Annotated in this window: 97 protein-coding genes and 1 pseudogene (2 of these 98 only partly in view); 56 read left to right on the top strand and 42 right to left on the bottom strand. The window is 72.7% G+C overall.

Annotated elements, in window-relative coordinates:
* The 4 genes in view from JOF41_RS09350 to JOF41_RS09335 are tightly spaced (at most 40 nt apart) and all read right to left on the bottom strand, a layout consistent with a single transcriptional unit that may run on beyond the window.
* On the bottom strand, positions 1 to 1,142 hold the 5' portion of the coding sequence (locus tag JOF41_RS09350; RefSeq protein WP_209617838.1) for a SulP family inorganic anion transporter. Its footprint begins 466 nt before the window's first position; only the first 1,142 of its 1,608 coding nucleotides appear in the window; its start codon is at positions 1,140 to 1,142; its stop codon lies off the left edge, out of view.
* The gene (locus JOF41_RS09345; protein ID WP_189226377.1) at positions 1,139 to 1,474 is read right to left on the bottom strand and encodes an ArsR/SmtB family transcription factor; all 336 of its coding nucleotides are present in this window, start codon (positions 1,472 to 1,474) and stop codon (positions 1,139 to 1,141) included. The genes JOF41_RS09350 and JOF41_RS09345 overlap by 4 nt, the downstream gene beginning before the upstream one ends.
* A 40-nt stretch (positions 1,475 to 1,514) precedes the next feature.
* Positions 1,515 to 2,591 carry an acetate/propionate family kinase gene (locus JOF41_RS09340; protein WP_189226378.1) on the bottom strand — a complete coding sequence of 359 codons (1,077 nt, stop codon included), beginning with the start codon at positions 2,589 to 2,591 and terminating at the stop codon, positions 1,515 to 1,517.
* Positions 2,591 to 4,942, bottom strand: a complete 2,352-nt coding sequence (locus JOF41_RS09335; RefSeq protein ID WP_209617835.1) for a phosphoketolase family protein — start codon at positions 4,940 to 4,942, stop codon at positions 2,591 to 2,593. The genes JOF41_RS09340 and JOF41_RS09335 overlap by 1 nt, the downstream gene beginning before the upstream one ends.
* Before the next feature lie 463 nt (positions 4,943 to 5,405).
* Between JOF41_RS09335 and JOF41_RS09330 the strand changes: the two genes are divergently transcribed.
* Positions 5,406 to 5,861: a universal stress protein gene (locus JOF41_RS09330; RefSeq protein ID WP_189226380.1), complete on the top strand. Its 456-nt coding sequence runs from the start codon at positions 5,406 to 5,408 to the stop codon at positions 5,859 to 5,861.
* 76 nt (positions 5,862 to 5,937) lie between these two features.
* On the opposite strand, the gene JOF41_RS37700 is transcribed toward JOF41_RS09330, so the two are convergent.
* The 5 genes from JOF41_RS37700 to JOF41_RS09310 form a co-directional block, all read right to left on the bottom strand.
* Complete coding sequence (locus JOF41_RS37700) at positions 5,938 to 6,072, bottom strand: hypothetical protein (RefSeq protein ID WP_276515683.1); 135 nt, start codon at positions 6,070 to 6,072, stop codon at positions 5,938 to 5,940.
* A gap of 140 nt (positions 6,073 to 6,212) precedes the next feature.
* Entirely contained in the window at positions 6,213 to 7,115 is a 903-nt protein-coding gene (locus JOF41_RS09325; protein WP_189226381.1) for a universal stress protein, read from the bottom strand.
* Positions 7,112 to 9,640 (bottom strand): cation-translocating P-type ATPase, encoded by a 2,529-nt coding sequence (locus JOF41_RS09320; protein WP_209617833.1) that lies wholly within the window; start codon positions 9,638 to 9,640, stop codon positions 7,112 to 7,114. Before JOF41_RS09320 ends, JOF41_RS09325 begins: the two co-directional genes overlap by 4 nt.
* Positions 9,641 to 9,644: 4 nt before the next feature.
* Positions 9,645 to 11,000, bottom strand: a complete 1,356-nt coding sequence (locus tag JOF41_RS09315) for a DUF4389 domain-containing protein (protein WP_209617830.1) — start codon at positions 10,998 to 11,000, stop codon at positions 9,645 to 9,647.
* Positions 10,997 to 11,365, bottom strand: a complete 369-nt coding sequence (locus JOF41_RS09310) for a hypothetical protein (protein ID WP_209617827.1) — start codon at positions 11,363 to 11,365, stop codon at positions 10,997 to 10,999. The genes JOF41_RS09315 and JOF41_RS09310 overlap by 4 nt, the downstream gene beginning before the upstream one ends.
* Positions 11,366 to 11,537: 172 nt before the next feature.
* Here JOF41_RS09310 and JOF41_RS09305 point away from each other — a divergent pair, with 172 nt between their 5' ends.
* The 3 genes from JOF41_RS09305 to JOF41_RS09295 all read left to right on the top strand — a co-directional run bounded on the left by JOF41_RS09305 (position 11,538) and on the right by JOF41_RS09295 (position 13,954).
* Complete coding sequence (locus tag JOF41_RS09305; RefSeq protein WP_209617824.1) at positions 11,538 to 12,530, top strand: Acg family FMN-binding oxidoreductase; 993 nt, start codon at positions 11,538 to 11,540, stop codon at positions 12,528 to 12,530.
* A gap of 53 nt (positions 12,531 to 12,583) precedes the next feature.
* A complete protein-coding gene (locus JOF41_RS09300; protein WP_209617821.1) occupies positions 12,584 to 13,186 on the top strand; it encodes a TetR/AcrR family transcriptional regulator in 603 nt (200 codons plus the stop codon).
* 78 nt (positions 13,187 to 13,264) lie between these two features.
* Positions 13,265 to 13,954, top strand: a complete 690-nt coding sequence (locus tag JOF41_RS09295; RefSeq protein ID WP_189226388.1) for a type 1 glutamine amidotransferase domain-containing protein — start codon at positions 13,265 to 13,267, stop codon at positions 13,952 to 13,954.
* Positions 13,955 to 14,011: 57 nt separating this feature from the next.
* Here the strand turns inward: JOF41_RS09295 and JOF41_RS09290 are convergent, their stop codons facing one another.
* The 6 genes from JOF41_RS09290 to JOF41_RS09265 form a co-directional block, all read right to left on the bottom strand.
* On the bottom strand, positions 14,012 to 16,603 hold the full coding sequence (locus JOF41_RS09290; protein WP_209617819.1) for a bifunctional acetate--CoA ligase family protein/GNAT family N-acetyltransferase: 2,592 nt from the start codon (positions 16,601 to 16,603) through the stop codon (positions 14,012 to 14,014).
* On the bottom strand, positions 16,600 to 17,079 hold the full coding sequence (locus tag JOF41_RS09285; RefSeq protein ID WP_189226390.1) for a universal stress protein: 480 nt from the start codon (positions 17,077 to 17,079) through the stop codon (positions 16,600 to 16,602). Before JOF41_RS09285 ends, JOF41_RS09290 begins: the two co-directional genes overlap by 4 nt.
* A gap of 53 nt (positions 17,080 to 17,132) precedes the next feature.
* Positions 17,133 to 17,363, bottom strand: coding sequence for a DUF1918 domain-containing protein (locus tag JOF41_RS09280; RefSeq protein ID WP_189226391.1), 231 nt, complete (start codon positions 17,361 to 17,363; stop codon positions 17,133 to 17,135).
* Positions 17,360 to 18,256, bottom strand: coding sequence for a universal stress protein (locus JOF41_RS09275; protein WP_209617816.1), 897 nt, complete (start codon positions 18,254 to 18,256; stop codon positions 17,360 to 17,362). Before JOF41_RS09275 ends, JOF41_RS09280 begins: the two co-directional genes overlap by 4 nt.
* A complete protein-coding gene (locus JOF41_RS09270) occupies positions 18,253 to 18,663 on the bottom strand; it encodes a CBS domain-containing protein (protein ID WP_189227622.1) in 411 nt (136 codons plus the stop codon). The genes JOF41_RS09275 and JOF41_RS09270 overlap by 4 nt, the downstream gene beginning before the upstream one ends.
* Before the next feature lie 120 nt (positions 18,664 to 18,783).
* Positions 18,784 to 19,443 carry a TetR/AcrR family transcriptional regulator gene (locus tag JOF41_RS09265; protein ID WP_209617813.1) on the bottom strand — a complete coding sequence of 220 codons (660 nt, stop codon included), beginning with the start codon at positions 19,441 to 19,443 and terminating at the stop codon, positions 18,784 to 18,786.
* A 75-nt stretch (positions 19,444 to 19,518) separates the two neighbouring features.
* On the opposite strand from JOF41_RS09265, the gene JOF41_RS09260 reads away from it, so the two are divergent.
* From JOF41_RS09260 to JOF41_RS09240, 5 genes are all read left to right on the top strand, one after another.
* On the top strand, positions 19,519 to 20,445 hold the full coding sequence (locus JOF41_RS09260; protein WP_189227624.1) for a zinc-binding dehydrogenase: 927 nt from the start codon (positions 19,519 to 19,521) through the stop codon (positions 20,443 to 20,445).
* Between the two features lie 201 nt (positions 20,446 to 20,646).
* Positions 20,647 to 21,330 carry a hypothetical protein gene (locus tag JOF41_RS09255; protein WP_209617811.1) on the top strand — a complete coding sequence of 228 codons (684 nt, stop codon included), beginning with the start codon at positions 20,647 to 20,649 and terminating at the stop codon, positions 21,328 to 21,330.
* A gap of 206 nt (positions 21,331 to 21,536) precedes the next feature.
* Complete coding sequence (locus JOF41_RS09250; RefSeq protein WP_209617808.1) at positions 21,537 to 22,796, top strand: NADH:flavin oxidoreductase/NADH oxidase family protein; 1,260 nt, start codon at positions 21,537 to 21,539, stop codon at positions 22,794 to 22,796.
* The gene (locus tag JOF41_RS09245) at positions 22,797 to 23,639 is read left to right on the top strand and encodes an SDR family NAD(P)-dependent oxidoreductase (RefSeq protein ID WP_209617805.1); all 843 of its coding nucleotides are present in this window, start codon (positions 22,797 to 22,799) and stop codon (positions 23,637 to 23,639) included.
* A gap of 40 nt (positions 23,640 to 23,679) precedes the next feature.
* On the top strand, positions 23,680 to 24,885 hold the full coding sequence (locus tag JOF41_RS09240; protein WP_209617802.1) for a hypothetical protein: 1,206 nt from the start codon (positions 23,680 to 23,682) through the stop codon (positions 24,883 to 24,885).
* Between the two features lie 161 nt (positions 24,886 to 25,046).
* On the opposite strand, the gene JOF41_RS09235 is transcribed toward JOF41_RS09240, so the two are convergent.
* The 3 genes from JOF41_RS09235 to JOF41_RS09225 all read right to left on the bottom strand — a co-directional run bounded on the left by JOF41_RS09235 (position 25,047) and on the right by JOF41_RS09225 (position 27,449).
* A complete protein-coding gene (locus JOF41_RS09235) occupies positions 25,047 to 25,733 on the bottom strand; it encodes a polysaccharide deacetylase family protein (protein WP_189227628.1) in 687 nt (228 codons plus the stop codon).
* Positions 25,734 to 25,801: 68 nt separating this feature from the next.
* On the bottom strand, positions 25,802 to 26,461 hold the full coding sequence (xynA, locus tag JOF41_RS09230) for an endo-1,4-beta-xylanase XynA (protein ID WP_276530119.1): 660 nt from the start codon (positions 26,459 to 26,461) through the stop codon (positions 25,802 to 25,804).
* Between the two features lie 574 nt (positions 26,462 to 27,035).
* Positions 27,036 to 27,449, bottom strand: coding sequence for an STAS domain-containing protein (locus JOF41_RS09225; RefSeq protein ID WP_189227630.1), 414 nt, complete (start codon positions 27,447 to 27,449; stop codon positions 27,036 to 27,038).
* 226 nt (positions 27,450 to 27,675) lie between these two features.
* Here JOF41_RS09225 and dacB point away from each other — a divergent pair, with 226 nt between their 5' ends.
* Positions 27,676 to 29,217 (top strand): D-alanyl-D-alanine carboxypeptidase/D-alanyl-D-alanine endopeptidase, encoded by a 1,542-nt coding sequence (dacB, locus tag JOF41_RS09220; RefSeq protein WP_209617799.1) that lies wholly within the window; start codon positions 27,676 to 27,678, stop codon positions 29,215 to 29,217.
* Between the two features lie 42 nt (positions 29,218 to 29,259).
* Here dacB and JOF41_RS09215 read toward each other — a convergent pair whose 3' ends face one another.
* Positions 29,260 to 29,910, bottom strand: a complete 651-nt coding sequence (locus tag JOF41_RS09215; RefSeq protein WP_209617796.1) for a GntR family transcriptional regulator — start codon at positions 29,908 to 29,910, stop codon at positions 29,260 to 29,262.
* 53 nt (positions 29,911 to 29,963) lie between these two features.
* Between JOF41_RS09215 and JOF41_RS09210 the strand changes: the two genes are divergently transcribed.
* From JOF41_RS09210 to JOF41_RS09175, 8 genes and pseudogenes are all read left to right on the top strand, one after another.
* A complete protein-coding gene (locus JOF41_RS09210; RefSeq protein ID WP_189227632.1) occupies positions 29,964 to 30,380 on the top strand; it encodes a VOC family protein in 417 nt (138 codons plus the stop codon).
* A complete protein-coding gene (locus tag JOF41_RS09205) occupies positions 30,377 to 31,057 on the top strand; it encodes an SDR family NAD(P)-dependent oxidoreductase (RefSeq protein ID WP_189227633.1) in 681 nt (226 codons plus the stop codon). The genes JOF41_RS09210 and JOF41_RS09205 overlap by 4 nt, the downstream gene beginning before the upstream one ends.
* Positions 31,058 to 31,204: 147 nt before the next feature.
* Positions 31,205 to 32,485, top strand: coding sequence for an SGNH/GDSL hydrolase family protein (locus JOF41_RS09200; protein WP_189227634.1), 1,281 nt, complete (start codon positions 31,205 to 31,207; stop codon positions 32,483 to 32,485).
* 187 nt (positions 32,486 to 32,672) lie between these two features.
* On the top strand, positions 32,673 to 33,332 hold the full coding sequence (locus JOF41_RS09195; protein ID WP_209617791.1) for a GNAT family N-acetyltransferase: 660 nt from the start codon (positions 32,673 to 32,675) through the stop codon (positions 33,330 to 33,332).
* Positions 33,333 to 33,540: 208 nt separating this feature from the next.
* A complete protein-coding gene (locus JOF41_RS09190) occupies positions 33,541 to 39,000 on the top strand; it encodes an ATP-binding protein (RefSeq protein WP_209617789.1) in 5,460 nt (1,819 codons plus the stop codon).
* Positions 39,001 to 39,146: 146 nt separating this feature from the next.
* Positions 39,147 to 40,075 (top strand): annotated as a pseudogene (locus tag JOF41_RS38575) (sulfite exporter TauE/SafE family protein).
* 188 nt (positions 40,076 to 40,263) lie between these two features.
* Positions 40,264 to 40,755, top strand: a complete 492-nt coding sequence (locus tag JOF41_RS09180) for a hypothetical protein (protein ID WP_189227637.1) — start codon at positions 40,264 to 40,266, stop codon at positions 40,753 to 40,755.
* Positions 40,756 to 40,890: 135 nt separating this feature from the next.
* Positions 40,891 to 41,280 carry a hypothetical protein gene (locus tag JOF41_RS09175; RefSeq protein WP_189227638.1) on the top strand — a complete coding sequence of 130 codons (390 nt, stop codon included), beginning with the start codon at positions 40,891 to 40,893 and terminating at the stop codon, positions 41,278 to 41,280.
* 90 nt (positions 41,281 to 41,370) lie between these two features.
* On the opposite strand, the gene ileS is transcribed toward JOF41_RS09175, so the two are convergent.
* Positions 41,371 to 44,496, bottom strand: coding sequence for an isoleucine--tRNA ligase (gene ileS, locus JOF41_RS09170; protein ID WP_209617786.1), 3,126 nt, complete (start codon positions 44,494 to 44,496; stop codon positions 41,371 to 41,373).
* Positions 44,497 to 45,446: 950 nt separating this feature from the next.
* Between ileS and JOF41_RS09165 the strand changes: the two genes are divergently transcribed.
* On the top strand, positions 45,447 to 45,635 hold the full coding sequence (locus tag JOF41_RS09165; protein ID WP_209617783.1) for a hypothetical protein: 189 nt from the start codon (positions 45,447 to 45,449) through the stop codon (positions 45,633 to 45,635).
* A gap of 311 nt (positions 45,636 to 45,946) precedes the next feature.
* Entirely contained in the window at positions 45,947 to 49,045 is a 3,099-nt protein-coding gene (locus JOF41_RS09160) for an AfsR/SARP family transcriptional regulator (protein ID WP_189227640.1), read from the top strand.
* Between the two features lie 125 nt (positions 49,046 to 49,170).
* On the opposite strand, the gene JOF41_RS09155 is transcribed toward JOF41_RS09160, so the two are convergent.
* Positions 49,171 to 51,051: a glycoside hydrolase family 5 protein gene (locus JOF41_RS09155; protein ID WP_307867339.1), complete on the bottom strand. Its 1,881-nt coding sequence runs from the start codon at positions 51,049 to 51,051 to the stop codon at positions 49,171 to 49,173.
* 117 nt (positions 51,052 to 51,168) lie between these two features.
* Here JOF41_RS09155 and JOF41_RS09150 point away from each other — a divergent pair, with 117 nt between their 5' ends.
* A complete protein-coding gene (locus JOF41_RS09150; protein WP_209617780.1) occupies positions 51,169 to 51,687 on the top strand; it encodes a Rossmann-fold NAD(P)-binding domain-containing protein in 519 nt (172 codons plus the stop codon).
* Between the two features lie 31 nt (positions 51,688 to 51,718).
* Here the strand turns inward: JOF41_RS09150 and JOF41_RS09145 are convergent, their stop codons facing one another.
* Entirely contained in the window at positions 51,719 to 52,111 is a 393-nt protein-coding gene (locus JOF41_RS09145) for an ATP-binding protein (RefSeq protein ID WP_189227642.1), read from the bottom strand.
* Between the two features lie 207 nt (positions 52,112 to 52,318).
* Between JOF41_RS09145 and JOF41_RS09140 the strand changes: the two genes are divergently transcribed.
* From JOF41_RS09140 to JOF41_RS37695, 3 genes are all read left to right on the top strand, one after another.
* Positions 52,319 to 52,807, top strand: a complete 489-nt coding sequence (locus JOF41_RS09140; RefSeq protein WP_189227643.1) for a MarR family winged helix-turn-helix transcriptional regulator — start codon at positions 52,319 to 52,321, stop codon at positions 52,805 to 52,807.
* 73 nt (positions 52,808 to 52,880) lie between these two features.
* On the top strand, positions 52,881 to 54,290 hold the full coding sequence (locus JOF41_RS09135; RefSeq protein ID WP_307867337.1) for an MFS transporter: 1,410 nt from the start codon (positions 52,881 to 52,883) through the stop codon (positions 54,288 to 54,290).
* 251 nt (positions 54,291 to 54,541) lie between these two features.
* Positions 54,542 to 57,133 (top strand): glycoside hydrolase family 10 protein, encoded by a 2,592-nt coding sequence (locus JOF41_RS37695; protein WP_307867336.1) that lies wholly within the window; start codon positions 54,542 to 54,544, stop codon positions 57,131 to 57,133.
* Between the two features lie 60 nt (positions 57,134 to 57,193).
* Here the strand turns inward: JOF41_RS37695 and JOF41_RS09125 are convergent, their stop codons facing one another.
* Positions 57,194 to 58,225: a glycoside hydrolase family 113 protein gene (locus JOF41_RS09125; RefSeq protein ID WP_209617777.1), complete on the bottom strand. Its 1,032-nt coding sequence runs from the start codon at positions 58,223 to 58,225 to the stop codon at positions 57,194 to 57,196.
* Positions 58,226 to 58,326: 101 nt separating this feature from the next.
* On the opposite strand from JOF41_RS09125, the gene JOF41_RS09120 reads away from it, so the two are divergent.
* Both JOF41_RS09120 and JOF41_RS09115 read left to right on the top strand, forming a co-directional pair.
* Positions 58,327 to 58,953, top strand: coding sequence for a TetR/AcrR family transcriptional regulator (locus JOF41_RS09120; protein ID WP_189226804.1), 627 nt, complete (start codon positions 58,327 to 58,329; stop codon positions 58,951 to 58,953).
* An 88-nt stretch (positions 58,954 to 59,041) separates the two neighbouring features.
* A complete protein-coding gene (locus tag JOF41_RS09115; protein WP_209617774.1) occupies positions 59,042 to 59,587 on the top strand; it encodes a GNAT family N-acetyltransferase in 546 nt (181 codons plus the stop codon).
* Positions 59,588 to 59,597: 10 nt separating this feature from the next.
* Here JOF41_RS09115 and JOF41_RS09110 read toward each other — a convergent pair whose 3' ends face one another.
* Both JOF41_RS09110 and JOF41_RS09105 read right to left on the bottom strand, forming a co-directional pair.
* Complete coding sequence (locus tag JOF41_RS09110) at positions 59,598 to 60,143, bottom strand: vitamin K epoxide reductase family protein (RefSeq protein WP_189226806.1); 546 nt, start codon at positions 60,141 to 60,143, stop codon at positions 59,598 to 59,600.
* Positions 60,140 to 60,865 carry a DsbA family protein gene (locus tag JOF41_RS09105; protein ID WP_209617771.1) on the bottom strand — a complete coding sequence of 242 codons (726 nt, stop codon included), beginning with the start codon at positions 60,863 to 60,865 and terminating at the stop codon, positions 60,140 to 60,142. Before JOF41_RS09105 ends, JOF41_RS09110 begins: the two co-directional genes overlap by 4 nt.
* Positions 60,866 to 60,969: 104 nt before the next feature.
* Between JOF41_RS09105 and JOF41_RS09100 the strand changes: the two genes are divergently transcribed.
* Both JOF41_RS09100 and JOF41_RS09095 read left to right on the top strand, forming a co-directional pair.
* Positions 60,970 to 62,859, top strand: a complete 1,890-nt coding sequence (locus JOF41_RS09100; RefSeq protein ID WP_307867335.1) for a cytochrome c oxidase assembly protein — start codon at positions 60,970 to 60,972, stop codon at positions 62,857 to 62,859.
* Positions 62,860 to 62,881: 22 nt separating this feature from the next.
* The gene (locus JOF41_RS09095; protein ID WP_209617765.1) at positions 62,882 to 65,113 is read left to right on the top strand and encodes a heavy metal translocating P-type ATPase; all 2,232 of its coding nucleotides are present in this window, start codon (positions 62,882 to 62,884) and stop codon (positions 65,111 to 65,113) included.
* Positions 65,114 to 65,130: 17 nt separating this feature from the next.
* Here JOF41_RS09095 and JOF41_RS09090 read toward each other — a convergent pair whose 3' ends face one another.
* Together JOF41_RS09090 and JOF41_RS09085 are read right to left on the bottom strand one after the other, a co-directional pair.
* On the bottom strand, positions 65,131 to 65,874 hold the full coding sequence (locus JOF41_RS09090) for a thaumatin family protein (protein ID WP_209617762.1): 744 nt from the start codon (positions 65,872 to 65,874) through the stop codon (positions 65,131 to 65,133).
* Positions 65,875 to 65,921: 47 nt separating this feature from the next.
* Positions 65,922 to 66,731 carry a glycoside hydrolase family protein gene (locus tag JOF41_RS09085; protein ID WP_209617759.1) on the bottom strand — a complete coding sequence of 270 codons (810 nt, stop codon included), beginning with the start codon at positions 66,729 to 66,731 and terminating at the stop codon, positions 65,922 to 65,924.
* A gap of 269 nt (positions 66,732 to 67,000) precedes the next feature.
* Between JOF41_RS09085 and JOF41_RS09080 the strand changes: the two genes are divergently transcribed.
* From JOF41_RS09080 to JOF41_RS09070, 3 genes are all read left to right on the top strand, one after another.
* On the top strand, positions 67,001 to 68,548 hold the full coding sequence (locus JOF41_RS09080; protein WP_229796246.1) for a S8 family peptidase: 1,548 nt from the start codon (positions 67,001 to 67,003) through the stop codon (positions 68,546 to 68,548).
* 111 nt (positions 68,549 to 68,659) lie between these two features.
* Positions 68,660 to 69,160, top strand: coding sequence for an SRPBCC family protein (locus tag JOF41_RS09075; protein ID WP_209617756.1), 501 nt, complete (start codon positions 68,660 to 68,662; stop codon positions 69,158 to 69,160).
* Positions 69,161 to 69,271: 111 nt separating this feature from the next.
* On the top strand, positions 69,272 to 69,814 hold the full coding sequence (locus tag JOF41_RS09070) for a YbhB/YbcL family Raf kinase inhibitor-like protein (protein WP_209617754.1): 543 nt from the start codon (positions 69,272 to 69,274) through the stop codon (positions 69,812 to 69,814).
* A gap of 33 nt (positions 69,815 to 69,847) precedes the next feature.
* Here JOF41_RS09070 and JOF41_RS09065 read toward each other — a convergent pair whose 3' ends face one another.
* Together JOF41_RS09065 and JOF41_RS09060 are read right to left on the bottom strand one after the other, a co-directional pair.
* Positions 69,848 to 70,630, bottom strand: a complete 783-nt coding sequence (locus JOF41_RS09065; RefSeq protein ID WP_209617751.1) for an SDR family NAD(P)-dependent oxidoreductase — start codon at positions 70,628 to 70,630, stop codon at positions 69,848 to 69,850.
* A complete protein-coding gene (locus JOF41_RS09060) occupies positions 70,627 to 71,961 on the bottom strand; it encodes a flavin-containing monooxygenase (protein WP_209617748.1) in 1,335 nt (444 codons plus the stop codon). Before JOF41_RS09060 ends, JOF41_RS09065 begins: the two co-directional genes overlap by 4 nt.
* Before the next feature lie 115 nt (positions 71,962 to 72,076).
* On the opposite strand from JOF41_RS09060, the gene JOF41_RS09055 reads away from it, so the two are divergent.
* The gene (locus tag JOF41_RS09055) at positions 72,077 to 73,111 is read left to right on the top strand and encodes an AraC family transcriptional regulator (protein ID WP_209617745.1); all 1,035 of its coding nucleotides are present in this window, start codon (positions 72,077 to 72,079) and stop codon (positions 73,109 to 73,111) included.
* Between the two features lie 66 nt (positions 73,112 to 73,177).
* Here the strand turns inward: JOF41_RS09055 and JOF41_RS09050 are convergent, their stop codons facing one another.
* A complete protein-coding gene (locus JOF41_RS09050; RefSeq protein WP_209617742.1) occupies positions 73,178 to 76,174 on the bottom strand; it encodes a 3-keto-alpha-glucoside-1,2-lyase-like domain-containing protein in 2,997 nt (998 codons plus the stop codon).
* A 488-nt stretch (positions 76,175 to 76,662) separates the two neighbouring features.
* Here JOF41_RS09050 and JOF41_RS09045 point away from each other — a divergent pair, with 488 nt between their 5' ends.
* From JOF41_RS09045 to JOF41_RS09020, 6 genes are all read left to right on the top strand, one after another.
* On the top strand, positions 76,663 to 77,436 hold the full coding sequence (locus JOF41_RS09045) for an IclR family transcriptional regulator (protein ID WP_209617739.1): 774 nt from the start codon (positions 76,663 to 76,665) through the stop codon (positions 77,434 to 77,436).
* 404 nt (positions 77,437 to 77,840) lie between these two features.
* A complete protein-coding gene (locus tag JOF41_RS09040; protein ID WP_209617736.1) occupies positions 77,841 to 78,557 on the top strand; it encodes a hypothetical protein in 717 nt (238 codons plus the stop codon).
* A 509-nt stretch (positions 78,558 to 79,066) separates the two neighbouring features.
* The gene (locus tag JOF41_RS09035) at positions 79,067 to 82,066 is read left to right on the top strand and encodes a S8 family serine peptidase (protein ID WP_244989549.1); all 3,000 of its coding nucleotides are present in this window, start codon (positions 79,067 to 79,069) and stop codon (positions 82,064 to 82,066) included.
* Positions 82,067 to 82,247: 181 nt separating this feature from the next.
* Positions 82,248 to 82,862 (top strand): DoxX family membrane protein, encoded by a 615-nt coding sequence (locus JOF41_RS09030; protein ID WP_209617730.1) that lies wholly within the window; start codon positions 82,248 to 82,250, stop codon positions 82,860 to 82,862.
* A 77-nt stretch (positions 82,863 to 82,939) separates the two neighbouring features.
* On the top strand, positions 82,940 to 83,236 hold the full coding sequence (locus JOF41_RS09025) for an HPF/RaiA family ribosome-associated protein (protein WP_209617727.1): 297 nt from the start codon (positions 82,940 to 82,942) through the stop codon (positions 83,234 to 83,236).
* 374 nt (positions 83,237 to 83,610) lie between these two features.
* Positions 83,611 to 84,327 (top strand): putative universal stress family protein, encoded by a 717-nt coding sequence (locus tag JOF41_RS09020; RefSeq protein ID WP_209617724.1) that lies wholly within the window; start codon positions 83,611 to 83,613, stop codon positions 84,325 to 84,327.
* Between the two features lie 27 nt (positions 84,328 to 84,354).
* On the opposite strand, the gene JOF41_RS09015 is transcribed toward JOF41_RS09020, so the two are convergent.
* Positions 84,355 to 85,416 (bottom strand): aldo/keto reductase, encoded by a 1,062-nt coding sequence (locus tag JOF41_RS09015; protein WP_209617721.1) that lies wholly within the window; start codon positions 85,414 to 85,416, stop codon positions 84,355 to 84,357.
* Positions 85,417 to 85,536: 120 nt separating this feature from the next.
* Between JOF41_RS09015 and JOF41_RS09010 the strand changes: the two genes are divergently transcribed.
* From JOF41_RS09010 to JOF41_RS08995, 4 genes are read left to right on the top strand one after another with little or no spacing between them, the layout of a single operon-like run.
* On the top strand, positions 85,537 to 86,367 hold the full coding sequence (locus JOF41_RS09010) for a helix-turn-helix transcriptional regulator (protein ID WP_209617716.1): 831 nt from the start codon (positions 85,537 to 85,539) through the stop codon (positions 86,365 to 86,367).
* Between the two features lie 49 nt (positions 86,368 to 86,416).
* On the top strand, positions 86,417 to 87,151 hold the full coding sequence (locus tag JOF41_RS09005; RefSeq protein WP_307867332.1) for an ABC transporter ATP-binding protein: 735 nt from the start codon (positions 86,417 to 86,419) through the stop codon (positions 87,149 to 87,151).
* Positions 87,148 to 88,404 carry a DUF7224 domain-containing protein gene (locus JOF41_RS09000; RefSeq protein WP_209617710.1) on the top strand — a complete coding sequence of 419 codons (1,257 nt, stop codon included), beginning with the start codon at positions 87,148 to 87,150 and terminating at the stop codon, positions 88,402 to 88,404. Before JOF41_RS09005 ends, JOF41_RS09000 begins: the two co-directional genes overlap by 4 nt.
* Complete coding sequence (locus JOF41_RS08995; RefSeq protein WP_209617707.1) at positions 88,401 to 89,009, top strand: hypothetical protein; 609 nt, start codon at positions 88,401 to 88,403, stop codon at positions 89,007 to 89,009. The genes JOF41_RS09000 and JOF41_RS08995 overlap by 4 nt, the downstream gene beginning before the upstream one ends.
* 9 nt (positions 89,010 to 89,018) lie before the next feature.
* On the opposite strand, the gene JOF41_RS08990 is transcribed toward JOF41_RS08995, so the two are convergent.
* The gene (locus JOF41_RS08990) at positions 89,019 to 89,654 is read right to left on the bottom strand and encodes a TetR family transcriptional regulator (protein WP_307867331.1); all 636 of its coding nucleotides are present in this window, start codon (positions 89,652 to 89,654) and stop codon (positions 89,019 to 89,021) included.
* Positions 89,655 to 89,826: 172 nt separating this feature from the next.
* Here JOF41_RS08990 and JOF41_RS08985 point away from each other — a divergent pair, with 172 nt between their 5' ends.
* From JOF41_RS08985 to JOF41_RS08950, 8 genes are all read left to right on the top strand, one after another.
* A complete protein-coding gene (locus JOF41_RS08985; protein ID WP_189226824.1) occupies positions 89,827 to 91,170 on the top strand; it encodes an MFS transporter in 1,344 nt (447 codons plus the stop codon).
* A gap of 35 nt (positions 91,171 to 91,205) precedes the next feature.
* Positions 91,206 to 92,057 (top strand): SGNH/GDSL hydrolase family protein, encoded by an 852-nt coding sequence (locus JOF41_RS08980; RefSeq protein WP_244989548.1) that lies wholly within the window; start codon positions 91,206 to 91,208, stop codon positions 92,055 to 92,057.
* Positions 92,054 to 93,283, top strand: coding sequence for a serine hydrolase domain-containing protein (locus JOF41_RS08975; RefSeq protein WP_209617705.1), 1,230 nt, complete (start codon positions 92,054 to 92,056; stop codon positions 93,281 to 93,283). Before JOF41_RS08980 ends, JOF41_RS08975 begins: the two co-directional genes overlap by 4 nt.
* A 451-nt stretch (positions 93,284 to 93,734) precedes the next feature.
* A complete protein-coding gene (lanKC, locus tag JOF41_RS08970) occupies positions 93,735 to 96,353 on the top strand; it encodes a class III lanthionine synthetase LanKC (RefSeq protein WP_209617703.1) in 2,619 nt (872 codons plus the stop codon).
* Positions 96,354 to 96,662: 309 nt separating this feature from the next.
* On the top strand, positions 96,663 to 96,776 hold the full coding sequence (locus JOF41_RS08965) for a class III lanthipeptide (RefSeq protein WP_189226827.1): 114 nt from the start codon (positions 96,663 to 96,665) through the stop codon (positions 96,774 to 96,776).
* Positions 96,777 to 96,900: 124 nt separating this feature from the next.
* Positions 96,901 to 97,008, top strand: coding sequence for a class III lanthipeptide (locus tag JOF41_RS08960; protein WP_189226828.1), 108 nt, complete (start codon positions 96,901 to 96,903; stop codon positions 97,006 to 97,008).
* 70 nt (positions 97,009 to 97,078) lie between these two features.
* The gene (locus JOF41_RS08955; RefSeq protein ID WP_209617701.1) at positions 97,079 to 98,275 is read left to right on the top strand and encodes an MFS transporter; all 1,197 of its coding nucleotides are present in this window, start codon (positions 97,079 to 97,081) and stop codon (positions 98,273 to 98,275) included.
* Positions 98,268 to 99,491 carry a GNAT family N-acetyltransferase gene (locus tag JOF41_RS08950; RefSeq protein WP_209617699.1) on the top strand — a complete coding sequence of 408 codons (1,224 nt, stop codon included), beginning with the start codon at positions 98,268 to 98,270 and terminating at the stop codon, positions 99,489 to 99,491. The genes JOF41_RS08955 and JOF41_RS08950 overlap by 8 nt, the downstream gene beginning before the upstream one ends.
* Positions 99,492 to 99,567: 76 nt before the next feature.
* On the opposite strand, the gene JOF41_RS08945 is transcribed toward JOF41_RS08950, so the two are convergent.
* The 6 genes from JOF41_RS08945 to JOF41_RS08920 form a co-directional block, all read right to left on the bottom strand.
* Complete coding sequence (locus JOF41_RS08945; protein WP_209617697.1) at positions 99,568 to 100,419, bottom strand: AraC family transcriptional regulator; 852 nt, start codon at positions 100,417 to 100,419, stop codon at positions 99,568 to 99,570.
* A gap of 1,006 nt (positions 100,420 to 101,425) precedes the next feature.
* A complete protein-coding gene (locus tag JOF41_RS08940; RefSeq protein ID WP_209617693.1) occupies positions 101,426 to 101,749 on the bottom strand; it encodes a DUF4387 domain-containing protein in 324 nt (107 codons plus the stop codon).
* On the bottom strand, positions 101,746 to 103,119 hold the full coding sequence (locus JOF41_RS08935; protein ID WP_209617690.1) for an acyclic terpene utilization AtuA family protein: 1,374 nt from the start codon (positions 103,117 to 103,119) through the stop codon (positions 101,746 to 101,748). The genes JOF41_RS08940 and JOF41_RS08935 overlap by 4 nt, the downstream gene beginning before the upstream one ends.
* A complete protein-coding gene (locus tag JOF41_RS08930) occupies positions 103,116 to 104,210 on the bottom strand; it encodes a tartrate dehydrogenase (RefSeq protein WP_209617686.1) in 1,095 nt (364 codons plus the stop codon). The genes JOF41_RS08935 and JOF41_RS08930 overlap by 4 nt, the downstream gene beginning before the upstream one ends.
* On the bottom strand, positions 104,207 to 105,160 hold the full coding sequence (locus JOF41_RS08925; protein ID WP_209617683.1) for an NAD(P)-dependent oxidoreductase: 954 nt from the start codon (positions 105,158 to 105,160) through the stop codon (positions 104,207 to 104,209). Before JOF41_RS08925 ends, JOF41_RS08930 begins: the two co-directional genes overlap by 4 nt.
* A complete protein-coding gene (locus tag JOF41_RS08920) occupies positions 105,157 to 106,452 on the bottom strand; it encodes an MFS transporter (protein WP_209617680.1) in 1,296 nt (431 codons plus the stop codon). Before JOF41_RS08920 ends, JOF41_RS08925 begins: the two co-directional genes overlap by 4 nt.
* Positions 106,453 to 106,661: 209 nt before the next feature.
* Here JOF41_RS08920 and JOF41_RS08915 point away from each other — a divergent pair, with 209 nt between their 5' ends.
* The 3 genes from JOF41_RS08915 to JOF41_RS08905 are packed head-to-tail and all read left to right on the top strand — an operon-like array spanning position 106,662 to position 108,957.
* The gene (locus JOF41_RS08915) at positions 106,662 to 107,054 is read left to right on the top strand and encodes a GntR family transcriptional regulator (RefSeq protein WP_209617677.1); all 393 of its coding nucleotides are present in this window, start codon (positions 106,662 to 106,664) and stop codon (positions 107,052 to 107,054) included.
* Positions 107,051 to 107,941 carry an ABC transporter ATP-binding protein gene (locus JOF41_RS08910; protein WP_189226838.1) on the top strand — a complete coding sequence of 297 codons (891 nt, stop codon included), beginning with the start codon at positions 107,051 to 107,053 and terminating at the stop codon, positions 107,939 to 107,941. The genes JOF41_RS08915 and JOF41_RS08910 overlap by 4 nt, the downstream gene beginning before the upstream one ends.
* Entirely contained in the window at positions 107,938 to 108,957 is a 1,020-nt protein-coding gene (locus JOF41_RS08905) for an ABC transporter permease (RefSeq protein ID WP_209617675.1), read from the top strand. The genes JOF41_RS08910 and JOF41_RS08905 overlap by 4 nt, the downstream gene beginning before the upstream one ends.
* Positions 108,958 to 109,090: 133 nt before the next feature.
* Here JOF41_RS08905 and JOF41_RS08900 read toward each other — a convergent pair whose 3' ends face one another.
* The 3 genes from JOF41_RS08900 to JOF41_RS08890 form a co-directional block, all read right to left on the bottom strand.
* A complete protein-coding gene (locus JOF41_RS08900; RefSeq protein WP_229796254.1) occupies positions 109,091 to 109,924 on the bottom strand; it encodes a DJ-1/PfpI family protein in 834 nt (277 codons plus the stop codon).
* A 136-nt stretch (positions 109,925 to 110,060) separates the two neighbouring features.
* Complete coding sequence (locus tag JOF41_RS38175; protein WP_209624094.1) at positions 110,061 to 111,080, bottom strand: GlxA family transcriptional regulator; 1,020 nt, start codon at positions 111,078 to 111,080, stop codon at positions 110,061 to 110,063.
* Positions 111,081 to 111,278: 198 nt separating this feature from the next.
* Positions 111,279 to 111,746 (bottom strand): MerR family transcriptional regulator, encoded by a 468-nt coding sequence (locus tag JOF41_RS08890; RefSeq protein ID WP_209617673.1) that lies wholly within the window; start codon positions 111,744 to 111,746, stop codon positions 111,279 to 111,281.
* A gap of 93 nt (positions 111,747 to 111,839) precedes the next feature.
* Here JOF41_RS08890 and JOF41_RS08885 point away from each other — a divergent pair, with 93 nt between their 5' ends.
* Complete coding sequence (locus JOF41_RS08885; RefSeq protein WP_189226842.1) at positions 111,840 to 112,175, top strand: EthD domain-containing protein; 336 nt, start codon at positions 111,840 to 111,842, stop codon at positions 112,173 to 112,175.
* Here the strand turns inward: JOF41_RS08885 and JOF41_RS08880 are convergent.
* On the bottom strand, positions 112,085 to 113,161 hold the full coding sequence (locus tag JOF41_RS08880; protein ID WP_209617671.1) for a helix-turn-helix domain-containing protein: 1,077 nt from the start codon (positions 113,159 to 113,161) through the stop codon (positions 112,085 to 112,087). The two genes, JOF41_RS08885 and JOF41_RS08880, sit on opposite strands and share 91 nt — an antisense overlap.
* A 91-nt stretch (positions 113,162 to 113,252) precedes the next feature.
* Here JOF41_RS08880 and JOF41_RS08875 point away from each other — a divergent pair, with 91 nt between their 5' ends.
* Both JOF41_RS08875 and JOF41_RS36790 read left to right on the top strand, forming a co-directional pair.
* Positions 113,253 to 114,281, top strand: coding sequence for a saccharopine dehydrogenase family protein (locus JOF41_RS08875; RefSeq protein WP_189226844.1), 1,029 nt, complete (start codon positions 113,253 to 113,255; stop codon positions 114,279 to 114,281).
* A gap of 356 nt (positions 114,282 to 114,637) precedes the next feature.
* On the top strand, positions 114,638 to 115,343 hold the start of the coding sequence (locus JOF41_RS36790; RefSeq protein WP_229796256.1) for an aminotransferase class I/II-fold pyridoxal phosphate-dependent enzyme. The gene runs 1,277 nt beyond the window's last position; 706 of the gene's 1,983 nt are visible here — the first part of the coding sequence; it begins with the start codon at positions 114,638 to 114,640; its stop codon lies off the right edge, out of view.

Genomic DNA, 115,343 nt, shown 5'->3' with positions numbered 1-115,343 from the left:
GCCAGCGTGGCCACCGCGGTCAGCGCCAGCACCGCCGCGTCCGAGCGGCCCGCGCGGGCCAGCGCGCGCACCGAGCCGACCTCGACCATGCGGACCGCCGTGGCGAGCAGCACGCCCGCCAGCACCGCCAGCGGAACGCCCGCCACCCACGGCGCGGCGACCAGCACGATCAGCAGCAGCACCAGGGCGTGGGTCAGTGCGGCGAGCCGGGAGGTGGCGCCCGAGCGCACGTTGACCGCCGTGCGCGCGATGGCGGCGGTGGCGGGCACCCCGCCGAACAGCGGCGCCACCAGGTTGGCCAGGCCCTGGCCGAACAGCTCGCGGTCGGGGTCGTGCCGCTGGTTGACGCTCATGCCGTCGGCGACGGCGGCGGACAGCAGGCTCTCCAGCGCGGCGAGGGCGGCGACCGCGACCGCCGATGGCAGCAACGACCACAGAGCCGACGGGTCCAGGAACGCCAGCGACGGCGCGGGCAGCGCGGCGGGCAGCTCGCCGATCCTGGCCACCGGCAGCGAGGCCCACTGCGCCAGCACGGTCGCCACGACCACGGCGGGCAGCGAGAACGGCACGCCCGGCCGCCACCGCGCGCCCAGCAGCATCACCAGCGCCACGCCCACCGCGAGCGCGACCGCCTCCCAGCGCGGCGCGGCGGCGAAGTCCGCGACGGCCTCGGCGGCGGCCAGCACCACGTGCTCCTCGGCCGGAGTGGGCACGCCCAGCGCGGCGGGCACCTGCTGCAAGGCGATCACGGCCGCGATGCCGATGGTGAATCCCTCCACCACGGGCGCGGGCACGTAGCGCATGTAGCGACCCGCGCGGGCCACCGCGAGCAGCACCAGCAGCACGCCCGCCAGCAGACCCACGGTGAGCACGCCGTCCGCCCCGTAGCGGGCGACGATGGGCACCAGCACCACGGTCATCGCGCCGGTGGGCCCGGACACCTGGAGGCTGGAGCCGCCGAACACCGCCGCCAGCGCGCCCGCCACGACGGCGGTGACCAGGCCCGAAGCCGCGCCGAGGCCGGAGGCGACGCCGAAGCCCAGCGCGAGCGGCAGCGCCACGATCGCCACCGTCACCCCGGCCAGCAGGTCGCGCCGGGTCGCCCCGGACCAGTCGGTCCGCGCGGGCAGGAAGGTGGTCACGCGCCCTCCTCCTCGCGCAGCAGGGCCAGCAGCTCGTTCTGCCCGGTCAGCAGGCCGGTGAGGACCTGCCGCGCGATCCGCAGCAGTTCGGCGACATCGGGGCTGGCCAGCGCGTACACCACGGTCGTGCCGTCGCGGGTGGCCGTGACGATGCCCGAGCGGCGCAGCACCGCCAGCTGGGCCGACAGGCTGGACGCCTCGACGCCGATGTCGGCCAGCAGGTCGCGCACCGGCTTGGGACCGTCCTGGAGCAGCTCGAGCACCCTGATGCGCACCGGGTGCCCGAGCATCCGGAAGAACTCGGCCTTGGCCTGGTGCAGCGGGAGGGGCACGGCGTCCTCCGAAGTCGAAGAATTGAAGATTTCTTCAATTCTACAAGACTGCGACTTCGTCCAGGGCGCGGCGGGTGCCCGCGGCGATCTCGACGTCCTCGCGGGCCTCGACCACCCACGCGGGGACCGGCGAGGCGTCCGCGGTGACGCGGGCGTCACCGCGCGCGGCGTCGTTGCGGTCCCGGTCCAGGCGCAGGCCCAGGAATGCCAGCCCGTCGAGCACGCGGGCGCGGACCTCGGGGTCGTGCTCGCCGATGCCGCCGGTGAAGACCAGCAGGTCCAGCCCGCCCAGGGAGGCGGCCATGGCCGCGATCCCCTGCCGCAGCCGGTGGGTGAACACCTCCAGGGCCAGGCGGGCGTCGGCGGAGCCCGCGGCGATGGCGGCGTGCACGTCGCGCATGTCGGCGTGCCCGGACAGGCCGACCAGGCCCGAGCGGTGCGCCAGGCCGTCCGCCAGGTCCTCGGCGCCGAGGTGGTCCAGCAGGCGCAGCAGCAGGCCGGGGTCGAGGTCGCCGCTGCGGGTGGCCATCGGCAGTCCCGCCAGCGGCGTGAAGCCCATCGTGGTGTCGACCGAGCGCCCGTCGCGGACCGCGGCCAGCGAGCAGCCCGCGCCGAGGTGGCAGCTCACCACGCGGGCACCGGGCAGACCGGCCAGCTCGGCCGCGCGGCGCGAGGCGTAGGCGTGGGACAGGCCGTGGAAGCCGTAGCGGCGCAGGTCCCAGCGGGCCCGCCAGCGCCCCGGCAGCGGGTAGGTCGCCGCGGCGGCGGGCAGCGTGCGGTGGAAGGCCGTGTCGAAGCACGCCACGTGCGGCACGTCGGGCAGCAGGGCCAGCGCCGCGTCGATGCCCGCCAGCGCGCGCGGCTGGTGCAGCGGCGCGAGCTCGGTCAGCGCGGCGATCTCCCGGCGCACCACGGGGGTGATCACCACGGGGGCGGTGAAGCGCGAGCCGCCGTGGACGACGCGGTGGCCCACGGCGTCCACCGGCGGCAGCCGCAGGTCGAGCTCGGAGGCGCCGTCCCACCGCTCGACGTGGTGCTGGGCGAGGACTTCGCCGTCCTCGCCCAGCACGCTCAGCTTCAGGCTGGACGAGCCAGCGTTGACCACCAGCACGTCCATCAGTACGGCCAGCTCCAGTTGCGGATCTCGGGCAGGTCCTCGCCGTGCTCGCGGATGTGGGCGTGGTGGCGGGTGCGCTGGTCGGTCATCAGCTGCCGCAGCCCCGCCGCCTTCGGGCCGAGGCCGGGCACCCGGTCGATGACGTCGGTGACCAGCCGGTAGCGGTCCATGTCGTTGAGCACCAGCATGTCGAACGGCGTGGTGGTGGTGCCCTCCTCCTTGTAGCCGCGCACGTGGATGTTGCGGTGGTTGGTGCGCCGGTAGGTCAGCCGGTGGATCAGCCACGGGTAGCCGTGGTAGGCGAAGATCACCGGCTTGTCCGGGGTGAACATCGCGTCGAACTCCCGGTCGGACATCCCGTGCGGGTGCTCGGTCTCCGGCTGCAGCCGCATCAGGTCCACCACGTTGACCACGCGCACCTTCAGCTCCGGCAGGTGCTCGCGCAGCAGCGCGGTCGCGGCCATGACCTCCAGGGTGGGCGCGTCGCCCGCGCAGGCCAGCACCACGTCCGGCTCGTCCATCCGGTCGTCGGTGCCCGCCCACTCCCAGATGCCCGCGCCGCGGGCGCAGTGCAGCGCGGCCTCCTGCGGGCCCAGCCAGTCCGGGGTGAGGTTCTTGCCGGAGACGATGACGTTGACGTAGTCGCGGCTGCGCAGGCAGTGGTCGGCCACCGACAGCAGGGTGTTGGTGTCCACCGGCAGGTAGACCCGGACGACCTCGGCCTTCTTGTTCATCACGTGGTCGATGAAGCCGGGGTCCTGGTGGGAGAAGCCGTTGTGGTCCTGCCGCCACACGTGCGAGGACAGCAGGTAGTTCAGCGAGGCGACCGGGCGACGCCAGTCGATCGAGCGGTGCGTCTTGAGCCACTTGGCGTGCTGGTTGAACATCGAGTCCACGATGTGGATGAACGCCTCGTAGCAGTTGAACAGGCCGTGCCGCCCGGTCAGCAGGTAGCCCTCCAGCAGGCCCTGGCACAGGTGCTCCGAGAGCACCTCCACCACCCGGCCGTCGGTGCTCAGGTGCTCGTCGACCGGCTCGGTGCCCGCCTGCCACTGCTTGCCGGTCACCTCGAACACCGCGTCCAGCCGGTTGGAGGCGGTCTCGTCCGGGCCGAAGACGCGGAAGTTGCGCGCCTCGGCGTTGAGGACCATCACGTCACGCAGCATCCGCCCCAGCGCGCGGGTCGGCTCGGAGGTGCCGCCGCCGTGCTTGGTCACCTCCACCATGTGCTCGCGGACGTCGGGCATCCGCAGCTCCTGCAGCAGCAGACCGCCGTTGGCGTGCGGGGTGGCGCCCATGCGCAGCTCGCCGCGCGGCGCCAGGGCCAGCAGCTCCTCGCGCGGGCGGCCGTCGGCGTCGAACAGCTCCTCGGGCCGGTAGGAGCGCAGCCAGGACTCCAGCAGCCGCAGGTGATCGGGGTTGTCGCGCACACCCGCCAGCGGCACCTGGTGCGAGCGCCAGGTGCCCTCCACCGCAACGCCGTCCACTTCGGACGGACCGGTCCAGCCCTTGGGGCTGCGCAGCACGATCATCGGCCACCTCGGCCGCTCGGTCTGCCCCGCGCGGGCCGCCTGCCGGATGCGGGCGATCTCGTCAACCACCTCGTCGAGCACCTCGGCCATGCGGACGTGCATGGTCGAGGGGTCGTCGCCCTCGACGTAGCGCGGGGTGTAGCCGTAGCCGCGCAGCAGCGCGTCCAGCTCCTCGTGCGGGATGCGCGCCAGCACGGTCGGGTTGGCGATCTTGTAGCCGTTGAGGTGCAGGATCGGCAGCACCGCGCCGTCGTGCGCCGGGTCGAGGAACTTGGTCAGGTGCCAGCTGGCGGCCAGCGGACCGGTCTCCGCCTCGCCGTCGCCGACCACGCACGCGACCAGCAGGTCCGGGTTGTCCAGCGCCGCGCCGAACGCGTGCGCCAGCGAGTAGCCCAGCTCACCGCCCTCGTGGATGGAGCCGGGCACCTCCGGCGCCACGTGGCTGGGCACCCCGCCGGGGAAGGAGAACTGCCGGAACAGCCGCCGCATCCCGTAGGCGTCGCGCGGCACGTCCGGGTGCGTCTGGCTGTAGCTGCCCTCCAGCCAGGTGTTGGCCAGCAGCGCAGGCCCGCCGTGGCCGGGGCCGGTCACGAACAGCACCTCCAGCTCGCGGGCGTTGATCACCCGGTTCAGGTGCGCGTAGACGAAGTTCAGGCCCGGCGTGGTGCCCCAGTGCCCCAGCAGCCGGGGCTTGATGTGCTCGGGCGTCAGCGGCGTGGTGAGCAGCGGGTTGTCCAGCAGGTAGATCTGCCCGGCCGAGAGGTAGTTGGCCGCGCGCCAGTAGGCGTCGACGAGGGCCAGGTCGTCCGACTGCGACATGTCGCTTCTCCTGTGGGGTCCGGGGACGTCGGTCTTCAGCCTGCCTTCGGAACCGATGCTGCCCCAGGGACCGGGGACACGCACGGCGAGGACTTTCGGCCCTGCGCGACGCGGGACCGCGCACCCGGACGTCCCGACGTGGTCGGGACCTTCGCACGCGTCGTCCGGTCACCGCGCGGACCAGACTGGGTGCGAGGGCGGAAGCGGAGGAGACGAAGCCATGACAGCGGTAGCCCACTCCGACAGGACGAGCGGGCGACGACCCGCGCCCCGCGGCGATCCCTGGCGCGGTGATGACGCTGCTGATGCGGGCCGCCGGATGGCCACTGGCCCGCTTCACCTCCACCGGCCAACCCGGCGCCCATCATCCGCGACCACACCTGGCTGCGGCGCCCCAACGAGCGGGTGGACGAGCGCGGGCTCACCCACCCGGCGACGTGTCGGATTGGAGGAGGTGCAGGTCATGAGCGAGACGAAGGTCGTCGTCGGAGTGGACGCCTCGCCCGCCGGTGCCGACGCCCTGCGGTGGGCGGCGCGGCACGCCACGAACGGCGAGGTGGTGGCCGTGTCGGTGTGCCGGATGCACCCGGCGGGCGGCAGCGGCGAGGACGCCTTCCGCAGCGCGCACCGGCGGGCCCTGCGCGAGGCCGTCGAGGGGCTGCCCCCGACGCCCGGCGTGCGGGTCGCGCAACTGCTGGTGGACGGCGACCCCGGCCCCGCGCTGGTGGCGCTGTCGCACGGCGCCGACAAGCTGGTGCTGGGCGGCCACCGGTACCAGCGCGGGAACGTGGCGGTCGCGGGTGCCGTGGCGACCTACTGCCTGCGGCACGCCAAGTGCCCGGTCGTCATCGTCCCGGCCGGAGGGGACGACGAGAGCCCCGGAGTCCACCCGCGCCCGGTCGCGCAAGAGTTCCGGTAGCCCCGTCGGGTCCGCCCCGCACCACGAGCGTGGTGCGGGGCGGACGCCTGTCGGCAGCGCTGTCCTGGCGGTTGGCTCAGCGCAGCGACGCGGCGTGGTCGGGCACCTTGGTCAGCAGGGCGGCGTCGGTGTGCCGGTAGCCGGTGGAGGCCGCGCGCTTGGGTGTGGTGACCGGCGGTGGTGCCACGTCCCGGCACGGCACGATCGACATCAGGTGGGCCGTGTAACGCCGGAAGCACCACTGGGTGCGCTCCACGCGCACCCGCTGCCGGGGCTTGACCAGTTCCGCCTGCGACCGCGGCGGCCCGGCCTCGTGGACCGAGCGCCGCGGGCGCCTGCCGGACGCCGTGGTCAGCTCCGCCCTGGCGCGTCGGCTCGCGGCGCGCCGGTCGCGACCGCTCCCCCGCCCTCGCGCACCACCAGCACCGGGCACGGCGCGTGGTGCAGCAGCGCGTGGCTGGTGGAGCCGAACAGCAAGCCCGTCAGGGCCCCTCGGCCGTGGCAGCCGACCACCAGCAGCGAGGCGTCACGGGCGCGGTCCAGCAGTGCGCGGGCGGGGTTGCCGTGGGCGATGACCAGCTCCAGCCGGACATCGGGGTACTTGTCGCGCCACGGGGCGAGGATGCCCGCCAGCTTGCCGCCGTGCGCCGCGTCGTGGTCGGCCACGTCGACGCCCAGCGCGTCGGCCATGGCGTCGGCGAACGCCTCGGGCGGTGCGTGCCAGGCGTGCACGGCGACCAGACCGGCACCGCGGGCGGCGGCCTGCTCGAAGGCGTGCGCCAGCAGGAGGGGGTGGTCGTCGTGCACGCCGACCACGACCGGTCCGGTGCGCTGCTCGCCGCGCGCCACCACGACCGGGCAACCCCCTCGGCTGGTCAGCGCGATGGCCGTGGACCCCAGCAGCAGGGCGGTGAACCCGCCCAGCCCCCTGGAGCCGACGACCACCGCGCTCGCGCCCTCGGACTCGGCCAGCAGCAGCGACGCCGGTTCGGCGACCTCGACGCGCGGCTCGACCGGCACATCCGGGTCGATCGACCGCGCCACGTCCGCCGCCTCGCGCAGCCACCGCGCCGCCTGCTCGCGCAGTGCCGCGCGAATCCGGCCGTCCGGGTCCTGGAGGTCGTGGGGCAGCACCAGCTCGGCGTGCACCAGCCGCAGCGGTGCTCCCCGCCTCCCGGCCTCCCCCACCGCCCACCGCACCGCGTCCAGCGCGGGCGTGGAACCGTCCACGCCGACCACCACGGGTCCGCTCACCTGGATCTCCTCCTCATCGACTTCTGCCCCGCGTCGGCCAGCAGGACGACCGGGATCGCCACCGCCGCCAGCAGCCAGCCCAGCGGGGTCGGCGCGCTGCCGCCCAGCAGGTCGGGCAGTGGCGGCACGTACAGGAACAGGGCCAGCACGGCCAGCTCGAACAGCACCGCGCCGATCAGCAGACGATTGCCCAGCAAGGTCGTCACCGGTCTGGTGGCGCTGCGGCAGGCGAACGCGTTGGCCAGCTGGCCGAGCACGATCGCGGTGAACGCGGTGCCCGAGGCGGTGGCCTGCAGCACCGGGTCGTCGACGCGCCAGCCGCCCGCGAGCAGCACCAGCGTGAACGCCGCCATGGCCGCCAGCGCCTCGGCCGGCCCCAGCACGCCGAAGGCGCGGCGCAGCACCGAGCGGTCGATCAGCGGCCCGGTGCGGGCGGGACCGTCCATGGTGCGCCGGTTGGGCGGCTCGGCGCCCAGCGCCAGCGCGGGCAGCAGGTCGGTGCCGATGTCCAGCGCGAGCACCTGCAGCACGCTCAGCGCGAGCGGGAACGACCCGCCCGACAGCGCCCAGAACACGAACGGGGTCAGCTCGGCGACGTTGTCGGTCAGGTGGTAGGTCAGGAACCGGCGGATGTTGGCGAAGGTCGACCGGCCCAGCTCCACCGCGCCGACGATGGTGCCGAAATGGTCGTCCAGCAGCACCAGGTCGGCGGCCTCGCGGGCCACGTCGGTGCCGGAGGCGCCCATGGCCACGCCGATGTCCGCCGCGCGCAGCGCCGGGCCGTCGTTGACCCCGTCACCGGTCATCGCCACCACGTGGCCCCGGTGCTGCAGCGCGCGGGCGATGCGCAGCTTGTCCTCGGGGGTGACGCGGGCGACCACCACACCGTCGCGGTCGAGCAGCTCACCCAGCGCGTCGTCGTCGGCGGGCAGCTCCGCGCCGGTCACCACCAGCCGGTCCGGTCCGAGCAGGCCGACCTCGGCGGCGACGGCGCGAGCGGTGGCCGGGTGGTCACCGGTCACCATGGCCAACCGGACACCCGCGACCCGGCAGGAGCGGATGGCCTCGGCCACGTCGTCGCGCGGCGGGTCCTGCAACGCCACCAGACCCAGCAGGTGCAACTCGCGCTCGGCGGCCTCCCACGTGTCCGCATCGCCTGGCCGCCACGCCACCGCGAGCACCCTGAGCCCTTGCTCCCCCAGCCGCGCGATCGCCGCCTCGGCCCCCGGTTCCGGTGCGCACAGCGGGAGCACCGAGTCCGGCGCACCCATCACGTGCACACCCGCACCGTCCACTGCGGACGATCGCCTGCGGCGGGGGTCGAAGGGGAAACGCACGCCGTCCGCGAGGGCGGCGTCAACCCCCAGCCGCGCGGCCAGCACGTGCAACGCGACCTCCATCGGGTCACCGACTGCCCGCCACCGGCCGTCGCGCTGCTCGGCGTGGGCGGCGGGCGCGCAGCGCAACGCGCTGACCGCGAGGGTGCGCACAGCCACCAGCGCGTCCGGCGCGCCGAGCACCCGCCCGGCGGGCGCGTACCCCTCACCGGTCACGGACACCTCGCCCGCAGGCGTCCACACGCGCACCGCGGACATCTCGTTGCGGGTCAGCGTGCCGGTCTTGTCGGTGCAGATGAACGTGGTCGCACCCAGCGTCTCCACCGCGTCCAGGCGGCGGACCAGTGCCTTGCGGTGTGCCATGGCCTGCGCGGCACGCGCCAGCGACAGCGTCACGGTCGGCAGTAACCCCTCGGGCACCAGCGCCACGGTGACGCCCACGGCGAACAGGAAGCCCTCGGTGGCCCCGAGGCCGAGCAGCAGCGCGACGCCGTAGAAGGCGACGCCGACGGCCACGGCGATGAGGCCGACGACGGTGACCACGCGGTGCAGCCGCAGCGCCAGCGGGCTCCTCGGCCGGTGCGCCTGACGGGTCAGCGCCGCGATGCCCGCCAGCCGGGTGTCCGCCCCGGTGGCGGTGACCAGCACCGTCGCCTCGCCCTCGGACACGTAGGTGCCCGCGTGCACCGCGTCGTCCGCCACCGGGCGGGCGGGCACGCTCTCGCCGGTGAGCATCGACTCGTCCACGGCCAGCGCCGCGGCGGCGAGCACGCGCGCGTCGGCGCAGACCCGGTCGCCGCCGGTGAGCAGCACCAGGTCGCCGACGACCAGGTCCGCGGCGTCCACCACGACGGGCTTGCCGTCGCGCAACGCGGTGGTGCGAGCGGGCATCAGGTCGCGCAGGCGCTGGGCGGCGCGGTCGGCGCGGTACTCCTGGGCGAACGCGAACACCCCGTTGAGCAGCACGACCAGCACGATGGCGACCGACAACTCCGGCATCCCCGCGACGTAGGCGAGGGCGGCGGCCGCCCACAGCAGCAGCGCGAAGAAGTGCGCGAACTGCTTGGCCAGCAAGGCGGCCGGGTGGGGACCACGGCTGGTGGGCAGGGTGTTCGGCCCGTCCTCGCGGAGGCGACGGGCGGCCTCGGTCGACGTGAGGCCGCCCGCCGCGAGGTCCACCGGGATCATCGCGTCACCCGCCGACGCGGTGATCTGCGTCGGTGTCGTCCCGTGGTCGGGTAGCGGCGAACAGGACCAGCCCGCCGCCGAGGAACAGCAGGAGAGCGCCCGCGCCCAGCAGCGACCAGGACAGCGGCGCGAGCGCGGGCAGGGTCGCCGTGGCGTGCGCGTGCGTGTCGACCACGCGCGAGCCGTCGGCGTTCATCACCACGGCGGTCCAGCTGCCGGGGCGGGCGGTCCAGTCGAGACCGCCGATCCCCGAGGCGACCCAGAACGACTGCGCCTGCGGCGCGGTGGGGGGCGCGGTGCCGCTGGTGTGCCGGTAGACCACCTGGCCGCCCAGCTCCGCGAGTCGATCCCGGTCCACTGTGGACAGATAGCGCTCGACGTCCGCGGTGGGGCCGATGCCCGCGAACGCGTCGGCGTCGACCCGGATGCCCACGCGGCCGAGCCAGTCCTCGCCGACCACCCATCCCGCGTCGGTCCAGTTCATCTCGGCCGTGCCCAGTTCCAGGGCGTAGCCGTCGGTGTGCAGGTGCTGGGCGGGCGTGGTGATGGCGCCGCCCGCGTCGCGCTGGGTCTGGTCGGCCCACATCGCCAGCGCACCCGCCGCGGAGGCGCCGAACCCGGTCAGCAGCAGCAGGACGCCGAGCACCGCGGGCACCGCGCGTCGTGCGGTGCCGCCCGAGCCGGTGGCGGGCGGGTCCAGGGTGGCCGCGCCGGGCTCGTCCCCACCGCTGTCGAGCCGGAACGGCGGGTAGGCGTCGGTCAGCAGACCGACGTAGGCCGCCACGCGCAGCGCCCACCGGTCCATGCCCAGCACGAAGTCGAACACCCCGCGCGGGTAGCGACCGGTGACCAGCAGCGCCACGCCCGCGAACAGGGTGAGCAGGCCGACCAGGCCGCTCGCGGGGCTCAACGCCCACTCCCCGGCACACAGCGCCAGGTAGCCGCCGCCCCCGGCGAACACCGCGACGACCACCAGGTGCGGGATCGCCAGCAGCCACTTCACCAGCACCAGGCCGCGCGAGAGCCGTTCCGGGTAGGCGATGTCCAGCGTCGCCGGGTAGTCCGGCTCCGCGCCGAGGCTGAACGGCGGGTACCGGTCGGTCCCCAGCGCGCCGAACGAGTAGTAGGCGACCCGCCAGGTCCAGCGCAGCACGCCGACGGCGAAGTCGAACAGGGGGCGCGGGTAGCGGCCGGTGACCAGGATCGCCACCGCCGCCACCGGGGCGGCCAGGGCGAACGCGGGCCACAGCAGCGCCAGCACGAGGTAGTGCGGCACGGCCAGGAACCACTTGACCAGCCACAGCCAGCGGCTGAGCCCCGGTTCCAGCTGCCCGCGCACGCGGACGGGATAGGTGGTCATGTCGTTCGCCTCCACTGCGGCTCGACCTCGGTCCACCGGTGCTGCCGGACACGCGCGTGCACGCCGCGCGCCACCACGTAGAGCAGCGCCGCGCCACCGCCGATCGCCAGGCACACGCCTTCGACGACGGCGGCCGCGGTCGCCACGACGCCCTCGGGCGTCAGGGGCGCGGGCACGGGGTGGGCGGCCTTGGCGGGGCGGGCGGTCGACCGCTCGGCGTGCACGGCACGCGCCACGCACGCCTGCGCGCCGACAGCCGCCGCGAACGGCAGGGCGACCAGCTTGACCACCACCGACTCGGCCGCCGTCACGGCTGCGCCCAGCCGCTCGTCGGTCCTCGTCGGCGTGTCCGCCCCGGCGTCCATGTCCCGTCCTCCTCCCGCGCTCCGGCACCTCCAGCCTGGTCCGGCGCGGGGAGCCGGCCCAGAGTCCTTGGTCGCCCCGGTGGTCCCTGTCCTGTCAGGACCTCCGGCCCTGCGAACGGCGCCACCACCGGTGCCACCGTCGAGGTGGACGAAGAACGCGGAGGTGGAGCGGATGGACCGCGGCCAACCCGACCAGGGGACGATCCGGACCGCCGTGGCGCTGGCCTGCCGGGCGCCATCGGTGCACAACACGCAGCCCTGGCGGTGGCGCGTCGGGGACCACAGCGTCCACCTGTACGCCGACCCGGCGCGCACCGTGCCCGCCACCGACCCGACCGGGGCGGACCTGCTGCTCAGCTGTGGCGCGGCGCTGCACCACCTGCGCGTCGCGCTGGCGGGTCTGGGCTGGCGCGCGGTGGTGCACCGGCTGCCCAACCCGGCCGAGCCCGAGCACCTCGCGGCCGTGGAGTTCGTCAAGCACGAGCCGACCGCGGGCGAGGTGGCGATGGCCGCGGCGATCCCTCGGCGGCGCACGGACCGGCGGCGCTGCTCCTCGTGGGGCGCACCGCAGGCGGTGCTGTCGCTGCTGGAGGACCGGGCCGCCGAGGAGGGCGCGCTGCTGCGCGAGATCGTCGGCTCGCGCGCTCGGCTGGAACTGGTCGCCGCCGTGGAGCAGGCCGCCGCCTGGCAGGACGCCGATCCCGCCTACCGGTGGGAGGTGCGCTCCTGGAGCGGCAGGCACGCCGACTCCGACGGGGTGCCCGCGGCCAACGCCTCGGCGGGCGCGCCCCGGCACGGCGACGTCCGGCTGCGGGAGTTCCCCGGCGGCGAGCTGGCCGACCGGTCGGACGAGTGGGAGGACGACGGCGCGGTCCTGCTGGTGCTGGGCACGTCGTCGGACGACCGGCTGTCGACGCTGCGCGCGGGCGAGGCGATGAGCGCGGTGCTGCTGGAGACGACCGCGGCGGGCCTGGCGTCGTGCCCGCTGAGCCAGCCGCTGGAAGTCGCCGCCACCAGGGAGCGGGTGCGCGACGAGGTGCTCGACGGCCTGCTGTCGCCGCAGCTGGTGCTGCGCGTCGGCTGGGCGGAGCTCGGCGCGGACCCGCTGCCGCCCACCCCTCGCCGCCCGCTGGACGAGGTCATCGAGGACCGGGGCACCGCGTGACCGCTCGGACCACCCTCTAGACGACCGGTCTACTCAAGTGCTACGGTTCCCCCATGCCCGCCGCCACGCGCAACACCGACACCCGTCGGACCATCCTCGACACCGCTCGACGGATCATGGCCCACAAGGGCTACTCCGCCGTCGGGATCAACGAGGTGCTCGCGGCGGCCGGCGTGCCGAAGGGGTCCTTCTACCACTACTTCACCTCGAAGGACGCCTTCGGCGAAGCGATGCTGAGGAGCTACTTCGCGGACTACGTCGCGGACATGGACGCCGTCCTGGCCCGGTCCGGCCAGTCGGCGGCCGAACGGTTGATGGCCTACTGGCAGCAGTGGCGGGAGACCCAGAGCGCCGAGGGGTGCCAGGGCAGGTGCCTGGTCGTGAAACTCGGCGCCGAGGTCTCCGACCTGTCGGAGGCCATGCGCCTGACGCTGAAGGAGGGCACGAGCACCATCGTCGACCGCATCGAGCGCACCATCACCGACGGCCTGGCGGACCGCTCCCTCTCCGTCGACGACGATCCCCGCGCCGTCGCGCAGGCTCTGTACGACATGTGGCTCGGCGCGAGCGTCATGTGCAAGATCCACCGCAGCCTGGCACCGCTGGACACCGCCACAGCGGTGACCCGCAAGCTGCTGGGCCTGCAGACGGGCTGATCCCGTGCCCATCCTGGGCACGGGCTCCTTTCCGCCTGTTCTAGTAGACTGGTCTACTTAATCACCGAGGAGTGCGTCATGAAGGTTCTGATCGTCCTGACCTCACACGACGAGCTGGGCGACACCGGCCGCAAGACCGGGTTCTGGCTGGAGGAGCTGGCGGCTCCGTACTACCGCTTCAAGGAGGCGGGCGCGCGGATCGTGCTCGCCTCCCCCAAGGGCGGCCTGGCCCCGGTGGACCCCAAGAGCAACGAACCCGGCTTCCGGACCGACGACACCCGGCGCTTCGAGGCCGACCCGGAGGCGACCAGGGCGCTGGCGAACACCGTGCGCCTGGACTCGGTGTCGGCGGGCGACTTCGACGCGGTCTTCTACCCCGGCGGGCACGGACCGCTGTGGGACCTGGCCGAGGACACCACCTCCGCCCGGCTGATCGAGTCGACCCTGCGCTCGGGCAAGCCGGTGGCCCTGGTCTGCCACGCGCCCGGCGTACTGCGGCACACCGTCGACGAGGACGGAACCCCGCTGGTCTCGGGCAGGGAGGTCACCGGGTTCGCCAACACCGAGGAGGAGGCCGTCCAGCTCACCGACGTCGTCCCCTTCCTGGTCGAGGACGAGCTGGTCAGGCTCGGGGGCGTCTACTCCAAGACCGGGGACTGGCAGCCCTACGTCGTGCGGGACGGTCTGCTGATCACCGGCCAGAACCCGGCCTCCTCCGCGCCCGCCGCCGACGTCCTGATCGAAGTGGTCAACGAGCGCGGCGCGTGAGCGCCGCGGCGTGCTCCTCCCGCCCGGCAGCCCACCGGCGCGTGGTGCCGGTGGTGGTCACGAGCCCCTCCTCGGGTCGCGCAGCCTGCGCAGGAACGGGTCGGTGGGCTCGGCGGGCGCGACGCGCACCCTGGCGTCCACCGCCACCACCCGGTCGCCGGTGAGCACCAGCGGGTTCAGGTCCAGCTCGGCGACCTCGGGCAGCAGCTCGGCGAGCCGGGCCACCCGGCGCAGCACGTCGCGCACGGCGTCCTCGTCGTACTCGCGGAAGACCGCGGGTGCGGCGCGGAAGCCGTGCAGCAGGTCGTCCAGGTCGGCCTCGGACAGCGGCGCGAGCGCGGCGGCGCGGTCGTCGAGCAGGTCGGTGTCGACACCGCCGAGGCCGGTCACCACCAGCGGCCCGAACCTCGGGTCGGCGACGACGCCCACCAGCAGCTCCCGGCCGCGCTCGGCCATCGGCTGGACGAACACACCGGTCAACCGGTCGCCGAACCGCTCGCGCAGCGACGTGAAGCCCTCGGTCACGGCGTGGGCGTCGGCCAGGTCGAGCAGCACACCGCCGCCCTTGCTCTTGTGCAGCAAGTCGTGCGCCACGGCCTTGAGGGCGACCGGAGAGCCGTAGGACCGTTGTGCCGCCACAGCTTCCTCGGCGTCGCGCACGAGCACACCGCCCAGCACCGGCAGGCCGAACGCGGCCAGCAGCCGCACCACCTGATCCGGGTCGAGCCACCCGTCGCGGCCGGTGACGACGTCGCGCGCGGTGGCCAGGTCGACCTCCAGGCGCGCGGGCTCCGGCTCCGGGCGGCGCAGCCACTCGGCGCGCTCGGCCAGCGCGGCCAGCACCGCCGCCGCGCGCGCCGGGTCGGCGTAGACGGCGATCCCGTCCTCCCGCAGCGACACCGAGCCCGGTTGGTCGCAGCTCACCGCCAGCACGGGCTTGGCGGTGCGGTGGACACCACCGGCCGGGTCGCCCAGCGCGGTGGGCACCGTGACGGTGATGACCGCGTCCACACCGGGGTCGGCGACCAGCAGGTCCAGGCAGCGGGCGAACGTCCCGTCGTCCACCACCGCGGTCGTGTCCACCGGGTTGTGCGCGCTGGCCGTGTCCGGCAGCAGGGCGCGCAGCGCCGCCGTGGTGGCCTCGGCCGGTTCGGCGACGGCCAGGCCGTTGCGCGCGCAGGCGTCGGCGGCCAGCACCCCCAGTCCGCCCGCGTTGGACAGCACGGCCACCGACTTGCCCTCGGGCAGCGGCGTGGCGTGCAGCGCGGCCAGCACCTCGACCAACTCGGTGACGCCGTCCACGGCGGTCACCCCGGCCTGGCGGAACAGCGCGTCGCGGGTGACCGCGGGGGTGGCGGTGGAGGCGGTGTGGGAAGCCGCGGCGCGCTGCCCCGCCTCGCTGCTCGCGGCGCGCACCGCCAGCACGGGCTTGCGGCGGGCGACCCGGCGGGCCAGGCGGGAGAACTTGCGCGGGTTGCCGAACGACTCCAGGTACAGCACCACGGCGCGGGTGCGCTCGTCACGCTCCCACCACAGCAGCAGGTCGTTGCCGCTGACGTCGTACTTGTCGCCGGTGGAGACCAGCTCCGACACGCCGAGGCCGAGGCGGGCCAACTGGTCGAGCGCGGCGATGGCGACGCCGCCGGACTGGGTGACCACGCCGACGCCGCCCTCCTCGACGCGCCCTCGGGTGAACGTGGCGTCCAGCCGGTGCCCGACCACGCCGACGCAGTTGGGGCCGACCAGCCGCATGTCGTGGCGGCGGACCACCTCCAGCAGCGCTTCGGGCGCGACGCCGGAGGTGATCACGACCAGCGCCTTCACGCCGCGCCTCCCGCAGTCCTCGGCGACCGCGGGCACCGCCGGGGCGGGCACGGCCAGCACCGCGAGGTCGGGCGCCTCGGGCAGGTCGGCGACGCCGGGGTAGCAGTCGACGCCGAGGATCCGCTCGGCGTGCGGGTTGACCGCGTACAGCGCGCCCGAGAAGCCGCCCGCCACCAGGTTGTCCAGCACCGCGTTGCCCACCGACGAGCGCTTGCGGCTCGCGCCGACCACGACGACCGACCCCGGCCGCAGCAGGTGGCTCAGGCTGGCGCGCTGGGCGGCCAGTTCCCGGTCGGCCACGGCGTCGAGGTAGGTGCCGACGGGGTCGAGGCCGAGGTCGACGTGCACCACGTCGCTGTCCGGTGTGGACGTGCCGACCAGGCCGAGGTCGGTGAACACGCGCAGCATCCGGGAGTTCGCGGTGAGCACGTCGGCGCAGAACCGGCGCACGCCGCGCCGCCTGGCCAGCGAGACCAGGTGCTCCAGCATGAGCGTGCCGACGCCGCGCGACTGGCGGCGGTGCGACACGACCAGGGCGACCTCGGCGGTGTCGGCGGACTCCAGCACGTAGCTGGCCACGCCGATCAGCTCGTCGCCGTCGAGCGCCCCGACGGCCACGTGCCCGAACTCGCCGGGGGAGGTGAGGCGGCCGACGAAGTCCTCCAGCTGCCGCGGTGCGACGCTGAAGAACCTGAGGTAGCGGTCGTCGGCGGGCAGGTCGCGGTGCAGCGCGAGCAGGGCGTCGGCGTCGGACGGCCCCAGCTCGCGCAGCGTCACCACGGACCCGTCGGACAGCAGGGCGCGATCGCCCCCGTGCCCGATCACAGCAGCGGTCCCGGGGTGATGACCGGCTTGGCCTCCGCGGCGGGCGCGGGCTCGACCGGGGCCTTCGGCTGACGGATGACGACCACCGGGCAGTGCGCGTGGTGCACGCAGTAGGAACTCACCGAGCCCAGCAGCGCTCCGCGCACGGGGCCCGCGCCGCGATTGCCGACCACGAGCAGCTCCGCGTCCCGGGAGGCCCGGACGAGCACGTCCCTGGCATCGCCCTCGACCAGCACCGACCGCACCTCGTCCGCGAACCCGGCCACCGCCTCGCGCAGCACGCCGCGGCTCTCCTGCTCCAGCGCCGCGCGGTCCACACCGGTGGCCAGCGCGTCGATGACCATGCCGTAGTCGGCGTGCCAGGTCAGGACCGCCTCGACGGCGCACCCGCGCAACCTGGCCTCCTCGACCGCCCAGCCCAGTGCGGTGCGGCCCGCGGTCGAGCCGTCCACACCCACCACGATCTTCCTGTCCATAGTCCACTCCTCGGATCTCCTGCCACCAGCATCGCGGCGGGCGGGAGGCGAGGTCAGTGGCGGCGGTCCCACCGCGCCGGGACCTTCGTCCCTGGGCGGGGCGCGGGCACGACGTGCGCGTCCGGGCCGGGGAACAGCAGGCCGCGCTTCTCCGTGTCCAGCCAGTGCACCAGGTAGGGCGGGGTGCCGTCGGGGTGGCGCAGCTCCTCGACCAGGCAGCGCCGGGCGGGCGTGCCGGTGGCGCCGCTCTCCACGACGATCCAGTCACCGACCCGCGCCTTCACGGTGCCACCTCCTCGCGCGGCCGGACCACGGCCAGCGGGCACGGGGCGTGGCTGACCAGCGCCTGGCTGGTCGACCCGAGCAGCATCCCCTGGAAACCGCCCGCGCCGCGACTGCCCACCACCAGCAGCCGGGCGCCTCGCGCGGCTGCCAGCAGGGCCCGCACGGGCCGGTCGCGGACGACCACCCGCGTCACCCGCACGTCCGGGTACTTCTCCTGCCATCCCGCGAGGCGCTCGGCGAGCAGGCGGCGCCGCTCCTGCTCCACCCGCGCCCAGTCGACGCCGCCGGTGGGCAGATCGGTCCAGGCGATCAGGGCGGTCAGCGGCGCCGCGCGCGAGGAGGCCTGCTCGAAGGCGAACGCCACGGCCTGCTCGCTGACCGGTGAACCGTCCACGCCGACGACGACCGCGCCGTCCTGAGCGCCGTCCTGAGCGCCGTCCTGAGCGCCGTCCTGAGCGCCGTCCTGAGCGCCGTCGCCCCCTTCGCTCCGCTCCCGGACCACCACGACCGGGCACCGGCCGTGGGCGGACACCGCCACGGCGACGGCGCCGACCAGGAAGCCGGAGAACCCGTCCAGGCCCTGCGCGCCGAGCACGACCACACCGGCCCGTCTGCTCTCGGCGATGAGCACCGCCGCGGGCTGCCCGGTCACGAGCGTCGCACCGACCTCCACGCCCGGCGCGGCGGCGCGGGCCACCCGCGCGGCTTCGGCCAGCCGCTCCCGGCCCAGCTCCTCGAACGCCTGCCGCGCCCCGTGCTCGGCGGCGGGCACCTGGCAGGCGTGCACCAGCTCGACGGACGCGTTGCGCCGGGCGGCTTCGGCGGCCGCCCACCGCACGGCGGCCAGCGCCGATGCCGACCCGTCCACGCCGACCACGATCGGCTCGCTCATCCGAGCTCACCCGCCCCACCCGTCGCCGTGGGGCGGTCCGCGCGCGCCATGACGCGCACGAGGTCACGTCGCGTGACGACGCCGACCAGGCGGGAGCCGTCGAGGACCGGGACGCAGCGAACCCGGTCGTCGACCATCACGCGGGCCAGCAGTTCGACCGGCGCGCCGGGGTCCACCCCGTACACCGGCGTGGACATCGCCTCGCGCACCGGGGTGTCCGCGGCGTCCTGGTCGCCGTAGCGGCTGCGCAGCAGGTCCGACTCGGTGACGATGGCCACGAGCCTGCCGTCGTCGACGACCGGCAGCGCGGTGAAGCCGTGCGCGACCATCAACGCCGCGACCTCGCGGATCGGCACGTCAGGCGGCACGCTGATGACGGGGCTGGTCATGATGTCGCGAGCCTTCATGGGGCACCTCCTCCCCCGCCGACGCTAGGCGGCCCGTCGGCGCGGGACAGCGGTCGTTGGTCCGCTGGGGTGCGGGACCTAGGACCGCTCCTCCGCCATCGCGACCGCTGAGCGGGTCCGCTACGAGTCCCCGACCCGCGCGGCCGCGCGCACGGGGGCGTCGAGCACGACGGGCAGGACGGTCCGAGCCGCGTCGGCGTGCTCCCGCAGGCCGTCGCGGGTGTGCGGGCCGGGTGCGGCGGCCCACGCCTCCTGCGCCCGGTGGAAGGCGGCGATCAGGATGTCGAGGGCCAGCAGCACCGTCAGGTCGTCGGGCAGCGTGAAGCGCTCGCGCAGCAGGGCGAGGGCGGCGCGGGTGGTGCGGTCGCAGAAGTACAGGCCGTAGGCCGCGACCGAGGGGTTGCGCTCGGCCAGCCTCTGGGAGACCAGCACCCGGCGCGGCCAGTCCGGGTCGGTCATGCGCTCCAGCGCGGTCAGCAGCACCCCGTGCAGGAACTCCACCAGCGTCTCCCCCGCCGGGGTCGCCGTGGCCAGCTCCCGCAGGAACAGCTCCCACAGGTCGTGCAGCGGAGCCATGGCCACCTCCTCCTTGCTGGCGAAGGTGCGGAAGAACGTCCGCTTGGAGACCTCGACCTCGTCGCAGAGCTCGTCCAGCGTGGTCTCCGCGAAACCCCGCTCGGCGAACAGGCGCAGTCCGGTGGCTAGCAGCGCTTCCCTGGTGCGCTGCTTCTTGCGCTCGCGCAGCGGCGGTCGGGGTTCGGGGGCTGCCGGTGTGCTCACGAGGTGAGTGTAACCCGAGAGACAAAAGCCTCTGATAGTCTTTTGCCACTCAGTGGCACAACGAAAGGTCCTCCGATGCAGGCACTGCTCGTCGACCGCTCCGCCCCCTCGGGTCTGCGCCTGGGCCAGGCCCCCGACCCCGTTCCCGCCCCGGACCAGGCGCTCGTGCGGATCACCGCGGTCTCGCTGAACCCCGGCGAGGTCAAGGGCTTCATCCCCAACTCGCCCGAGGGCACCGTGCTGGGCTGGGACGCCGCGGGCGTGGTCGAACGCGCCGCCGCCGACGGCTCCGGCCCCGCCGAGGGCACGCCCGTGGTCACCCTCGACATGACCGGCGGGTGGGCCGAGCTGCGCGCGGTGCGCACCGACCGGATCGCCGCCGTCCCCTCCGGCGCGGACCTCGGAGCGATCAGCACCCTGCCGGTGGCGGGCCTGAGCGCCCTGCGCGGCCTGCACCGCCTCGGCCCGATCCTGGGCCGCCGGGTGCTCGTCGTCGGCGCCACGGGCGGAGTCGGCCGCTACGCCGTGCAGCTGGCGCGCCAGGGCGGGGCGCACGTCATCGCGACCACCGGCGACCCGGACCGCCACGGCGAGAGCCTGCGGTCGCTCGGCGCGCACGAGGTGCTCACCGGCCCCGAAGACCTCACCGCTCCCGTCCACGGCGTGCTGGACATGGTCGGCGGACAGCACCTGGTCCAGGCCTACCTCCGCCTCGCCGAGCACGGCACGCTGGTCGCCATCGGCCGCTCGTCCGGCGAGCCGTCCCAGCTCACCGCCGACGCCTTCGAGGGACTCGGGTCGCACGGCCGGGCGATCACCACCTTCTTCCTGCTCAACTGCCCCGACCTCGCACCCGACCTGGCCTGGCTGGCCGAGCGGGTGCACACGGGCGCGCTGACCCCCCAGGTGACCTGGCGGGGCAGCTGGCGGCAGGTCGACGACGCGCTGCGGGCCCTGATGGAGCGCCGACTGCACGGCAAGGCGGTGCTGGAGCTGGACTGAGCGGAACTCCCGCGACTCGATCCGCCGATTCGCCGATTCGCGACAAGCGAAAACCCGATAAATGCGGTCGCGTCCCCTTTTTTGAAAGGCACGCACCCAGGTGGCGGGGAATTGTCGGTGCGTTGTTCTACGGTGCGGTGCGGGTGACTCGTGAAGTGCACCCGCACCACCGGAACGCACGCGATTCCACAGGGGGCGCCGATGGCGGGCTTCTACACGGACAAGCAGGGACGGGTCAGGCCGATCCGGGGAAACAGCGGCAAGGCCGCCGTCATGGCGGGTGCCGTCGTGCTGGGGGTGTTCGCCTCCGGCGGCGGCGCGGTGCCACTCGGCGGCAGCGCCGTGAGCAGCGAGATCAGCGCAGTCCGGGCGGGCGGATCGCAGGCGCAACTGCGGGCCCGCAAGAGCGAGGGGCAGAAGGCCGCCCGCAGGGGCGACCCCGATGGCGCGTGGGGCCGCCTCGGGCTGAGGCAACTGCGGCGCACCCCCCGACAGCAAGCCGAATGCCTCGCCGCCTCCTACGGCCAGGTCAGGGAATTCTTCACACGCCACCGCTGCACCTCGCTGGAACGCGCTCTCTTCGTAGTGGCCGATGACGGCGGAAACACCGCCGCGGTATCCGTGGCCTGGGTCGGTCTGGCGGGCAGCGGCGAGGCCCGGCGGTTCCGAACGCTGATCGACGAGCACGGCACCGGCGACATCACGCCACTGGGCGCACCACTGCTGGACCTGGCGGAGATCTCCTACACCGGCCTGCGCTACGGCAGCGACCGCGACGGCAGGAACGTCACCGTCGCCGAGGCCGAGAACGCCACCGGGTCGGGCTTCGACCACGACACCCTCGACGCCATCGCCGAAGTCGCGGCCCACCTCCCGCGCATCTGACCCCACCCCGCGAACCGAGCGCTCGGACACCGCGAACCGAGCGCTCGCGCACCTCGGGTAGTAGTTACCGGCCCCGGCGAGCGGCTCGGGTGGTACTTGCAGGCGAGGTCGGGGGTTGGGCTCGGGCGGGGCGGCGGCATGTTGACAACGTACACACGGCAGGCCAATGTGTACGTCGTCCACATTTTCGCCCCGAGGAGCCGCACGTGCCCGGATTGGACGCACCGCTGGTGCTGCCCAGCGGTCAGACCCTGCCCAACCGGATCGCCAAAGCGGCGACCGAGGAGTTCCTGGCCGTCGAGGGCCAACTGCCCGGCGCGGAACTCGTCGAGCTCTACCGCCGCTGGGCGGCGGGCGGCGCGGGGCTGCTGATCACCGGTCACGTCATGGTCGACGGCCGGGCCCTCGCCAACCCCGCCGACGTCGTGCTGCAGCAGGGCACCGCACTCGCCCCCTTCCGCCGGTGGGCGCAGGCCGCCCGGTCGGGTGGAGGTCGCGCGTGGCTGCAGATCAACCACCCCGGCCGGGTCGTCGGCGCGGACATGCGCGGTCTGGCCTGGTCCGCCTCGGACGTCCGGGTGGAGATCGGCCGCTACTCCAGGCTGTACCCCCGTCCCACGCCCATGACGCCCGCGCAGATCGAGGAGGTCGTCGACCGGTTCGCCACCACGGCGCGACTGGCCGAGCAGGCGGGGTTCGACGGCGTCCAGGTGCACGCCGCCCACGGCTACCTGCTGGCCCAGTTCCTCTCGCCGCTGACCAACCGGCGCGCCGACGCCTGGGGCGGCGAACTCGCCCACCGGGCGAAGCTCCTGCTCGACGTGGTCGCCGCGGTGCGCGGTCGCGTCGGCAGCGGCTTCGCGGTGGGAGTCAAGCTCAACACGGCGGACTTCCAGCGCGGCGGGTTCGACGAGGGCGACGCCGCGCGGGTGGTGGACCTGCTGGCCGAGTCCGGTGTGGACCTGGTGGAGCTGTCCGGCGGCTCGGTGGAGAGCCTGGCCACGCACGGCCACACCGCCGACGGCCGGACGCTGGCCCGCGAGGCGTACTTCCTCGACCTGGCCGCGAGGATCGCGCCGGGCGCGCCCGTGCCGATCATGCTGACCGGGGGCGTCCGCCGCAGGCCGGTGGCCGAGGACGTGCTCGCGGGCGGCGTCTCGGTGGTCGGCATGGCCACGGCGCTGGCCCTGCGCCCCGACTTGCCGGGACGGTGGCTGCGCGGCGAGCACGCCGAGGCCCCGGCGCCGCGGGTGCGCTGGCGGCACAAGGTGCTCGCGTCGGCCGCCACCCAGGCCGAGGTGCGCCGCCGACTGGCCCGGCTCGGGCGCGGCGCCGAACCGGGCGACCGGTTCCGCTTCCGCACGTCACTGGTGCGGGAACTGCTCGACCGCCGCACCGCGCTGCGCCGCTACCACCGCTGGCTCGACACCGCGCACACCACCTCCCCCGCGCACACCTCCTCCTAGATGGGAACCACCGTGCACGACTACCGCTCCACCACCGCGCTGGTCACCGGCGCCTCCAAGGGCATCGGCCTGGCCACGGCGACCGCGCTGGCCCGCAGGGGCGCCGATCTCGTCCTCGTCGCGCGGTCCCGGACCACGCTGGACGGGATCGCCGAGCGGCTGCGCGCCGACCACGGCGTGTCCGTCCGGGTCATCCCCGCCGACCTCGCCGACCCCGACGGCGTCCAGAAGGTCCTGGAAGGACTGCGCGCGGGCGGGATCACCGTGGACCTGCTGGTGAACAACGCGGGCACCGGCTCCGTCGGCCCGCACCTCGAACGCCCCCTGCGGCCGCAGCTGGACTCGGTCTCGCTCAACATCTCGACGCTGCTGACGCTCACCCACCACATCGGCGCGGGGATGCGGGCCCGCGGCAGCGGCGGCATCATCAACATCGCCTCGACCGCCGCGTTCCAGCCGATGCCCTACCAGGCGAGCTACGCCGCGACGAAGGCGTTCGCGCTGTCGTTCAGCGAAGCGCTGGCCGAGGAGCTGCGCGGCAGCGGGGTGCGGGTCATGGTGGCCCACCCCGGCGCGACCGCCACGAACTTCTTCGACGGCACCTCCGCCGAGATCGCGGCCGGGCTCGCGGACAGCGCCGAGGACGTCGCCGAGGACGTGCTGGACGACTACGCCCGCGGTCGCACGGCCTCCTACCCCGGACGCGCGGTCAACCGGGTGGGCACCTTCGTGGCCAGGGCGCTGCCTCGGCGCACCGTCACGCGGCTCACCGGCGCGCTCAACCGCAAGCTGGGGTTCCACCTGGCCCAGGACACCGCCGCGTCACATCACCCGCGCTCGTGACGATGAAGTAGGTGCAGCCCCGAGCGGAGAGGTCGGCACCATGAGTCACCCCAGCGCGGACGTGGACGAGCTCAGCGGCGATGTCCCGCCCACGGTCCCCGACGTCGACCGGATCGTCGCGCACGCCGACCCCGTGGTCCGCAACCTCCAGATCACCCACTGCTACCACCGGTTGTCACGGGCGCTGGCCGCCCGCACCGGCGGGTGGGCGAACTGGTGCACCTTCGCGGTGTGGGCGTCCAAGCAGGTGGGGCAGAGCATCCGGCAGGAGGACCTGGCGCGGACGCTGGAGCGGCTGCTGAAGTCCTCGCCGGAGACCGCCGCCCGCGTCGAACTGGTGGCCCGCAGCCTGCGCCGGGCCCTCCCCCGGCGCGGGCTCGACGACCTCGAGCGGGTGGTGCGCCGGGCTGTGGTGGCCACCGCGCGCCTGGACGCCGTCAGCGAGGCGACGGCACGGGGGAACCTGAAGGTGTTCGAGGAGATCGCCCGCGAGTTCGCCCGCTTCCTCGCCGAGTTCGCCGACGACGCGGTGGCCGACGAGCAGCGGATCGCCCGGTTCCGCGACGGGCTGCGCCCCGGCCAGCCGCCCGAGGGGCAGGACCGCCTCCGGCGGGCCTTCACGCGCTACCACGAGGCGATGTCCACCGCCGACCCGAAGCAGCGGGCCGAACTGCTGCTCCTGGCCAACATCGAGGTCGGCCTGCACGAGCAGACGCGGCTGCAGCCGGAGATCACCGCGGCGCTGGAGGCGCCGCTGGTCGATCCCCGCGCGCTCGAACGCCGCCTGTTCCGGCTGCTCCTGCCGGACAACCCGGTGCTCAGGTGGCTGCGCATGGCGCTGGTGATCGTGCTGGGCAGGCGGGGGCCGGTGCGCGTGGCGGGCGAGCAGCTGGCCGACCACGTCCGCGCGGTGGCCCGCCGGGCGGTCACCGCGCACCTGATGACGCTGGCACTGCCCGGCGGCGAGCTGCTGGAGCTGGACGAGGACCTGCCCGCGCGGTTCCCGCCGCTGCTGGACCGGTTGTCCCACCCCGAACTGCTCGCGCTGCTGCGCGTGGTCGACCCGACCCCGGACAGCCTGCTCGACACCGCCGCGCGGGACTGGTCGGACCTGCCCGACCGGATGCACTACATCGCCGACATGTTCCGCTGCCACGCCCAGCGCGCCGACCTGCTCGACCCGCCGTTCACCGGCGAGCAGGTGGAGGCCATCACGAGCGGGCGCCGCCCGGCGGGCAGGCTCTGACCCGGCGGGCGGTTGTCAGGGTCGGGCGTGCCGGCTTTCCTCGCCGCCGACGGGACCAGGCTCCACTGCGACGAGTGGCACGGGGGGAGCTCGCGGACCCCTCCGCCGGATGAGCCGCACCCGCGCCGGAAGTCCGACGCGGGTGCGGGGTCTGCCGGGGATCAGCTCGGGGCCACGGCGCGGCCGGTCTGCGGGGAGATCATGCCCGCGCAAAGGTTGCGGCTGGCCAGGTTCTGCGCGATGCGCGGGATCGCGGCGCGCGTGTTGGCCGACCACTCGTGCATGAGGATGATCTGGCCGTTGTTGAGCCTGTTGACGGCCTGCACGATCGCGTCGGTGCTGGCGTTGTTCCAGTCCTGGGAGTCGACGTCCCAGATGATCTGGGTCAGGCCGTACTTGGCCAGCACGGACTGCACGGTGCCGTTGGTCTCGCCGTACGGCGGCCGGAACAGCTTCGGCGTGCCGCCGCCCGCGTTGGCGATCGCCTGCTGGGCGCGGGAGATCTCCGAGTCGATCTGCGCCTGCCCCAACTGGGTCAGGTGCGGGTGGCTGTAGCTGTGGTTGCCCACCCACATGCCCGCGTCGACCTGCGCCCGGACCTGCGCGGGGTTGGCGGCGGCGTTGTTGCCCTGGTTGAACATGGTGGCCCGCAGGCCGTTCTGGCGCAGCGCGTTGAGCAGCGCGCCGGTGTTGCCGGACGGGCCGTCGTCGAAGGTGAGGCCGACGTAGCCGTTGCAGGCGGCTGCGCGCACCGGCGCGGCGTTGGCCACGGCGCCCGTCGCCACCGTCGCGGCGGCGACCAACCCGAGGACCAGCGATCGTTTCAGCAAGCGTGGTGCGGTTCTCATCAAGGGCTCCCTCCTGGTGGCCGCCCGGTGCCGCCCGCGGGGTCGGGCGGCACCGGGCGGCTGGGTGGTCAGCGGACGGTGATGTTGGAGTTGCCGCTGCTCCGGTAGCCCTCAGTGGCCATGATCATGTAGTAGTTGAAGCTGCCCAGCCGCATGCCCGCGCGGGACCACGCGTCGAAGTGGTTGCCGGTGGTGATGTTGCCGCCGACCCTCTTCTGCTGCCGGACGCTCCAGAACTGCGGGAAGGTCTTGTTGTCACCCTCGATGGAGGGCGCGTTGTACCGCATCGTCTCGTAGATGTCGTAGGTGCCGCCGTCGCTGGTGACGGTGCCCTTGTAGGTGCCGGTGGGCCGGTAGTCGCCCCAGCTGTCGAGGATGTAGTACTCCACCAGCGGGTTGGAGGTCCAGCCGTAGAGGGTCAGGTACCCGTTGCCGGAGGGGTTGAAGCTGCCCGAGTAGCTCACCGTCCTGCGCGAGCCGTTGCTCCAGCCCTTGCCGCCGACGAAGTTGCCGGTGTTGCGCCACGTGGTGCTGTACTGGCCGCCCGCGCCCAGCTCGATGCAGGCGGAACCGCCGCCGTCACTCCACCACGAGTAGTAGTAGCCGTTGTGGGTGCCGACCTGGTTCGAGCACAAGGCGGCGTGGGCGACACCGGGCAGCAGCGCCATGACCAGCGCCGCGCACGCGCCGCCGACGAGCAGCCGGACACCGCCGCGCCTGCGGCTCACCGCAGGGGTGTGGGAGTTGACCATATGCGTTCTTCCTTCTCGTGAAGGCCAGTGGTGCGATCGGGTCGCGGCGGTGACCCGAGAACGTGCGAACGTGCTCCCGGCAGTCCGGTCGGACGATCAGGACGGGAGCAGAGGCCGTCGCACGGGCACCCGGATCACGACGGTCGTCGCGCCGGAGCACCACCTGTCGTGGACCACCGGTCCGAGCACGACCGGTGTCACTGACTTCGCTGTCAGCTTCATGTCTCGCCTTCCGGGAACACCTGCAGAGGCTGAAACTTTTAGCAGTGTTGCCCGAAACAGATAGCGCTGACAAGAGCCTATGAGGGCTATTGAGACGGTTCGCGGACGACAAATGGGTCATCAAGGTCCGCATGGGACACCCGTCCGGCGGCCCCGAAATCGATCAAGATGATCAGAATCTTCGCCAAAAAGCCCAGCTAGTATCGATTCAGCGTGTGGAGTTCACACTCATCCGTAGGCGATGCAACAGTCCACGCAACAATGAAAGATTTTCGAAAATAAGTCGAAACTGGCGTCGCAACTTTCGAGACCAGCCCTACGGAGCTGACTAGGAGGACCACCAGGAGAAGGGCGTGTCCGCTTCGTCCCCGCGCCGCTGCGAGCGGTCCCGCGCGGCGGCCAGGGCCTCCTCCAGGGTGCGACGCACTTGGAGCAGCTCTTCCACGTCGGCCGTGCGGATGGGCCGCACCACCGCACGCCGCCCCGCCACGACGGCGAAACCGGTGTCCAGCACGTCGGCCCGCTGCCGCGCCTCGACCAGGACGGCGATCCCCATCGACCCGAAGAACCCCACCCCGTCCAGGTCCACCACCAACGCGGCCCCGCCGCGGTTCAAGCAGGTGAACAGCGCTTCGCGCACCTGCCGGAAGTTGTCGACGTCCACATCGCCGCGCACGGCGGCGACCACGACGCCCTCGCGCACGGCGACCTCCACCGACGGCTGATCCACCTGTCCCAGCACGACGCTCCCTCACACCCCGCCGGGAGCCGCGGATCGGCTCCCGCGGTTCGGCATTACCCATTCGCCGCGCACCTGACACCGCTGCTGTCCCGCCGGGCCGGACGGGACGGTGGCAGCGGTGGCCGATGTGGACGGTCCGGCGGACGCAGGCCGGTCCTGCGGCCGTGTTCGGTGTCGACCGGCGAAACCGGTCACACCGGCGGAGTCGGAGGGGCACAATCAGCTCATGATCAGTCGGTCGCGATCGACCTCCTTGCTCCTCTCCCTGTCGCTGGTCGTGGGTCTCACCACGGGCGCCGCCGCCGACGTGGCGGACCCGCTCACGGCGGACCTCGACCGCATCCTCGGCGACTCCAGGCTGGCCGCCTCCGCGGTGGGCCTGGTGGTGCGCGACGCCGAGACCGGCGACCTGCTGTACAGCCGCTCCGGGCGCACCCGCTTCCAACCGGCCTCGACGGCGAAGCTGGTGACCAGCGCCGTCGCGCTGGAAGGCCTGGGCCCCGAACACCGCTGGACCACCGACCTCGCCACCACCGCACCCGTGCAGGGCGCGGAGCTCATGGGCGACCTCTACCTGCGCGGCACCGGCGACCCCACCACGCTCGCCGCCGACTACGACGACCTGGCCGCGCAGCTGGCCGCCACCGGCGTGCGGACCGTCCGCGGCGCGCTCGTCGCGGACGACAGCTGGTTCGACTCCGTCCCGCTGGGCACCGGCTGGGCCTGGGACGACGAGCCGTACTACTACAGCGCCCAGACCTCGGCGCTGACCATCGCACCGGACACCGACTACGACTCCGGTTCGGTCATCGTGCAGGTCTCCCCCGGTGTCGCGGGCGGTCCCGCGCGGGTGCGCGTCGACCCGCCGGTGGACCTGGACATCCGCAGCACCGCCACCACCGCGTCGGGCGGCTCGATCTCGGTGCAGCGCGCCCACGGCTCCAACGTGGTGCACGTGAGCGGCTCCATCGCGCCGGGAGCGGGGCCGCAGGCCACCTACATCTCCGTGGACGACCCGACCGCGCTGGTGGCGGGCCTGTTCCGCAAGTCGTTGGCGGCCAAGGGGATCACCGTCGTCGGCGGGACCGCCTTCCGCGCCACGCCCCAGTCGGCGCGGGTGCTGGCGACCCACCGGTCGATGACGCTGCGCGAGTTGCTGGTGCCGTTCCTGAAGCTGAGCAACAACATGCACGCCGAGGCGCTGATCAAGTCGTTGGGGCGCAAGTACCACGGGGAGGGCTCGTGGCCCGCGGGCGTGCGGGCGCTGGAGTCCCTGCTGCCCAACCTGGGCGCCGACCCGCTGACCATGAACATGTTCGACGGGTCGGGAGTGTCCAGGATGGACGTGCTCTCCCCTGACCTGTTCGTGGGACTGCTGCGGGCGGCGCGCGCCAAGCCCTGGTTCCAGAGCTGGTACGACGCGCTGCCGATCGCGGGCATGTCGGACCGGTGGGTGGGCGGCACCCTGCGCAACCGGATGGCGGGCACCGCCGCCGCGGGCAACCTGCGCGCCAAGACCGGCTCGATGACCGGGATCAGCGCGCTGAGCGGCTACGTGACCAACGCCGACGGTCGGAAGCTGGTGTTCTCGCTGATGCTGAACAACTTCGTCTCCTCCGTGCCGCGCGACATCGAGGACGCCGTCGCGGTCCGCCTGGCCTCCGACCGCGCCGGGCAGGCCCAGCCTGGCCTGCAGGCCAGGGCGGTGCCGGAGAAGTCGGCGGACCCGAGGCTGGACCTGGAGTGCTCCTGGACCAAGTCGTGCTGAGCTGAAGCACCGGTCACCGCCGGGCTCGACCGCTGAGGCCGATCAGCGGTCGAGCCCGGCGACGAGCGCCCGCAGCGCCGAGTGGACGTGCTCCTCGGCGTAGCGGGCGACCTCCTCGGCATCACCCGCGCGGAGCAGCCGGACGATCTCCCGGTGCTCCTCGACCACGACCGCGCGGTAGTCCCGCCGACCCGAGCGGACGCGGGCGAGCTGGAACAGGTGGACCTGCGAGCGCACCGCGTGCCACGCCTCCAACAGCCTGCGGTTGCCCGCGGCCCGGTAGATCTCCTCGTGGAACTCGACGTCCAGGGCGAGCAGCTCCTCGCTGGAGGCACCCGCCGCCAGCCGCGCGGCCAGGTCGTCGACGAGCAGGTCCAGCACGTCGGGATCGACCCGGCCGATGGCGCCGCGGCAGGCCAGCCCCTCCAGGGCGGCCCGGACCGAGTAGACCTCCTCGGCGTCCCGCGCGGTCAGGTCGATCACCCGCGTGCCGCGGTGCCAGGCGCTGCGCACCAGCCCCTCCCGCTCCAGCACGGCCAGACCTTCCCGCACCGACCCCCGGCTGACGTCCAGCGACGCGGCCAACTCCACCTCGCGCACCGGCGAGCCGGGCGGGAAGGCCCCGGCGAAGATCGCTTCCCTGATGCGGTCGGCCGCCTCGTCGGCGAGCCCGCGCCGTTCCGCTCTACGCATCTGCACGATGTTGAATGTTGACATTCAGACAAGCGAGGGTCAAGGTTGGGGACATGAAACCCGGATTCCACCTCGCCATCCCCGTCGACGACCTGGCTGCGGCACGCGCCTTCTACGGCGGCGTGCTCGGCCTCGCGGAGGGGCGTTCCGCCGAAGCGTGGGTCGACTGGAACTTCTACGGGCACCAGGTGGTGACCCATGTCGTGCCCGGCCCGCGCGCCGACTCCGGCCACAACCCGGTCGACGGCCACGCCGTTCCGGTGCCGCACTTCGGCCTGATCCTGCCCGTCCCGGAGTTCCACGCGCTGGCCGACCGGGTGCGCGCGGCGGGCACCGAGTTCGTGATCGAGCCCTACCAGCGGTTCGCGGGCGAACCGGGAGAGCAGTGGACCATGTTCTTCCGCGACCCGGCGGGCAACGCGCTGGAGTTCAAGGCGTTCAAGGACGAGTCGCAGGTGTTCGCCAAGTGAGCCGGGGAGTGCTGGTCACCGGCGGCAGCCGCGGTATCGGCGCGGCGATCGCCCGCGCGTTCCGCGACCGCGGCGACCGCGTCGTGGCCCTGTCCTCGGCGGACGCGGACCTGGCCGACCCGGACGCCGTCGCCGCGGCGGTCGAGTCCGCCGCCGAGGCGCTGGGCACCATCGACGTCCTGGTCAACAACGCGGGCCTGGTGGAACTCGGCTCGTTGGCCGACACCTCCTACCAGCAGTGGCGGTCCCTGTGGCGGCGCACCTTCGACGTGAACGTCTTCGGCGCCGCCAACATCTCGTACTGCGTCGCCCACCACATGATCGAGCGGGGTGTTCGCGGGCGGATCGTCAACGTGGGCTCGCGCGGCGCCTTCCGGGGCGAGCCGGACATGCCCGCCTACGGCGCGAGCAAGGCCGCGCTGCACTCCCTGGGGCAGTCGCTGGCGGTCGCGCTGGCCCCGCACGGCATCGCGGTGGCATCGGTGGCACCCGGCTTCGTCGCGACCGAGCGGGTGGCCGACCTGGTGACCGACCAGGTGCGCGGGCAGAGCCCGTTCGGCCGGGTCGGCAAGCCCGACGAGGTCGCCGCCGCGGTGGTCTACCTGGCCTCACCGGAGGCGGAGTGGGCCTCCGGCGCGGTCCTCGATCTCAACGGAGCCTCCTACCTGCGGACCTGACCCGCGGCCGGGAAGCGGGACTTCCTTGACGCGGTGGAGCGCCGTCGACATACTCTGCCCGGAAAGTTTCCGGGTTTACAGCGAATGTTTCGGCGGCCGCACGGACCGGGTCGCACCGTTGATCCACGCAGAAGCGGGGAGCCCACCATGAGCAGGTCCTCCACCACCGCCCTGGTGATCACGGCGTTGCTCGCGACGGCCGCGCCGCTGGCAGCCCACTTGGACCACCGCCCCGGCACCACCGGGCAGGACTGGGTGGGCACCTGGGCCTCCATGCCGCAGCTGACCGAGCCGCACAACATGCCGCCCGCCCCGTTCACCGGGGACGGCGTGGTGCTGGTGGACAGCACGCTGCGGCAGACCGTGCGCGTCTCGGTGGGCGGCGAGCGGATGAGGCTGCGCTTCTCCAACGCCTTCGGCGGCGCCCCGCTGCCGCTGACCGCGGTGACCGTGGCGCTGCCGGAGGGCGACAAGGCGGGCGTGGCCTCGGTGCGGCCGAACACCACCCACCGGATCACCTTCCACGGCAAGGACTCCACCGTGGTGCCGGTCGGCGCCCAGGTCGTGTCCGACCCGATCGACTTCCGGCTGGCCCCCAGGACCAACCTCACCGTCACCACCTACCTGGCCGAGGGACAGGCATCCGACCGCATCACCTCGCACCCCGGCTCCCGCACCACCAGCCACCTGCTGCGGGGCAACCACGTCGCGGCGCAGACCATGACGGGCAGCACCCCCACCGACCACTGGTACTTCCTCAGCGGCGTCGAGGTGCGGACCAAGCGCGACGGCAAGGCCGTGGTGACGCTGGGCGACTCGCTGACCGACGGCCGGGGCTCCACCACCAACGGCAACAACCGGTGGCCCGACCAGTTCCTCGCGCGGCTGCACGCGCACCGGCGCACCGACGACGTCGCGCTGCTCAACCAGGGCGCGGGCGGCAACCGCGTGCTCAACGACGGCCTCGGCCCCAACGCGCTGGCCCGCCTCGACCGCGACGTGCTGGCGCAGAGCGGCGCGCGGTGGCTGGTGGTGTTCGAGGGGGTCAACGACATCGGCACCGCCCCGGCCACCGCCGAGGCGCAGCGGAAGGTGGCCGAGGACCTGATCGCGGCCTACGACCAGATCGTCGTCCGCGCGCACGCCCAGGACATCCGCGTCTACGGCGCGACCCTGACCCCCTTCGGCGGCAACACCAACTACGACGATCCCGAGGGGCACCGGGAGTCCGCGCGCCAGGCGGTCAACACCTGGATCCGCACCAGCGGCCGCTTCGACGCCGTGATCGACTTCGACGCCGCCACCCGCGACCCCGCCCGACCCCGCGACCTCCTGCCCGCCTACGACGACGGCGACCACCTGCACCTCAACCCCACCGGCTACCGGGCGCTGGCCGACGCGGTGCCGCTGAACCTGTTCACCGGCTGAGCGAGCGCTCCCGACGGACGCCGATCCACAGTGGACGCTCGGCTGTGGACGCTCAGCGCGACCCCGCCCGTGAGCCGACATGGGGCGCGTCCGCGATCTCCCCGTTGGATCGCCCGCCGAGCAACGCGAGGACTAGGATGGGAGGTCTGTCGCCACACAGTTGCAACAAGCGCTCCCCGGAGGACCCGTGCCCGGCTCGTCCCAGCCCACCCTGACCGAGCTCGTGCGCCTCTGGGAGCGCGGCTGGCGCGAGTGCCGGGGCTGGGCCGCGCCGGAGGAGGCCCGCGGTGGCCTGCGCCTCCTGCTGGACCTGCCCGGCAGGCACTCCGAGGTCATCGCGCTGCACGACGACGACGCCACCGTCCTCGGCCTCGCCGACGAGGTCGCCGCCGCGGAGCGCCCGACCTGGCTCACCGTTCCCACGACCAGGCCCGACGAGGTGGAGCGGACCCTGCGCGACGCGGGCGTGCGGCCCCGCGAGACCCGCGAGTGGCTGATGACCCGCGATCTGGCCGACCACCCGACCCGCGCCGTCCCCGCCCCGTACCGCGTCACCACCACCGCGCGCGGTCCGGTCATCGGGGTCGAGGTGCGGCACGGGGACGACCTGGCGGCGGGCGGGCAGACCTCGGTCGTGGCGGGTCACACCGTCCCGGACCGGATCGAGACCCGGCCCGGCCACCGCCGCCGGGGCCTGGGCGCCGCCGTCATGGGCGCGCTGGCGGGCGAGGCCGCGCGGCGCGGCGCGCACACCGGCGTCCTGGTCGCCAGTCCGGACGGGCGCGCCCTCTACACCTCGCTCGGCTGGACCGCGGCGGCCGCGGTGGTCATCGCCACCGCCGCGTAGGCCGACGTCCGTCCACCACGCGGCCACTGGCCGTCAACCGGACTCTCACCGGATCTTCCGGCCGAACGCGCTGACCACGCCTCTTGTAGGGTTCCTACAAAATTCCGGGCGCAACACGCATAGCGGCCACCGTTGGTTTCTCGAGGGCGTACAGAAAAGCTGATCGACGACGCTCTCCACGCACAGCTGCCCGACTAGGAGCCAGGCCTTGTTCTCGCGAATCGCCATCGTCAACCGCGGCGAAGCCGCCGTGCGGCTCATCCACGCCGTGCGCGACCTCGCCGCGGAGACCGGGTCGCGCATCGAAACCGTGGCCCTCCACACCGACGTCGACAACACCGCCACCTTCGTGCGGGAAGCCGACCTCGCCCACTCGCTCGGCCGGGCCGCGGACCGGCCCTACCTGGACCTCGCGGTGCTGGAACGGGCACTGGTGGACTCCGGGGCCGACGCGGCCTGGGTCGGCTGGGGCTTCGTGGCCGAGGACCCCGCTTTCGCCGAGCTGTGCGGCCGCATCGGCGTGACCTTCATCGGCCCCGACCCGGAGGCCATGCGCAAGCTCGGCGACAAGATCGGCGCCAAGCTGATCGCCGAGGAGGTCGGCGTCCCGGTGGCGCCGTGGAGCCGCGGCGCGGTCGACGACCTGGACGCGGCCGTGCGCGCCGCCCGCGACATCGGCTACCCGCTCATGCTCAAGGCCACCGCGGGTGGCGGCGGCCGGGGCATCCGGGTGATCACCTCCGAGGAGGAGCTGGTCGAGGCGTTCGACCGGACCAGCCAGGAGGCCGAGCGGGCCTTCGGCAGCGGCGTGATGTTCCTGGAGCGCCTGGTGACCGGCGCCCGCCACGTCGAGGTCCAGGTCATCGCCGACGGCCAGGGCACGGCTTGGGCGCTGGGCGTGCGCGACTGCTCGGTGCAGCGGCGCAACCAGAAGATCATCGAGGAGTCGGCCTCGCCGGTGCTGCGGCCCGAGCAGGTCACCGAGCTCAAGGCCTCGGCCGAGCGGCTGGCACTGGCCGTCGGGTACCGGGGCGCCTGCACGGTGGAGTTCCTCTACCACCCCGGCGAGCAGCGGTTCGCCTTCCTGGAGGTCAACACCCGCCTGCAGGTCGAGCACCCGATCACCGAGATCACCACCGGGTTCGACCTGGTGCGCGCCCAGCTGCACGTGGCGTCGGGCGGCAGGCTGGAGGGCGAGCGGCCCGCCGAGCGGGGGCACGCCATCGAGGCCCGCCTCAACGCCGAGGACCCCGACCGCGACTTCGCGCCCTGCCCCGGCCGCATCGAGCGGCTGGAGCTGCCCGCGGGCCCCGGCATCCGGGTCGACACCGGCGTGAGCGAGGGCGACAGCATCCCGCCCGACTACGACTCGATGATCGCCAAGATCATCGCCCACGGCCGCGACCGGGCAGAGGCGCTGGCCCGGCTGCGCCGCGCGCTGGCCGAGACCACCGTGATCATCGAGGGCGGCGCGACCAACAAGAGCTTCGTGCTCGACCTGCTCGACGAGCCCGCCGTGGTCGAGGCCAGCGCGGACACCGGCTGGATCGACCGGGTGCGCGCGCAGGGCGGGCTGGTGGTGCACCGGCACTCCGCCATCGCGCTGGCCACCGCGGCGATCGGGGTCTACGAGGACGAGGAGCAGCTGTCCCGCAGCCAGCTGTTCACCTCCGCGCGCGGCGGTCGCCCGCACACCCGGCACGAGGGCGGCCGGGTGCTGGAGTTCAGCCTGCGCGAGCAGAGCTACCGCGTGCACATCGCGCGGGTCGGCGCGCACCGGTTCCGGGTCGGCCTGCCGGTCGCGGGGGGCGAGCTGCGCACCGCGGACGTGGACGTGGAGCGGTTCGACTCGCACACCGGGCAGATCACCGTCAACGGGGTGCGCTTCCGCATCGTCACGGGCGTGCACGGCCCGGTGCACCACGTCGAGGTCAACGGCGTGACGCACCGGGTGAGCCGCGACGAGGGCGGCGTGCTGCGCTCCCCCATGCCCGCGCTGGTGGTGGCGACACCGCTGGAGGTGGGCGACGAGGTCGAAGCGGGCGCCCCGGTGCTGGTCCTGGAAGCGATGAAGATGGAGACGGTGCTGCGCGCGCCGTTCCGCGCCCGCCTGCGCGAGTCCGCGGTGTCGGTCGGCAGCCAGGTGCCCGCGGGCGCCCCGCTGCTGCGGCTCGAGCCCGTCGGCGACACGGACGCGACCGCCGAGCAGGGCGCGCGGGGCCCCGCCGTCGAGCTGGAGCTGCCCGCCGCGCCCGCCGACGCGCGGGCCTACCAGCGGCAGCTGCGGGACCTGCGCGACCTGCTGCTGGGCTACGACACCGACCAGGACGGGGCGGACCGGCTGTCGGTCGACTACCTGTCCGCGCGCGCCGAGCTGCCCGAGCGCCCGCTGGCCGAGGAGGCCGGGCTGCTGCGGCTGTTCGCCGACCTGTCCGAGCTCAGCCGCAACCGGCCCGTCGGCGACGAGCAGTCCGACAGCCGGGTGCACAGCCCGCGCGAGTACTTCCACACCTACCTGCGCAGCCTCGAACCGGACCGGGCGGGCGTCTCCGACACGTTCCGCCAGCGGCTGTCCACCGCACTGGCGCACTACGGCGTCACCGACCTGGAGCACACGCCCGCGCTGGAGGAGGCGGTCTTCCGGATCTTCCTCGCCCAGCAGCGCGCCGCCGCGGACGCCGCGGTGGTGGCCGCGCTGCTGCGGCAGTGGCTGACCGAGGCGCCGCCCTCGGAGGCGGACCGGCTCTCGGTCGGGCTCGCCCTGGAGCACCTCGTCGCCGCCACGCAGGTCCGCTTCCCGGTCGTGGCGGACCTGGCCCGAGGCGTGGTGTTCCGCTGGTTCGCCCAGCCGGTGCTGCGGCGCTCGCGCGCCCGCGTGCACTGGGAGGTGCGCAAGCACCTGGCCCACCTCGACCGCCACCCCGACGCGCCGGACCGCGCCGAGCGGATCACCGCCATGGTGGCCAGCCCCGAGCCGCTGGTGCGGCTGCTGGGTCAGCGCATCCGCCGCGCGGGCACCGACCCGGTGCCGCTGCTGGAGGTGCTGGCCCGCCGCTACTACGGCAACGACGCGTTCACCGCGGTGCGCCCCGCGCACGTGGCGGGGTGCGTGTTCGTGGTGGCCGAGAACCAGGTGGACGGCACCCGCGTGGTCAGCACCGCGGTGGACTTCCCCGCGCTGGCGGGCGCGGTGGGCGCGCTCGGCGAGCTGGCCGGTGACGGCTCTGCGGTCGCGGACCTGTACCTGACCTGGGCGGACGGCCCGACCGACCACGAGGCGATGGCCACCCGGCTGCGCGAGGTGCTCGGCGGGCGGCCGCTGCCCGCCGGGGTGGACCGCGTCACCGCGACCGTGGCGGGCAGGCGCGGCGAGGCGATGCACCACCACTTCACCTTCCGCCCCTCCCCGGAGGGCCTGGTCGAGGAGCGCCTGGTGCGGGGCCTGCACCCGCGCATCGCCGAGCGGATGCAGCTCGACCGGCTGCGCGAGTTCGACCTGACCCGGCTGCCGTCGCTGGACGAGGAGGTCTACCTCTACCGCTGCGTGGCCAAGCAGAACCCGTCCGACGAGCGCCTGGTCGCGCTGGCGCAGGTGCGGGACCTGACGCCGCTGCGCGACGACGACGGCCGCATCGTCGCGCTGCCCGCCGCCGAGGACGTGCTCTCGGCCTGCCTGGACGCGCTGCGCCGGGCGCGCAGCAGGCAGGGCGGGGGCCACCGGCCCGCGACCAACCGCATCGTGCTCTACGCGTGGCCGCCGACCGACCTCGGCTCGGCGGAGCTGGACGCCGTGGCCAAGCGCGTGCTGCCCACCGCCACCGGCCTGGACCTGGAGGAGGTGCTGTTCCTGGCCCGGCGCCGCGACCGCGCCACCGGGGAGCTGGTCGACATCGGCGTGCGCATTGGCGACGACGCGGGCGCGGGCGTGCGGCTGTCGTTCATCCAGCCGCCCACCGAGCCGATCCGGCCGCTGGACGACTACCGGCAGAACGTGCTGCGGGCGCGCAGCCGCGGCACCGTCTACCCCTACGAGCTGGTCGACCTGCTCAGCGGCCCCGACGGGGCGTTCGTCGAGCACGACCTGGTCGACGGCGAGCTGGTCCCGGTGGAGCGGCCGAGGGGGCGCAACACCGCCGCGATCGTGGTCGGCACGGTCAGCACGCCCACCGCCAAGCACCCGGAAGGCATGACCAGGGTGGTGCTGCTGGGCGATCCGACCAAGGCGCTGGGCGCGCTGTCGGAGCCGGAGTGCGCCCGCGTCATCGCGGCGCTGGACCTGGCCGAGCGGCTGCGGGTGCCGGTGGAGTGGTTCGCCCTGTCCGCGGGCGCCCGGATCTCGATGAGCTCCGGCACGGAGAACATGGACTGGGTGGCCGCGGCGCTCAAGCGCATCGTCGAGTTCACCCAGGCGGGCGGCGAGATCAACGTGGTGGTGGCGGGCATCAACGTCGGCGCCCAGCCGTACTGGAACGCCGAGGCCACGATGCTCATGCACACCAAGGGCATCCTGGTGATGACCCCGGACTCGGCGATGGTGCTGACCGGCAAGCAGTCGCTGGACTTCTCCGGCGGCGTGTCCGCGGAGGACAACTTCGGCATCGGCGGGCACGACCGGGTGATGGGCCCGAACGGGCAGGCGCAGTACTGGGCGCCGGACCTGCGCTCGGCGCGCGAGGTGCTGATGGCGCACTACGAGCACAGCTTCGTCGCGCCCGGTGAGAGCGGCCCGCGCCGGGCGTCCACCGACGACCCGGTGGACCGGGACGTGTGCGCCTACCCGCACAGCTCGCCGGACAGCCCGTTCACCACCGTGGGCGAGATCTTCTCGACCGAGGCCAACCCGGACCGCAAGAAGCCGTTCGACATCCGCACGGTGATGCGGGCGCTGTCCGACCAGGACCACCCGGTGCTGGAGCGGTGGCGCGACATGGCCGACGCGGACACCGCGGTGGTGCAGGACGTCCACCTGGGCGGCATCCCGGTGTGCCTGCTGGGCATCGAGTCGCGCGCTGTGCCGCGGCAGGGCTTCCCGCCCACCGACGGCCCGGACGCCTACACGGCGGGCACGCTGTTCCCCAAGTCGTCGAAGAAGGCCGCGCGGGCGATCAACGCGGCCAGCGGCAACCGGCCGCTGGTGGTGCTGGCCAACCTGTCCGGCTTCGACGGCTCGCCGGAGTCGATGCGGGAGCTGCAGCTGGAGTACGGCGCCGAGATCGGCCGCGCGATCGTGAACTTCCGGGGTCCGATCGTGTTCTGCGTGATCTCGCGGTACCACGGCGGCGCGTTCGTGGTGTTCTCCAAGGCGCTCAACCCGAACATGACGGTGCTGGCGGTGGAGGGCTCGTTCGCGTCGGTGATCGGCGGCGCCCCGGCCGCGGCGGTGGTGTTCACCCGCGACGTGGACACCCGCACCGCAAACGACCCCAGGGTGCGCAAGCTGGAGGCCGCGGTGGCCGAGTCCACCGGCGGTGAGCGGGCGGCGCTGACCGCGGAGCTGGCGAGCACCAGGTCCGCGGTGCGGGCCGAGAAGCTGGCCGAGGTGGCGGCCGAGTTCGACCGGGTGCACAACATCCAGCGGGCCGTCGAGGTCGGCTCGGTGGACGCGATCATCCCGGCGGCGCAGCTGCGGCCGCGGATCGTCGAGGCGATCGAGCAGGGCCTTCGGTAGCACCCCGATCCGGTGCGGCGCGGTCCGGTTCGCCGGGCCGCGCCGCACCGCTGCGGTCGCCCGCATTCCGCGGTGTGAATGCGATTGGCGGCCGGTGCCCCGCTGGGAAGATTCGGCCAGATCCGCCCTTGGGAACGGAGGCCGACATGCGACAACTGGTGCTGCTCGCGTTAGTGGGCTTGGGCGCCCAACTCGTCGACGGCAGCCTGGGCATGGCCTACGGCGTGACGTCGGCGACCCTCCTGCTGGCCATCGGCACCAGCCCCGCGGCCGCGTCCGCGACGGTGCACCTGGCCGAGATCGGCACCACGCTGGTCGCCGGGGTGGCGCACTGGCGCTTCGGCAACGTGGACTGGCGGGTCGTCGCGAAGATCGGCCTGCCCGGCGCGGTCGGCGCCTTCGCCGGGGCGACGTTCCTGTCCAGCCTCTCCACCGAGGTCGCCGCGCCGGTGATGTCGTTGCTGCTGCTGGCGCTGGGCGTGTACATCCTGGTCCGGTTCACCACCTCCGGCCTGTCCCGGCACGACCTGGGCAAGCCGCTGCGCAAGCGCTTCCTGGCCCCACTCGGCCTGCTCGGGGGCTTCGTGGACGCCACGGGCGGCGGCGGTTGGGGCCCGTGGGCACCCCCGCCATCCTGGCCAGCGGGCGGCTGGAGCCGCGCAAGACGATCGGTTCCATCGACACCAGCGAGTTCCTGGTGGCCGTCGCCGCCAGCGCGGGTTTCCTGTCCGGACTCGGCTCGCGGGACGTCGACCTCGGCTGGGCCGCCGCCCTGCTGCTCGGCGGCGTGATCGCCGCGCCCATCGCGGCCTGGCTGGTGCGGCACATCCCGCCCCGCGTGCTCGGTTCGGCGGTGGGTGGCGTCATCGTGCTGACCAACACCCGGACGCTGCTCAGGAGCGACTGGGTGGACGCGGGCGACGGCGTCCGCTGGGTGGTCTACGCCGTCATCCACGCGGTCTGGGCAGCGGCGCTGGTCTGCTCCGTCCGCCAACACCGCGCCAACCTCGCGCGGGAGCGGCGGCTGGTCGCCGAGGCGAGCGGGAGCGACGGGGGCGAGCGCACCACCGCGTGAGCCCGCGCGGGCGAGGCGGACGGATTCCAGATTCCTCCCAGGCCGGGCGCGCACGCTGGCGACGTCACCGGCTGAGCATCGGCTGCCGCCCTGGTCCGTCGGGCAGTCCGCACAGCCGCCTCGGAGGAACGGAGAAGAACGTGCGGAGAACACATCTGCGCCCGCTGGTTGGCGGTGTGGTCACCACCGTGCTGCTGACAGGGTCGTTGCTGGCCACGACGAACAGCGCTCAGGCGTACAACCCCAACCCCACCGTCCGCTGGGCCCAAGTCGACACCGACGATTGCCGCCGCCTGGGCGGCAACCTGACCGTGAGCGCCCAGAGCGACGGCTGCCGGGTCAACGACTCGTGGGACGGCACCTTCTTCCGGAAGGACCCGAACGGGATAGCGATCAAGGTGGAGCTGTACGTCGGCTCGACGCTCGTCGCCAAGTCGGAATTCCACCCCTACGGCGAGGTGCTCTGGGTGTACGACACCCGTGACGACAGCGACACGATCTACACCACGCTGCGGGTCGCGGAGTTCGGCGACTCCTACGGGCCGTACCGGGGTCCGGTGAACGGTGCCAACACGTACAACCTCTCCATCACCGATGGTCGCACGGTCACCATGTCGGTGAACGACAACAACGACCCGAACAACCTCGACCAGCTCATCGCGCTCCAGGGAACCGCGTAGCGACGAGCGCGTCCGTCGACCACGGCGGTCCCCCGTCCGGGTCGTCGGGGAGCGGCCACCGATCCCCGACGACCGCGTCGGGTGGTGCTCGCGGGCGGGCAGCGGTCGTGGGGAGCGGGATCTTAGGCTGTCCGCATGATCTTCTACACCGACGCGGAGAGCCAGGTCCTGCGCAGAGCCGTCTTCGGCGTGATGCTGCTGGTCTCCGACGCCGACCCCGGTCCCGTCATCCAGGAGCGCCACGCCGGTCTGCGCGCGCTGACCGAGCTCTCCCCCAACGTGCGCGGCGCGCTGCACGCCTCCCGCGTGGACCTCTCCGCGATCCCGCGAGCCGAGCTGGAGGAGCGAGTCCTGGAGGCGCTGCGGACCTCGCGGAAGATCCTCGCCGCGAAGTCGCCCGCCGACGCCGCCACCTTCCCTGCCGCCGTGGAGGCGATCTGCCACGAGGTGGCCGCCGCCGACGGCCAGGTGGCCGAGGTCGAGGCCGCGGTGATCGCCAAGGTGCGGGACGCGCTGAACGGCTGAGGCCGCCGACCGAGCGTTCGGGTGCGTCGGGTAGTGGTTACCGGCCCGGACGGGGGCCTCGGGTAGTACTTGCCGACGCGGCTCGGGCGGTCAGACCTTGCTGACCTGGACCCGCGGGCCGTCGTCGGCGGCGCTCGCGTCGGGCACCAGCTCCAGCGAGGTCGCCAGGGTCTCCGCCGCCACGAAGTCCCGATGGGCCTCGACGGCCGCGACGACGCCCGCCGACGCGGTGAGCGTGACCGCGATCCGGTCGGTCAGCTCCAGCTCGGCGTCACGGCGCGCCTGCTGCACGGCGCGGACCACGTCGCGGGCCGTGCCCTCGGCCTCCAGCTCCGGGGTGAGCTCGACGTCCAGCGCGATCGTGGTGTCGCGCTGGGACTTGACCACCCAGCCCTGCTTGGGGACCTCGGTGACCAGGACCTCGGCGGGCTCCAGCCGCAACCGCTCGCCGTCCACCACGACCTCCACCGGCCGCTCGGCGCGCAGGGCCGCGACCACCTCGGCCGGGTCCGCCGCCGAGACGGCCGCGGCCACCTGCCCGGTCCGCTTGCCGAAGCGCTTGCCCAGCTCGCGGTAGTTCGGCTTGACCGTCACCTCCACCACCTCGCCCGCGCCCGCCAGCGGCAGCACCGACTTGACGTTGAGCTCGGCGGCCAGGTCCTCCAGCAGCGACGGGTCGACCACCAGCCCGGCGGGCACGCCGAACAGCGCGCGCCGCAGCGGCTGCCGGACGCGGATCTTGCTGGCCTTGCGGGCGGCGCGACCCGCCTCGGTGAGCGCGCGCACCGCGCGCATCTGCTCGGCCAGCGACGGGTCGACCAGCGCGGCGTCCGGGGTGGGCCAGTCCGCCAGGTGCACCGACTCGGGCGCGTCGGGCAGACCGGGCCGCACCACGCGCTGCCACACCTTCTCCGCGATGAACGGCACGAACGGCGCCAGCAGCCGGGTCAGCACGTCCAGGCACTCGAACAGGGTGGCGAACGCGTCGGCCTGGCCCGCCCAGAAGCGCGAGCGGGACCGGCGCACGTACCAGTTGGACAGGTCGTCGACGAACTCCGCCAGCCGCCTGCCCGCGCCCGCGGTGTCGTAGTCCTGCAGCCGCTCGTCGACCACGCGGGCCAGCTCGTGCACCTCGCCGAGCACCCAGCGGTCCAGCGCGCCGCGCTCGGCGGCGGGCGCGGCGGGCTGCGGCCACTGGGCGTGGCTGGCGTACAGGGTGAAGAACGAGGCGGTGTTCCAGTAGGTCATCAGCACCTTGCGGGCGATGTCGTCGAGCGCCTCGTGACCCACCCGGCGGGCCGCCCACGGCGAGCCGGAGCAGGCCATGAACCAGCGCAGGGCGTCCGCGCCGTGCCGGTCCATCAGCGGGATGGGCTCCAGGATGTTGCCCAGGTGCTTGGACATCTTGCGGCCGTCCTCGGCCAGGATGTGCCCGAGGCAGACCACGTTCTCGTAGGAGCTGCGGTCGAACACCAGCGTGCCCACGGCCATCAGGGTGTAGAACCAGCCGCGGGTCTGGTCGATCGCCTCGCAGATGTACTGCGCGGGGTAGGCGCGGGCGAACCGCTCCGCGCTGCCCGGCACGTGCGGGTAGCCCAGCTGCGCGAACGGCATGCAGCCCGAGTCGAACCAGGCGTCGATCACCTCCGGCACCCGCTCGGCGCGCCCGCCGCAGTCCGGGCAGGAGAAGGTGACCTCGTCGACGAACGGCCGGTGCGGGTCCAGCCCGGACAGGTCCTCGCCGACCAGCTCGCCCAGCTCCGCGCGCGAGCCGACGGCCGTGACGTGGCCCTGCCCGCAGCGCCACAGCGGCAGCGGCGTGCCCCAGTAGCGGGACCTCGACAGCGCCCAGTCGACGTTGTTGTCCAGCCAGTCGCCGTAGCGGCCGTGCTTGATGTGCTCGGGGTACCAGTTGGTGCGCTCGTTCTCCCGCCGCAGCTCGTCGCGCACCTCGGTGGTGCGGATGTACCAGGACAGCTGGGCGTAGTACATCAGCGGCGTGTGGCAGCGCCAGCAGTGCGGGTAGGCGTGCTCGAACCGCTGGGCGCGCAGCAGCAGGCCCCTGGCCCGCAGGTCGGCCTGCACCGGCTCGTCGGCGTCCTTGAAGAACATCCCGCCCACCAGCGGCAGGTCCGCGGCGAACCGCCCGTCCGGCCCGACCGCGGTGACCACCGGCAGCCCGGCGGCGCGGCAGGCGGCCAGGTCGTCCACGCCGTGCGCGGGCGACAGGTGCACCAGGCCGGTGCCGTCCTCGGTGGTCACGAAGTCCGCGGCCAGCACCAGGTGCGCGTCGGGGATGTCCACCGCGTCGAACGGGCGGCGGTAGCGCAGCCCGACCAGCTCGCGGCCGGGCACGGCGGCCAGCACCTCGGCCGCCTCGCCGAGCACCGACTCGCGCAGCGCCGACGCCACCACGAAGGTGCCCTCGCCGGTGCGCGCGACGACGTACTCGACCTCGGGGTTGACCGCCACGGCCGTGTTGGACACCAGCGTCCAGGGCGTCGTGGTCCACACCACCAGGTCGGCCCCGTCGATGCCCGCCACCTGACCGAGCACCGGGAACCGCACGTAGACCGAGGGGTCCTCGACGTTCTCGTAGCCCTGGGACACCTCGTGGTCGGACAGCGTGGTGCCGCATCGGGGGCAGTAGGGGGCGACGCGGTGGTCCTGGAACAGCCTGCCCGCGTCGAAGATCCGCTTCAGCGCCCACCACGCGCTGTCGACGTACTCCGGGGACATAGTGGTATAGGCGTGGTCGAGGTCGGTCCAGTAGCCCATGCGTTCGGTCAGCGCCTCGAACTCGCCGACGTGCCGCAGCACCGACTGCCTGCACCGGTCGTTGAACTCGGCGATGCCGACCTTTTCGATGTCGGGCTTGCCGTTGAGGCCGAGCTCCTTCTCCACCGCCAGCTCCACCGGCAGGCCGTGGCAGTCCCAGCCCGCGCGGCGGGGCACGGAGTAGCCCTTCATGGTCCGGTAGCGGGGCAGGACATCCTTGAACACCCGCGCCTCGACGTGGTGGGTGCCCGGACTGCCGTTGGCCGTCGGCGGGCCCTCGTAGAAGACCCAGGGCGGACCGTCCGCGGTCTTGGCCAGGCTGCGCGCGAAGACGTCGTTCGCCTTCCACCACCCGATGACCTCGCGGTCGAGTTCCGCGAAGTCCACCCTGGCGGGCAGCGCGGCGAACGGTGAGCTGCCGTGTGCGGTCTCGGTCATGTCCTCCGAACCCCTCCGACCCGTCGGGGCGAGTCCCCTGGACGAGCCTATCGCCGGCCCGTGCGGGGGTCCGGTCGGCGAGCGGCGGGAGGGGCCGATCGGGTTGCAGGCGGCCCGCCCAGGAGGTCGCCGCGCAGCCGCTCCCCTCCCCGGCTGAGAGCCTCGGACAGCGGAACTCCCCGTGGTGCGCGGGCCCGCGCACCACGGGGAGTTCCGCTCCACCCGGCGGTTCGACCCGACGCGGGAACTGCACCGCGGCCGGTCAGCGCACGTATGGCGGCCAGTCGCCGCAGCAGTGCGGCCACCCCTCGGTATACGCGCTGTCCGGTGCCACCTTGTCCTGGTTCCTCATCGCGGGATCTCCCTCACCATCGGGCTGTGCCATCACCTGTCCCACTGGCAGGGCGGGAAAGGCTCCGGGCGTAGCGGTTTGAAACAGATCAGCAATTCCCGCTCGAGCCGGAACTGGTGCTCATCGCGGGCCTTACAACAGCTGCGTACTCAATGGCAAGTCCTGCTTCGCCGGTCCGCGGCCTCACGGTGGTCGAAGCCTGCGGTGGCGCCACGCGCGAGCTGTGGTCGCGGCCGGGACGCGGGTGGGCGAACTCGGCGCCTCAGCAGGGCGCCCACCGCGGTTCCCGCGCCAACTCGAGCACCGGGCGCGGCCCACTCTGCCGAGAGTGCACCCGGTGACCGTTCCGATGGGGACGCACCTCAACCACAGGGGTATTCTTTAGGACAATTACTCGATTTGGCGAACGTCGGGCGCGACAGGCCCCGGCGCCGTGGTGAGCCGCTCCGAATCTCCTGCCGCGAATCCCCACCCCGTGCCCAACCCCGCTGCCCTCCATCCGCTGTGGTCCTGCTCCACACGGCCGAAGGTGCCGGCCTCTGGTACCGATCCGTTCCCGGAGCCGTCCCGGTACGCGCGGGCGGCTGGAATCGAACCAGTGCCCGCCGCTCCGATCACGTTCACCGGCGAACCGGGTGTCGAACCGGACGCCGGGCCGCGCGAGCCGGAGCGGGCCGTCGGCGCGGTGGTGGCGGACGCGCCGCCGGCTGGCGACCTCGTCGCCAACGGGCACGATCCGGTGAGGAGAAGCGACCGGGATGGCGGGGCGCACCGGTCCGACCAGTAAGCCCGCCAGGAAGCCTGTCTGCCCCTTCGGGCACTGATGGCTCAGCTCGCCCGGTCTCACCACAGGTGACCGGGTACTCCATGTCGCCGTCAGATTACCTATAGTGGTCAGAACCTGGTAGGCGTGCTTGAATGCGATGGTGATCGATCCTACGGTGTGCGCGCCGATACTCTCGGGCCGGAGAGTCGCGGGAACGTCCCCGCGGCACCCTTCGTGAGAAAGCCGCTCCCGGTTTCGACCGCCAGGCACGGCCGGGGTGGTCCCGGCGCCCCCGTCCCCCGCCGACAGAACCGTGACAACCAGGTGCGCGCATGACAGCTCTGCCCCGCGACGGCCACGCAGGTGTCCAGCACCACGTCCCACAGGCATCGCGGTTGGAGTTCAAGGTCCTCGGCCCGCTGGAGGTGCTGGGTGAGGAGGGTCGGGTCAACCCTGGTGGCCGCAAGCAGCAGCACGTGCTGGCCACACTGCTGCTGGCCAGTGGCAACATGGTTCCGGTGGACCGCCTGGTGGAGGCCGTGTGGGCGGGCAGGCCGCCGACCACCGCGGCGCACCAGGTCCGCAAGACGGTCGCCGACCTGCGCAGGCGGCTCGGTGACGAACTGATCGTCACCGACGGTCCCGGCTACCGCTTGGTGCTGTGCGAGGAGCAGCTCGACCTGAACCTGTTCAACCTGCGCATGGCCAGGGCCGCCGAGGCGATCGCCTCGAGCCTCGCCTCCAACGCCGCCGCGCAGCTGGACCTGGGGCTGCGGTTGTGGCGCGACTCCGCGCTGTGCGGTCTCGGCGGACCGGTGCTCGGCCCGGCCATCGTGCAGCTGAACGAGCGCAGGCTGGTGGCCTGCGAGCAGCTGAACGAGTTACGGCTCGCGCTGGGCGAGGCCGCGTCCGTGCTGACCGAGCTGCGGGCGATGGTCGAGCAGTACCCGCTGCGGGAGACCCTGCACCGCCAGCTGATGATCGCCCTGTACCGGACCGGCCGCCAGGCCGAGGCCCTGCGCGCCTTCGCCGACGCCCGCGCCCTGCTCGCCGACGAGCTCGGCGTCGATCCCGGCCCCCAGCTGCAGCGGCTGCACGAGCAGATCCTGCGCGGCGACCTGGACACCGGGCTCGAACCGGTCGAGCGGGCGATCAGCGTGGTGAACACGACGGCGGAGCACGCGCCCACGCCGAACACGCTGCCGTACAACCTGCCCGATTTCACCGGCCGGGCGGCGGAGCTGACCGACATCGTCGCCTCCGTCCCCCCGGTCGAGGACCGGGCGCTGACCATCATCGCGATCGACGGCATGGTCGGAGTGGGCAAGACCTCCCTGGCGCTGCACGCCGCGCACACCATTGGCAACGCTTTCCCGGACGGGCAGCTGTTCGTCGATTTGCGCGGGCACGTCGAGGGCATCGAGCCGATCAACCCGACGGAAGCCCTGGAGCAGTTGCTGCAAGCCATCGGCGTGAGCGGTGAGCAGATCCCCAGCGACCTGGCCGCGCGGTCGGCGATGTGGCGGGTGCGCACCGCGGGCAAGCGGATGCTGATCGTGCTCGACGACGCCACGGGCATCGAGCAGATCCGGCCGCTGCTGCCCGGCGCCGCGAGCTGCCTGCTGCTGATCACCAGTCGCGCCCGCATCACCGACCTGGACGGGGTGCACGCGCTGACGCTGTCGCCGATGTCCAAGGAGGACTCGGTGATGCTGGTGAGCAGGATCATCGGCGACCGCAAGGTGGAGGAGTCCGGCAGCGCGGTGACCGAACTGGTGAAGGCGTGCGGGCACCTGCCGTTGGCGCTGCGGATCGCGGCTACCCGCTTGCAGACCCGTCCCACCTGGACGGTCAAGGACCTGGTGAACCGGCTGCGCAACGAGGACCAGCGGCTCGACGGGCTGACGCTGGGCAACCGCAGCGTGTCCAGTGCGATCGAGCTGTCCTACCGCAGGCTGCCCACCGAGCACCGCAGGCTGTTCCGGTGCGTGGCGCTGACGCTGGGCAACGACTTCGACACCCGCGTCGCGGCCGCGATGACCGCCGCGTCGGTCCCGCGCACCGAGCGCCTGCTCGAGGACCTGCTGGACGCGCAACTGCTCATCCAGCCTCGGCCGAAGCGCTACGCGATGCACGGACTGCTGCGCGAGTACGCGCAGCAGGCGCTGCGCGCGGAGGAGTCCGAGGCAGAGCGCGCCGCGATCTTCCAGCGCCTGCTGGACTACTACCTCTACACCGCGGAGGCGGCGGCTTCGCGCATCCACCCCGGCCGCCGCCGTCTCGCGCTGGACGTGCCCCCGCCCACCACGGGCTCACCGGAGTTCGACAGCCAGGCGGCCGCCCTGACCTGGTTCGACCAGGAGCAGGACGGGCTGTTCGCTGCGGTGTCCCACGTCGCCGAGCAGGGACCGGACCACCACGGCAGCCACCTGCCCAGGGCGATGGCCAGCTACCTGCAGATCCGGGGCAGGCTGCACAACCACATCGGCATGCTGCGCAAGGCTCTGAAGTCGGCGGCGCGCACCGGGGACCAAGCGCTGAAGGCGATGAACCTCGGGGCGCTGTCCTCGGTGCAGTGGCAGCTGGGCCAGTGCACCGAGGCGTTCGACAACATGTGGCGTGCCCTGTCCATCGCCGAGAACTCGGGCGACCGTGAGTGCGAGGGCGAGTGCCTGAACCGGATCGGTCTGCTGTCAGAGGCGGTCGGGCGGTACGAGGCCGCGCGGTCGTTCCTGCAGCGCGCCCTGTCCATCCACCGGCAGACCGGCAACCTGTTCGAGGAGGGCCTTGCGCTCAACTCGATCTGCTCGGTGCACCTGGCGATGGGCCGGTTCCAGCTCGCGGGCGAAGCCGCCCGCAGCGCGCTCCTGCTGCACCGGCGGTTGGGCCACCGCGCGTACGTGGTCAGCGCCCTGCACTCGGTGGCCACCGCCGAGCTGCGGCTGCACCACCACACCGAGGCGCTGGCAGTGCTGGACACGGCGGCGGAGACGGCCCAGCGCATCGGGTACCGCTCCGGCGAGGCGATCGTGCTGACCCGCCGAGCGGACACCCACCTGGCCATGGGGATGCTGGACGAGGCGTACCGGTGCGGCATCCGCGCGCTGGAGCTGGTCTGGACCGTCCAGGTGCCCGCCTTGGAGGCCGAGGCGACCAACACCCTGGCGGCGGTTTCCTTCGCCTTGGGCGACTTGACCACCGCGATGGCCCGGCACCGCAACGCGCTGGACATCGCCAGGCGGGTCCAGCGACGCATCGAGGTCGCCAGGGCGATGGAGGGGATCGGCCTGGTGTCCGCCGCGCTCGGCGAGCATGAGGAAGCCGCTCGGCAGTGGCGGTCCGCTCTGCACCACCACATGGCGATGGGCACCCCGGACGTGTTCCGGTTGCGCAGCCGGATCACGGCCGTAGCGGGTCGCGAGGGCGCTTGACCCGCGTCCGAGTCGTGCGTTCCGCGCGGCGCGGGGTCTGGTGGGCCACCGCCCACCGCCCACCGCCGCCCCGAAGACCGGAGCGGTGAGCTTCCAGCTCCGGCGCCCGACACGTCCGGACCGGCTCAGCCGGGCACCCCCTGGCGGCAGTACAGGGCGTCGGGGCCGCGGTCGGAGAAGATCCGCCCGGTGTAGGCGATCCCGGCGATGTGCTCGTCCGAGGCGCACTGGCCCTTGTAGCGGTTGGGCGCGAACTCGCCGCCGGGGTCGCCGCCGGGCCGGTTGTCGCCCCGGTCGAACCACACGGCCCTGCCGCCGGAGCCCAGCGGGGTCGCCGAGCGGGCGCACAGCGCCGCGGAGAACGCGGCGCCGTTGAGGCTGTAGCCGACGACGTAGTGGTCGCGCGGGCACTGGACCTTGGTGTACCCGCCTGCCCAATCGGTGTCCACGAAGGACTCGTCGCGCACCGTGACGTGCGCCTGGGGGGTGGGTGCGGTTCCCGTGCACAGCCCTCGTCCGCCGACGTCGGCCAAGCCGATCAGCCGCTGACCGTTCGGGCAGACTCCCTTGCGGGCGCCGGGGTTCCAGTCGGGCTTCGCCCGGACCACCTTGGAAGCCTGGAAGTCCGCGTAGTCCAGGTTCAGCATCGACCACCGCTCGGTCGGCGGGACCTGCCCGGTGCGGCCCGTCGCGCCGACCAGGCGCCGCCACGCCGGACCGCGCCAGTCGGCGCTGTCGTGCACGCCGATCCGGTTCCCGGCGGCGTCCCACGCCAGCAGCGACCAGCCGTCACCGGAGCCGCCGTGCTGGCCGACCACCGGCCAGTAGGCGAAGTCGGCGTCGGCTTCGACGAGGATGTCGACGAACCGCTCGAACCAGTCCCGCGACTTCGGGTCGTCGTTGCCCCGCCCGCCCGCGCCGAACTCGCTGACCCACACCGGCGCGGTGAAGTGCTTCCCGGTCTCCGCCGAGACGTAGAGCGCCTGCCGGTGCACCACCTCGCGCAGCTGCTGCGGTGTGAGGTCCTGGTAGCGGGGGTCGCTGGTCTCCCCGATGCCGGTCGCCCCCGAGTGGTTCGGCCCGGTGTAGCCGTAGAAGTGGGCGGAGTACACCAGCTTCCCGGACTCCACGAGGGTGTGCGACAGCGTGCGCGCCGGCTCCAGGGTCGGCCTGCCGTGCGGGAAACCGTCCACCGGCAGCCCGGTCCAGTTGATGCCCTCCACGATGATCAGCAAATTCGGGTTGGCCTCGGTGAGGATGCGGTCGCCGACCCGCTGGCTGGCCCGCTGCCAGTCGTGGTCGTTGCCCCAGCCCCAGTTCGGGTCGTCGGTGACGTCGCGCCGCACCTCGTTGTACAGGTCCGCGCCGACCACCCGCTCGTTCCCGGCGTACCGGCGGGCCATGAACAACCAGTCGTCCTGCCACCGCTGTTCGGTCTGGCTGGTGTTCCACCGCTCGTTGCCGTCGACGCCGCAGCACCAGCGGGAGGTGTTCGTGTGGTTGTTCAGCACCACGGCGAAACCGCGCGCGGTGAGCCGTTCGACGACGCGGTCGTACACCTGCAGCGGGGTCATGCCGCGCAGCTGCGGGTTGGCGGGCAGGTCGGGGACGGGGCGGGAGTCGTGGATCATCTCGTTGGAGAACGGCAGGCGCACGCTGTTGAGCCCCAGGTCGACGAACCCGTCGATGATCCCCTCCAGGGGAACCCGGTCCAGGTTGAGCGGTGTCTGGTGGGCCAGTTCGCGCACGTGGTGGTTCGCCGGGTCGTTCACGTCGCCCGAGCCGGTCCAGGTGCCGCTCGCGCCGTGCCAGTTGCCCGCCTTGAGCTTGAACCGGTTGCCGTTGGCGTCGACGATGTAGCGCCCTCTGGTGCTCAGCGGCCCGGTCCAGTCGGCGACGGCTCGGACGGCGTCGGCGGTGGGATCGGGCGCGGCCGAGGCGGGCGCGGTGGCCGTGACGACACCGGCGGTCAGCAGGACGGCGAGTGCGATTGGTCCGGACCTCACGCCCCGACCGTAGCGACACCCGACCGCCGTCCGCCACGGCTGCCGACGCCGGGCCGTTCACCGCTCACGACACCGGTGAATCTACAGAGAGGGACGTGATCGACAGCGGCTGACAGTTTGGGCGCATGGTGTCGGCGTGACGGTCCCGGCACGGAGGTATCCACGGACCAGGGCAAGAGCACTGTCATCACGGGGGCCAGCGACGGCATCGGCGCCGCGCGCCTGGCGGGCCGGATCGACCTCTACGACCTCGACCACGACCGCGACTTCTCCCCCGTGCGGGCCTACAACGCGGCCAAGCTCGAGAACGTCCTGTTCACCAGGGAGCTGCACCGGCGCTACCACGCGCGGGGCGTCTCCGCCGTCGCGTTCCACCCGGGCAACCTCGCGACCAGCTTCGGCACCCGGTCCCAGAGCGGGCTCATGCGGTTCATCACCACCAGCCCCCTCATCCGCCCCCTGCTGACCACCCCGGAGAAGGGGGCGGGGCAACTGGTGTGGCCGGCCGAGGGCAGGCCGGGCGTGGACTGGCAGTCCGGCGAGTACTACGAGAAGCGCAAGCCCGCCAAGCGGGTCAACAAGCAGGCGCGTGACGCCCGACTGGCCCGCGAGCCGTGGGAGCGACTGCTGGGCTGAGCGCCCGGCACCGGGCGCGCGGCGGCGCCGGTCAACCGTGCCGGACTTCCGCCCACACCACCTTGTGGTCGCCGTGCGGTTGGCAGCCCCAGTGCTCGGCCAGCCGGTTCACCACGACCAGCCCGCGACCGTGCCAGGACTGGTCGAACCTGCCCAGGACCGGCAGCACGCCGGGACTGCCGTCGACCACCTCGATCCGGACGACCCCCTCGCGCGGGCGGTTCAACCGCATCCGCCGCGGGGAGTTCGCGTGCAGGCAGGCGTTGCGAGCCAGCTCCGCCGCGACGGTCAGGACATCCGCGAGCCGATCCCCCCGGACCCCCGGCACGGCGGAAGCGATCCTGCGCTCCAAGTCCGCCCGCGACAGCGGCTCGTCCGGGAGCTCCAGGACCGCATCGTCCCTGGGCAGGTCAACCGTGCTCATCACGCACCCTCCAGCGCCCTGTGTTCTCAAGACGCAAAGCAGATTGGTTATACCCCGCCGCGATTCGGTCGAAACACCAACGTCTCAACGGCGCCGCTCGCCGCAGCCGCCCGGCCGAGCCGCGTTCGGGGGTGGCTTTCACGACGACCAGGAGGAGACGCTCCACTGACGGATAATCCGCCGCTTTACCATCCGTAAACTGGGGCCATGTCAGCGATGGCTCCCGCCCGCACCGAGTCCGACCTGTCCTTCCTGCTCGACCGCACCAGCCACGTGCTGCGCACGCGGATGGCGGCGGCCCTGGCGGAGATCGGGCTGACCGCTCGGATGCACTGCGTGCTGGTGCACGCCCTCGAGCAGGAGCGGACCCAGGTCCAACTCGCCGAACTCGGCGACATGGACAAGACCACGATGGTGGTCACGGTGGACGCCCTGGAACAGGCGGGACTGGCCGAGCGCCGCCCGTCGAGCGCGGATCGCCGCGCCAGGGTCATCGTCGTCACCGAGAAGGGCGCCGAGGTCGCGAAGCGGAGCCAGCGGATCGTCGACGGCGTGCACCGGGAAGCACTGGGCGCACTGCCCGACGACGAGCGCGAGGTGCTGCTCCGGGCGCTGAACCGCCTGGTCACCGGCCACCTGAGCATTCCGGTCGCCGCTCCCCCGACCGCCCGGCGGGCCCGCGAGCGGGCCAAGTAGACCCCAAACAGATTGTCTGCAACAAAACTATCTACTACGGTCTCTCCTGTCGCACCCGAGACAGGAGAGACCAGTGACGCCCACGCTCGACGCACCCCGCGCGAACCGCAGGACGGCGCTCGCCGTGCTGTCGGCCACGATGCTGATGACCGTCCTCGACGGCAGCATCGTCACCGTCGCCATGCCCGCCATCGGGCGGGACCTCGGCTTCTCCCCGGCCGGCCTGAGCTGGACGGTCAACGCCTACCTGATCGCGTTCGGCGGCCTGCTGCTGCTCGCGGGCCGCTTGGGCGACCTGGTCGGCCGCAAGGCCGTGTTCCTCGTCGGCAACGCCGTGTTCGCCGCGGCGTCGCTGCTGGCGGGTCTGGTCACGACGCCCGGCCTGCTCGTCGCCGCCCGCTTCCTCCAGGGCGCGGGCAGCGCGCTGGCCTCGGCGGTCGTGCTGGGCATCCTGGTCACGCTGTTCAGCGAACCCGGTGAGCGCGCCAGGGCCATCGGCGTCTTCAGCTTCACCGGCGCCGCGGGCGCGTCCCTGGGTCAGGTCGTCGGCGGCCTGCTGACCGATGCGCTGAGCTGGCACTGGATCTTCTTCATCAACCTGCCGATCGGCGCGGCCACCGTCGCGCTGGCCGTGCGCGCCCTGCCCCGCGACCGCGGCGCGGGTCTGGCGGCGGGCGCGGACGTGCCCGGCGCGGTGCTGGTGACGGCCGGGCTGATGCTCGGCATCCACACCGTGGTCGGCGTGGCGGACCACGGCTGGACCACCGCCCGCACGCTCGGCCCCGGCGCGTTGGCGCTGGCGCTGCTGGTCGCCTTCACCGTGCGCCAGGCGACGGCGCGCACGCCGCTGATGCCGTTGCGGCTGCTGCGTTCCCGCGCCGTGGTGGGGGCGAACCTGGTGCAACTGCCGACCATGTCGGCGATGTTCGCGTTCCAGATCCTCGTCGCCCTGTTCATGCAACGGGTCCTGCACTACAGCGCGCTGAGCACGGGTCTGGCGATGTTGCCCGCGGCGACGGCGATCGGAGGCGTGTCCCTGCTGCTGTCGCCCCGGTTGAACACGCGGTTCGGCGCGCGGAACGTGCTGCTCGTCGGCTTGGTGCTGCTGTTCGGCGCGATGCTGCTGCTGCGGACCGTGCCGGAGCGGGCGGACTACGCGACCGACCTGCTGCCGGTGATGCTGCTGATCTCGGGAGGCGGTCTCGTGCTGCCCGCGCTGACCTCGCTGGCCATGGCCGACGCCTCGCCTCGCGACGCGGGTCTGGTGTCCGGGCTGTTCAACACCACGCAGCAGATCGGCATGGCACTCGGCGTGGCCGTGCTGTCCACCCTGGCCTCGACCCGCACCGCCGCCGCCCTCGCGGCGGGGGGCACCCCGCCCGCCGCGCTGACCGACGGCTACCACCTGGCGTTCTCCGCCGCCGCGGCGCTGCTGGCCGCGGCCTTCGCCGCCGCCCTCCTGGCATTGCGCGCAAGTCGCTGAAACTTTCGAAAATCGAGCCGCCCGCAGGCTCGTCTCCGGTCGGACACCTCACCACTGGTAAGCGCTTTCACGATCAAGCGCAGACGGGGCGTTCCTCCCACTTCCTACGAATGCCAAGTGAGACCGGCAAAGGAGGGAATGCGGACGAGCGCGTTGACATCTTTCGTAATGCTGGCCGAAACTTTAGACGATCAATCCCTGATCGTTGATCGCCGTTGCCATCTTCACCACCGTCTCAAAGGAGAGTCCTGGTGATCATCAGTTCGAGCCGCCCGCGAAGTCGTGCGGCGGTCGTCATGTTGGCGATAGCGGCACTCGTGCTCGCCGGAGCGGTGTTAGCGGTCACCCGCGTCAGCCCGGCCCGCGCCGCGGGCGAGATCGTCGCCGCGGCGGTGGAGGACGACGGCGCGGACTGCCCCGTCACCCTGCCGGGCTCCTTCCCCTCCAACTCCCGCCTGCCCGACCCGTTCACCAAGCTCGACGGCACCCGCATCACCAGCAAGAGCGACTGGCGCTGCCGACGAGCCGAGATCCGCGAACTGGCCGAGCGGCAGGTCTACGGCGACAAGCCCGCCAAGCCCACGACCGTCAGCGGCACGGTGAGCAACTCCTCCATCAGCGTCAACGTCTCCCACAACGGCCGCAGCTCCAGCTTCTCCGCTCGCGTGGAACTGCCCAGCGGCACCGGCCCGTTCCCGGCCGTGGTCGTCCTGGGCGGCTTCGGCGCCGACACCGCCGCCATCAAGGCCGCGGGCGCCGCGGTGATCAACTACGACCCCTACGCCGTCGGCCGCGAGGGCACCCCCCGCAACAACAAGCAGGGCGCCTTCTACAGCATCTACGGCAACACCAGCACCACCGGCCTGCTCATGGCCTGGGCCTGGGGCGTGAGCCGCATCATCGACGTGGTCGAGCAGTCCGGCGGCTCCATCCTGCGCCCCGACGCCTTCGGCGTCACCGGCTGCTCCCGCTTCGGCAAGGGCGCCTTCACCGTCGGCGTGTTCGACCAGCGCATCGCGCTGACCATGCCCATCGAGTCCGGCACCGCGGGCGTGCCCATCTTCCGCGGCATCCCCGGCGAGGGCGCGCAGAGCCTCAGCAGCGCCTACGGCGAGCAGCCCTGGTTCGGCGACGCCTTCGGCTCCTACACGAGCAACCCCAACAACGTCGCCGTCGACACCCACCAGATGGTCGCCATGGTCGCCCCCCGCGGCCTGTTCATCATGGACAACCCGCACATCGCCAACCTCGGCCCCCGCTCGGCCAGCGTGGCCGCCCTGGGCGGCGCCGAGGTCTACAAGGCCCTCGGGGCGGGCTCCAACCTGCTCTACCACTCCAACGTCTCCGACGGCAGCCACTGCGCCAACCGAGGCGAGTGGCGCACCCCGCTCCAGCAGGCCATCGGCAAGTTCCTCCGCAACACGGGCAGCTTCACCGGTGGCGTCAACATGCACAGCAAGGCCACCGGCAACCTCGGCCAGTGGCGCGACTGGCAGACCCCGACGCTGACCGACAGCACCACCACGACGACCACCACGACCACGAGCACGACGACCACGACGACCACCACCACCACGACCAACCCGACGGACCCGCCCGGTCCTGGCAGCACCCTGGCCGCCGCGGCGAACCGGACCGGTCGGTACTTCGGGACGGCGGTGGCGGCGTACAAGCTCTCGGACTCGACCTACACGGGAATCCTCAACCGTGAGTTCGACATGGTCACCGCCGAGAACGAGATGAAGATGGACGCGACCGAGCCGGCTCAGGGCCAGTTCAACTACGGCAACGCCGACCGGATCGTCAACCAGGCACGGGCGCAGGGCAAGCGGATGCGCGGGCACGCGCTGGCCTGGCACTCCCAGCAGCCGCCGTGGATGCAGCGCATGGAGGGCTCGACGCTGCGGCAGGCGATGCTCAACCACATCACCCAGGTCGCGACCTACTACCGGGGCAAGATCTACGCCTGGGACGTGGTCAACGAGGCCTTCGCCGACGGCAACAGCGGCGCACGACGCGACTCCAACCTGCAGCGCACCGGCAACGACTGGATCGAGGCCGCCTTCCGCGCCGCGCGGACCGCCGATCCGGACGCCAAGCTGTGCTACAACGACTACAACACCGACGACTGGTCGCACGCCAAGACCCAGGGCGTCTACCGGATGGTGCAGGACTTCAAGTCCCGCGGTGTGCCGATCGACTGCGTGGGGTTGCAGTCGCACTTCAACAGCGCCAGCCCGGTGCCGGGCAACTACCAGACCACCCTGCAGCGCTTCGCCGACCTGGGCGTGGAGGTGCAGATCACCGAGCTGGACATCGAGGGCTCGGGGCAGACCCAGGCGGAGAACTTCCGGCGGGTCACCCAGGCCTGCCTGGCCGTGGCGCGCTGCACCGGCATCACCGTGTGGGGCATCCGCGACAGCGACTCCTGGCGCGCCTCGGGCACCCCGCTGCTGTTCAACAACAGCGGCAACAAGAAACCCGCCTACGACGCCGTCCTGGCCGCCCTCAACGCGGCCAACCCGACCACGACGCCGACCACTACCACCACGACCACGACCAACCCCGGAGGCGGCAGCTGCTCCACGACCTACCAGGAGGGGCAGAAGTGGAATGACCGATTCAACGGTCAGGTGAGCGTTTCCGGCAGCGACAACTGGGTCGTCACGGTCACGCTGAGCGCACCGCAGAAGGTCACGGCCGTCTGGAACACCAGCACCGAACTGGACTCCAGCGGCACCGTGATGACCGCTCGGCCCAACGGCAACGGCAACACGTTCGGCTTCACCATCCAGCACGGCGGCAACTGGAACTGGCCCAGCTTGTCGTGCCGCGCGGGCTGACAGCCCGATGAGCGCGCCCGTGGCCCGGCGCTCCACCGCCGGGCCACGGGCGCGTTCCGGTCAGCCGCCGTAGTGCTCGGCGAGGGCGGCGAAGGCGGCCTTGGGCTCCCAGGGCAGTCCGGGGTGCGCGCCGTCGCGGTGGTCGGCGAGGACCTTGACGATGCCGGGGCTGGCCAGGTCGAGATCGTCGCGGGGATCGCCGCCGGGGCGGTGCGGGAAGCTCTCGAGGGCGAAGAGGAACACGAAGGCGCTGTCGACGCCCTCGGCGTCGAAGACCTCCAGCAGCTCGCGCAGGTAGGTGGCCTGACCCTGCTCGTCCCTGGCGTACTCGGCGTCCAGCCGGACCGGTGCGCCGGTGTCGCTGTCGTGCTCGACGACCTCCAGGACGCGACCGCCCCGGTCGCCCGCGCCGCGGTAGGCCGCCGTGCCGAACTCGGTGATCGCCACCGGCTTGCCCTGCGCGACGAGGGCTCGCACGCCCGCGCTGAACCGGTCGGCGACCTCGGCGGAGCGGTAGAGGTCCACGCCCACGATGTCGAAGGGCGTCCAGTCCACGCGCTCCAGCGGGATGGCGGCGTAGGTGATCCGACCGCCGAACCGCTCGCGGACGAGCGCCGCGGCGGTGGCGAGGAAGTCGTTGACCCGCGCGGAGACCTCACCCACCCGCTCGGCCACGCCTCCCCCCTCCCCCTGGCCCAGCAACAGCGCGAGGCGGTCCTCCTGGGTGGCGCCGGGCAGGAACCCCTTGTTCATCAGGCTCAGCTCGGCGCCCGTGACGAACACGACCTCGGCTCCCCGCCCGCGCACCCGCTCCGCCCGTTCGGCGCAGTCGGCGAACAGCGCGAGCATCTCGTCGGCGGTCAGCTCCAGCGGGTAGGGCGAGAACCAGACCTCCAGGCCGAGGTCCGCGGCGCACGTCGCGGCCAGCTCCAGCCGCTCCGGGTCACCGCCGATGACGCGCACGGCCGTGCAGTGCAGGTCGTCGCGGATGACGGTCAGCTCGCGCCGGACCACGTCGGGGTCGAAGCGCTCGCGGGAGGTCGTGCCGTCGCGGACGAAGCCGGTGTCGTAGCTGATGCCCTTGGCTCGCATGGGTTCGGTCCTCTCGATCGGGTGTGGGGGACCAAGGCTAGGAGGAAAACTTGCGTGCGCGCAAGTTTGCGTTCACGCATCTATTCTGCGATGCTGAGGCGGTGGTGACGCGGCGGACGGGATTGCGCGAGCAGAAGAAGCAGGCCACCAGGCAAGCGCTGCGCGAGGCGGCGCTGCGGCTGGCCATGGAACGCGGGCCGGACAACGTCCGCGTGGACGACATCGCCGAGGCGGCGGGGGTTTCGCCGAGGACCTACAACAACTACTTCTCCAGCCGCGAGCAGGCCATCGTCGCCGCCGTCACCGCCGAACGGCAGTCACGGGTCGGCGCGGCGGTGGCCGCTCACCCCGCCCACGTCCCCCTCGCCGAGGCCGTGGTCGAGGCGGTCGTGGAGCAGTACACCGACCAGGGTGAGCGCGCCCGCGACGCGCTGCTGCTGATCACCACCCAACCCGCGCTGCGGGAGGCGTTCGTCGACACCGCCGCCGCCATCGAGGACCCCCTCGCCACGGCCATCGCCCAGCGCCTGGGCGATCCCGACCCGCACACCGCCCGCGTGCTCGCGGCGGGCGTGGCCGCCGCGGTCCGGGTCGCGCTCCAGCTGTGGGTGCGGCCGACCGCCGCCGAGGGCGGACTCGTCGTGCCCTCCGGTCCGCTGCCCGACCTGCTGCGCACCACGCTCGCCCCGCTGGCCCCCGCGCTCGACGCCGCCGAGCGGCGGCGCTGAGCCGTCCGGGCCACCACCGCGGACCGGGGTGCGCGCGCTGTATCGAAACACCCGGCTCCGGTCGCGCTCCCGTGGCTAGACTGGCGCGATGGGGGTCGACAGCCACCTGATCGCCGAGGTGGACGCGGCGGCGCTGGCCGAGCACATCGACGGGCTGGCCGCGCTCTACCGCACCTGCTTCTCCGAGCCGCCCTGGTGCGAGCCCGAGGAGCGGTTCACCGGGTTCGCCCAGCGGTTCGCCGCCCACCTGGCCCAGCCCGGCGTCCGCGGCCTGGTCACCCGGCACGGCGACGGGATCGCCGGGGTGATCTACGGCTGGCCCGCGCCGGAGCGGGTGCCGGACTCCCCGTTCTACCGCGCGATCTTCGACGCCGTGGCCCCCGCCGAGCGCCACCTGCTGCGCTCACCGGCGCTGGAGGTGGTCGAGCTCATGGTCGCCCCGCGCCACCGCGGCCGGGGGCTGGGCCGCGCCCTGCTGCGCCGGTTCACCGACGGCCACCGCCGGGCCTGGTTGTGCACCCACCGCGACGCCCCGGTGCGCGGGCTCTACGACACCGAGGGCTGGGCGGTGCGCGGCTCGTTCACCGACCGCGACGGGGTGCCGCTGCTGCTCTACCTGCTCGACCGGACCTGACCGGCGGGCGTCACAGCAGGCTCGTCCAGTAGTCCCAGAACGCGTGCAGCACCAAGCCCGCGATCACGGCGTACCACAGGACCAGCACGGCGCTGTGCACGCGGCGCAACGCCGCGAGGCCGGGCCAGGTGTCCAATGTGGAGTACCAGAACAGCGGGATGGTGACGACCCACACCACCACGCAGTACGGGCACAGGGCGTGGATGTCGTACAGGCCGGCCGCGATCAGCCAGTGCACGAACACCACGCCGAACGCGGTGCCCGCGTTGAGCGCGACGCGGTACCAGCGGGGCGGCTCGAAGCCCGCGAGCACCGCGACGCCCGTGGTCACCACCACGGCGAACCCCGCGATGCCCAGCAGCGGGTTGGGGAAGCCGAACGCCTCGGCCTGCGCGCTGTCCATGACCGACCCGCAGGACACCACCGGGTTGAGCGAGCAGGTGGGGACGTAGGCGGGGTCGCGCAGCTTGGCGATCTTCTCCAGCGTCAGCGCCCCGGCGGCGGCCAGGCCCGCACCGCCGCCGAGGACCAGCAGCCAGGCCAGTGCGCGGTTCATCCGGCCAGCGCCGCGTCGATCCTGGCCCTCAGCTCCCGCTCGGCGTCGGCGATGGTGCTCCCGCCCGCGCTGAACTCCTCCCCGTCGAGGAAGAACGTCGGAGTGCTGTCCACCCCCAGCGCCGTGCCGTCGGCGACGTCCCGGTCGATGACGGCCTGGACCTCGGCGGAGGCGCTGTCGGCGCGGAAGCGCTCCAGGTCCAGCCCGGCGGCGGTGGCGAACTCCTCGAACTTCGCGGTGGCGCGGGCGGTGTCGGCGCTGGTGGAGCGGCCGTCCGTGGCCCAGGTGTCGAAGTTGTCGTAGAGGGCGTGGTACATCTCGGCGTACTTGCCCTGCTTGCCCGCCGCTTCGGCGGCCCGCGCGGCGGGCACCGCGAGCGGGTGCCCCTCCAGCGGGAAGTTCCGGGTGACGAAGGTGATCCGCCCCCGGTAGTCCTGCTCCAGCTTCTTGGTCACGCCCGTGTAGTAGGACGCGCAGGCGGGGCACTGGAAGTCCAGGAACTCCACGAGCGTGACCTCGTCGCCATCGGCCTTGGACAGGGTGTGCGCGTCTGGGGGAACCAGCGTCCCGCTCGACGCGCCGCCGGAGCGGTCGAGGACGAGCACACCGCCGATCACGAGCACCGCCACGAGGACGACGACGCCGGTGAGGACCGCGTTGAGGGAAGGACCGCGGCGTGCGGTCACCGGGTTGCGCTTGTTCGCGCGGGCTGTGCGTGACATCGAACCGATCGCCTCTGGTCGGGGACACCTCTCCCCCAGTTGGTCGGATGACGACCGGAGTAGTTCCGGGAACCACCGGAGATCTTCACCCGACTGATGTAGTCGTGAGGGTTGACAGGGCCGTCCTGCTCGCGGGCGGGGTGGCGGCGGTGTGCGTCACGACCGTGGTGCTCGCGGCCGGTGACGTGCACGGGGCGCTCGGCGACAGCGATCCGGGTCGGGTGGCGTCGTGGCTGTTCGGGGTGGTGCGGCTGATCGCCGACGCGGCGGGGTCGGTGACGGCGGGCTCCCTCGCGTTCGCGGTGTTCGCGGTGCCCGCGCCGGACGCGCGACGGCTGACCGCGCACGCCTACGCGGCGGTGCGGCTGGGCGCGGGCGCCGCGGTGGTGTGGGCGGTCGCGGCGTGGGCGGCGGTGCCGCTGTCGGCGGGCGACGCCTCAGGCCAGCCGCCCTCGGTGGTGTGGCGGCACCTGGCCGGGCTGGTGGGGGCGGCCGAGGAGCCGAAGGCGTGGCTGTGCGTCGCGGTCGTCGCAACGGTGGTGGCGGTCGGCGCGCGGATGACGTTGTCGTGGCCGGTGGCCGTGCTGTGGTGCGCGGTGGCCGTGGCGGGGCTGCTGCCCCCGGTGGTGGCCGGGCACGTGTCGGTGGGCGCGTGGCACGACGTGGCCACCGACGCGGCGGTGTGGCACGTGCCCGCCGCCGCGGTGTGGGTCGGCATGCTGGTGGCGCTGCGCGGCTTCCTGCGCCGTCCCGGTGTGGCGGACCGGGACCGGGTGCTGCGCCGCTACCACCGCGCGACGCTGGTGTGCCTGGTGGTGCTGGTGGTCAGCGGCTCGGCGATCGGCCTGGTCACGGCGGGCTCCGACGGTCTGATGTCGGGTTACGGGGTGCTGCTGGCGATCAAGGTCGCGGTGTGCGCCGCGGTGCCCCCGCTGCGCACGCGGTGGGCGGCGCGCCTGCCGCTGGGGGTGGAGGTCGTGGTGCTGGGGGTGGCGCTGGGCGCGTCGGTGGGCCTTGCCCACCTGGTGCCGCCGTCGTGGCTGGTCGAGCGACCGTCGGTGCAGCAGACCGTGCTCGGCTACGAGCTGCCCCACCCGCCCTCGGCCGCCGACCTGCTGCTCGGGTGGCGGCTCGACCCGCTGCTGGGCCTGGGCGCGCTGCTGCTGGCCTCGGCCTACCTGCTCGGGGTGCGCGTGCTGCGGCGGCGGGGCGACCGGTGGCAGGCGGGGCGGGTGGCGGCGTGGCTGGCGGGTTGCGCGGTGGTGCTGGCGGTGACCTCCTCGGGGCTGGGCCGCTACGCCCCCGGCACGTTCAGCCTGCACATGGTCTCCCACATGGCGTTGAACATGCTCGCCCCGGCGCTGCTGGTCCTGGGCGGCCCCGTCACCCTGGCGCTGCGCGCGCTGCCGCCCGCGCCGCGCGCCTGGCTGGTCGCGCTGGTGCACTGCCGGGCCGCCAGGGTGGTGGCGCACCCGGCGGTGGCCGCCGTGGTGTTCGTCGCCTCGTTCTACGTCCTGTACTTCTCGGGCCTGTTCGGCGAGGCGATGCGCTACCACTGGGCGCACCAGGTGATGAACCTGCACTTCCTGGTCTCCGGGTACGTCTTCTACTGGCTGGTGGTCGGCGTGGACCGGCCGCCCAGGCCGCTGCCGCACCTGGCCCGCCTGGGCCTGCTGTTCGCGGTCATGCCCTTCCACGCCTTCTTCGGCGTGATCCTGATGAGCGGGCAGACCGTGATCGCCGAGACCTACTACCGGTCGCTGTCCCTGACCTGGGTGCCCGACCTGCTGACCGACCAGCGGCTCGGCGGCGGCATCGCGTGGGCCGCCGGTGAGCTGCCGATGCTGGTCGTGGTCATCGCCCTGCTGCGGCAGTGGGCCGCAGGCGACCGCCGCGAGGCGGTCCGGCTGGACCGGCACCTCGACAGCGCCGAGGACGACCGGCTCGCCGCCTACAACGCCATGCTCGCCGACCTGGCCGGTCGGCGGAGCTGAGCACGACCCCGGAAGGGACGAGATGACCACAGCGGTGGACGGGCCGGTCGAACTGGCCGTGTCCGGCATGACCTGCGCGGCCTGCGCGGCCCGCGTCGAGCGCAAGCTCAACCGGCTCGACGGCGTGCGCGCCTCGGTCAACTACGCGACCGAGCGCGCGGTCGTCCACCTGCCCGCGGGCCTGAGCGCCGGGGACGCCGTGGCGGCGGTGCGCCAGGCGGGTTACGACGCCCGCGTGCGCCACCGCGCCGAGGACGACCGCGCCGCGCACACCGCGGCCGTGGCCGACCTGCGGCGCCGACTGGTGGTCGCCGCGGTGCTGGCCATCCCGCTGGGCAACCTGTCGATCAGCCTGGCGCTGGTGCCCGCGCTGCGGTTCCCCGGCTGGGAAGCGCTGTGCGTGCTGCTGGCCGTGCCGGTGGCGGGCTACTCGGCGTGGCCGTTCCACCGGGCCGCGCTGCGCAACCTGCGGCACGGCTCCTCCAGCATGGACACCCTGGTGTCGCTGGGCGTGCTGGCCTCGTTCGGGTGGGCGGTGTGGTCGCTGGCGGCGGGTTCGGCCGGTCCCGGCTACTGGCTGGGGTTCGGCGTCACGGCCGAGGGCGCGGACGCGGTCTACCTCGACGTCGCCGCGGGCGTGACGACGTTCCTGCTGGCGGGCCGCTACTTCGAGACCCGTTCGCGGCGCAACGCCGTGGGGCTGCTCACCGCGCTGGCCGGGTTGGCCGCCAAGGACGCCCGCGTGCTGCGCGAGGGCGTGGAGCAGTCGCTGCCCGCCGCGCTGCTGCGGGTCGGGGACCTGTTCGTGGTGCGCCCCGGTGACGCGCTGCCCGCCGACGGGGTCGTCGCCGAGGGCGCCTCCGCGCTGGACACCGCGGCGATCACCGGCGAGTCGGCGCCGGTCGACGTCGGCCCCGGCGACCGGGTCGTGGGCGGCACGGTCAACCGCGGCGGGCGGCTGGTCGTGCGCGCCACCGAGGTCGGCGCCAACACGCAGCTGGCGCAGATGAGCGCGCTGGCCGAGCAGGCCGCCCAGCGCAAGGCCGCGGTGCAGCGGCTGGTCGACCGGGTGTGCGCGGTGTTCGTGCCCGTGGTGCTGGTGCTGGCGGCGCTGGTGCTGGGCGGGTGGCTGGCCACCGGCCACACCGCGCGCGAGGCGTTCACGGCGGCGGTCGCGGTGCTGATCATCGCCTGCCCGTGCGCGCTGGGCCTGGCCACCCCGACGGCGCTGATGGTCGGCGTCGCCCGCGCGGCGCAGCTGGGCGTGCTGGTCAAGGGGCCCGAGGCGCTGGAGGCCACGCGGTCGGTGGACACGGTGGTGCTGGACAAGACCGGCACGGTCACCGCCGGGCGGATGTCCGTCGTGGCGACCGCCGCCTTCGGCGACGCCGACGAGCGCGAGGTGCTGCGCTGGGCGGGCGCGGTGGAGGCGGCCTCCGAGCACCCGGTGGCGGCGGCCGTCGTGTCCGCCGCGGGCACCGGGCTGCCCGCCGTGACCGGGTTCGAGGCGCTGGTGGGCGCGGGGGCGCGCGGCGAGGTGGATGGTGTCCCGGTCGTCGTGGGCACGGCCGGGTTGATGGCCGGGCTGGGCATCGCCGTGCCGCCGGAGGCCCACCGGTGGCTCGACGGGCTCGGAGCGGCGACCGGCGTGCTGGTCGCCCGCGCGGGTGCCGTGGTGGGCGGCATCGCCGTGCGCGACACCGTGCGCCCGTCCGCCGCCGACGCCGTCGCCCGGCTGCACGCGCTGGGGCTGCGGACCGTGCTGCTCACCGGCGACGGACCGGGCGCGGCCCGCGCGGTCGCCGACGAGGTCGGCATCACCGAGGTCGTGGCCGGGGTGCGGCCCGCGGACAAGGTCGCCGCGGTGGAGGCGCTGCGCGCCGCCGGTCACCGCGTGGCGATGGTCGGCGACGGCGTCAACGACGGCCCGGCGCTGGCCGCGGCCGACCTGGGCATGGCGGTGGCCCGAGGCAGCGACGTCGCCGCCCACGCGGCCGACGTCATCCTGGTCCGCGAAGACCTGCACGCGGTGCCGGACGCGGTCGAGCTGGCCAACCGCACCCTGGACACCATCCGGGGCAACCTGGTCTGGGCGTTCGGCTACAACGCCGCCGCCATCCCGCTGGCGGCCTCCGGTCTGCTCAACCCGCTCATCGCCGGTGCGGCGATGTCGCTGTCCTCGGTGCTGGTGGTCGCCAACAGCCTGCGGCTGCGCGGTTACCGGCCGCCCCGCGCGCTCTGGGACGGCCGGTGACCGCGCTCGCCCGGCGGTCAGGCCACCGGGTGGAAGGTGACGGTGAAGCCGGTGCACTGGCGGCACTGCCGCACGACCTGGTTGCCCGGCTCGGTGTCGTGCCTGGACCACGCGTACGCCTTGGGGCAGCGCGAGGACAGGGCGTCACTGTAGGGGGTCCGCGCGTCGCGGTTGGGGTTGGTGCACAGCATCGGCCTGCCGTCGGCCCACCGCGTCAGGTTCTCCGGCGGGCAGTACGGCAGCAGGTTCTCCGGGCAGCCGACGCCGGTGCACTCGGTGGAGCCCGGCGGGGTCACCCCGTCGCGGGCGTCGATGGTGATCGGCAGCGAGAAAGCGTTGACGTAGCTGACGTTGTACCAGGGCGCGAGCCCGTCCTTGCGGTCGAAGTTGAACTCCGCCAGGCTCGCGGGCTGCTCGCCGGTGGTGCAGCGGTCCGCCATCGGCCCGCAGTCGCCGACGCGGCAGTGGAACGTGCTGCCGGGCGTTCCGGTGCAGTCCTGGCGGGCGAAGAACTTGCCGCGCCAGTGGTTGGGAGCGGCGGACTCGGGGATGGTGATGGTGGCCGACTGGCCGTTCTGCAGGGTGGGCAGACCGGTCAGGGCGCGGGAGCCGTCGGCGTTGACCGCGCTGCCGATCCAGATCGTGCGGCCGGACCGGTTGACGAAGGTGACCGTGTGGTCGGCCGCGGCGGTGGCGACGGGCGGTGTCACCACGGCGAAGGCGGCGATCGCGGTGATCACCGCGCACAGGAACCTGCGCATCGCTCCTCCAGGAGGGATCGGTGGTGGAATGCCGGACGACGGTGCGGTCAGGGGACCGAGCGGTAGGCCACACCGGTGGCGTTGGGCGTGGTCCCGTCGTAGAGGCCGGTCGGGCTGGTGCGCGTCGACAGCGAGAACCACGCGAACCGCTCCACGAAGGGCAGGCTGTTGAGCATCGCGGTGGAGCGGCGCACGAAGTCGGTCTGCTGGGCCTGGTCGGGGTAGCGCGGCTGCGGACCGGTGAAGTCGATCAGGCCGTACTCGGTGAGCCAGATCGGCTTGCGGTAGCGGTCGTGGACGGCCTGCAGGTATCCGCGCAGGTGCTCGGTCGCGGCGGCGGAGAAGTCGCTGCCGTACCAGTGCAGCGGGATGAAGTCGACCCGGTAGCCGCGCGCGGCGGCCCCGCTCATGAACCGGTCGAGCCAGCCGCCCGCCCGGTCCCCGCCGAACGCGACCGCGGGCGCGCCGAGCCGCATCCCGGTGGCCTGCAGCCGGGGCCACAGGTTCAGCGCCTGCTCGACCGACATGTTGGCCTGGCCCGCCATGTCGGGCTCGTTGAAGCCGAGCAGGGTGGTGCCCAGCGACCGGGCGCGGTTGAGCTCGGTGTCGTTGACCGCGCCCGCGCCCCAGATCATCGGCACGAACTCGACACCGGCGGGGGTGGTCACGCCCTGGGTGTCGGATGCCCAGGTGTAGTACCAGCCCGCCCGCACGTCGGCGAGCGCGGCGGCGACACCGGGGTGGTTGTTGATGCTCACGCCCTTCTTGGTCGCGGCGGCAGCGGCCGGGGCGGTGAGCGCGCAGGCTGCGGCGAGTGCCGCCAGTACGAGCGCGAGCAGCTGGCGTGGGCCTCCCATGCGCCTTTCCCTCCATGATCCTGGTGACCCGATGGGAACCACGTGCGCGGCGACGGACGCGAGAGCGCCAGCAGCTTGCCGAGTGGTCTGGACCTATGTCAACCGGTCGGGCGCAGGACTGGGAAAAGCCCTATGCCACAAAGAGGACGTCGCCGTGGTGGATTCGGGGACGAAACTTCGGGCTGGCGCACCCGCGTCGCGGTAGCCGCCCCCGCGGCAAGCCGGAGCTGTCACCCTCGTGCCCTGATCTTGATCTACGGGAGGTTAGGGTGAAGCGGGATTTCGTTCGCGTGACCGGGGTGCTCGGCGCCTCGGTCCTCGCCTTCGGCGCGTTCTCGGGCGTGTCGCAGGCCGCGGCTGAGGGGGACATCGCCATGGCGGCGCAGGGCACGGCCGTGCCCGACCGCTACGTGGTGGTGCTCAAGGACGATGTAGGCATCCAGGGCGCGGAGCTGACCGCCAGACACGGCGGCAAGGTGACCGCGACCTGGCAGCACGCGCTGCGCGGCTTCGCGGTCGAGGCCAGCGAGGCCGAGGCCAAGCGCCTGGCCGCCGACCCCGCGGTGAAGTCGGTGAGCCAGGACGTCGTGGTCAGCGCCTCCGAGGTCCAGGCCAACCCGCCGTCGTGGGGGCTGGACCGGGCCGACCAGCGCGACCTCCCCCTGGACGCCGCGTACAGCTACGGCACGACCGCCGAGAACGTCCACGCGTACGTCATCGACACCGGCATCCGCACCACGCACTCGACCTTCGGCGGCCGCGCGTCGTGGGGCGTGGACTTCGTGGACGGCTCCAACACCGACTGCCAGGGGCACGGCACGCACGTGGCGGGCACGATCGGCGGCGCCGAGTACGGCGTGGCCAAGGGCGTGAAGTTGGTGGCGGTGCGGGTCCTCGACTGCAACGGCTCGGGCACCCTGGCCGACGTCGTCAGCGGCGTCGACTGGGTGACCGCGAACGCGGCCAAGCCCGCCGTGGCCAACATGAGCCTGGGCGCGGTCGCCTCGGCGGCCACCGCGCCGCTGGAGGACGCGGTGCGCGCCTCCATCGCCTCGGGCGTGACCTACGCCCTGGCCTCCGGCAACAGCAACCGCAACGCGTGCGGCTACAGCCCGGCGCTGGTGGGCGAGGCGCTGACGGTCAACGCCTCGACCGACGGCGACGCCAGGGCCTGGTTCTCCAACTACGGCAACTGCACCGACCTGTACGCCCCCGGCATGGACATCACCTCGGCCTGGAACACCGGCGACTCGGACACCGCGGTCCTCGACGGCACCTCCATGGCGACCCCGCACGTGGCGGGCGCGGTGGCGCTGCACCTGGCCGCCCACGCGGACAGCACGCCCGCCGACGCGCACGCCGCGCTGGTCGACAGCGCCACCGCGGACAAGATCGGTGACGCGGGCGCGGGCTCGCCGAACCGCCTGCTGCACACCGGCGCGCTGGCGGGCACGCCCGCCAAGGTCGACCTGGTCCGCTACGTCAAGGGCGGCGACCACCTCAGCTCCACCACCGGCGCTCCCGAGGGCTACCGGGCCGAGGGCTCGCTGGGCAAGCTCCTGGCCACCCAACTGCCCGCCACCTGGGCGGTCTACCAGTGCTCGCTGGGCTGGGACAGCTTCACCTCCCTCGACCCCAACTGCGAGGGCAACACCCGCGTGGGCCTGCTCGGCTACATCCACGAGAACTCGGTGGACGGCTCGGGCGCGCTCTTCCGCTGCGTGGTGCGGGGCAGCGGCGGTGACCACATGGACTCGCGCGACCAGAACTGCGAGGGTCAGGTGGCCGAGGGTCGCCTCGGCTACGTCCTGAACTGACCGCGCTGAACTGACCGCGCTGAACCGAGCGCGCTGAACCGACACCGCCTGCCCCGGCACCCCGCCTGGGCAGGCGGTGTCGTCCGCACCAGGGCGAAGGAGGACGGGCCCGTGATCGGCGACCGCTGGGGTGTCAGCGACAGCGAGGTCTCGCGCCCCTACCCCTGCGACGGGTTCGTGACCGCGCCCGCGTTGCGGGCGTGGCGGGGCGTGACCGTCGAGGCGCCCGCCGAAGCGGTGTGGCCGTGGGTCACGCAGGTGCGGGTCGCACCGTACTCGTACGACTGGATCGACAACTTCGGCCGCCGCTCCCCCCGCCGGCTGCTGGACCTGCCCGAGCCCGAGGTCGGTGAGGGGTTCACCGCCTCCGGCGGACGCAGGCTGGGCCGGGTCGTCTCGGTCGAGCCGGGCAGGCAGCTGACCGGCACCGTCATGGGCGCCTTCCTGTCCTACGTCCTGGTGCCCGCCGGTAATGGCACGACGCGCCTGCTGCTCAAGGTCGTCATGCGCGCCAACCGCTGGGCGGCCCCCGTCCTGTCGGTCGGCGACCTGGCCATGGCCCGACGACAACTGCTGAACTTCAAGCTGCTGGCCGAGCGCCGGGGGCGCTGAGCCGCGAGCGGGCCACGAGGGGCGGCGGACACGTCGTCTTGCCAAATAATCGATTATCTGTAGAGTCATCGATCGTGAGCTGTCCGGCTCGCTCGACGACGAAGGAAGACGATGACCGAGAACGACCCGTTCGCGCGCCTGCCCGAGGTCCCCGGCTTCACCTTGACCAGCACGACCACCGAGGACGGCAAGCCGCTCGCCGCGCCGCAGCTGTCCGGCGCCTTCGGGATGCCCGGCGGCCGGGACGCCTCTCCCCAGCTCACCTGGAGCGGCGCCCCGGCGGGCACCAGGAGTTACGCGGTGACCGTCTACGACCCGGACGCCCCCACCGGGTCGGGCTTCTGGCACTGGGCCGTGGCCAACATCCCCGCCGGCACCACCTCCCTGCCGGAGGGAGCGGGCGACGACACCGGCTCCGGCCTGCCCGCCCCGGCCGTCCAGCTGCCCAACGACACCCGTGCCGCCCGCTACATCGGCGCCGCCCCGCCCGCGGGCCACGGCCCGCACCGCTACTTCATCACCGTGCACGCCCTCGACGTCGAGGACATCGGCGTCCCGACCGACGCGACCCCCGCGCTGCTCGGCTTCACCATGGCGGGCCACGTCCTCGGCCGGGCCACCATCGTGGCCACCGCGCAGACCCCGGCGGGCTGAGCACCGGGCACGGCACCCCGGTGACCACCCCGGTCACCGGAGGCCGTGCCGCCGCCGGTACTCCCGCAGCCCCGGCTCGGCCAGCCGCTCCAGCAGCGGGCGCACGCGGGGCAGCAGGCCGGGCGCCAGGCCCGCCGCCTTGAGCGACCACCCGTTGTGGCGTGGCAGGAAGGTCTCCAGGCGAGGGCGGTCCAGGTGGGCCACGACGGCGTCGGCGACGGCCTCCGGGCTCAGCGGGTCGCCGAGGAGGTTGATCGCGGAACCGCCGCCCGCCATCTCCCGGCGCAGCATGGGGGTGTCCACCGCGGCGGGGTGCACCATGCTGACGCCGACCCCCGTTTCGCGTTCGAGCATCGCCATGGCGAACATGAAGGTGCGCAGGCCCGCTTTCGACGCGCTGTACCCGGCGCTCTCGGCCAGCGGCATCAGCGCCCCCAGCGACCCGACGGACACGATCCGGCCGCGGGCCGCCCGCAGCGCCGGGTACAGCGCGCGGCTGAGCTGCATGGGCGCCTGCAGGTTGACCAGCTGCTCGCGGCGGCTCTGCTCGGCGGTGACCTCCTCGAACGGCCGGGTGACCACCACACCGGCGTTGTTGACCAGCAGGTCGCACCGCTCGCCGACGGCCGCCGCGATCGGCTCGTGGAAGTCCGGGGTGGTCAGGTCGACCGGCAGCCGGGTCACCGGGGCGGGCAGCCGGTCCAGTCCCACCGGGTCCAGGTCGACCGCGACCACGTGGAAGCCGCGCGCGTCCAACCTCGCGCAGACCGCCGCGCCGATGGCGCCCGCCGCGCCCGTCACCACCGCCGTCCTCATGCCCGCACCGCCTGGCGGGTCCGCTCGAACGCGCCGGGGGTCAGGTCGGCCCACCCCATGCGCTCGCGCACCACGCCCAGGTAGCGGCGGTAAGCGGAGGAGTCCACGTAGGAGCGGTGCCTCGGCGAGTCGACGAACCGGATGCCCCGGCTGAGGTCGGGGCGGTCGGTGGCGATCATGCGGTCGAACCGCGCGGCGCGCTCCGGGGCGTGCTCCTGGTCGTGCAGGTACTGGGCGAGGATGTTGCTGATGTGGTCGAAAACCGTGTAGGCGCTGGAGTTGAGCTCGATGTAGCCGAGCGCGAACAGGTTGCGGTGCTCGCGGTTGAACGCGGTGAGGTACAGGTCCGGGCGGCCGTCGCACCAGTCGAAGTACCGCTGCGCGTAGGGGATGGCCCAGTCGTAGCCGGTGGCGTGCAGGACGAGGTCGATCCGCTCGGCGCTGCCGTCGGCGAACCGGACCAGGGAACCGTCCAGGCGCACGATGTCCGGGCGGATCGCCACGTCACCGTGCTGCAGGTAGTGCAGCAGCTGGCTGTTGAGCAGCGGGTGCGACTCCAGCAGCCGGTGATCCGGTTCCGGCAGGCCGTACCTGCGCAGGTCACCCCGCACCAGGCGCAGCAACGCGCGCAACACCGGACGCTGCACCCACAGCGGCAGTTCCGGCCCGCGTTCGGTGAACTCGTCGATGGGGATGCCGAACAGGTGCTTGGGTATCACGTGGTAGCCCCGTCGCACGCTCACGAACGCGGCGTCCGCGTTGGCCGCGGCGTCGCACGCGATATCGGCGCCGGAGTTGCCCAGCCCCACGACGAGGACGCGCTTGCCGCGGAACTCCAGCGGGCTGCGGTAGGTCGAGGAGTGCCGGATCTCGCCGGTGAACTCGCCGGGGTGCACCGGGGAGCGCGGTGCCCAGGTGACACCGGTGGCGCACACGACCGCCCCGTACTCGTGGCGGGAGCCGTCGTCGAGGGTCACCACCCACGAGTCGCCGACCCTCTCGACGTCGTCGACCGCGGTGTCGAAGCGGATGGCCTCGCGCAGCCCGTAGGCGGTGGCGAAGTCACGGGTGTACCGCAGGATCAGCCGGTTGCCAGGGTAGTCGGGGAACGACTCCGGCATGGGGAAGTCGAAGAACCCCGACGTCCTGCGCGAGGAGATGAAGTGCGCGGACTCGTACATCGGCGTGCCGGGGTTGTCGAGGTCCCAGATGCCGCCGACGTCGCTGTGCCGCTCGTACTGGTCGTAGGGGATGTTCAAGCGCCGCAAGGCACGCGCCGCCGAAAGCCCGGCAGGTCCCGCTCCGATGACACAAACACGCCGTCGAGCCATGTCCCCTCCCTGTCTTCCACCTGACATGGCTCGATTGAAATGGCCGCGACACCGGCCCCGGCAGGGCCGCCGCGGCTAGCATGGGGGGCAAACCGGACAGGACGGCGGTGGCGATGTGATCGGGTCCGCAGAGCCAGCGGCGCTGACCAGGGCGGTCATCCCGCCCACCACGCTGTCCGGCGTGGTCGAGGTCGGCAGGCGCGAGGGTCACCCGGTCGCCGCCTGGTTCGCGGGCACCGGCCTCGATCCGGCCGAGCTCACCACCTCCAGCCCGGTCAAGGTGTCCTTCCGCCAAGCCGCCCAGGTGCTGCGCCGCGCGGTGCGCGCCATGCCCGACCGCCCGCTCGGCATCAGGGTCGGCGCCCGCGACCCGCTGCTGTCCTTCGGCATGCTGGGCGTCGCGATGCGGTCGTGCGCCACCACCGCCGACGCCCTGGTGCTCGCCCACGAGCTGCACCCCGCCGCGGGCAGCCTGATGGACACCGACGTCGACATCTCCGGTGACGAGATCGCGCTGCGGCTGCACGAACGCCTGCCCGATCCCGAGCTCATCGCCTTCCTCTGCGAGGAAGTGCTCAGCAGCACCGTGGTGTTCCTGCGCACCCTGGAAGCCGCGGACTGGGCGCCCGTCCGGGTCGAACTGGCCTACCCCGCACCGGCCTACGCCCCGGAATACCGCCGCTTCTTCCGCTGCCCGGTCGAGTTCGGGGCCGCCACGAACCGGATGGTCCTGCCCGCCGCGGTGCTCGCCCGCCGCCTGCCCACCCACCACGAGCCGACCCGCGCCATCGCCGTGGAGAACTGCCGCCGCCTGCTCGACCTCGACGCGGCCCGCCCCGACGTCGTCGTCGCCGTCGAGACCGCGCTGAGCAGGAACCTGCGCCACGCGCCCACCATGACCGACACCGCGCGGCGGCTGCGGCTCACCGAGCGGACCCTGCGCCGCAAGCTCACCGAGGCGGGCGAGCGCTACAGCACCATCCGCGACCGCGTGCGCGAGCGGCGCGCCACCCTGCTGCTGCGGGAGACGGCGCTCACGGTCGAGGCCATCGCCCACGAGACCGGCTTCAGCGACGCCCGCGAACTCCGCCGCGCCTACCTGCGGTGGACCGGGCAGCCGCCCAGCGCCGTCCGCCGCGGTCCCCGGTAGGACCGGCGGGCCGGTGCCGGGGCCGCGCCACCGCGCGACCCCGGCACCGGCCACGAGCCCGCCCGCTCACCCCAGCGGCTCGACCCAGATGTTGCGGAACCGGACGTTCTCACCGGGATCACCGTGGTCCTGCAACCGGAGCGGCCCCGCGGTCGGGCCCTCGGCCGCGCCGTTGCCGGTCGGACCGTCGATGGCGAAGTCCCGGTGCACCGTGACGCCGTTCCACACCACGGTGACGCGGGCGTTCTCGGTCTTGACCCCCGCGCTGTCGAAGCGGGCCGCCCGGAACGTGACGTCGTAGGTCTGCCACGTCCGCGGCGCGGTGGCGGCGTTGCGCGACGCGGCCTTCTTCAGGTAAATGCTGCCTGCCTCGTCGGCGGCCAGCGACGCTTTGCCGTAGCTGTCCAGGATCTGCAGCTCGTAGCGGTCCTGGAGGTACACGCCGCTGTTGGCGCGCTGCTGGCCGGTCACCTCGGGCGGCAGGTTCGGCAGCCAGAACTCCAGGTGGAGCTTGAAGTCGCCGAACACCTGCCTGCTGCGGATGTCGCCGCCGAGCGCCTCCATCGAGCCGTCCGCGACCGGCCACGACGGCGGGCTGCCGTCGGGGTTGCGCCAGTTCTCCGTGCCGCCGCCGCTGTAGAGGACGACGCGCCGGGCCGGTGTGACGGTCAGGTAGTCCAGGTTGACGTGCCCGGTGTCCCCGCTGTCCACCTTGTAGGCGATGGTGTTCGCGCCCGCCCGCAGGGTCAGCGCCTCGGTGTGCGTGGCCCACGTGTCCCAGTCGCCCGTGTCGGCCAGCGCCACCTGCCTGACCTTCGCGCCGTTGACGTAGACGCTGACGGTCTTGGTGCCGCTGGACGGGTTCGGCCCGTTGCTGTAGCGCAGGCCCACGTTGTGCGAACCGGCCGCCGTCGCGTTCACGGCGAACCTGGTGGTCGCGCCCTGCGTGCCGTAGCCGTCGACGAACCCCGCGCCGGAGTAGCCGGTGTGGTCGGTGTTGACGCCCGCACCGCCGGACAGGGCCGCGCTTTCCGCCTCCAGCGACTGCGTGGCCGACGGGGCGCTGCCGACCAGATTGTTCAGCGTGTACCACGCCTCGGTGTTCCACAGCGGCACACCGGTGCTCGACGTGAACGGCCGCGGCGAGCGCAGGTGCACCACCCGACCGGCCTTGAGGCCGTCGATCTTAAGCGTGACCTTCCTGCTGTCCGCGGACAGCGTCGCCGAGGCGACGCGCAGGCTCTCCTGGTCGACCTTGGGCCCGCCGTAGCCCGGTGTGGGCGCGTACCGCCACTGCTGCGCCCTGTAGCGGCCCGCGAGGCCCGCCGCGGTCTCCGCCGACAGCGGCTGGGTGTACTCGATCTCGAACCCGCCCGCGATCGCGCGCACGGCCAGGATGTCGAAGGTCCGGCCGCCGTTGGGCGCGAGCTTCTGCAAGCCGTACTTGAGCTTGCCGTCCTGGCCCCAGTTGCCGTCGTCGCCGATGCCGCCGATGTAGATCGCGCCGTCCGGGCCGAGGCTGATCCGGTTGACGCCCGCTTCCAGGCCCTGCGTCATCCGGAACACCGCGCCCTGGTACTCGCCGTTGACCTTCTCCAGGAAGGCGCGCTGGAGGCCGCCGTAGGTGACGTCGCCGAAGACCATCTGCCCGGCGTAGGTGCCCTTGGTCAGCTGCAGCGGCGTGCTGGGCGAGTTGGCGATCTCGTTCTGCGGCAGCCACAGCACGGGCGCGGTGACCGGGTTCGCGTCGAAGGGACCGGCGGGGTTGGTGTAGTGGTTGAAGAACCGGTCCTGCTTGACGTGCACCAGCTTCGACGCGGGCAGCCAGCCGCCCTGGTTGTCGTTGACGAACATGCCGCCCTCGGGGCCCCACCCGATGCCGTTGGGCGTGCGCAGGCCGCCCGCGATGTAGCTGACCTGCCCGGTGGAGCGGTTGACCTTCACCGTGGTGCCGCGGTTCGCGGCGGGCTGCGGGTTGGTGGTCGCGCCGCCGAGGTTGATGGCGACGGACAGGTTGAGGTAGAAGAACCCGTCCTTGTAGAGCAGGCCGAACGCGAACTCGTGGAAGTTGCCGCCGTAGGGCCACGTGGCCACCGCGCGCGACTGGTCGATCACGTCGTCGCCGTTGGTGTCGGTCAGCTCGGTCAGCTGGTGCTTCTGCGACACGTAGATCCGGCCGTCGAGCACCTTCAGCCCCATCGGCTCGCGCAGGTTGGTCGCGATCCGCTTGGTGGTGACCCGCTCCGGCGAGGTCGCCCCGGTGACGTTGCCCAGCACCCAGACCTCACCGGTGTCGGTGCTCTTGCCGTCCCACGTGGCGATGGCCAGGCGGCCGTCGGGGAACCAGTCCATCGCGCTGACCTTCGGCTGGAAACCGCTGGGGCGCAGGTTGGTCAGGGTGTAGTCGGGGTGCACGGCGTCGAGCGGCAGGCCGTCGCCCGGCGTGTCGGAGCCCGCGGCGCACTCCTTGCGGCCGGGCGCGGTGACCCGGACGACGCCGCTGTCCGTGCTGAGCGCCGAGTTCGGCACGACCGAGAACCCGGTGGCGCCCGGCGGCTTCCACTGCAGGGTCAGCTGCTGCCCGCCGTCGCGCTCGAAGTGCTCGATCAGCAGGGAGTGGTAGCCGGTGGACAGGGTGACCGAACCGTCCTTGGGGTCCGGACCGTGCAGGCCGTCGTGGTCGACGACCACGTTGCCGTCGATCGACAGCCGCGACCCGTCGTCGCTGAGCAGGCGGAAGGTGTACGCGCCCGCCTGGGTGATGTCGATGTTGCCGGAGACCTCGGCCACGAAGCGGTCGTCGAACCCGAAGTCGGCGGTCGAGGTCCAGTCGACCACCGGCATGAGCTTGTCGACGTTGGGCGTCTGGGCCGGTTTGAGGGTGCAGAGCCGGTCCAGCGCCACCTGCACGTCGAAGACCCGCAGCGTCACGCCGGGTTCCTGGGGCGGCACCGCGTCGCTCTTCGGGTCCGCGGTGGCGGGTGGTGCCGTGCCGCTGAAGAGCAGGGCTGCCGCCAACAAACCGAGGGCGGGTACGCGCACCCGTCGCGCTGTGCGTCTCATATCCATGCTCCTGGGAGGGCAGGGACGACGACCACGCGTGTCCGACGTCGTCGTCGCACGGTTGCAGGGCCCGCACGCGGTGGCGGGTGAGGAGGTGGGACTTCGTTCCGTCGCAGGGTCAGCGAAGCGTGATGAACAGTAAGCGGCTGGTGACGACAAGTCCAGGACTTTCGTTGGGATTGCCCAATCTTTCGTCTACCTTGTACACAAGTTGGCGTGATGCCAGCCGCTTTTGGGCCGAACGACCTCTTGCGGCGTGCCCTGTGACGCAGTAGTTGGAGCAGGCGCCCCACAACCCCGCAGGACAGCGGTGCTCACCGCCGACGGTCGATCCGGCCGGGGGACGACCAGGCATGGCGCGGGTCGTGAGCCAGTCCGAGCAGAACCGGCCCCCGGATTTCCGCCGCGCGGAAATCCTCCCTCTCCAAATGGACCACTCGTGGCTACCATCGCCCCTCGTAGCGGGCCGAAAGGGGCGAGAGGGGCGCATGTCGGCGAGGTCGTCCGAACAGGGGCGAGGCGTCCTGGCCAAGGCCCTCGACGTGCTGGCCGCGTTCGAAGGCTCGCGGGACGGCCTGCCACTGGTCGAACTGGCCCGCCGCTCGGGCCTGCCGCTGACCACCGTGCACCGCCTGACCTCGGAGCTGACCCAGCGACAGGTGCTGGAACGCCTACCCGACCGCCGCTACGTCGTGGGCCGCCGCCTGTGGCAACTCGGACTGCTGGCCCGCGTGCAGGGCGAGTTGAGGGATGTGGCCCTGCCGTTCCTCCAGGACCTGTACGAGGCGACACGGCAGAACGTGCACCTCGCCATCCGAGTCCACGACCAGGCCCTCTACCTCGAACGGCTGCACGGCCGCCTGTCCGTGCCGCTGGTCAGCCGCGCGGGCGGACTGCTCCCCCTGCACGCCACGGGCGTCGGCAAGGTGCTGCTGGCCCACGCGCCGCAGGACGTCGTCGCACGGGTCGTCGAGAGCGCCGAGAAGGTGACGCCCTACACCGTGACCGAGAGGGGCCGCCTGCTGCGAGAACTGGCGGAGGTGCGACAGCGCGGCTACGCGCGCACGGTGCAGGAGATGACATTGGGCACGTGCTCGGTCGCGGTGCCCGTGCACGACCCGGACGGCGACGTGCTGGCGGCCATCGGTCTGGTCATGGCCACCCGGCACGAGCCGACGCGGCACCTCGCGCCGCTGCGGATGGCCGCGGCGGGGATCGCCCGCGACCTGGCGCGCCACCACAGCGGCGAAGTGTCGACCTAGGTTCCACTCCGCGCGCCGCTCGCCATACCGCAATCGAAATGCGAACAGCAATGGTTCATTTCCGCCCACCGGAAGCGCGCACCCTTTCAATTCATCCCGCCGCGCACACCGAAATATTTTCGGTCAATCAACCCGGAAGTTCCTCTAAATGGAGGGTCCGACCGGGGTGGGCATTTGACTAGGTTTGTCCTCGAACAAGGACCGGTGCACTCCACCAGTGAGGCCGGAGTTACTGTTCAGACCAGGGAGAACGGACACCCTGTCGCTGTTCGCGACGCCCGTTGTCACCACACCCGGCATTGATCCGGAGCGTTACCGCGCGGCGCGCTCTCCGCAGCACCGCCTTTCCACCGTCGGCATGCCAGCGGGTCGACACCAGGGATGGAAGGAGAACGAAGCACATCATGATCGAGCACATGGAACAATGCGGAAAAAGCTTCAGGAGGTCGTCACCGGTACGCCGCGGCCCGCTCCTGCGCGCGATCTGCGCGCTCGGCCTCGCGGCTGCCATGACCGTGGTGCCCGCAGTCGGCGCCTCGGCGGACAGCGAGGGCGGGCAGCTCGCTCGAACGGGCCGGAGCGACGTCCCTGCCGCGAACGAGATGGGCTTCGTCGGCTGCTCGATGGCGGAGAACGTCGTCCAGGGCTACGTCGCGGTCGGCGGCACGCGCCTGTGGGGCCCCTACGGCACCGGCGGCTTGGTCGTGCAGGCTTGGACCGATCCCAACTCCAACGCCTGGCAGAAGTTCGACCAGCAGGCGAACAGGTTCGGCAAGCCCACGGCTGTATGGGTGCAGATCTGCGTCTTCGCCCAAGCAGGCGCCACCTACGACGAGGTGAAGCGGATCATCGCCAACGCACGCCGGCACGCCGCCCCCGGCGCGGCGATCCACATCACCGGCCAACCCCTCTACGACGCGGGCCAGACGTGCTTCCTGGCCGGCGCCAACGGTCCGCAGCTGACCGACAACCTCGCCCGGCAAGCCGCTGCCGATTCGGCCCAGAACGTCACCTACGCGGGCGCGTTCCGGCTCAAGAGCAATGAGGTCGCCGACGGCTGCCACGCCAACACAGCGGGACAGCAGTCGCTCGGCAGGCAGGCCGTGGCCTTCTGGGGCTGATGGCCGCCCGGACACCCGGCGGCGCCTGGACAGGCACCGGTGTGCGGTCGAGGCGCCGCCCGCCCCGGTTCGACGCGGACGCGGAACGGACCGCTGGGGACCACTGCCACCGCCACGGGCCCCGAGCGGTAACCGCGAGGTTAGTCTGTTCGCCGGGGCGGCATCCCCCGGCGGCCGTCTTCCCTGCCCCGCGCGACTCACTAGGGTCCAAGGGGTTGGAGGGCTTCGCCACTTCCAGTCCGCCGCCGCCACGAGGTGCGGTGCCTTCCGGCCACATCGGACTGGAGGTGTCTGTGTCGCGCTCGAAACTCTTGCGCCGCAGCGGTTTTCTGACAGTGGTCTGCCTGCTGGCCGCCGGCGGCGCTCCGGGGATTTCCACTGCGTCCACAATGAACGGTGCCCCTTCGGGCGGCAATGGTGCCCTTTCGGGCAAGCAGGTCGCCGGATCGGCCTGGGTCACGCTGATCACGGGTGATCGGGTGCTGGTGAGCGGGGGGCGGGTCGCCTCGATGACCGCCGGCCCGGGACGGGAAGGCGTTGCCGTCCACAGGTTCGACAACGACGGCCACGAGCACGTCGTTCCCGACGACGCGCTCAGCCAGGTGCGCGCGGGCAGGCTGGACCTGCGGCTGTTCGACGTGACCGGGCTGGTCCAGGCCGGGTACGACGACGCGCGGCGCGACACCGTGCCGCTGATCATCACCGGCAGGTCCGCCGCCGTGGAGGTCACCCGCGACCTGGGCGCCGTGCGCGCCACCGCCGCGCGGGCGCGCAAGGCCGACGCCGCGGGCACCTTCCGCTCGCTGATGGCCGACCCCGGCGTGCGGAAGGTGTGGCTGGACGGGATGCGCGAACCCGCCCTGGACCGCAGCACCGCCCAGATCGGCGCGCCCGCCGCGTGGTCGGCCGGGTACACCGGCAAGGGCGTGAAGGTCGCCGTGCTCGACACCGGCGTGGACGCCGAGCACCCCGACCTGGCCGGGCACGTGGTGGCCGCGGCGAACTTCACCGAGGACTCGGACAACTCCGACGTCGTCGGCCACGGCACGCACGTCGCGTCCACCATCGCGGGCTCGGGCACCAAGTACCGCGGCGTGGCCCCCGAGGCGCAACTGCTCGACGGCAAGGTGTGCCTGCCCTTCGGCTGCTCGGAATCGGCGATCCTGGCGGGCATGCAGTGGGCCGCCGACCAGGGCGCGGACGTGGTCAACCTCAGCCTCGGCGGCACCGACACCCCGGAGGTCGACCCCCTGGAGGAAGCGGTCAACACCCTCTCGGCCACCACCGGCACGCTGTTCGTCATCGCGGCGGGCAACTCCGGCGGCCCCCGGACCGTCGGCTCGCCGGGCAGCGCCGACGCCGCGCTGACCGTGGGCGCGGTGGACCGCCAGGACGGCATCGCGCCCTTCTCCAGCCGAGGTCCCCGCGTCGGCGACGGCGCGGTCAAGCCGGACGTCACCGCGCCCGGCGTGGGCATCGTGGCCGCCAAGTCGGGCAAGGCGGACATCGGTCCGCCCATCGACGAGAACTACGTGGCGGCGTCGGGCACGTCGATGGCCACCCCGCACGTCGCGGGCGCGGCGGCGCTGCTGGCCCAGCAGCACCCCGACTGGACCGGCTCCCGGATCAAGGCCGCGCTCATGGCCTCCGCCGAGCCCAACCCCGCGCTGACCCCGTTCGACCAGGGCAGCGGCCGGGTCGACCTGGCCGCCGCCATCGCGCTGAACGCCATCGCCGAACCGGCGAGCCTGGCCTTCGGCACCCAGCGGTGGCCGCACCACGACGACACGCCGATCAGCAGGGAGTTGGTCTACCACAACGACGGTGCCGAGCCGCTGGCGCTGCGCGTGGCCGTCGAGGCCACCGGCCCGGACGGCAAGGCCGCTCCGGCGGGCCTGCTCACCGCGACGCCCGCCGAGGTCACCGTGCCCGCAGGCGGCCGGGCATCGATCACCGTCACCGCCGACACCCGCGTCGGCTCCCTCGACGGCGTCTACTCGGGTTCGGTGGTCGCCTCGGCCGGGACGACCGCTCTGCGCACCTCGGTGACCGTCAACCGGGAGGTGGAGAGCTACGACATCACCTTCGAGTACACAGACGCGAACGGCCAGCCCACGCAGCAGGCGTCCACCATGCTCTACGACCTGGTCACCGGTCGTGGCGAGCAGTACGCCTCCGGCGTGCGGCGACTGCCCAAGGGCGACTACGTCGCGACGGCGGCCGTCGTGACCGGCGAGAACCTCGCCGTGCTGTTCCACCCGGCGTTCTCCGTCACCGCCGACGCCGTGGTGACGACCGACGCCAGGAAGGCCGCGCCGATCCGGATCACCGCGCCCGACCCGGAAGCCGTGCCCATGCTCGCCGAGGTGGCCGGGCGGCGGACGTGGGGCGGACGGACCCTCGGCTACGGCTTCGGCGTCCTGGGAGGCGGTTTCGGGGGTCGGTACTCGGTCGGGCACCTGGGGCCGGAACTGCCCTCGGACCAGTTCACCACCAGGATCTCCGAGACCTACGACGGCCCCCCGGTCGAGGGCACCCCCGTGCGCTACGGGCTCACCTGGGGCTTCCCCGGCAAGGCGCCCACGGGCCTGGAACGCGCGCCCGCGAAGTCCGAGCTGGCCGAGGTCCGCTCGTCGGTCGGGCCCTTCCCGGAGGGCAAGAGGCTGCTGCTCGGCGGTGACTCGACCGTGAACGGCATCCACGGCTCCTACATGCTGTCCCAGGTCGGTCCGTCCGGGGAGAGCGTCGACTACGTGACGACCGAAGGCGTCCGGTGGTCCTGGCACACGTTGCAGTACGGCTCGAACTTCGAGGCGACGCTCGACGGCCCGGAACACGCTTACCGCGCGGGGCGGCAGTACCGGGAACGCCTGAACGACCCGGTGTTCGGCCCGGTGCCGACCTCCCGGAGCCTGTCGCGCTCCGGCGACCGGATCACCGTCAACCTGCCGCTGTTCGGCGACCGGCACGGCAATGTCGGCACCTCCGCCACCGCGTCCGCGCGCACGGCGCTGTTCCGCGGCGGCGAGGAGGTCGACCAGCTCCCCTACGCGGGTTCCGGCCAGTTCGAGGTGCCCGCGGGCAACGGGGACTTCCGCCTGGAGACCGAGGCGGTGCGCGCGGAGGGGGTGTCGGAGTTCAGCACCGAGGTGCGCGGGCGCTGGACGTTCCGCTCCGGCACCACCACCGGTGAGCAGCCGCTGCCGCTGACCGTGGTCCGGTTCGCGCCCGAGCTGGACGACGAAGGCGCGGCGCGGGCGGGCGCGCTGCTGCGCGTGCCGCTGGTGGTGGACCAGCAGCTGGACACCGGAGTCCGCCGCGTCCAGGTCGAGGCGTCGTTCGACGACGGCGCGACCTGGCGCCAGGTCCTGGTCCTCGGCAACACCGCGCTGGTGCACAACCCCGACAACCCGGGTGGTTTCGTCTCCTTGCGGGTCAAGGGGGCCGATGGCAGGAGCAACACCTTCGAGCAGACCGTGATCCGCGCCTACAAGCTCGGCAAGCGCTGATTCTCCCCGGTGAGGGGCGCCCGCCGTGGACGCCCCTCACCGGCGCAGCGGTGAACCGGCAAGGGTGGAAGGCGCCGGACGTCCCTGTCGATCAGGGACCTTCGCCCGCGTTCCCCAGCCGCCGCGACGGCGAAGCTCGAGGTCGGAAACAGCGGCAGAGGGAACAGAGGGAGACGAAGCCATGACTGCGATTGCCCACTCCAACGGCACGACCAAGGCGACGACCGGGGCGACGACCGGGGCGACGACCCGTGCGGCGGCCACCACGGCGACCCGCGCGGACGCCGGTGCCGTCGCGCTCGCGGTCCTGCGGATCGGCACCGGTTTCGTGTTCCTCTGGGCCTTCTTCGACAAGCTGTTCGGCCTGGGTTACGCCACCAAGCCGGAAGCGGCCTGGATCAACGGCGGCTCCCCCACCAAGGGCTTCCTCGGCCACGTCGCGGTCGGCCCCCTGGAGTCGACCTTCCACGCCTGGGCAGGCGCGGGCTGGGCCAACTGGCTGTTCATGCTCGGCCTGCTGGCCATCGGCCTGGCCACCACCGCGGGCATCGCCCTGCGCCTCGCGGCGATCTCGGGCACGGTGATGATGCTGCTGATGTGGGCCGCCGAATGGCCACTGGCCCGCTTCACCTCCGCAGGCCAACCCAGCGGGTCGACCAACCCCCTGATCGATTACCACGTCGTCTACGCCCTCGCGCTGATCGCCGTCGCCGCCGCGGGCGCGGGCGCCACCTGGGGCCTGGGGCGCCGGTGGGCCCGCCAGCCCGTCATCCGCGACCACGCCTGGCTGCGATGACCGAGACGCATCCAGGACAACCGATCGTCCACTGTGGAACACCACGTGGCAACCCGATGAGGAACAGGGCTCCAGCCATGGGCAGAGTGCACGAGATCGCGAACATCCGCACCGAGCTGGTCGACGGGTTCCCCGTGGAGGCGGGCGACTACGCGCGCACGAAGGTCGAGGCGGTCGCCAAGTACGCGCCCGCCGACGTCCACTACGCGCGGGTCCGGCTCGCCACCGACGGTCCCCGGCTGGTCACCGCCCACGCCTCGCTGGACGTGAACGGCAAGCCGGTGAACGCCGAGGCCGCCGCCGAGACCTACCAGGAGGCGGTGGACCTGCTGCACGACCGGTTGCAGCACCGCCTCGTGAGCATGGGGCGTTGAGGGGCGCGACTTCCAGCGCGGGACGGGCACCGGGCCATCGGCCCGGTGCCCGTCCCGTTCGAGCCGGAGCACCGTGCCCGATCCGGTCGGGATCTTCGGCCGTGTGCGGTCTCATCGGAACGTTGGGTCTGGAACGCGACCAGGTCACCGAACTCCTCGCAACGGCGGCGCCGGCTCCTTCCGTGCACAACACGCGATCGTGCCGCTGGCTGTACTGCGCGTCGGGCGCGGCTCGCCGGTCCGGCCCCACCCCGCCGCGTGGTTCACGACCTGCTGGAGCAGGTGACCACGCGGTGACGCGCGGGACCTTCGTCCCGGTCGGGACGGCGCTCACGGCCCTGTGCCCACCACGGGTCGGCGACGATGGTGGGGGTATGACCGAGCAGCAGGCCCTTCCCGCTCTCCCGCCCGTGGTCGTGGCAGGCGACCCCTCCCCCTGGGGCGAGGCCGCGCTGCGCTGGGCGGCCGATCTCGCCGACGCCACCGGCGTCCCGCTGGAGGTGCACCCGCCGACCGCCGACCCGGTGCACGACCTGCTGGTGGCCAGCACCCGCGCTCAGGTCCTGGTGACCGCCTACCGGGGTGGTGACGCCACGGCGTTCGGCCTCGGCAGGGTGGTGCCGCCCCTGGTGGAGCACGCCGCCTGCGACGTCGTGGTCGTGCGCGGCACCGCCTCGGCGCTGCGCCACCGCCACCACCGCGTCACCGCCCTGGTCACCGGCAACCCGTCGGACGAGCTGGTGCTCGCCCGCGCGGTCGAGCACGCCGACCGGCTGGGCGCGGCGCTGCGCGTCCTGCACGCCGCGCCACCGCTGCCGCTGAGGGCCGATGACCCCTGGTGGCCGGTGGAGCGCGCAGGCCGGGTGCTGCGCGCCACCCCGCACACGTCGGTGCTGGCCCGGATGCACCCCCACGAGGCGATCGCCCGCCACGCCGACACCGACCTGCTCGTCCTGGCCGAGCGCGGCCAACTGGTCCGCACCGCCCTGCTGCACGCCCGGTGCCCCGTGCTCGTGGCGCACCGCTGGCCCACCGAGCCCCGCCGGGAGCCGGTGCGCACTGTCGAGGCGGCGCGCACGCCAGTGCGGTGAGCGGCGAACTCCGGGGGGTGCGGGTGCTCAGCCGCGGGTTTCGATCTTCAGCTCGCCCCTGGTCACCCTGCGGATGTGGTCGCTGGCGAGCATGGCGTGCGGTGCCCCGAGGTCGATCGCGCTGGCCTCGTCGAGGCGGGCCAGCTGGGCGTCGGTGAAGTCGACCTCCAGAGCGCCCAGGTTGTCCTCCAGCTGCGCGGGGGTGCGCGCGCCGATGATCGGCGCGGTCACGCCGGGACGCCGCAGCACCCAGGCCAGGCCGACCTGGGCGGGGGTGCGGCCCAGCTCCGCGGCGACCTGCTTCACGACGTCGGTGATGGCGAGGTTCCGCTCGGTGAGCGCGCCAAGGGCGAGGTTGAAGCTCCTGCGGGTGCCGTCGGCTCCGGCGCCGGTCGCGGCCAGGTCGTCGCGGCTGTACTTGCCGCTGAGCACGCCACCCGCCAGCGGCGAGTACGGGACCACCCCCAGTCCCATCTCGCGCGCCATGGGGATCAGGTCGCGCTCCCCGGTGCGCTGGAGCAGGTTGTGCTCGATCTGCAGCGCCACCAGCGGCGACCAACCGCGCAGGTCGGCGATCGCCTGCATGCGCGAGACCTGCCACGCCGGGGTGTTGGAGATCCCCACGTACAGGACCTTGCCCTGCCGGACCAGGTCGTCCATGCCGCGCAGGATCTCCTCGACCGATGTCGTGAAATCCCACACGTGCAGGTAGAGCAGGTCGATGTAGTCCGTGCCCAGCCGCCGCAGACTGGCTTCCACCGACGTGAACAGGTTCTTGCGGTGCGCGCCCCCGGAGTTCGGATCACCGGGCCTGCGCAGCGGCGAGTACTTCGTCGCCAGCACGAGGCCGTCGCGGTCGTCCCCGACGAACTCGCCCAGCAGGCGTTCGGAGCTGCCGTTGGTGTAGGTGTCGGCGGTGTCGATGAAGTTGCCGCCGCGACCGACGTAGAGGTCGAACAGCTTGCGCGCCTCGTCCCGCTCCGCGCCCCACCCCCACTCGGTGCCGAAGGTCGCCGCGCCCAGCGCCAGCGGTGAGACCCGCAGCCCGGACCGGCCCAGCAGCCGGTACGTGTCGAGGGTGAGCGACATCGTGTCCTCCCGTGCTCGTGATCAGCTGTCGGGAGGGAGTCTGCGACCGCCGCAGGCCGGGGTTAAGGGAAAGCGCTTCCTGGGAATGCCGGTCCTATCCTGGCGCTAGGATCGAACGCGATGACCCGCACCGTGGACACGACACAGGAGCTGGCCGCGTTCCTGCGGGCCCGGCGTGAGCGCCTGGACCCGCAGGACTTCGACCTGCCCTCGCGGCGGCGGACCCGACGCACCCCGGGGCTGCGCCGCGAGGAGGTCGCCGAACTGGCCGGGGTCAGCACCGACTACATCGTGCGGCTGGAGCAGGCCCGTGGCCTGCGGCCATCGGCGGACGTGGTGGAAGCGCTCTCCCGTGCCCTGCGCCTGACCCCCGACGAACGCGCCTACCTGTTCAACCTGGCCCAGCAGCGCCCCCGCGCGGCAGGCGAGCACACCACGGCCGCCGCGCCGCAACTGGTCGCGCTGGTCACCGACCTGTCGCCGCTGCCCGCGATGGTGATGAACCACCGCTGCGACATCCTGGCCTGGAACGGCGAGATGGCCAGGCTGCTGCTGGACTTCGACGCGCTGCCGCCGTCGCAGCGCAACTCGATGTGGTTGTGCCTGATGCACCCCAAGATGCGCGAGTTCTACGTCGACCGCGAACGCGCGCTCCGGGAAGGGGTCGCCCACCTGCGCGCCGCGTGGGCCGCGCACCCGGAGGACCGGGCGTTGACCGACCTCATCGCCGAGTTCATCGCCCGTGACGAGGACTTCGCGCGGTTCTGGGCCGAGCGGGACATCAACGTCAACGGCCGCGGGCGCAAGGTGGTGCGCCATCCCGACGTGGGTGTGATCACGCTGCACTTCGAAGTGCTCGTGCCCGTTCAGGACCCGGACCAGCGGCTGCTGGTCTACCGCCCCGAGGACGACGAGAGCCGGTCGGCGCTGCGCCGGTTGACCGCGCGATGACGCCGGACCCGGCACCCGCGCGCTGAACCCGACGAGAAGGGTGCGATCGGTGACCGACACCGTGCGGGTGGTGGGCGTGTCGTACCGCTACGGCGGGGTGACCGCGCTGCGCGAGGTGGATGTGGAGTTCCCGACCGGGGTGACCGCGGTGCTCGGCCCCAACGGCGCGGGGAAGAGCACCCTGCTCGGCCTGCTGTCGACAGCGCTGAGGGCGCAGTCCGGTTCGGTGGACCTCGACGGCACCGACAGCGTCCGCGACAGGAGGCAGTACCGCCGCGGGCTCGGGTTCCTCCCGCAGAGCTTCACGCTGCCGGAGAACCTGACCGTGTCGGAGTTCCTGACGCTGACCGCCTGGCAGCGGCTCGTGCCCCGCGGCCGGCGGCGGGCCGCCGTGGAGGAGGCGCTGCGCGCGGTGGACCTGGCCGGGAAGAGGGACGTGAAGATCTCGCAGTTGTCGGGCGGGATGCACCGGCGCGTGGGCATCGCCCAGGCGATCGTGAACCGGCCGGGGGTGTTGCTGCTGGACGAGCCCACGGTGGGACTGGACCCCCGGCAGCGCCGCGGCCTGCGCGAGCTGGTCCGCGCCCTCGGGCGGGAGCGGACGGTCGTGGTGAGCACGCACCTGACCGAGGACGTGGCCGCGACCGCGGACCGGGTGGTGGTCCTCGACGAGGGCACCGTGCGCTTCCACGGCACGGTCGCGACGTTGACCGGCGGGCGGGGCGGGCGGGCATCGGACATCGACGCCGCCTACGAGGCGCTGGTGGCCGAGGAGGGCCGGTGAACCCGCTGCTGATCGCCCTCCGGCGCGGCAGTGCTCCCGTCGGGGTTCCGGTGATGACCGCGCTGGGGCTCTACGCGGGCACGCGCGGGGGTGGCTGGTCGCTGGACTGGGGGTGGACCTCGGGGCAGTTGCAGCAGCACGGGGTGCTGCTGGTGCCGCTGACCGCGGCGCTGGCCGCCTGGGACGCCTCCCGCGACCGGAGGACGACGTCGGCGGTGCTTACCCGGACCTACCCGCGTTCACCGCTGCCGTGGCTGCTGCTCAACTGCGTCGGGGCGCTGTTGGCCGGTCTGGCCGGGTGGACGGCCTTGTTCACGGTCATGGCCTTGGACGTGCAGGGCCGGGGCAGCCCGTACTGGTCGGTGGTGCTGCTGGGGCCGCTGTGCCTGCTGGCCGCGGTGCTCGTGGGCGCCGCCGCCGGGCGGCACCTGCCCCGCTACCTCGCGGCACCGATCGTCGCGGTGGTGGTGTGGGTCGGCCTGGCCTACGGGTCCGGCAGTGACAACCCGCTGCTGGCCCGCTTGAGCGCGGTGGACCGCCAGTGCTGCGAGGTCTCCGCGCAGCCCGTCCAGGCCACCGTCGCGGGCCAGTGGTTGTGGATCGCCGCGCTGGCGGTGGCCGCGATCGCGGTGCTCGCCCTGCCCGAGGTGGCCCACAGCGCGCCCCTGGCGGTGATCGCCGTCGTCCTCGGCGTGGTCGCCGTATCGATCCTGCGCGACACCGGCGGCAGGCTGACCGAAGCGCGCCAGCCCACCGCCGAGTCGTGCGGAACCCGTGACGGTGTCACCGTGTGCATGTGGCCCGAGCACGCAGCGGGCGTGAACGCCTGGCTCCGTGCGATCAGCCGCTACCGCGCCGTCTTCGCCGATCTGGGCGCGCAGCCGGACCTGTACCTGGAGCACGGACTGCGCCCCGGTGCCGAGGCCGAGCGCATCGGTCCGATGCGGCCCGACGTCGCGGAAGTCGACGTGGTGATGTCCCTGGCCCAGCGCTTGGTGCCCGCACCACCGGCCTGCGCGGTGCGCGGCGACGGCTCGGTCCACTACCCCGCCGCCCATGCCAACGCCCTGCTCACCGCCTGGCTCACGCACCGCATCCGGCCCGACCTCCCCACAGCGGCCCTGGTGCCCCCGGCACAAGCGCCGCAGTTCGCCCGGCTCCTCGACAGCGGCGTCGAGCAGCAGCGCGCGTGGTACGCCGCGCTCGTCCGAGCGCACGGCGACTGCACCACCCCCGCCCCGGCCGTGCCGTGACGATCGTACGGCTGTGGCTGCGCGCGCACCGGTGGCCCACGCTGGCCGCGACGTCGTGCCTGGTCGCGGTGGCCGGACTGGTCCTCGGCGGCAGGCACGTGCCGATCCCCTCGCTGAGCGGGGCGCGCGGGCTCAGCGTGCCGCTGTCCCAACTGCTGCCCCTGCTGCTGGCCTGCGCGGTCGCCCTGCGCACCAGAGCACCCACCACGGTGTTCCGCGTCGTCCCGCGCTCACCCGTGCCCCAGCGGGCCGCCCTGCTCGTCACCTGCCTGGTCACCGTGGCGGCGGCGTGCCCGCTGCTGCCCGACGGCCAGACCGCGCTGCGCAACCTCGCGGGCCTGACCGGGATGGCGCTGGCGACCGCCACCATCGCCGGGGCCACGCGCGGCTGGACCCTGCCACTGCTGCACCTGATGTGCTGCCTGCTGTTCGGCGCGCACCCGCGCCACACGCCGCAAGGGGGAATCGGCGCGCGGTGGTGGGCCTTCGCCATCGCGGACGCGGACGACCGCACCGCGATGGCGGTCGCCCTGCTCCTGTGCGCCGTCGGCTCGCTGCTGTTCGTGCTCCGCGGCCCCCGTGACGAAACCGCTCCGCACGACTGACCGTACGGGTCAGCTCGTCCCGACCGGCGCGACCAGACCGCCGATCAGGATGTCCACGATCCGGTGGGCCAGCTCGCGCACTTCCGCCGCGGACTGGCCCTCGATCCTGCGGTACCAGGCGTCGACCGCGTTGAGGTTGCTGAGCAGCGTCCTCGTGGCGAGCGAGGCGTCCACCGGGCGGAGGGAGCCGTCGGCGATCCCCTCCTCCACCACGCGGCGGAACATCCGCTCGTAGTCGCCGCGCAGCCCGTTCAGCGCCAGCAGGGCCTCGCGCTGGCGGGCTTTCAGCGCGGTGGACACCTGGCCGCGCACCGCTTGGTGGACGACGTGGTGGTAGGCGAGGTCCTCCATCAGGTTGAGCTCGTGCGCGACCGCCATGGTCACGAGCCGGTCACGACCGCTCCCCCGGCCGTTGACGTGCGGCTCGACCCTCCTGCGCACACGCCCCATGGCTTCCTCGTACACCGCGAGGAAGATGTCGAACTTCGACCGGAAGTGGTAGTAGACCAGCCCCTTGGTGGCGCCGACCTCGCGGGCGATGTCGTCGATCGTGGCGTTGGCGAACCCGTGCGCCATGAAGGCCTCGGCCGCGGCGTCGAGGATCCTGCTCCGCGCGTCGGGCTCCAGCTCGGGACTCGCGCTCACCCGCTCATCCTCCCCTTCCAACCCCGCCGCCACCACGCGCGCCGACGCGGGCGGTTGACACCACAAGTCCTCATACCTACCGTGATACTCCGTAGTATCGCAGGTAGAAGCCTACCTTATTGTCGATCCACCCGGACATCGCACCGAGCTGCCCGATCCGGAAGGGCGTCCGATGACGAACGCTGAAGACCTGGTGCACGAGCTCGCGACGAAGAAGGCCATCACGCGGTTGCTGCCGGTGCTCGGCATCGCCTACTTCATGTCCTACATCGACCGGACCAACGTCGCCCTCGCCAAGACGGCGCTGGCGGCCGACGTCGGCATCAGCGCGGCCGCCTACGGGCTCGGCGCGGGGCTGTTCTTCGTCAGCTACGCCCTGCTCGAAGTGCCGAGCAACCTGGTCCTGTACCGCGTCGGCGCCCGCGTGTGGATCACCCGCATCGCGGTGACGTGGGGCGCGGTGTCCGCCGCCATGATGTTCGTGCGGGACGAGCTGTCGTTCTACCTGCTGCGGTTGCTGCTCGGAGCCGCGGAAGCCGGCCTGTTCCCCGCCATGATGTACATGGTCACGCTGTGGTTCTCCCAGAAGCACCGGGTGACGATCGTGGGCCTGATCTACACCGCGCCCTGCGTCGCGATCTTCCTCGGCTCGCCCATGGGCGGCGCGCTGATGAACCTGGACGGGCTGGCGGGCCTGCGCGGGTGGCAGTGGATGTTCCTGGTCGAGGGCCTGGTCACGATCGCCGTCGGGGTGCTGGTCTGGTTCGCCCTGCCCGGACGCCCCGCCGACGCCCGGTGGCTCACGCCGCAGGAGGCCGCCGAGTTGACCGCGCGGGCCGTGGGGCGCGACGCGCCGTCGCCGAACCGGGTGCGGGGCAACCTGCGCCGGGCGTTCGGCCGCCCGACGGTGCTCGCCCTCGCCGGGATCTACTTCGTCAACCAGGCCATCGGCTCCGGTGTCGGCTTCAACTTCCCGGCGCTGCTGCAGTCGCTCGGCCTGCAGAGCCCCTTCCTCATCGGCCTGGTGGCGGGCAGCGGTGGCATCTCCGGCCTGGCGGGCGTGCTGTTCTTCCCGTGGCTCAAGCGCCGCTTCGGTCGCGAAGTCCCGCTGATCGGCGTGTGCGCGGGCGCGGTGCTGGTCATCATGGTCGGCTTCCTCCTGTCCACCAACCCGGTGGTCAGCGTCGGCCTGATCTTCATCACCAACTTCTTCGCCCTCGGCACCCTGCCGCTGTTCTGGTCGGTCGCCATGTCCCGGATGTCGGGTCTGATGGCCGCGGCGGGCCTGGCCTTCATCAACACCGTCGGCATCACCGGCGGCTTCGTCGGACCGTACGCCTACGGCCTCATCGAGGAGGCCACCGGCAGCCTCGTCGCGCCCTACTACGCGATCGTCGCCGCCGCGGCCGTCGGGCTGGCCCTGGTGCCGCTGCTCTGGTTGGCGATCCGCCGGGAAGCGGCGGGCTCGGGCGACGCCGCCCCACAGGAGCGCTCCACCACGCTGCGCGCGGTGTAGCGCGGATACCGTCCACGCAGGAGGAGATCAACGTCATGGGGAATGCGGTTTCCAAGTTACGGCGGCGAATGGCGGCGAGCGCGGTGCTGCTGGTGGCGGCGGTCGTCGGGCCGCCGTCGGCGGCGGCGGACGAACAGCTGCGGTACGTGGCGCTGGGCGACTCGTCGGCCGCGGGACCGCTGATCCCGAACCAGATCGACACCACGTGCGGTCGTTCCGACCGGGGCTGGCCGCAGGTGCTGGCAGGCCGCCTCGGCGCCGAGCTGGCCAACGTGACCTGCTCGGCGGCCACCACGAACGACCTCACGGGTCGCCAGTACGGGATCGTCCCACCGCAGTTCGACGCGCTGCGCCCGGACACCGGCCTGGTCACCCTCGCGATCGCGGCCAACGACATCGACCTGAGTTCGGCGTTCACCGCCTGCGCCAGCTCCGGCACCCCCACCGGACCGACCTGCCAGGAGCGCTACACGGTGGACGGGGTCGACCAGTTCGTCGCCCGCATCGAGGCGACCGCGCCGAAGGTGGGCGCCGCGCTGGAGGAGATCCACCGCCGTTCCCCGGACGCCGACGTGGTGGTGGTCGGGTACCTGACGTACTGGCGCCCCGGTGGCTGCTACCCCACCGACCCGTTCACCGCCGTGGACGCGGACTACCTGCAGACCACGTTCGACCGCCTGATGGCGATGCTGGCCGACCAGGCGTCCCGGCACGGGGCGTCCTATGTGGACATCCGCACGCCCAGCGCCGACCACGGCCTGTGCGAGCCGCCCGAGCGCCGCTGGCTGGAGGGCCTGGTCCCGGCTTCCCCGGCCTACCCCTACCACCCCAACGCCGCGGGCATGGCCGAGGCGGCCGCGATCATCGGCGCAGCGGTGGCCCGATGAGCGGTGGGCTCGGCTTCGACCGCGCGCGGCTCGACCGCCTCGACCGGCACTTCGCGCGCTACGTCGAGGACGGCAGGCTGGCCGGGTGGCAGCTGGCGATCACCAGGCGCGGTGCGACGGCCCACCTGTCTTCCTGCGGCTTCCGGGACCGCGAAGCGGGCTCGCCCGTCGCGGACGACACGCTGTGGCGCGTCTACTCGATGACCAAGCCGATCGCCTCGGTGGCCGCGATGACCCTGTGGGAGGAGGGCGCGTTCGCCCTCACCGACCCGGTCAGCCGCTGGATACCCTCGTTCGCCGACGTCCGGGTCTACCACCGGGGCTCGGTCGACGACGTGGTGACGGTCCCGGCGATCGAGCCGGTGCGGGTGTGGCACCTGCTCACCCACACCTCCGGTCTGACGGCGGGGTTCCTGCGCACGTCGGTGGTCGACGCCCTGTACCGCCGCGCGGGCTACGACATGGGCTCCCCCGAGGGAACCACCCTGGCCTCGCTGTGCGACGACCTCGCCCGGCTGCCGCTGCTGTTCCAGCCGGGCACCGCGTGGGGCTACGGCGCCTCCACCGACGTGCTGGGCAGGCTCGTCGAGATCTGGAGCGGGCAGAGCCTGGACGCCGCGATCGCCGACCGCGTGACCCGGCCGCTGGGCATGGCCGACACGGTCTGGCACGCCGACGACGCGCGTGCCGACCGACTGGCCGCGCTGTACGTCCCCGACCCGGTGACCGGGCTCGCCGTGCGGGCGGACGCCATCGGCGACCGGGCGCTCAGCCCGCCCGCCGTGCTGTCCGCGGGCGGAGGGATGCTGTCGACGCTGCCGGACTACGTGCGGTTCACCCGGATGCTCGCGGGCGGGGGCGAGCTGGACGGCGTCCGGGTGCTCGCGCCGCGGACGCTGCGGCTGATGACCGCCAACCACCTCGCCGCCGACCTGCGGGCGCTGTCGACCGGCGGGTTCACCAACGCGGTCTTCGACGGCGTGGGCTTCGGGCTCGGCTTCGCCGTCGTGGTGGACCCCGTCAAGGCGCGCACCGCGACCAGCCCCGGTGAGCACCACTGGGGCGGCGCGGCGGGCACGGTGTTCTGGGTGGACCCGGTGGAGGAGCTGACCGTCGTGTTCATGACGCAGCTGCTCCACCTCGCGGGCTCCCACCTGGTGCCGTCGGAGGCGCACCCGATCAGGGCGCGGCTCCGCCAGCTCGTCTACAGCGCACTGGTGGCCTGAGGGCGGCGTGGTGCGCTCCAGCAGTCGCACGCGGACGACCGCGATTCCCGACGCGGCGCGAGCCGAGTGCGCCCACTCCTGCTCCACCGCGCTCCGAATCCACACGCGAAAGGTGGCCGATCGGACAACGCACCGCGCCGCATTGGCGCCTGCCGTTGTCCACGATGAACGGCCCCAGCCGGACGGGGCAGCGCGCGCAATATCGGCCATGCACTGCGCAAGGTCGGTCAACCAACTGCTTGCCGTATAGAACTAATCTTTTCCCAGAGGGAGTTCCTGGACCGGACAGCCACAGCGAAGGGGAACCGCAGCGAGCCGGCCGGGGCCGCGGAAGCGGGGCGGGAATCGGGCCGCGCCCGACAGGAAACGGGTTTCCGCACAATCGACCGGACCGCACCACGAGCGGTTCCGGGTGCCACGTCCACGGCAACGCGACAGGTGTGGTGCGCAAATGGAAGACTACGTCTGGTACTGCCAAGCAGGCCAAGATTTCTACGATCACCCCGGATCCGGCGAGGCGGCCCGCTTCGCTCTCGTCGAGCGCGACGAGCCCGACGACTGGCGGAAGGCGAACGAGGGCTCCTGGACCTTCTTCCAGCCAGTGGGCGCCGAGTTGGCGGAGCAAGGCTGGAAAGTGCACGTCTCGGTCACCGCGGCGGACGCCGAGGAGACGATCGACATCGTGGCCAAGCACTGCTTCGCGCACCGCACCCCGTTCAAGGTGCTGACCGACCCGCGGACGCACCTGCGCATGAACGGCAAGTACGCCCCCAGGGGCAGCAGCGGGAAGCTGATCACCATCTACCCCGCTACGCGGGCGGCGCTGCGCTGCGCGCTCGACGAGCTGGACATCGCCCTGGAGGGTCGGAGAGGACCATACGTGCTCAGCGACCTGCGCTGGCGCGAGGGCCCTCTCTACGTGCGCTACGGCGCATTCAAGAAAATGCACACGGTCGATGAGCGGGGACGCCGGGTGCTCGCGCTGCGCGGACCGGACGGCAATTTTGTCCCGGACGTCCGCGGGCCTTCCTTCCGCCCCCCGTCGTGGGTGGAGCTGCCGGATTTCCTGGCCGAGCAGCAGCACGCGGCCACCGCCACCCCGGCGGTCATGCCCTACGTCACCAGGAAAGCGCTCCACTTCTCGAACGGAGGTGGAATCTACCTGGCCGCCGATCCGGTCACGGGCGAACCCGTCGTGCTCCGCGAAGCCCGCCCCCTCGCCGGGTTGGACGGCGCGGGCGACGACGCCGTGGCGCGTTTGCAGCGCGAAGCGGAGACGCTGCGGGAACTCGGCGATCTCGACTTCGTGCCCACCTTCAAAGGTACTTTCGTGTGCTGGGAACACCACTTCCTGGCACAGGAGCACATTGAAGGGCAGACGCTGTGGGACTTCCTCGCCACTCGCAATCCGGCGGTCCGCGGCGCTTCCGGTCCGGACGACTTCGCAGCTTACGCGCGCACCGTGTCGGACATCCTCGACCGAATCGAGCACGCCATTTCCGCCATCCACGACCGCGGTTACGTGTACGGCGATCTGCACCCGCGCAACGTGCTGGTGCGCCCCGACGGCCGCATCGCGCTGGTGGACTTCGAAGTGGCCTACCGACCGGGGGTGGACCCGGAACCGACGATCGCCTGTCCCGGATTCGTCGCCAAGCACGCCCAGTCCGGCAGGTCGCGGGACACCTACGCGCTCGACTGCCTGCGCGTGGCGGCCTTCCTGCCGTTGACGCAGATGCTGGACCTGGACGCGGGCAAGGCGCAGGAGCTGCCCGAAGCGGTGGCCGAGCTGTTCCCGGTTCGCCACCTGATGACGGCAGCGCTGGTCGAGCGGCTGCGCCCGGCCTCGGCACGGGAGGCCGCCGGGCCTCGGCACGGCGGCGAGTTCGCCGCCGCGGCGCGGAACCCCGGCGGGGCGGGGATGCGGGCCCTGCTGGACTCCATGACCCGCGCCATCGCGGCCTCCGCCACACCCCGGCGGGCGGATCGCCTGTTCCCCGGCGACCCCAAGGCGCTGGAGGACGGTGGGTACACCCTGGCGCACGGCGCGGCGGGAGTGCTGTACGCGCTGCACTCGACCGGCCAACCCGTTGACCGGTCCCACGTGGCGTGGCTCTCGTCGGCGACCCGCCGCGTGCCGGCCCGCGCGGGGTTGTGGGACGGGTTGCACGGCGCCGCCCTCGTCCTGCACGGTCTGGGGCACGAGCGGGAAGCGTGCGAAGCCCTGGACAGGGCGGCCCCGGCGGCGCGGGCCGTCACCTCCCCTGCCCTCTACGACGGGCTGGCGGGCATCGCCCTGGCACTGCGCTACATGGCCGTGGCCACCGGGGACCCCCACTGGCGCAGCGCGCTGGACGCGGTCACCGACCGGCTCGCGGGCACCGTGTCGGCCCTCGACGGGGACGCCAGGGCCTCCGAGGACGACGCGAGGAGCGGGCTGATGCACGGCTTCACGGGTGCGGCCCTGTTCTTCCTCCGCCGTCATCAGGACACGCGGGACGACGCGTACCTGGACGTGGCGCTGCGCGCGCTGGAGATCGACCTCGAGCGCTGCCGCCTCCGCGACAGCGGAGAGGTCGTCATGGCCCAGGGCGCCCGGCTGATGCCGTACCTGGGCATCGGCAGCGGCGGGCTGGTGGAGGCGATCGACCTCTACCTGCGGCACGTGCCCGACGAGCGCCTCGCGGCGTGGCGGACCGGGATTCTCCGCGCCTGCGAGGTCCCCTTCACCATCGAACCGGGGCTGCTCATGGGCCGGGCCGGACTGATGATGACGATGGCCGCGCACGCCGCGTCGCCGGGGTCGACGGACGCCCTCGCAAGCCACGTCCGGCGACTGGCCTGGCACGCCGTGCCCCGCGACGGCGGCCCCGGCGCGGGCAGGACCGTGGCTTTCCCCGGTCACCGCTTGTTGCGCTTGTCGATGGACCTGGCCAGCGGCACCGCGGGCGTCCTGCTGGCGCTGCACAGCAGCGCCCGTGCGGCACAGCCCGCGGCCCACCCGGCGGGGGGCACCGCGACCTGGCGCGAATCGACCGGTCTGCCGCTGACCGCGGCGCAGCCGCGCTGACGGCTGCCCAGACGTCCGGGACAAGGGGTCCCGGAGATGAACAGGAGCAGGAGGAACACGTGAACCCCATCCTCGAGCTGCAGGAGCTGCCCACCCCCGCGATGGACGTCGTCCCCGAGCTGGAGCTGACGAGCACGATCAGCCTGGAGTGCACCCACCTCGTGGAGCTGTGACGGCCGTTCCGCGAACCGGCGGGCCTGGGACCGGTGCGCCTCGAAGGCACACCGCCACGGTCGCGCTGACGCCACCGGAACTCCCGGGACGGCCCCTGGAAACGACCAGAGAAGACGAAACAGGGAGGAAGATCAGATGAACACCGTTCTCGAACTGCAGGAGCTGCCCACCCCGGCGGTCGACGCCGCCGCCGAGCTGGAGCTGAGCAGCACCTTCAGCAACCACTGCACCGGCTTCATCGCGGAGTGACGACCTCCGCCCGGCGGGCGCGCGATCGCGCGCCCGCCGCGAGGGGGCACGCCACCGCGGCCACTCCGGCGGCTGCCGGGTGTTCCCGGTACCAGCTGAACGACCAGCTACGTCAGGAGAGCAGATGAACAACGTTCTCGAACTGCAGGAGCTGCCCGCGCAGGCGGTCGACGCCGAACTGGAACTGCCGAGCGTCATCAGCCTCCACTGCACCGGCTTGATCGGGGCGTAGCGGGCACGGCCGCTCCCCGGCGGTGGCGCACGCACCACCGGGGAGCGGCACCCGGATCGGAGGAGTTGCCGTGGCGGTAGTGAGCCTGCGCCACAACCACGTCTACCAACGGCTGTGGATCTCCCACACGCTGTCGCTCATCGGCACGCTGGCGTCGTTCGTCTCGCTGCCGCTGCTGATCCTGGACTCCTTCCACAGTCCGGCCGCGGTCGGGCTGGTGAGCTTCGTCGGGGCCGCGACGCTGCTGCTCGTGATGCCGTGGACCGGCCTGCTCGTGGACAGGACGGGCTGGCGGGCGGTGATGGTCGCCTGCGACCTGCTCCGCGCCACCGCGCTGGCCCTGCTGGCCGCCGCGATCGCGGGCGATCGGCTCACCTTCGCCCTGGTGCTCGCCGTCACGGTGGCCAACAGCGCGTTGAGCGTCCCCTTCCTGTCCGCCACCGGGGCCGCCTTGCGCGCGTCCGTCGAAGCCGGGCAACTGCCCGCGGCCCTCGCCCTGAACCAGGGGCGGACCGCGGTCGTCGGCATCCTGGGACCGGTGGGCGGTGCGGCGCTCTACGACGACTCGACCGCGCTCCCCTTCGCCGTGGACGCGCTTTCGTTCCTCCTCTCGGCGCTCTGCGTGTGCACGCTGCGCACCGGGGCCCGCACACCAGCGGGCAAACCGGGGTTTGGGTGGCGGGACCTCGGCGCGGGCTGGCGCTTCCTGCGCGGCCACCCCTTCCTGCGCTACATGGCGCTGAACATCTGCGTCACCGACTTCAGCTTCAACGGTCTGGTCCTGGTGCTCGTGGTCACCTCGTCCGCCGAGGGCAACGCGATGGGCGCGGGGGTGATCATGGCGGCCTCCGGCGCGGGCAACGCGCTGGGCAGCGCTTTGGCCGTGCCGGTCATGCGGTGGGCGCGTTCCCGTGAACCGGTGGTCCTGTCGGTGTGGACCACCGCCGCCACGGCCGCGGCCGTGGCGGCGCAGGCCGGAATGCCTTGGAGCGCGCTCCTGCTGGGGATCGCGTGCCTGGCCGCCTCCATCGTCGCGGTCATCACGAACACGACGATCCTGCGGGAAACGCCCGCGCACCTGCTGGGCCGGGTGCAGACCATCTTCCAGACAGCGCCCCGCCTGGTCGCCGCGGGTGGGTCCTCCTGCGCCGGAGTCCTGTTGACCTTCCTCCCCGTCCAAGTCGTCCTGCCCGCGTTCGCCGTGCCGCTGGCGGCGCTGGCTCTGCACACCACGAGCACCAGGGCACTGCGAGCGGTCCATGAGTGACCCCGGAGGCCCGCAGGCGCGGGTGACCACCCGCCTCCTCGAACCCCATGAGCACAGAGCGGCCCTGGACCTCTTCCGGGACAGTCACCACCAACCGCCCGCCACCGACGCCGACTGGTCGGTGCTGCGGGACTCTTTGGAGCCTTCCGGCGTGCGTGGCGCGTTCAGCGGCGGCCGACTGGTCGGTATGCACCAGAGCGTGCTCGGCGACGTCGTCGTCCCCGGTGGTGCACGGGTGCCTGTGGTCCTCCACCACCGCTTCGCGGTCCGCAGCGGTCACACGCGGCGGGGCGTGGGGACCTCGCTGATGACGGCGGCGCTGCGAAGCGCCCAGGCCCCGCTCGCGATGCTCCGGGCGAGCGAAGGGGGCATCTACGGGCGTTTCGGCTTCGCCGTGGGGACCCGCGGCCGGGACCTGGTGATCGACCGGCACCGCGCTCGCCTGTCCCCCCACGTGCCCGCGAGCCACCACACGTGCGCGTCGAGCCCGCGCGAGCTCGTCCAACGCCTCCCCCAGCTGTACGAGGAGACCCGAGGGAGGTCGGGAACGGTGAGCAGACCGCCGTGGTACGAGGCGTTGTACGGGTACGAACTCGCCTGCGCTGGGCTGTTCGGCAGGGTGATCGTCCACAGAGGCCCGACGGGTGAGGACGGGTTCGCCCGCTACGTCGTGCGCCGCGTCGCGGCGGAGACCGCGGCGGCGCGGGTCGTGCTGCAGGTGGACGACATGCACTACCGCTCGTCGCAGGCGTGGGCGGGGCTGTGGCGTGCCCTGCTGGGGGTGGAGCTCGTGGACGAGGTGCGCGTCCGGCTGCGACCGCTCGACGAGCCGGTGGAGTGGTTGTTCACCGATCCCAGGGTGTGCCGGACCAGCGCGGTCCACGACGAGACGTGGTTGCGCCTGACCGATGTCGGCTCCGCGCTCCGCGCCCGCCACTTCGGCGGTTGCGACAGCGTCGTGATCGGGGTGGAGGACGCGCTGCTGCCCACCAACTCCGGCTGCTACCACGTCAGCGGTGAGGAGGTCGGCGGCACGCGGGCCTCCGCGCAGATCTCCGGTCCCGTGGCGGCGTGGTCCGCCGCCTACCTCGGCGTGGTCAAGCCATCGGCGCTGGCGGCGGCCGGGGCTCTGCGCGTGCACGAACCGCGTGCGCTGGAAGCGGCCGACCGGCTCTTCGCCACCGGTTCGGAACCGTGGAGCGGCACCTTCATCTGAGGGTGCCGCTCCAGCGCCGCACCGGGAGGTCGCGCGGATCGGCGTGTCGAATCGGGCTCCTGACGCTCCCGCGCTCTCAGTCGCCCGCGTTCTCCTGTGCCCGCTTCCGGTACTGCGAGGGCGAGCACCCGACCCACTTGCGGAAGACCCTGGCGAAGTTCTCCGGGGTCTGGAAGCCGCATCGCCTGCCGACCTGGGAGATCGGTTCGGCGTCCACCGCGAGCAGGTGCCGCGCGGTGCTGACCCGCATCCGCGTCAGGTACTGCAGCGGTGTCTCGCCCGTGGACTCGGAGAACTGGCGCAGGAAGTGGTACCGGCTGACCCCGGCGGACCCGGCCAGCTGGTCGAGCGTGATGTTCTCCTGCAGGTTGTCCTTCATGTAGTCGACGACCGTCAGCAACTGGGCCGGGCTGAGCCCCCCGGCGCTCTGCGGTTCGGCGGTGTGCGGCGAGATCAGGCAGGTCACCAAGTACAACGACGCGCTGTAGGCGTAGTAATCGCCCGCCCCGTTCTCCTTCGCCCGGACCAGTGCGGACAACACCGACGCCAAGTGGGTGTCCAGCGATCGCAGGGCGTTCAGCGCTAAGATTTCCTGGACAGCGTCCGCGCAGCCCGTTCGTGCGAATCGCTCGAAAATCCCGGTGGGGAGTCGAACGTATCCGAGTTCGAAGGGTAAATTCCTCGGCGGCACCCGGCGGACCCGGACCAGACTGCCCGGCGCGATCCGGCACACCTCGCCCTGCATCACCGTGCTGTGCTGCCAGCAACTTCCGTCCCAGCACTCCACCTGACACGCCCCGGACAAGGGGGTGATGATGGCGAGCCACTCGTCCGACACCCGGTACAGCAGATTCTTGCGCCCGACCGGGGCGGCCTGCCGTTCGGCCGTCATCGATTTCCACGACAAAACTTCGTCTACCGCAGTCATGTGATGCACCATGTGGGTCAGGCCCCTGGCACGGGACCGGGTCGGTCAACGACGGTGATCAGCAAACGGGGGCGTGACGGCGGGTCCACCCAGGTCAGATGGATTCTGCTACCGGAAGCCGCTCAGGCGGCCCGGCGCGGGGAGGCGGCGGGTCCTCCGCGGGGTCAATGGCGAGCGACCCGACGGCGGTAGTCGTGAACAATGACCCGCCCCGGCCTCCGGAACACTCGCGACCAAGGCGTCGAGCACAGGTGAGGAAATCGACCGCGTTCAGCAGGAAAACGCGTGGGCACAGATTGCACCTTCCGTGGTCCGAGGTGGCCGGTCAACCTGGGAACGGGGGGGAACGTGATATCCCGCTCACCTCCCCCGTGCTCCGCAAGCACTTTTCGTGACAACGCTACCACGTAAGGTGACCACACAGCACACAATACTTGAGAGTAACTCGGGTGTCCGCCGCGTCGAGCGCTCGCGCACCACCCGGAACGGTCACCGCGGCCTCGGCCGCTTCGAAAACCGCACGGCCGCCCCGCGGAGATCGCGGATTCGACGGCCTGCAATCGTCACCGCGCGGTGGGCGTCCTCGCGTGGTGATCACGCGGAATGGACGCGGGCCGTTCACAGGCGCACGGAGGAGGTCGCGCCACCGCAGGCACGAGCGTGCTGAGGACTGCCGCGGGAACCGCGCACCTCTGCGATATCGCAGGCCATATCGCGCGGACGGGCAGCAGCCGGAGCGGCGAGATCGCCGACCGCCGGGGCGTCCACGAACACCCTCTCCCGCACCGAAGCGGTGCGGGAGAGGGTGAGCCGGGTGACGCCGGCGCGGACGGGTCCCCGCCGGGCGGGGACGGCGGGGACACCGGACGCGCCGGGGAGCACGACTGGTACCTGCTCAGCTGCCCTGCGCGCGGAATTCCTCACCGGGCAAGTGAACCGCCCGAACGGGCAGCAGTTCCACATCAACTGCCCGGAAAGCGCGGCGGTGTGCCCGTTTGGACACCGCTCAGCAGTTGTTCTCGGGCACGGCGAGCACCGCCAGCGGCACGTGGTGCTGCCCGGCGTGGATGTCGCGGTCCCTCAAGCCGCCCTGGGGGACCGGGCGCGGGTAGGAGATCTTGACGACGTTGAGCGACGGGATGCGGAAGATCCGCACGTCGGCGGCGGGCACGTCGTAGAGCTGCTCGATCAGCCGCTCGTTGATGAACGCCTCGTCCGCGACCACCGCGTACCCGGCCTCGTCGCGCATGAACAGCTCCATGGTGACCCAGAACGGCCCCGCGTTCTTCGAGCGGACCTCGATGGCGAGGTCCTGCAGCGTCGCGGTCATCGCAGTCCGCCTTTCCGGATGGTGGTGCGGAACATCGAGGTGGGGGTCTGGGAGTCCACGACGTGGTTGAGGACGAACTCGTACACCGGGCCGCGCTCGGTCTCCGCGGGCGAGGTGGCGAAGGCCAGGCTGGGCAGGTAGGGCATGTCCGGTGTGGGCAGGTGGAGCATGAGCGGGTTGGCGATCTTCGCGACGGCGGTCGCGGTGGTCTGGTCGGCCGCGTGCACCAGGAGCATCACCCCGACCTCTCGGGCGGGGTGGGTGGCGGGGTCGAGGTCGCCGAGGATCGCGTTGTGGCCGTAGAGGCGGATGTCGAAGTCGTACTCGCCCTCGGTCAGCCCGAGCGTCTGGCCGACCCGGTCCACCAGCACCTTCCCCAGCAGCGCCGCCCACTGCTCGATGTTGGCGAGGATGTGCGGGTCGCGGATGGCGGTGAAAGACATCGTCTCGTAGCCGGTGACGCGGGCGCCTTCGAGCTTGACGGTGTGCTGCTCGGCGGGTTCGAACACCGACCCCTCCACGCGGACGACGCGGTGGTCGATCGCGCGGTAGGTGGCGTTGCTGACGTCGAGGGTGCCCGCGGGCTCCCGCATCCGGTACGGGTCCGCGGTCTCGTACAGCATGTGCGCGGCCACCGAGGTCGGGGTGCACGCCGCCTCGGGGTCCAGCGGTTCGATGGTGAACCCGGTCCGGTCGACCACCGCGAACACGCCGCCCGCGCGCGGGTTGGTGGTGCACTGCCCGCCGCACTCGACGATCTTCGCCGCGTGCCAGGTCGGTCCCGGCGGCATCCCCCTCATCAGGGGCAGCGCGGCGGCGACGGCGGTGTCGGTGGCGCGCCCGGCCAGCACCACGTCGGCGCCCGCGCGCAGCGCGGCCTCGATGGGCTCGTGCCCCATCATCCCGACGACGCGGGCGCAGCCGTCGATGGTCTCCTCGGTCAGCGGGCCCAGCGGCGGCAGCGGGTGCACAGCCCCCTCGGCGAGCCGCCGCTTGAGGTAGCCGGGGTCCTGCTCGCTGTAGATGGTGGCGACGGTGAGGTCCAGCCCTTCCTCGGCCAGGATCGCGGCGGTCAGGTCCGCGACCCAGTCCACACCGCTGTCGGCGCCGCTGGTGCCGCACGACCCCACGATCAGCGGGATGCCCGCCTGCGCCGCCGCGCGCAGCAGGATGCGCAAGTCCCGCGACACGGCCGCGGCGGTGGTCTTCGGCATGCCGGAACCGAGGTAGTAGGGGCCGGAGTCGGTCGAGCCGCCGTCGACGGCGATGACGTCGGCGCCCAGCGCGAGTCCGCGATCGACCGTCTCCTGGCTGAAACCCGCGCCGATCATGCCCGCGGGCACCAGAATCCGCACCGAGTCGTCGTTCATTGGTCGCTCCTAGCGTTGCTTCGGGCTGCGGGGGCGGGGCTCGGCAGTGCCGCGACGACGGCGTCGGCGAACTCGGTGGTCGAGGCGGTGCCGCCGAGGTCGGGCGTGCGGACCGAGCCCTCGGCGAGCACCGCCTCGATGGCGTGCCGCAGCGCGGCCGACGCCTCGGCCTCGCCGAGGTGGTCCAGCATCATCGCCGCGGACCACAGCGAGCCGAGCGGGTTCGCGACGCCCTTGCCCGCGATGTCGGGCGCGGACCCGTGCACGGGTTCGAACATCGACGGGAACCGCCGCTCCGGGTTGAGGTTCGCCGCGGGGGCGACGCCGATGCCGCCCGCGATCGCGGCGGCGAGGTCGCTGAGGACGTCGCCGAACAGGTTCGACCCGACGATCACGTCGAAGTCCCCCGGCCGCAGGACGAGCTTGGCCGCCAGGGCGTCGATGTGCTCCTGCCGCCACCCGACGCCGGGGAACCGGGCGGCCCGCTCCCGTACGACCTCGTCCCAGAACGGCATGGTGTGCACGATCCCGTTGGACTTGGTCGCCGAGGTCACGTGGCCGCCCCTGGTGCGGGCCAACTCGAAGGCGTAGTCGACCACGCGGGTGACCCCGGCGCGGGTGAACACGGCTTCCTGCACGGCCATCTCCTCGGGGAAGCCGCGGTTGAGCCTGCCGCCGATCTCGCTGTACTCCCCCTCGACGTTCTCGCGGACCACGACCAGGTCCACCGGGGACGACAGCCGCAGCGGGCTGGGCAGGCCGGGCACCACCTTGACGGGGCGCAGGTTGACGTACTGCCGGAACCCCCGGCGGATCGGGATGAGCAGGCCCCACAGCGACACGTGGTCGGGAACCCCCGGACTGCCGACGGCGCCCAGCAGGATCGCGTCGTGCCCGGTGATGTGGTCCAGCCCGTCGGGCGGCATCATCGCGCCGGTCGCCTCGTAGCGCGCGCAGGACCAGTCGAACTCGTCGTAGGCGAGGGAGAACCCGCCGCGTCGGCCCAGTGCGTCCAGCGCCTTGAGCGCGGGCGGGATCACCTCGTTCCCGATCCCGTCGCCGGGGATCACGGCGATGCGGTAGGTGGTCATGGGGTTTCTCCGTTGGTGGGGTGGTTGACCGGCGTGCGTGGTTCGCCGCGCAGCGCGGCGAGCAGTTCGCGGGCCGCGCCGAGCGCCGCCGCCCGGCGGGATTCGGCGGTCTGCCCGGCCATGTGTGGGTAGACGGTGATGCCCTCCATCCCGCGCAGCGGGCTGTCCGGGGGCAGCGGCTCCGTCCCGACCACGTCCAGGACGGCTCCGGCGATCCGGCCGCCGCGCACCGCGTCGGCGAGCGCGAGCTCGTCGACGATCTGGCCGCGCGCGGTGTTGACCAGGACGGCCTCCGGTTTCATCAGGGCGAGCGCGTCGGCGTCGAGCAGGTGGCGCGTGCGGGGCGTCAGCGCGGTGTGCAGCGACACGTAGTCCGACTCGCGCAGCAGGTGGGGCAGCGCGACGAACTCGATGTCCACTTCGGACCGGTCGGGGTGGTTCGTGGTGCACAGCAACCGCATCCCGAACGCCCGCGCGAGTCGTGCCACCGCTCGGGCCGAGGGGCCGTAACCGACCAGGCCGAGCGTCGCGCCGCGCAGCTCGTGACCGCTGCGCCGGGGCCACGAGCCCGCCCGCACCCCCACCGCCGAGGTGACCAGCCCGCGCGCGGCGACCAGCAGCAGGCCCATCGTGTACTCGGCGACGGCGTTGCTGTTGATCCCCGGCAGGTTGCTGACGCGGATGCCGAGCCGGGTGGCGGCGGCGACGTCCACCGAGTCGTACCCGACACCCGAGCGCACGACCGCCCGCAGCGTGGTGGCCTGTTGGAGCACTTCGGCGGTCAGCGGGTCGTTCGCCACGATCGCCCCGGTCGTGCCGCGCAGTGCCGCCACGAGGTCGTCGCCGCGGGCGCCGACGACGTAGCGGGTCCGATGCCCGGCGCGGGTGAGGAGCGCGTCGGCCTCGTCACCGGGACGGGAGTAGTCCGTCGTGATCAGGATTTCGCTCATGTCCCCTCGCTCACAGTGCGGCGCTGCGCCGAGGCACGGCGCTGAATGGCGTCGATGCGCAGCACGACCGCGATCGCGAGCACCGCCAGCAGCGCGGCGTCGACCAGCATGAAGCGCCAGCCGTTGAGGTCGACCATCGCGCCGACCGCCGCGGGGCCGAGTGACCCGCCGGTCGCCCAGCCGACCGTGTAGAGCCCGGTGTAGGCGCCGAGCACCTTCGACGAGGGGGCGAGGTTCCACAGGACCACCGCGCCGTTGATGACGAAGGCCGCGCCGCCGACCGCCGTGACGCACAACGCCGCCACGGTCACGGCGGCCGTCTGCACCGCGGTCGCGGCAGTCAGGGCCACCACGAGCAGCGCCATGCCCGCCGCCATCACCCGCAGCCGCCCCAACCGCTCCGACAGCAGCGCCAGCGGGTAGGCCGCGAGCAGGAACGCCACACCGCTGGGCAGCGTCAGCCCACCCGCGCTACCCCTGGACAGCCCGAGCACCTCCATGCCGTAGTTGGTCATCAGCGAGCGCGAAGCCGCCCACGCGCCGCCGAACAGCAGGACCGCGAGGACCACCAGCAGCCTGCTGCGGTCGCGGTCGCGGAGGATGTCGAGCACCACCTCGCGCAGCCGCGTTCCGCTCCGGGCTCCCGGCGGGGCCTGCCGCTCCTCGGCCACCGCCGCCTGGTAGGCGGGCGAGGTGCTGTCGCGCACCCGCAGCACCAGCACGGCGGCCGCGACGAGCATCAGCGCCGACGGCACCGAGAACGCCAGCTCCGGGTGGCTGTCCACGAGCAGGACGCTGATCAGCGCCGACACGATGACGGTGAGGCTGGAGGCGATCTTCACCGCGGCGTTGGCGCGGCTGCGGCGCGCGGGCCGGATGAAGTCCGGCAGCAGCGCCTCCCCGATCGGTTTGAAGCTGTTGGCCACCAAGGCGTAGGAGAACATCAGCACGACCAGCGCGGGCAGGGACGAGGCGAGCGGGATCGTGGCGAACAGGACCGCGGCCAGCGGCATCCCCACGGCCAGGTAGGGAATCCGCCTGCCCCAGCGGGTGCGCGTGTTGTCCGAGCGGTTGCCCATCCAGGGCTGGATGAACACGCCCAGCGCGTTGTCCATCCCCATCATCAGGCCGATCAGCGCCGCGTTGGCGACGTGCTGGGCCAGCAGCGGCGGGACCTGCGCCTCGTAGAAGTTCCACGTCGACTCCTGGGCGAACACCGCGAGAGCCACGAAGAAGGTGATGCGGCGTCCTCGGTGCCCCTTGATGGGGACACCGGTGTCCGCTGTGGTCATGGCAAGTCCTCCGGAGAGTCGCGGGCCGCCTCGTCGCGACGCGCCGAAGTCACCGTAGTGATGCTATAGCAAAACGGTCAATAGTCTCTCGTTAGGTTGCTATTGCATTCTGCGGGAACCAACCCCACAGCGGAACCGCGGACGACGGCGTTGTCCACCGCACATCCATATGTCTATAGTGCTAGGTAGCTAGTTAAATGGAGGAAGGCGTGATCGAGTTCTACCTGGACAGCGGGTCCGGCCTGTCGCCGTACCAGCAGATCGTCCAACAGGTCCGCCACGCCCTGCGGCTCGGACTGCTGCGCGAAGGCGACCAGATGCCGAAGGTCAAGGACGTCGCCGCACAGCTGGCGATCAACCCGAACACGGTGCTCAAGGCGTACCGCGAACTGGAGAACACGGGGCTGGTCTCCGCCCGCCCCGGCGTCGGCACCTTCGTCTCGGCGACCCTGCCCGGCGTGACGCCAGCGGTGCTCAGCCCGCTGCGCCGCGACCTGCGGCGCTGGATCGCCAAAGCCCGGCTGGCCGGGCTGGATGACGAGGGCATCACCGCGCTGATCGCGGACACCTTTCGGGAGACGACGACGGAGGACATAGCGTGACCGCAGTACTACGAGCCAGGGGACTGGGCAAGAGGTACCGGCAGCAGTGGGCGCTGTCGGACTGCGCGCTGGACATCCCGGCGGGCCGGGTGGTCGGCCTGGTCGGCCCCAACGGCGCGGGCAAGTCCACCCTGCTCAGCCTGGCGGCCGGGATGAACACCCCCACCACGGGCGAGATCGAGGTGTGCGGCGGGAAGCCGGGCAGCGGGCCGGACCAGCTGGCCAAGGTCGGTTTCGTCGCCCAGGACACCCCCACCTACCCCGGCCTGACCATCGCCGAGCACCTGCGCCTGGGCGCCGCGCTCAACCCCCGCTGGGACGCCGCCCTGGCGCGGAAGCGCGTCGAGCGGCTGGGCCTGGACCCCAAGAAACGGGCCGGGCAGCTCTCCGGCGGCCAGCGGGCCCAGCTCGCGCTGACCATCGGCATCGCCAAGCGCCCCGAACTGCTGCTGCTGGACGAACCGGTCGCCGCGCTCGACCCGCTGGCCCGGCGCGGGTTCCTCCAGGACCTGATGGAGACCGTCGCCGAGCAGGGCGTCAGCGTGGTGCTCTCCTCCCACCTGGTCACCGACGTCGAGCGGGTCTGCGACTACCTGATCACCCTGGTCTCCTCGCGCGTGGTCCTCGCCGGGGACATCGAGGACCTGCTCGCCGCTCACCACCGGCTCACCGGGCCGCGGCGCGATCCCGCGACCCTGCCCGCCGACCAGCACGTCATCACGGCCAGCCACACCGACCGGCAGACCACGCTGCTGGTGCGCGCGGAGTCGCCGATCATCGACCCCGCCTGGACGGTGGGCAAGGTCGGGCTCGAAGACCTCGTCCTGGCCTACTTGGAATCGCCCGACGCCGCGACGCCGCGCCCCGCCCTGGAGGTCCTCCGGTGACCTGGTTGACCCTGCGCCAGTTCCGCCTTTCCGCCATCTCGGTGGCCGCGCTGCTCACCGTCGTCGCCGCCGTGCTGGTGGTCGTCGGCAGGCCGATCGCCTCGCCGGAGCCCCCTGGGCTCACCCCCGACTACAGCACCTACTACTACATGGCGATCATCGCCCTCTACCTCCTCCCCGCCATCATCGGCGCGTTCTGGGGCGCGCCGATGATCAGCCGCGAGGTGGAGAACGGCACCCACCGGTTGGTGTGGAACCAGAGCGTCACGCGCACCCGCTGGTTGCTCAACAAGATGGGCATCGGCGCTCTGGCCGCGGTGGTCGCCATGGGGCTGCTCAGCGTGCTCGTCATGTGGTGGTCGAGCCCCATCGACACCATCGCCACCGAGAACGGCCCCGCGGGCCTGCCGATCGCTCCCATGGTCTTCGGCGCCAGGGGCGTGGTGCCCCTCGCCTACGCCGTCTTCGCCTTCGCCCTCGGCATCACCGCGAGCGCCCTGCTGCGCCGCACGGTCCCGGCCATCGCGGTCACCCTCGTGGTCTTCACCGCCTTCCAGGTGATGACCCTGAACCTGGTCCGCCCCAACCTGATCCCGCCCGTGCGGGAGACCCACCACTTCGCCTCCGGCACCTCGCTCTTCCACTACGCGGGCAGCGAGTCCCCGTACCAGCTGCGGGTGCCGGACCCCACCCACTCCTGGGTCCTGGAGCAGCAGACCGTGGACCGGGCGGGCAACCCCGTGCAGTTCCCGGCCTGGTTCGGGGGCTGCGTGTTCCCCGACGTCTCCACGGACAACCTGGGCGCGCGGAGGACTCCGGAGACGGCGGAGGAGTCCGTGAAGAGGCGGGACGAGTGCTTCGACCGCCTCAACGCCGAGGGGTACCAGCAGCTCGTCAGCCACCACCCGAACAGCCGCTTCTGGGCTCTGCAGGGGGCGGAAAGCGCTTTCTACCTGGTTTTGGCCGCCCTGCTGGCCTGGTTCGCCCTGCATTGGACCCGCCGCCGCATCAGCTGAACGGGATTACCTCCCCACGGCGTCGCGCGACGCCGTGGGGACGTGCTGCCACCGCTTGGATCAGCGTGGGGTGAGGCCGGTGGCGCGTGGTTGGACCACTCCGCGCCGACTGCTCCCAGTGGTCGGGCGGACGTCACGCCGACAGCGCTTTCATCACCTTCTCGACGACGGCCGCCGGAGCTGAGTCCGGGGAGCCCGCGTCGTACGGCGGTTCCGGCGCGTACTCGACGAGGAGCTGGACTTCCCGGGCGACGTCGTCGCCCGCGATCAGGCCGGCCAGGGTCAGCGCCATGTCGATGCCCGCGGACACGCCCGCCGCGGTCGCGTAGTGGCCGTCGATGACGACCCGCTCCTTCGACGGTGTGACACCGAATTCGGCGAGCAGGTCGAGTACGGCCCAGTGGGTGGTCGCCCGGCGGCCGCGCAGGACGCCCGCGGCGGCGAGAATGAGGGCCCCGGTGCAGCTGGAGGTCGTCCACGCACTGGTCTTGTCCACCGTCCGCAGCCACTCGTGCAACCTGCCGTTGAACATCTGGTTCATCTGTCCCGGACCCCCGCCGACGAGCACCACGTCGGGTTCGGTCACATCGGCGAGGGTCGCCACGACGTTGACCGCCAGGCTGCCCAGGTCGTTGCGGACCAGGGCCGGCTCCTCGGCGACGAAGACGACTTCCGCGTCCGGGAGGCGGCCGAGGATCTCGTAGGGGCCGATGACATCCAACGAGGTGAACCCGGGGTAGAGCACGATGGCTGCCAGCATGTCGGCGCCTCTCCGATTTTTCGGCGCTCGATGACGTTCGTCGTCGAGCTGGGTAATCGTCGGGTGGGTGTCGGGCATGGCGCGCACCCTGAACACCGCGTGCACCAGGTCCGACGTCAGGACTTCGGCGAGCGCGCCCCGCCTGATCGCAAGCGTAGGGGCGGTCGGGTGCACCCCCTGTGCCGTGCAGACCAAAAAATCTGCCATCCGGTGGGGCTGGGGAGGCGCCCCTGTCCCCCACTGCGTCGGCAAGTACTACCCGACGGGGTGGGAGGGCCGGTAACTACTACCCGAGGTGGTGAGAGCGGGGCCGGGTGAGACGTTGTGGGGGCGGCAAGGTGGGTCAGCGCCGGACCGAGATGCGCGGTACTCGCGGCTGTCGGGGATCGGAGCCGACCGACGAGGAGTTGGCGAACACGCGGCGGTATTCCGTGGGCGAGATGTCGAGTTCGCGCAGGAAGGCGCGACGCATCGCCTCCGGAGTCCCGTACCCGCAGCGGCGCGCGATGCGGATCACCCCGTCACGGGTGTCGGTCAGCATGCGCTGCGCCGCCTCCAGGCGGAGGAGGTCCACGTAGCGTCCGGGGGTCACCCCGACCTGCTCGGTGAACGCGCGGGCGAACTGGCGGGTGGACAGGCCCGCGCGTTGCGCCATCGCGGGGACCGACAGGTCGGCCGCGGGGTTCGCGGCGGCCCAGTCCTGGACTTCGCGGAGCGGGTCCGAGCGGGCGACCTGGGCCGAGAGCTGCACGCTGAACTGCGCCTGGTTTCCGGGCCTGCGCATGAAGACCACCAGGAGCCTGGCGATCTCGTGCGCCACCGCGCGACCGAAGTCCTCCTCGACCAGGGCGATGGCGAGGTCCACCCCCGCGGTGACGCCCGCCGACGTGGCGATCGGGCCGTCCCGGACGAAGATGGGCGTCGAGTCCACCCGCACCCGCGGGTACATGCCCGCGAGGTAAGCGCATGCCTCCCAGTGGGTCGTCGCCCGGCGGCCGTCGAGCAGTCCGGCCTCGGCCAGGAGGAACGCCCCGGTGCACACCGACACCACTCGCTTCAGGCCGGGAGCGCGCTCGCGCAGCCACGTCACGAGCCCGGCGTCGGCGTGCTCCACGCCCGGCCCACCCGGCACCAGGAGCAGGTCGGGGTCTTCGACACCGGTCAGGTCGAAATCGGGGACCAGCCGCAGCCCGCCGGCGGATCGGACCGCCCCGCCGCCGAGCGAAGCCGTGCGGACGACGTAGGGAGGTGCCTCCTCGGTGCCGGCGAAGCGCGCCGCCACCGAGAACACGTCCAAGGGGCCCGCCACGTCCAGGGGTTGCACGCCGTCGAACAGGACGACGAGCACCGATCGCGTGCTCACCCCGGCGACACCGGCACCGCGGGAATCGTTGGTCACACGGCGGAGGCTACTGAACCTCCCCGATGCGGCTCACCGCCCGCGCAGCGGCACGTCCGGCGGGCGGGCGAGTTCGGCGTGTTGCCCATCCGGTAGCCGAACCGCCACCCCCACCATGCGTCGGCAAGTACTACCCGAGGCTCTCGTGCGGGCCGGTAACCGCTACCCGGCGTCTCGGACGCCCGCTCCATGGCCGTGTGGGGAGACCCGGGTGGTGAACTCAGGGGTCCTGCGCGTTCGACTCGCGACTTCCGCCTCCTGCCCGCCTTCTCCCGCGTTCGCCAGGAAGGCTCGGTTGACCTCGATCAGGTGGTCGAGCGTCGCCCTGGCGGCGGCCAGGTCGTCGATCGCGGCGGAAAGTCGCGCCCGTTCCCGGTCCATGGCGGCAAGGGCGAGCCGGGCCCGGTCCGCGTTGGGTTCCGCCATGCAGGGAACCATCCGGGCGATGGTCCTGCTGGGCATCCCGGCGGCCAGGAACGTCCGGATCATCCCCACCCGCTGAACGTGCTCCTCGTCGTAGCACCGCTGGCCGCTGGGCGATCTCGTGCTGGCCAGCAGGCCCTGCTCCTCGTAGTAGCGCAGCAGTCGGCGGCTCACCCCCGTGCGCGCGGACAGCTCACCGATCCTCATTCCCACCCCTTGTGCACCCGGTCACAGCGACTTGCTCTTCACATCGATGTGAGCGTTTAGGTTCCCGGCAGGCGCGACGCAGAGGAGAAGCACGTGATCAAGTTCGCCTTCCTGATCAACCGCGTCGACGGGATGTCCTTCGAGGAGTTCGTCGACCACCACCGGAATCGGCACGCCCCGCTGTTCACCTCCATTCCGGAAGCACGGCGGTACGTGCGGAAGTACACCGTTTCCCACCCCGTCCCGGCGGCGGCCTACCCCGCTCCCGCCTACGACGGCCTGACCGAGATCTGGTTCGAGAACTGGGCGGACCACGACGCCTTCTTCGCCTCCGAGAACTACCGGGAGCGGGTGAGCCCGGACGAGGGCAGGTTCATCGACCTGGCCTCGGTGCGGGTGCTGGTCACCGAGGAGACCGCGGTGATCTGAGCGCCGCCGGGGCCGATCCGCGAGCGGAAGGTGCGGCGGTAGGTGTCCGGGGGCACGCCGACCGTGCGGTTGAAGTGCCTGCGCAACGTCGTCGCGGTGCCCATACCGGTGGCCTCCGCGATGGCGTCCACGCTGTCGTCGGTGGTCTCCAGCAGTTCCTGGGCGTGGCGGACCCGCTGGGTGAGCAGCCACCGCAGCGGGGTGGTGCCGGTCACCGAGCGGAAGTGGCGGCCGAGGTGGCGCGGGCTCATCCGGGCCTGGCGGGCCAGGTCCGCCACGGTCAGCGGGCGGTCCAGCCGGGCAAGCACCCAGGAGAGCAACCCGGCCAGCGGGTGGTCGTCCGCCGAGGGCACCGGGGTGGTGACGAACTGGGCCTGTCCGCCGTCCCGGTGCGGTGGCACGACCAGGCGGCGGGCGACCGCGTTGGCCACCGCGGACCCGCGGTCGAGCCGGACGAGGTGCAGGCACAGGTCCATGGCCGCGGCCTTGCCCGCCGAGGTGAGCACGCTGCCGCTGTCCACGTACAGCACGTCGGGGTCCACCTCCACGCGCGGGTAGCGGGCGGCCAGGGCCTCGGTGTGCGCCCAGTGCGTCGTCGCCCGCTTCCCGTCCAGCAGGCCCGCGGCGGCCAGTACGAACGCGCCCGTGCACAGGGAGGCCACGCGGGCGCCCGCCTCGTGGGCCGCGCGCACCGCGTCGACCAGGTCGGCGGGCGGGTCCACGTCGACGTCGGCCCAGCCGGGGACGATCACGGTGCGGGCGCGCGGGAGGTGGTCCAGGCCGTGGTCGGGCTCCAGCCGGAACCTGTCCAGCCGCAGGTCGCCCTGACCGCAGACCACGAGGTCGTACCAGGGGCCGGGCACGGTCGCGGGCCGCGCCCCGAACACCTCGTGCGCCAGGGACAGCTCGAAGTGGAGCATCCCGCCGGTGACGGCCAGGGCGACTGCGTGCGCGTCCGGGTGCATGTCCGGAAGTGTACGGATCATGGCGTTCCGGACACTCGTGACGAGCGCCGAGTCCAGTCAGGATGATCACAGCGGATCACCGCGACGAATCGTTCGAACTGGGGAGAAGACCATGGCATCAGGGCTCGCGGTGGCGGTGTACGGCGCTTACGGGCACACCGGGCGCTTCGTGGTGGCACAACTGCGGGAGCGCGGGTACGTCCCCGTGCTGTCCGGGCGCGACGCCGGCGCGCTGGCGGCGATGGCGTCCGAGTCCGGACTGGAGGTCCGCCCGGCGTCGGTGGAAGACCCGGCTTCGCTCGACCGCGCGCTGGCGGGTGTGGCGGCGGTGGTCAACTGCGCGGGCCCCTTCGCCACGACGGCCGCGCCCGTGGTCGAGGCGGCGCTGCGCGCGGGCATCCCCTACCTGGACGTGGCGGCCGAGATCGAGGCCAACGCCGACACGTTCGCGCGTTTCGCGGAGCGCGCCCGCGCCGAGGGGGCGGTGGTCGTGCCCGCGATGGCGTTCTTCGGCGGTCTGGGCGACCTGCTGGCCACCGCCGCGATGGGCGACTGGGCGGAGGCCGACGAGGCGCACGTCGCGTACGGGCTGAGCGGGTGGCACCCCACCGCCGGGACGCGCGCCGCGGGCGCGGTCTCCCGGCAGCGGCGGGGCGGCAGGCGTGTCCGCTACACCAACGGCGGCCTGGAGTACCGCCACGACGACCCGCCGACCCTGGTGTGGCCCTTCCCCGAGCCGATGGGGCCCCGCACCGTCATCGGGGAGTTCAGCATGGCCGACGTGGTCACCGTGCCCAGCCACCTGCCCATCCCCGAGGTGCGCACCTACATGGCGGTCGAGGCGGCCAGGGAGCTGTCCGCCCCGGACACGCCCGCGCCCACCCCCGTCGACGAACTCGGGCGGTCCGAGCAGACCTTCCTCGTCGACGTCGTCGTGCGCTCCGGCGGTCGGGAGCGGCGCGCCGTGGCGAGGGGGCGTGACATCTACGCCGTCACCGCGCCGCTCGTGGTGGAGGCGGTCGACCGCGTGCTCACCGGGCGCACCAAGGCGGTCGGCGTCGTCTCCGCGGGCGAGATCTTCGACGCGCCCGACTTCCTCCGCGCGCTCTCCCCGCACATCACCGCGGACCTGCCCGCGTGACCGCGCCCTACACCACGTCGCCATTTCCCGCGAGAAGAAATGCTTCACAGTATTCATTAACAGCGTCAACGTTCGACCCGGAAACGATCCGAGACGTACAGCGCCAATCGTCCTGATGTGCGCTGCGCCGAATGCGCCAACGTGTACCGCCTGCATTAGCACGCCACCCGTTACACCCCCGAGACAGGACGTTGTCCGCAGGTAAACGCACTACCAGGCGACATGTCGCGGGGGTTGCCGGACCGCCGGGCCGACCTGCCCTTACGCCCCTTCCCAACTGACGGGGAATTCGGTAAGGGTTGTTCGGAGCAGTTTTAACGTTTACGACGGGCTCGACCGGTGAACGGGGACCCAGCGTGCCGAACATCGTCCACCAGCTTTCCCTCAACGAGAACTTCGCCCCACCGCTGCCCGGAGTCCGGGAAGCGGTGATCGACGCCGCCGACCGCGCCCACCTGACCCTGGACGCGCTCTCCGACGGGCTCACCGCCGCGTTGGCGGACCACCTCGCGGTGCCCGCTTCCGACGTGCTGGTCGGCGCCGGGTCCAGCGCCGTGCTCCAGCAGCTGTTCCACGGCATCGCCGGGGCGGGCACCGAGGTCGTGCACGCCTCGCCGTCGTTCGAGGGGTACGGCCTGCTGGTGCGCAACAGCGGCGCCACGCCGGTGGCCGTGCCCCTGGCCGACGGCTACGCCGCGGACCTGGACGCGATGGCCGCCGCGGTCACGTCGCGCACCAGGGCGGTCCTGCTGTGCAACCCGAACAACCCCACCGGGTCGGTGCTGGGGCACGCCGAGGTGGAGCGGTTCCTCGAGGTGCTGCCGCCGGAAGTGCTGCTGGTCGTGGACGAGGCGTACCGCGAGTTCACCGACCCCTGCGACGTGGCCGACGCGCTGGCCCTCTACCGCCACGACCCCCGCGTCGTGGTGGTCCGCACGTTCTCCAAGTCGCACGGGCTGCTCGGCCTGCGCGTGGGCTACCTGGTGGCCGCGGCGTCCGTGGTCGAGCCGCTGCGCACCACCGCGGCGTTCTTCCGCGTCAGCACCGTCGCGCAGGCCGCGG

Origin of the sequence: Saccharothrix coeruleofusca, assembly GCF_017876325.1 — a bacterium.
In the GTDB taxonomy this organism is placed as follows: Bacteria; Actinomycetota; Actinomycetes; order Mycobacteriales; family Pseudonocardiaceae; genus Actinosynnema; species Actinosynnema coeruleofuscum.
This window is presented reverse-complemented; position numbering and strand designations above follow the sequence as displayed.

Bases quoted from the DNA above. Each gene is read 5' to 3' on its own strand.
- JOF41_RS09285 (WP_189226390.1), bottom strand. From the start codon at position 17,079: ATGGACAGGAAGATCGTGGTGGGTGTGGACGGCTCGACCGCGGGCCGC.
- JOF41_RS08920 (WP_209617680.1), bottom strand. From the start codon at position 106,452: ATGACCACAGCGGACACCGGTGTCCCCATCAAGGGGCACCGAGGACGC.
- JOF41_RS09315 (WP_209617830.1), bottom strand. From the start codon at position 11,000: ATGACCACCTATCCCGTCCGCGTGCGCGGGCAGCTGGAACCGGGGCTC.
- JOF41_RS08965 (WP_189226827.1), top strand. From the start codon at position 96,663: ATGAACACCGTTCTCGAACTGCAGGAGCTGCCCACCCCGGCGGTCGAC.
- JOF41_RS08985 (WP_189226824.1), top strand. From the start codon at position 89,827: ATGACGAACGCTGAAGACCTGGTGCACGAGCTCGCGACGAAGAAGGCC.
- JOF41_RS09050 (WP_209617742.1), bottom strand. From the start codon at position 76,174: ATGAGACGCACAGCGCGACGGGTGCGCGTACCCGCCCTCGGTTTGTTG.
- JOF41_RS09200 (WP_189227634.1), top strand. From the start codon at position 31,205: ATGAGCAGGTCCTCCACCACCGCCCTGGTGATCACGGCGTTGCTCGCG.
- JOF41_RS08930 (WP_209617686.1), bottom strand. From the start codon at position 104,210: ATGACCACCTACCGCATCGCCGTGATCCCCGGCGACGGGATCGGGAAC.
- JOF41_RS08975 (WP_209617705.1), top strand. From the start codon at position 92,054: ATGAGCGGTGGGCTCGGCTTCGACCGCGCGCGGCTCGACCGCCTCGAC.
- JOF41_RS09110 (WP_189226806.1), bottom strand. From the start codon at position 60,143: ATGAACCGCGCACTGGCCTGGCTGCTGGTCCTCGGCGGCGGTGCGGGC.
- JOF41_RS09210 (WP_189227632.1), top strand. From the start codon at position 29,964: ATGAAACCCGGATTCCACCTCGCCATCCCCGTCGACGACCTGGCTGCG.
- JOF41_RS08880 (WP_209617671.1), bottom strand. From the start codon at position 113,161: ATGATCCGTACACTTCCGGACATGCACCCGGACGCGCACGCAGTCGCC.
- JOF41_RS09085 (WP_209617759.1), bottom strand. From the start codon at position 66,731: ATGGGAGGCCCACGCCAGCTGCTCGCGCTCGTACTGGCGGCACTCGCC.
- JOF41_RS08950 (WP_209617699.1), top strand. From the start codon at position 98,268: ATGAGTGACCCCGGAGGCCCGCAGGCGCGGGTGACCACCCGCCTCCTC.
- JOF41_RS08960 (WP_189226828.1), top strand. From the start codon at position 96,901: ATGAACAACGTTCTCGAACTGCAGGAGCTGCCCGCGCAGGCGGTCGAC.
- JOF41_RS08945 (WP_209617697.1), bottom strand. From the start codon at position 100,419: ATGACTGCGGTAGACGAAGTTTTGTCGTGGAAATCGATGACGGCCGAA.
- JOF41_RS09035 (WP_244989549.1), top strand. From the start codon at position 79,067: ATGACCGCCGGCCCGGGACGGGAAGGCGTTGCCGTCCACAGGTTCGAC.
- JOF41_RS09235 (WP_189227628.1), bottom strand. From the start codon at position 25,733: ATGAGAACCGCACCACGCTTGCTGAAACGATCGCTGGTCCTCGGGTTG.
- JOF41_RS09260 (WP_189227624.1), top strand. From the start codon at position 19,519: ATGCAGGCACTGCTCGTCGACCGCTCCGCCCCCTCGGGTCTGCGCCTG.
- JOF41_RS08940 (WP_209617693.1), bottom strand. From the start codon at position 101,749: ATGACCGCGACGCTGCAGGACCTCGCCATCGAGGTCCGCTCGAAGAAC.
- JOF41_RS09070 (WP_209617754.1), top strand. From the start codon at position 69,272: ATGACCGAGAACGACCCGTTCGCGCGCCTGCCCGAGGTCCCCGGCTTC.
- JOF41_RS09245 (WP_209617805.1), top strand. From the start codon at position 22,797: ATGGGAACCACCGTGCACGACTACCGCTCCACCACCGCGCTGGTCACC.
- JOF41_RS09295 (WP_189226388.1), top strand. From the start codon at position 13,265: ATGAAGGTTCTGATCGTCCTGACCTCACACGACGAGCTGGGCGACACC.
- JOF41_RS08875 (WP_189226844.1), top strand. From the start codon at position 113,253: ATGGCATCAGGGCTCGCGGTGGCGGTGTACGGCGCTTACGGGCACACC.
- JOF41_RS09040 (WP_209617736.1), top strand. From the start codon at position 77,841: ATGATCGAGCACATGGAACAATGCGGAAAAAGCTTCAGGAGGTCGTCA.
- JOF41_RS09015 (WP_209617721.1), bottom strand. From the start codon at position 85,416: ATGTCGCTCACCCTCGACACGTACCGGCTGCTGGGCCGGTCCGGGCTG.
- JOF41_RS09310 (WP_209617827.1), bottom strand. From the start codon at position 11,365: ATGGACGCCGGGGCGGACACGCCGACGAGGACCGACGAGCGGCTGGGC.
- JOF41_RS09140 (WP_189227643.1), top strand. From the start codon at position 52,319: ATGTCAGCGATGGCTCCCGCCCGCACCGAGTCCGACCTGTCCTTCCTG.
- JOF41_RS09105 (WP_209617771.1), bottom strand. From the start codon at position 60,865: ATGTCACGCACAGCCCGCGCGAACAAGCGCAACCCGGTGACCGCACGC.
- JOF41_RS09335 (WP_209617835.1), bottom strand. From the start codon at position 4,942: ATGTCGCAGTCGGACGACCTGGCCCTCGTCGACGCCTACTGGCGCGCG.
- JOF41_RS09330 (WP_189226380.1), top strand. From the start codon at position 5,406: ATGAGCGAGACGAAGGTCGTCGTCGGAGTGGACGCCTCGCCCGCCGGT.
- JOF41_RS09255 (WP_209617811.1), top strand. From the start codon at position 20,647: ATGGCGGGCTTCTACACGGACAAGCAGGGACGGGTCAGGCCGATCCGG.
- JOF41_RS09145 (WP_189227642.1), bottom strand. From the start codon at position 52,111: ATGAGCACGGTTGACCTGCCCAGGGACGATGCGGTCCTGGAGCTCCCG.
- JOF41_RS08925 (WP_209617683.1), bottom strand. From the start codon at position 105,160: ATGAGCGAAATCCTGATCACGACGGACTACTCCCGTCCCGGTGACGAG.
- JOF41_RS09090 (WP_209617762.1), bottom strand. From the start codon at position 65,874: ATGCGCAGGTTCCTGTGCGCGGTGATCACCGCGATCGCCGCCTTCGCC.
- JOF41_RS09270 (WP_189227622.1), bottom strand. From the start codon at position 18,663: ATGAAGGCTCGCGACATCATGACCAGCCCCGTCATCAGCGTGCCGCCT.
- JOF41_RS09305 (WP_209617824.1), top strand. From the start codon at position 11,538: ATGGACCGCGGCCAACCCGACCAGGGGACGATCCGGACCGCCGTGGCG.
- JOF41_RS09045 (WP_209617739.1), top strand. From the start codon at position 76,663: ATGTCGGCGAGGTCGTCCGAACAGGGGCGAGGCGTCCTGGCCAAGGCC.
- JOF41_RS09010 (WP_209617716.1), top strand. From the start codon at position 85,537: ATGACCCGCACCGTGGACACGACACAGGAGCTGGCCGCGTTCCTGCGG.
- JOF41_RS09175 (WP_189227638.1), top strand. From the start codon at position 40,891: ATGATCTTCTACACCGACGCGGAGAGCCAGGTCCTGCGCAGAGCCGTC.
- lanKC (WP_209617703.1), top strand. From the start codon at position 93,735: ATGGAAGACTACGTCTGGTACTGCCAAGCAGGCCAAGATTTCTACGAT.
- JOF41_RS09125 (WP_209617777.1), bottom strand. From the start codon at position 58,225: ATGCGAGCCAAGGGCATCAGCTACGACACCGGCTTCGTCCGCGACGGC.
- JOF41_RS09115 (WP_209617774.1), top strand. From the start codon at position 59,042: ATGGGGGTCGACAGCCACCTGATCGCCGAGGTGGACGCGGCGGCGCTG.
- JOF41_RS09095 (WP_209617765.1), top strand. From the start codon at position 62,882: ATGACCACAGCGGTGGACGGGCCGGTCGAACTGGCCGTGTCCGGCATG.
- JOF41_RS09275 (WP_209617816.1), bottom strand. From the start codon at position 18,256: ATGAGCGAGCCGATCGTGGTCGGCGTGGACGGGTCGGCATCGGCGCTG.
- JOF41_RS09025 (WP_209617727.1), top strand. From the start codon at position 82,940: ATGGGCAGAGTGCACGAGATCGCGAACATCCGCACCGAGCTGGTCGAC.
- JOF41_RS09240 (WP_209617802.1), top strand. From the start codon at position 23,680: ATGAGTCACCCCAGCGCGGACGTGGACGAGCTCAGCGGCGATGTCCCG.
- JOF41_RS08900 (WP_229796254.1), bottom strand. From the start codon at position 109,924: ATGGCAGATTTTTTGGTCTGCACGGCACAGGGGGTGCACCCGACCGCC.
- JOF41_RS08935 (WP_209617690.1), bottom strand. From the start codon at position 103,119: ATGAACGACGACTCGGTGCGGATTCTGGTGCCCGCGGGCATGATCGGC.
- JOF41_RS08980 (WP_244989548.1), top strand. From the start codon at position 91,206: ATGGGGAATGCGGTTTCCAAGTTACGGCGGCGAATGGCGGCGAGCGCG.
- JOF41_RS09300 (WP_209617821.1), top strand. From the start codon at position 12,584: ATGCCCGCCGCCACGCGCAACACCGACACCCGTCGGACCATCCTCGAC.
- JOF41_RS09215 (WP_209617796.1), bottom strand. From the start codon at position 29,910: ATGCGTAGAGCGGAACGGCGCGGGCTCGCCGACGAGGCGGCCGACCGC.
- JOF41_RS09065 (WP_209617751.1), bottom strand. From the start codon at position 70,630: ATGAGGACGGCGGTGGTGACGGGCGCGGCGGGCGCCATCGGCGCGGCG.
- JOF41_RS09020 (WP_209617724.1), top strand. From the start codon at position 83,611: ATGACCGAGCAGCAGGCCCTTCCCGCTCTCCCGCCCGTGGTCGTGGCA.
- JOF41_RS09160 (WP_189227640.1), top strand. From the start codon at position 45,947: ATGACAGCTCTGCCCCGCGACGGCCACGCAGGTGTCCAGCACCACGTC.
- JOF41_RS09030 (WP_209617730.1), top strand. From the start codon at position 82,248: ATGACTGCGATTGCCCACTCCAACGGCACGACCAAGGCGACGACCGGG.
- JOF41_RS09340 (WP_189226378.1), bottom strand. From the start codon at position 2,591: ATGGACGTGCTGGTGGTCAACGCTGGCTCGTCCAGCCTGAAGCTGAGC.
- dacB (WP_209617799.1), top strand. From the start codon at position 27,676: ATGATCAGTCGGTCGCGATCGACCTCCTTGCTCCTCTCCCTGTCGCTG.
- JOF41_RS37700 (WP_276515683.1), bottom strand. From the start codon at position 6,072: ATGTCGATCGTGCCGTGCCGGGACGTGGCACCACCGCCGGTCACCACA.
- JOF41_RS09320 (WP_209617833.1), bottom strand. From the start codon at position 9,640: ATGATCCCGGTGGACCTCGCGGCGGGCGGCCTCACGTCGACCGAGGCC.
- ileS (WP_209617786.1), bottom strand. From the start codon at position 44,496: ATGACCGAGACCGCACACGGCAGCTCACCGTTCGCCGCGCTGCCCGCC.
- JOF41_RS09060 (WP_209617748.1), bottom strand. From the start codon at position 71,961: ATGGCTCGACGGCGTGTTTGTGTCATCGGAGCGGGACCTGCCGGGCTT.
- JOF41_RS08890 (WP_209617673.1), bottom strand. From the start codon at position 111,746: ATGAGGATCGGTGAGCTGTCCGCGCGCACGGGGGTGAGCCGCCGACTG.